The organism is Bradyrhizobium sp. UFLA05-108 (assembly GCF_059803455.1).
On sequence record NZ_JBANAZ010000007.1, the window covers coordinates 1 to 114,059 of the forward strand.

At 63.0% G+C, this 114,059-nt stretch carries 100 protein-coding genes, 1 tRNA gene and 4 pseudogenes (1 of these 105 running past the window's edge); 35 read left to right on the forward strand and 70 right to left on the reverse strand.

Annotated elements, in window-relative coordinates; genetic code table 11:
* Window positions 1–346, forward strand: a 346-nt coding sequence (locus tag SO140_RS06845; protein ID WP_498542388.1) for a hypothetical protein, incomplete at its 5' end; no start/stop codon positions are given.
* Window positions 343–2,724 carry a PriCT-2 domain-containing protein gene (locus tag SO140_RS06850; RefSeq protein ID WP_498542389.1) on the forward strand — a complete coding sequence of 794 codons (2,382 nt, stop codon included), beginning with the start codon at window positions 343–345 and terminating at the stop codon, window positions 2,722–2,724. The genes SO140_RS06845 and SO140_RS06850, both read left to right, overlap by 4 nt.
* Before the next feature lie 258 nt (window positions 2,725–2,982).
* Here SO140_RS06850 and SO140_RS06855 read toward each other — a convergent pair whose 3' ends face one another.
* The 3 genes from SO140_RS06855 to hsdR are packed head-to-tail and all read right to left on the reverse strand — an operon-like array spanning window position 2,983 to window position 8,515.
* Window positions 2,983–4,728, reverse strand: a complete 1,746-nt coding sequence (locus SO140_RS06855; RefSeq protein WP_498542390.1) for a restriction endonuclease subunit S — start codon at window positions 4,726–4,728, stop codon at window positions 2,983–2,985.
* On the reverse strand, window positions 4,725–6,182 hold the full coding sequence (locus tag SO140_RS06860) for a type I restriction-modification system subunit M (RefSeq protein WP_498542391.1): 1,458 nt from the start codon (window positions 6,180–6,182) through the stop codon (window positions 4,725–4,727). The genes SO140_RS06855 and SO140_RS06860 overlap by 4 nt, the downstream gene beginning before the upstream one ends.
* A complete protein-coding gene (hsdR, locus tag SO140_RS06865; RefSeq protein ID WP_498542399.1) occupies window positions 6,182–8,515 on the reverse strand; it encodes an EcoAI/FtnUII family type I restriction enzme subunit R in 2,334 nt (777 codons plus the stop codon). The genes SO140_RS06860 and hsdR overlap by 1 nt, the downstream gene beginning before the upstream one ends.
* A 352-nt stretch (window positions 8,516–8,867) precedes the next feature.
* Here hsdR and SO140_RS06870 point away from each other — a divergent pair, with 352 nt between their 5' ends.
* Window positions 8,868–9,203 (forward strand): hypothetical protein, encoded by a 336-nt coding sequence (locus SO140_RS06870; RefSeq protein ID WP_498542392.1) that lies wholly within the window; start codon window positions 8,868–8,870, stop codon window positions 9,201–9,203.
* Between the two features lie 446 nt (window positions 9,204–9,649).
* Here SO140_RS06870 and SO140_RS06875 read toward each other — a convergent pair whose 3' ends face one another.
* The 5 genes from SO140_RS06875 to SO140_RS06895 form a co-directional block, all read right to left on the reverse strand.
* Window positions 9,650–10,366, reverse strand: coding sequence for a hypothetical protein (locus SO140_RS06875; RefSeq protein WP_498542393.1), 717 nt, complete (start codon window positions 10,364–10,366; stop codon window positions 9,650–9,652).
* The gene (locus tag SO140_RS06880; RefSeq protein WP_498542394.1) at window positions 10,363–10,833 is read right to left on the reverse strand and encodes a hypothetical protein; all 471 of its coding nucleotides are present in this window, start codon (window positions 10,831–10,833) and stop codon (window positions 10,363–10,365) included. Before SO140_RS06880 ends, SO140_RS06875 begins: the two co-directional genes overlap by 4 nt.
* Before the next feature lie 684 nt (window positions 10,834–11,517).
* Window positions 11,518–11,594 (reverse strand) — tRNA-His (locus SO140_RS06885).
* Between the two features lie 247 nt (window positions 11,595–11,841).
* On the reverse strand, window positions 11,842–12,276 hold the full coding sequence (locus SO140_RS06890) for a phasin (protein WP_449376827.1): 435 nt from the start codon (window positions 12,274–12,276) through the stop codon (window positions 11,842–11,844).
* Between the two features lie 510 nt (window positions 12,277–12,786).
* The gene (locus tag SO140_RS06895) at window positions 12,787–13,170 is read right to left on the reverse strand and encodes a phasin family protein (protein WP_449376828.1); all 384 of its coding nucleotides are present in this window, start codon (window positions 13,168–13,170) and stop codon (window positions 12,787–12,789) included.
* Between the two features lie 315 nt (window positions 13,171–13,485).
* Here SO140_RS06895 and SO140_RS06900 point away from each other — a divergent pair, with 315 nt between their 5' ends.
* Window positions 13,486–16,779: a PAS domain-containing protein gene (locus SO140_RS06900; protein ID WP_449376829.1), complete on the forward strand. Its 3,294-nt coding sequence runs from the start codon at window positions 13,486–13,488 to the stop codon at window positions 16,777–16,779.
* Here the strand turns inward: SO140_RS06900 and SO140_RS06905 are convergent.
* A complete protein-coding gene (locus tag SO140_RS06905; RefSeq protein WP_449376830.1) occupies window positions 16,776–17,987 on the reverse strand; it encodes an NnrS family protein in 1,212 nt (403 codons plus the stop codon). The two genes, SO140_RS06900 and SO140_RS06905, sit on opposite strands and share 4 nt — an antisense overlap.
* Before the next feature lie 136 nt (window positions 17,988–18,123).
* Here SO140_RS06905 and SO140_RS06910 point away from each other — a divergent pair, with 136 nt between their 5' ends.
* Window positions 18,124–18,837: a Crp/Fnr family transcriptional regulator gene (locus SO140_RS06910; protein ID WP_449376831.1), complete on the forward strand. Its 714-nt coding sequence runs from the start codon at window positions 18,124–18,126 to the stop codon at window positions 18,835–18,837.
* Here the strand turns inward: SO140_RS06910 and SO140_RS06915 are convergent, their stop codons facing one another.
* Both SO140_RS06915 and hemN read right to left on the reverse strand, forming a co-directional pair.
* On the reverse strand, window positions 18,838–19,035 hold the full coding sequence (locus tag SO140_RS06915) for a DUF1858 domain-containing protein (protein WP_449376832.1): 198 nt from the start codon (window positions 19,033–19,035) through the stop codon (window positions 18,838–18,840).
* Between the two features lie 86 nt (window positions 19,036–19,121).
* A complete protein-coding gene (gene hemN, locus SO140_RS06920; protein WP_449376833.1) occupies window positions 19,122–20,474 on the reverse strand; it encodes an oxygen-independent coproporphyrinogen III oxidase in 1,353 nt (450 codons plus the stop codon).
* Between the two features lie 197 nt (window positions 20,475–20,671).
* On the opposite strand from hemN, the pseudogene SO140_RS06925 reads away from it, so the two are divergent.
* The 3 genes and pseudogenes from SO140_RS06925 to SO140_RS06935 form a co-directional block, all read left to right on the forward strand.
* Window positions 20,672–21,139 (forward strand): annotated as a pseudogene (locus SO140_RS06925) (copper chaperone PCu(A)C); the annotation flags it as partial.
* Window positions 21,140–21,728: 589 nt separating this feature from the next.
* The gene (nirK, locus tag SO140_RS06930) at window positions 21,729–22,823 is read left to right on the forward strand and encodes a copper-containing nitrite reductase (protein ID WP_449376834.1); all 1,095 of its coding nucleotides are present in this window, start codon (window positions 21,729–21,731) and stop codon (window positions 22,821–22,823) included.
* Window positions 22,824–22,876: 53 nt separating this feature from the next.
* Entirely contained in the window at window positions 22,877–23,755 is an 879-nt protein-coding gene (locus SO140_RS06935) for a formylglycine-generating enzyme family protein (RefSeq protein WP_449376835.1), read from the forward strand.
* Between the two features lie 371 nt (window positions 23,756–24,126).
* On the opposite strand, the gene SO140_RS06940 is transcribed toward SO140_RS06935, so the two are convergent.
* Window positions 24,127–24,777 carry a CoA transferase subunit B gene (locus SO140_RS06940; protein ID WP_027525194.1) on the reverse strand — a complete coding sequence of 217 codons (651 nt, stop codon included), beginning with the start codon at window positions 24,775–24,777 and terminating at the stop codon, window positions 24,127–24,129.
* A 73-nt stretch (window positions 24,778–24,850) separates the two neighbouring features.
* On the reverse strand, window positions 24,851–25,558 hold the full coding sequence (locus SO140_RS06945; RefSeq protein WP_449376836.1) for a CoA transferase subunit A: 708 nt from the start codon (window positions 25,556–25,558) through the stop codon (window positions 24,851–24,853).
* 255 nt (window positions 25,559–25,813) lie between these two features.
* Between SO140_RS06945 and SO140_RS06950 the strand changes: the two genes are divergently transcribed.
* The 4 genes from SO140_RS06950 (at window position 25,814) to SO140_RS06965 (ending at window position 31,169) form a co-directional block, all read left to right on the forward strand.
* Entirely contained in the window at window positions 25,814–27,772 is a 1,959-nt protein-coding gene (locus SO140_RS06950; protein WP_449376837.1) for an AsmA family protein, read from the forward strand.
* Between the two features lie 196 nt (window positions 27,773–27,968).
* On the forward strand, window positions 27,969–29,354 hold the full coding sequence (locus SO140_RS06955; protein WP_449376838.1) for an ABC transporter substrate-binding protein: 1,386 nt from the start codon (window positions 27,969–27,971) through the stop codon (window positions 29,352–29,354).
* A gap of 94 nt (window positions 29,355–29,448) precedes the next feature.
* A complete protein-coding gene (locus SO140_RS06960; RefSeq protein WP_449376839.1) occupies window positions 29,449–30,321 on the forward strand; it encodes a carbohydrate ABC transporter permease in 873 nt (290 codons plus the stop codon).
* The gene (locus SO140_RS06965; RefSeq protein ID WP_449376840.1) at window positions 30,318–31,169 is read left to right on the forward strand and encodes a carbohydrate ABC transporter permease; all 852 of its coding nucleotides are present in this window, start codon (window positions 30,318–30,320) and stop codon (window positions 31,167–31,169) included. Before SO140_RS06960 ends, SO140_RS06965 begins: the two co-directional genes overlap by 4 nt.
* A 13-nt stretch (window positions 31,170–31,182) precedes the next feature.
* On the opposite strand, the gene SO140_RS06970 is transcribed toward SO140_RS06965, so the two are convergent.
* The 5 genes from SO140_RS06970 to SO140_RS06990 all read right to left on the reverse strand — a co-directional run bounded on the left by SO140_RS06970 (window position 31,183) and on the right by SO140_RS06990 (window position 38,336).
* A complete protein-coding gene (locus SO140_RS06970; protein WP_449376841.1) occupies window positions 31,183–31,995 on the reverse strand; it encodes an ABC transporter permease in 813 nt (270 codons plus the stop codon).
* The gene (locus tag SO140_RS06975) at window positions 31,995–32,906 is read right to left on the reverse strand and encodes an ABC transporter permease (protein WP_449376842.1); all 912 of its coding nucleotides are present in this window, start codon (window positions 32,904–32,906) and stop codon (window positions 31,995–31,997) included. The genes SO140_RS06970 and SO140_RS06975 overlap by 1 nt, the downstream gene beginning before the upstream one ends.
* Window positions 32,903–34,072 carry an ABC transporter ATP-binding protein gene (locus SO140_RS06980; RefSeq protein WP_449376843.1) on the reverse strand — a complete coding sequence of 390 codons (1,170 nt, stop codon included), beginning with the start codon at window positions 34,070–34,072 and terminating at the stop codon, window positions 32,903–32,905. The genes SO140_RS06975 and SO140_RS06980 overlap by 4 nt, the downstream gene beginning before the upstream one ends.
* 75 nt (window positions 34,073–34,147) lie before the next feature.
* Window positions 34,148–35,611, reverse strand: coding sequence for a glycerol-3-phosphate dehydrogenase (locus SO140_RS06985; protein ID WP_449376844.1), 1,464 nt, complete (start codon window positions 35,609–35,611; stop codon window positions 34,148–34,150).
* 40 nt (window positions 35,612–35,651) lie between these two features.
* A complete protein-coding gene (locus SO140_RS06990) occupies window positions 35,652–38,336 on the reverse strand; it encodes a sensor domain-containing protein (protein ID WP_474800861.1) in 2,685 nt (894 codons plus the stop codon).
* A 235-nt stretch (window positions 38,337–38,571) separates the two neighbouring features.
* Between SO140_RS06990 and SO140_RS06995 the strand changes: the two genes are divergently transcribed.
* Window positions 38,572–39,675 (forward strand): NAD(P)/FAD-dependent oxidoreductase, encoded by a 1,104-nt coding sequence (locus tag SO140_RS06995; protein WP_449376846.1) that lies wholly within the window; start codon window positions 38,572–38,574, stop codon window positions 39,673–39,675.
* A gap of 114 nt (window positions 39,676–39,789) precedes the next feature.
* Here SO140_RS06995 and SO140_RS07000 read toward each other — a convergent pair whose 3' ends face one another.
* A complete protein-coding gene (locus SO140_RS07000; RefSeq protein ID WP_449376847.1) occupies window positions 39,790–39,975 on the reverse strand; it encodes a YdcH family protein in 186 nt (61 codons plus the stop codon).
* 330 nt (window positions 39,976–40,305) lie between these two features.
* On the opposite strand from SO140_RS07000, the gene SO140_RS07005 reads away from it, so the two are divergent.
* From SO140_RS07005 to SO140_RS07015, 3 genes are all read left to right on the forward strand, one after another.
* Entirely contained in the window at window positions 40,306–40,512 is a 207-nt protein-coding gene (locus SO140_RS07005) for a YdcH family protein (protein WP_027553252.1), read from the forward strand.
* 102 nt (window positions 40,513–40,614) lie between these two features.
* The gene (locus SO140_RS07010; protein ID WP_254099836.1) at window positions 40,615–40,830 is read left to right on the forward strand and encodes a hypothetical protein; all 216 of its coding nucleotides are present in this window, start codon (window positions 40,615–40,617) and stop codon (window positions 40,828–40,830) included.
* A gap of 24 nt (window positions 40,831–40,854) precedes the next feature.
* Entirely contained in the window at window positions 40,855–41,106 is a 252-nt protein-coding gene (locus tag SO140_RS07015) for a hypothetical protein (protein WP_449376848.1), read from the forward strand.
* A gap of 110 nt (window positions 41,107–41,216) precedes the next feature.
* Here the strand turns inward: SO140_RS07015 and SO140_RS07020 are convergent, their stop codons facing one another.
* Window positions 41,217–41,951, reverse strand: coding sequence for a GGDEF domain-containing protein (locus SO140_RS07020; protein ID WP_449376849.1), 735 nt, complete (start codon window positions 41,949–41,951; stop codon window positions 41,217–41,219).
* 142 nt (window positions 41,952–42,093) lie between these two features.
* Between SO140_RS07020 and purE the strand changes: the two genes are divergently transcribed.
* Window positions 42,094–42,582 carry a 5-(carboxyamino)imidazole ribonucleotide mutase gene (gene purE / locus SO140_RS07025; RefSeq protein WP_449376850.1) on the forward strand — a complete coding sequence of 163 codons (489 nt, stop codon included), beginning with the start codon at window positions 42,094–42,096 and terminating at the stop codon, window positions 42,580–42,582.
* Window positions 42,579–43,685 (forward strand): 5-(carboxyamino)imidazole ribonucleotide synthase, encoded by a 1,107-nt coding sequence (locus SO140_RS07030; RefSeq protein ID WP_449376851.1) that lies wholly within the window; start codon window positions 42,579–42,581, stop codon window positions 43,683–43,685. Before purE ends, SO140_RS07030 begins: the two co-directional genes overlap by 4 nt.
* 124 nt (window positions 43,686–43,809) lie before the next feature.
* On the opposite strand, the gene aqpZ is transcribed toward SO140_RS07030, so the two are convergent.
* On the reverse strand, window positions 43,810–44,532 hold the full coding sequence (gene aqpZ, locus SO140_RS07035; protein ID WP_449376852.1) for an aquaporin Z: 723 nt from the start codon (window positions 44,530–44,532) through the stop codon (window positions 43,810–43,812).
* Between the two features lie 264 nt (window positions 44,533–44,796).
* On the opposite strand from aqpZ, the gene rpsU reads away from it, so the two are divergent.
* Together rpsU and SO140_RS07045 are read left to right on the forward strand one after the other, a co-directional pair.
* Window positions 44,797–45,099, forward strand: coding sequence for a 30S ribosomal protein S21 (gene rpsU, locus SO140_RS07040; protein ID WP_027525171.1), 303 nt, complete (start codon window positions 44,797–44,799; stop codon window positions 45,097–45,099).
* A 126-nt stretch (window positions 45,100–45,225) separates the two neighbouring features.
* The gene (locus tag SO140_RS07045; protein WP_449376853.1) at window positions 45,226–45,894 is read left to right on the forward strand and encodes a tetratricopeptide repeat protein; all 669 of its coding nucleotides are present in this window, start codon (window positions 45,226–45,228) and stop codon (window positions 45,892–45,894) included.
* A 29-nt stretch (window positions 45,895–45,923) separates the two neighbouring features.
* On the opposite strand, the gene SO140_RS07050 is transcribed toward SO140_RS07045, so the two are convergent.
* The 4 genes from SO140_RS07050 to SO140_RS07065 form a co-directional block, all read right to left on the reverse strand.
* On the reverse strand, window positions 45,924–46,871 hold the full coding sequence (locus tag SO140_RS07050) for a hypothetical protein (protein WP_449376854.1): 948 nt from the start codon (window positions 46,869–46,871) through the stop codon (window positions 45,924–45,926).
* Window positions 46,872–46,964: 93 nt separating this feature from the next.
* Window positions 46,965–47,249, reverse strand: a complete 285-nt coding sequence (locus SO140_RS07055) for a cupin domain-containing protein (protein WP_449377018.1) — start codon at window positions 47,247–47,249, stop codon at window positions 46,965–46,967.
* 102 nt (window positions 47,250–47,351) lie between these two features.
* The gene (locus SO140_RS07060; protein WP_449376855.1) at window positions 47,352–48,449 is read right to left on the reverse strand and encodes a calcium:cation antiporter; all 1,098 of its coding nucleotides are present in this window, start codon (window positions 48,447–48,449) and stop codon (window positions 47,352–47,354) included.
* Between the two features lie 63 nt (window positions 48,450–48,512).
* A complete protein-coding gene (locus SO140_RS07065) occupies window positions 48,513–49,316 on the reverse strand; it encodes an alpha/beta hydrolase (protein WP_474800854.1) in 804 nt (267 codons plus the stop codon).
* Window positions 49,317–49,445: 129 nt separating this feature from the next.
* On the opposite strand from SO140_RS07065, the gene SO140_RS07070 reads away from it, so the two are divergent.
* Complete coding sequence (locus SO140_RS07070; RefSeq protein ID WP_474800852.1) at window positions 49,446–50,366, forward strand: hypothetical protein; 921 nt, start codon at window positions 49,446–49,448, stop codon at window positions 50,364–50,366.
* Here SO140_RS07070 and SO140_RS07075 read toward each other — a convergent pair.
* From SO140_RS07075 to SO140_RS07100, 6 genes and pseudogenes are all read right to left on the reverse strand, one after another.
* On the reverse strand, window positions 50,353–51,750 hold the full coding sequence (locus tag SO140_RS07075) for an NAD(P)(+) transhydrogenase (Re/Si-specific) subunit beta (RefSeq protein ID WP_449376858.1): 1,398 nt from the start codon (window positions 51,748–51,750) through the stop codon (window positions 50,353–50,355). The genes SO140_RS07070 and SO140_RS07075 overlap by 14 nt on opposite strands.
* Window positions 51,751–51,789: 39 nt before the next feature.
* On the reverse strand, window positions 51,790–52,107 hold the full coding sequence (locus tag SO140_RS07080) for a proton-translocating transhydrogenase family protein (protein WP_254099863.1): 318 nt from the start codon (window positions 52,105–52,107) through the stop codon (window positions 51,790–51,792).
* A gap of 12 nt (window positions 52,108–52,119) precedes the next feature.
* Complete coding sequence (locus tag SO140_RS07085) at window positions 52,120–53,247, reverse strand: Re/Si-specific NAD(P)(+) transhydrogenase subunit alpha (protein WP_449376859.1); 1,128 nt, start codon at window positions 53,245–53,247, stop codon at window positions 52,120–52,122.
* Window positions 53,248–53,383: 136 nt separating this feature from the next.
* A complete protein-coding gene (locus tag SO140_RS07090) occupies window positions 53,384–53,536 on the reverse strand; it encodes an aa3-type cytochrome c oxidase subunit IV (RefSeq protein ID WP_449376860.1) in 153 nt (50 codons plus the stop codon).
* A 152-nt stretch (window positions 53,537–53,688) separates the two neighbouring features.
* On the reverse strand, window positions 53,689–56,688 hold the full coding sequence (locus SO140_RS07095) for a patatin-like phospholipase domain-containing protein (protein WP_449376861.1): 3,000 nt from the start codon (window positions 56,686–56,688) through the stop codon (window positions 53,689–53,691).
* A 276-nt stretch (window positions 56,689–56,964) separates the two neighbouring features.
* Window positions 56,965–58,815: pseudogene (locus SO140_RS07100) on the reverse strand (M3 family oligoendopeptidase); the annotation flags it as partial.
* Between the two features lie 124 nt (window positions 58,816–58,939).
* Here SO140_RS07100 and SO140_RS07105 point away from each other — a divergent pair.
* Window positions 58,940–60,442: a sigma-54-dependent transcriptional regulator gene (locus SO140_RS07105; protein ID WP_449376863.1), complete on the forward strand. Its 1,503-nt coding sequence runs from the start codon at window positions 58,940–58,942 to the stop codon at window positions 60,440–60,442.
* 153 nt (window positions 60,443–60,595) lie between these two features.
* On the opposite strand, the gene SO140_RS07110 is transcribed toward SO140_RS07105, so the two are convergent.
* Complete coding sequence (locus SO140_RS07110; RefSeq protein ID WP_498542400.1) at window positions 60,596–61,360, reverse strand: pentapeptide repeat-containing protein; 765 nt, start codon at window positions 61,358–61,360, stop codon at window positions 60,596–60,598.
* Between SO140_RS07110 and SO140_RS07115 the strand changes: the two are divergent.
* Together SO140_RS07115 and SO140_RS07120 are read left to right on the forward strand one after the other, a co-directional pair.
* Window positions 61,257–63,086, forward strand: a pseudogene (locus SO140_RS07115) (L,D-transpeptidase family protein); the annotation flags it as partial. The gene SO140_RS07110 and the pseudogene SO140_RS07115 sit on opposite strands and share 104 nt — an antisense overlap.
* Window positions 63,087–63,411: 325 nt before the next feature.
* Window positions 63,412–65,061 (forward strand): peptidoglycan L,D-endopeptidase MepK, encoded by a 1,650-nt coding sequence (locus SO140_RS07120; RefSeq protein ID WP_498542395.1) that lies wholly within the window; start codon window positions 63,412–63,414, stop codon window positions 65,059–65,061.
* 109 nt (window positions 65,062–65,170) lie between these two features.
* Here SO140_RS07120 and SO140_RS07125 read toward each other — a convergent pair whose 3' ends face one another.
* The 5 genes from SO140_RS07125 to SO140_RS07145 form a co-directional block, all read right to left on the reverse strand.
* Window positions 65,171–65,590 (reverse strand): DUF1801 domain-containing protein, encoded by a 420-nt coding sequence (locus SO140_RS07125; protein WP_449376867.1) that lies wholly within the window; start codon window positions 65,588–65,590, stop codon window positions 65,171–65,173.
* Window positions 65,590–66,450, reverse strand: coding sequence for an AraC family transcriptional regulator (locus SO140_RS07130; RefSeq protein WP_449376868.1), 861 nt, complete (start codon window positions 66,448–66,450; stop codon window positions 65,590–65,592). The genes SO140_RS07125 and SO140_RS07130 overlap by 1 nt, the downstream gene beginning before the upstream one ends.
* A gap of 108 nt (window positions 66,451–66,558) precedes the next feature.
* Window positions 66,559–68,325 (reverse strand): adenylate/guanylate cyclase domain-containing protein, encoded by a 1,767-nt coding sequence (locus SO140_RS07135; RefSeq protein ID WP_474800844.1) that lies wholly within the window; start codon window positions 68,323–68,325, stop codon window positions 66,559–66,561.
* Between the two features lie 86 nt (window positions 68,326–68,411).
* A complete protein-coding gene (locus tag SO140_RS07140; protein WP_254099882.1) occupies window positions 68,412–68,684 on the reverse strand; it encodes a DUF2312 domain-containing protein in 273 nt (90 codons plus the stop codon).
* A gap of 195 nt (window positions 68,685–68,879) precedes the next feature.
* On the reverse strand, window positions 68,880–69,182 hold the full coding sequence (locus SO140_RS07145) for a DUF1244 domain-containing protein (RefSeq protein ID WP_449376870.1): 303 nt from the start codon (window positions 69,180–69,182) through the stop codon (window positions 68,880–68,882).
* 160 nt (window positions 69,183–69,342) lie between these two features.
* Between SO140_RS07145 and SO140_RS07150 the strand changes: the two genes are divergently transcribed.
* Entirely contained in the window at window positions 69,343–69,945 is a 603-nt protein-coding gene (locus tag SO140_RS07150) for a DUF1036 domain-containing protein (RefSeq protein ID WP_449376871.1), read from the forward strand.
* Complete coding sequence (gene pyk, locus SO140_RS07155; RefSeq protein ID WP_449376872.1) at window positions 69,942–71,378, forward strand: pyruvate kinase; 1,437 nt, start codon at window positions 69,942–69,944, stop codon at window positions 71,376–71,378. Before SO140_RS07150 ends, pyk begins: the two co-directional genes overlap by 4 nt.
* A gap of 6 nt (window positions 71,379–71,384) precedes the next feature.
* Here the strand turns inward: pyk and SO140_RS07160 are convergent, their stop codons facing one another.
* The 3 genes from SO140_RS07160 to SO140_RS07170 form a co-directional block, all read right to left on the reverse strand.
* Window positions 71,385–72,062 (reverse strand): TetR/AcrR family transcriptional regulator, encoded by a 678-nt coding sequence (locus SO140_RS07160; protein WP_027521917.1) that lies wholly within the window; start codon window positions 72,060–72,062, stop codon window positions 71,385–71,387.
* 144 nt (window positions 72,063–72,206) lie between these two features.
* Entirely contained in the window at window positions 72,207–73,442 is a 1,236-nt protein-coding gene (locus tag SO140_RS07165) for a glycosyltransferase family 87 protein (protein ID WP_449376873.1), read from the reverse strand.
* A gap of 92 nt (window positions 73,443–73,534) precedes the next feature.
* Window positions 73,535–73,699 (reverse strand): Flp family type IVb pilin, encoded by a 165-nt coding sequence (locus SO140_RS07170; RefSeq protein WP_027521915.1) that lies wholly within the window; start codon window positions 73,697–73,699, stop codon window positions 73,535–73,537.
* 333 nt (window positions 73,700–74,032) lie between these two features.
* Between SO140_RS07170 and SO140_RS07175 the strand changes: the two genes are divergently transcribed.
* Together SO140_RS07175 and SO140_RS07180 are read left to right on the forward strand one after the other, a co-directional pair.
* Window positions 74,033–75,550, forward strand: coding sequence for a hypothetical protein (locus SO140_RS07175; RefSeq protein WP_449376874.1), 1,518 nt, complete (start codon window positions 74,033–74,035; stop codon window positions 75,548–75,550).
* Window positions 75,551–75,653: 103 nt separating this feature from the next.
* Window positions 75,654–77,156 carry a hypothetical protein gene (locus SO140_RS07180; protein WP_449376875.1) on the forward strand — a complete coding sequence of 501 codons (1,503 nt, stop codon included), beginning with the start codon at window positions 75,654–75,656 and terminating at the stop codon, window positions 77,154–77,156.
* Window positions 77,157–77,171: 15 nt separating this feature from the next.
* On the opposite strand, the gene SO140_RS07185 is transcribed toward SO140_RS07180, so the two are convergent.
* From SO140_RS07185 to tolQ, 11 genes are all read right to left on the reverse strand, one after another.
* Window positions 77,172–78,377 (reverse strand): ABC transporter substrate-binding protein, encoded by a 1,206-nt coding sequence (locus SO140_RS07185; RefSeq protein WP_449376876.1) that lies wholly within the window; start codon window positions 78,375–78,377, stop codon window positions 77,172–77,174.
* Window positions 78,378–78,817: 440 nt separating this feature from the next.
* A complete protein-coding gene (ftsH, locus tag SO140_RS07190) occupies window positions 78,818–80,740 on the reverse strand; it encodes an ATP-dependent zinc metalloprotease FtsH (protein ID WP_284268825.1) in 1,923 nt (640 codons plus the stop codon).
* A gap of 242 nt (window positions 80,741–80,982) precedes the next feature.
* Window positions 80,983–82,053 (reverse strand): tRNA lysidine(34) synthetase TilS, encoded by a 1,071-nt coding sequence (gene tilS / locus SO140_RS07195; protein WP_498542396.1) that lies wholly within the window; start codon window positions 82,051–82,053, stop codon window positions 80,983–80,985.
* 75 nt (window positions 82,054–82,128) lie between these two features.
* Window positions 82,129–83,157: a tol-pal system protein YbgF gene (gene ybgF / locus SO140_RS07200; protein ID WP_449376878.1), complete on the reverse strand. Its 1,029-nt coding sequence runs from the start codon at window positions 83,155–83,157 to the stop codon at window positions 82,129–82,131.
* Window positions 83,158–83,357: 200 nt separating this feature from the next.
* On the reverse strand, window positions 83,358–83,846 hold the full coding sequence (gene pal, locus SO140_RS07205; RefSeq protein ID WP_449376879.1) for a peptidoglycan-associated lipoprotein Pal: 489 nt from the start codon (window positions 83,844–83,846) through the stop codon (window positions 83,358–83,360).
* A gap of 288 nt (window positions 83,847–84,134) precedes the next feature.
* Window positions 84,135–84,860, reverse strand: a complete 726-nt coding sequence (locus tag SO140_RS07210; RefSeq protein WP_449376880.1) for an N-acyl amino acid synthase FeeM domain-containing protein — start codon at window positions 84,858–84,860, stop codon at window positions 84,135–84,137.
* A gap of 174 nt (window positions 84,861–85,034) precedes the next feature.
* Complete coding sequence (locus SO140_RS07215) at window positions 85,035–87,365, reverse strand: putative bifunctional diguanylate cyclase/phosphodiesterase (RefSeq protein ID WP_449376881.1); 2,331 nt, start codon at window positions 87,363–87,365, stop codon at window positions 85,035–85,037.
* A gap of 237 nt (window positions 87,366–87,602) precedes the next feature.
* Window positions 87,603–88,970, reverse strand: a complete 1,368-nt coding sequence (gene tolB / locus SO140_RS07220; protein ID WP_449376882.1) for a Tol-Pal system beta propeller repeat protein TolB — start codon at window positions 88,968–88,970, stop codon at window positions 87,603–87,605.
* A 19-nt stretch (window positions 88,971–88,989) separates the two neighbouring features.
* The gene (gene tolA, locus SO140_RS07225; RefSeq protein WP_449376883.1) at window positions 88,990–89,937 is read right to left on the reverse strand and encodes a cell envelope integrity protein TolA; all 948 of its coding nucleotides are present in this window, start codon (window positions 89,935–89,937) and stop codon (window positions 88,990–88,992) included.
* Window positions 89,934–90,401, reverse strand: a complete 468-nt coding sequence (locus tag SO140_RS07230; protein ID WP_449376884.1) for a biopolymer transporter ExbD — start codon at window positions 90,399–90,401, stop codon at window positions 89,934–89,936. The genes tolA and SO140_RS07230 overlap by 4 nt, the downstream gene beginning before the upstream one ends.
* A 37-nt stretch (window positions 90,402–90,438) precedes the next feature.
* Window positions 90,439–91,155 carry a protein TolQ gene (gene tolQ, locus SO140_RS07235; RefSeq protein WP_449376885.1) on the reverse strand — a complete coding sequence of 239 codons (717 nt, stop codon included), beginning with the start codon at window positions 91,153–91,155 and terminating at the stop codon, window positions 90,439–90,441.
* A gap of 643 nt (window positions 91,156–91,798) precedes the next feature.
* Between tolQ and ggt the strand changes: the two genes are divergently transcribed.
* The gene (gene ggt, locus SO140_RS07240) at window positions 91,799–93,514 is read left to right on the forward strand and encodes a gamma-glutamyltransferase (RefSeq protein WP_449377019.1); all 1,716 of its coding nucleotides are present in this window, start codon (window positions 91,799–91,801) and stop codon (window positions 93,512–93,514) included.
* Between the two features lie 341 nt (window positions 93,515–93,855).
* A complete protein-coding gene (locus SO140_RS07245; RefSeq protein ID WP_449376886.1) occupies window positions 93,856–94,143 on the forward strand; it encodes a hypothetical protein in 288 nt (95 codons plus the stop codon).
* 23 nt (window positions 94,144–94,166) lie between these two features.
* On the opposite strand, the gene SO140_RS07250 is transcribed toward SO140_RS07245, so the two are convergent.
* From SO140_RS07250 to SO140_RS07265, 4 genes are all read right to left on the reverse strand, one after another.
* The gene (locus SO140_RS07250) at window positions 94,167–94,877 is read right to left on the reverse strand and encodes an SDR family NAD(P)-dependent oxidoreductase (RefSeq protein ID WP_449376887.1); all 711 of its coding nucleotides are present in this window, start codon (window positions 94,875–94,877) and stop codon (window positions 94,167–94,169) included.
* A gap of 35 nt (window positions 94,878–94,912) precedes the next feature.
* Window positions 94,913–96,109, reverse strand: coding sequence for an ABC transporter substrate-binding protein (locus tag SO140_RS07255; RefSeq protein ID WP_449376888.1), 1,197 nt, complete (start codon window positions 96,107–96,109; stop codon window positions 94,913–94,915).
* 46 nt (window positions 96,110–96,155) lie between these two features.
* Entirely contained in the window at window positions 96,156–97,745 is a 1,590-nt protein-coding gene (locus SO140_RS07260; RefSeq protein ID WP_449376889.1) for a class I adenylate-forming enzyme family protein, read from the reverse strand.
* A 69-nt stretch (window positions 97,746–97,814) separates the two neighbouring features.
* Window positions 97,815–98,465 (reverse strand): 2-hydroxychromene-2-carboxylate isomerase, encoded by a 651-nt coding sequence (locus SO140_RS07265; RefSeq protein WP_449376890.1) that lies wholly within the window; start codon window positions 98,463–98,465, stop codon window positions 97,815–97,817.
* Window positions 98,466–98,680: 215 nt separating this feature from the next.
* Here SO140_RS07265 and SO140_RS07270 point away from each other — a divergent pair, with 215 nt between their 5' ends.
* On the forward strand, window positions 98,681–99,190 hold the full coding sequence (locus SO140_RS07270; RefSeq protein WP_449376891.1) for a winged helix-turn-helix transcriptional regulator: 510 nt from the start codon (window positions 98,681–98,683) through the stop codon (window positions 99,188–99,190).
* A gap of 34 nt (window positions 99,191–99,224) precedes the next feature.
* Here SO140_RS07270 and SO140_RS07275 read toward each other — a convergent pair whose 3' ends face one another.
* Window positions 99,225–99,776, reverse strand: a complete 552-nt coding sequence (locus SO140_RS07275) for a TetR/AcrR family transcriptional regulator (RefSeq protein WP_473118347.1) — start codon at window positions 99,774–99,776, stop codon at window positions 99,225–99,227.
* A gap of 264 nt (window positions 99,777–100,040) precedes the next feature.
* Between SO140_RS07275 and SO140_RS07280 the strand changes: the two genes are divergently transcribed.
* Together SO140_RS07280 and cnbZ are read left to right on the forward strand one after the other, a co-directional pair.
* Window positions 100,041–101,345, forward strand: coding sequence for an amino acid deaminase (locus SO140_RS07280; RefSeq protein ID WP_449376893.1), 1,305 nt, complete (start codon window positions 100,041–100,043; stop codon window positions 101,343–101,345).
* 70 nt (window positions 101,346–101,415) lie between these two features.
* Window positions 101,416–102,180 (forward strand): 2-amino-5-chloromuconate deaminase CnbZ, encoded by a 765-nt coding sequence (cnbZ, locus tag SO140_RS07285; protein WP_449376894.1) that lies wholly within the window; start codon window positions 101,416–101,418, stop codon window positions 102,178–102,180.
* A 100-nt stretch (window positions 102,181–102,280) separates the two neighbouring features.
* On the opposite strand, the gene SO140_RS07290 is transcribed toward cnbZ, so the two are convergent.
* The 11 genes and pseudogenes from SO140_RS07290 to SO140_RS07340 all read right to left on the reverse strand — a co-directional run bounded on the left by SO140_RS07290 (window position 102,281) and on the right by SO140_RS07340 (window position 110,672).
* Window positions 102,281–103,519: an NAD(P)/FAD-dependent oxidoreductase gene (locus tag SO140_RS07290; RefSeq protein ID WP_449376895.1), complete on the reverse strand. Its 1,239-nt coding sequence runs from the start codon at window positions 103,517–103,519 to the stop codon at window positions 102,281–102,283.
* Window positions 103,506–104,195 carry an amino acid ABC transporter permease gene (locus tag SO140_RS07295; protein WP_449376896.1) on the reverse strand — a complete coding sequence of 230 codons (690 nt, stop codon included), beginning with the start codon at window positions 104,193–104,195 and terminating at the stop codon, window positions 103,506–103,508. Before SO140_RS07295 ends, SO140_RS07290 begins: the two co-directional genes overlap by 14 nt.
* Window positions 104,192–104,863, reverse strand: a complete 672-nt coding sequence (locus SO140_RS07300; RefSeq protein ID WP_449376897.1) for an amino acid ABC transporter permease — start codon at window positions 104,861–104,863, stop codon at window positions 104,192–104,194. The genes SO140_RS07295 and SO140_RS07300 overlap by 4 nt, the downstream gene beginning before the upstream one ends.
* The gene (locus tag SO140_RS07305) at window positions 104,860–105,675 is read right to left on the reverse strand and encodes an amino acid ABC transporter ATP-binding protein (RefSeq protein ID WP_449376898.1); all 816 of its coding nucleotides are present in this window, start codon (window positions 105,673–105,675) and stop codon (window positions 104,860–104,862) included. The genes SO140_RS07300 and SO140_RS07305 overlap by 4 nt, the downstream gene beginning before the upstream one ends.
* Window positions 105,676–105,702: 27 nt before the next feature.
* Entirely contained in the window at window positions 105,703–106,608 is a 906-nt protein-coding gene (locus tag SO140_RS07310; protein ID WP_474799045.1) for an ABC transporter substrate-binding protein, read from the reverse strand.
* 335 nt (window positions 106,609–106,943) lie between these two features.
* A pseudogene (locus tag SO140_RS07315) lies at window positions 106,944–107,706 on the reverse strand (serine acetyltransferase domain-containing protein).
* A 170-nt stretch (window positions 107,707–107,876) separates the two neighbouring features.
* A complete protein-coding gene (locus SO140_RS07320; RefSeq protein ID WP_449376900.1) occupies window positions 107,877–108,362 on the reverse strand; it encodes a DUF2852 domain-containing protein in 486 nt (161 codons plus the stop codon).
* A gap of 121 nt (window positions 108,363–108,483) precedes the next feature.
* Complete coding sequence (locus SO140_RS07325) at window positions 108,484–109,227, reverse strand: TetR/AcrR family transcriptional regulator (protein ID WP_449376901.1); 744 nt, start codon at window positions 109,225–109,227, stop codon at window positions 108,484–108,486.
* An 83-nt stretch (window positions 109,228–109,310) separates the two neighbouring features.
* A complete protein-coding gene (locus SO140_RS07330) occupies window positions 109,311–109,676 on the reverse strand; it encodes a hypothetical protein (protein WP_449376902.1) in 366 nt (121 codons plus the stop codon).
* 52 nt (window positions 109,677–109,728) lie between these two features.
* Window positions 109,729–110,151, reverse strand: coding sequence for a YciI family protein (locus SO140_RS07335; RefSeq protein ID WP_449376903.1), 423 nt, complete (start codon window positions 110,149–110,151; stop codon window positions 109,729–109,731).
* Between the two features lie 146 nt (window positions 110,152–110,297).
* A complete protein-coding gene (locus SO140_RS07340; protein ID WP_449376904.1) occupies window positions 110,298–110,672 on the reverse strand; it encodes a cupin domain-containing protein in 375 nt (124 codons plus the stop codon).
* 95 nt (window positions 110,673–110,767) lie between these two features.
* On the opposite strand from SO140_RS07340, the gene SO140_RS07345 reads away from it, so the two are divergent.
* Together SO140_RS07345 and SO140_RS07350 are read left to right on the forward strand one after the other, a co-directional pair.
* Window positions 110,768–111,556, forward strand: coding sequence for an SDR family NAD(P)-dependent oxidoreductase (locus SO140_RS07345; RefSeq protein ID WP_449376905.1), 789 nt, complete (start codon window positions 110,768–110,770; stop codon window positions 111,554–111,556).
* Between the two features lie 129 nt (window positions 111,557–111,685).
* Window positions 111,686–112,123: a hypothetical protein gene (locus SO140_RS07350; protein ID WP_449376906.1), complete on the forward strand. Its 438-nt coding sequence runs from the start codon at window positions 111,686–111,688 to the stop codon at window positions 112,121–112,123.
* A gap of 68 nt (window positions 112,124–112,191) precedes the next feature.
* Here SO140_RS07350 and SO140_RS07355 read toward each other — a convergent pair whose 3' ends face one another.
* From SO140_RS07355 to SO140_RS07365, 3 genes are all read right to left on the reverse strand, one after another.
* The gene (locus tag SO140_RS07355; RefSeq protein WP_449376907.1) at window positions 112,192–112,605 is read right to left on the reverse strand and encodes a VOC family protein; all 414 of its coding nucleotides are present in this window, start codon (window positions 112,603–112,605) and stop codon (window positions 112,192–112,194) included.
* Window positions 112,606–112,629: 24 nt separating this feature from the next.
* Window positions 112,630–113,166 carry an SRPBCC family protein gene (locus SO140_RS07360; RefSeq protein ID WP_449376908.1) on the reverse strand — a complete coding sequence of 179 codons (537 nt, stop codon included), beginning with the start codon at window positions 113,164–113,166 and terminating at the stop codon, window positions 112,630–112,632.
* Window positions 113,167–113,389: 223 nt separating this feature from the next.
* Window positions 113,390–114,059: the 3' portion of an RNA polymerase sigma factor gene (locus SO140_RS07365; protein ID WP_449376909.1), read on the reverse strand. The gene runs 620 nt beyond the window's last position; only the last 670 of its 1,290 coding nucleotides appear in the window; the start codon falls outside the window, past its right edge; its stop codon occupies window positions 113,390–113,392.

Consider the following 114,059-nt stretch of genomic DNA (forward strand, 5'->3'; position numbering starts at 1 on the left):
GTCTATACCAGTACATCCGAAGGGCATCTGTCTTCTTTACGCAGAAGATCTTCTCAAGCTCATCGAGCTCGGTGTCTCCCTGAACTGGGGACTGAAGCACAGGGTTGTCCAGGTATCTGGAAGACAGCGATCCGACAGCGGTCACAAGCACCTTAGCATTGCCCGGCTCATTACCGATGCAGGCCCTGGTGAGCTCGTTCGCTTTAAGAACAACGACAACCTAGATCTTCGATCCGACAACCTAATCAAAGTACCAAGCACTAGAACGAAGCATAGAGACCGTGACTTCATCCCGAAGCCCAGGCCCGAATACCGTCAGCTCATCGAGGCATTGAACCTACTGTGAATTTGAAAATTGATTTGAATAGCCTGGACGAACTCCAAGCCGAAAGATTGGCTATACTAGGACCTGAGGGATACCGGAAATGGCTGGAGGAAGACGACCTCGCACGGAAGGTTCTTGAGGATATCGAAATTAGGCATGACGAAGACGAGGACGAACGTGACGAGGACGAAGACGAAGAGATCGACTGGACAGCAGAGAGACCGAGGATCCAAGAAGCCCTAGCCTTCGTCGATAATCACGACCGAGAGGCTTGGCTTCTTGTCGGCATGGCACTTCATCATGCCACTGATGGATCACGTGACGCCTACGACATCTGGAGAGACTGGTCTTCATCGTCAGACAAATACGACAGCAAACGGCAGCGATACGAATGGACCACCTTTAGGAGCCATAGCAACCCGGTCACCATAGCCTCGATCTACAAGATTGCCAGGGAGAATGGTTGGCAAGAACAAGCTCCTCAAGCTCCCACCAAAGACCTGCGTCATTCAGTCTATTTCGACTGGACTGTGAACGGTAGCGAGATCGAAGACCGAGCCCTCGCCAAAATGCGTTCAGCTTTCGAGAGCAATCGCAGGAAAGGATCATCCCACAACCCATCGGATAACCAATGGAAGGGTCTCCGACAGATTGTGAAGACCATCGAAGGCATGGCTTGCCGCCTCCAGGACGGCACGGAAAGCGAAAGGCAACAGCTTGGTTGGACGAAGAGTTTCTATGCTTCCTTTATGGATTGCGGTGTGGGCAAGACCACAGCGCTGATCGAGACCGTGAGGGCCGTCCTTGAGATCTCAAAGTACGATCACGTTTCTTTTGTTATCTTTCTGTCCAGGCTCGAAGAGATCAGAACCCTAGTCGAGCGCATGGGTTTGGATAAGCGGACCTTCGCTGTCATGTCATCGGATGAAGCCTACAACGCCTTAGGCAACGATGATCCGAAGCAAGCTAGGGTGTTGTTCACAACACAGAAGATGCTCGAAAGGAAATCTCAGCTCCATCAATTGAGCTTCGTCGGGATGACGGACTTCTATTATCAGGGCAAACCTCGGCAGGTCCGTATCTGGGACGAAGCCATTCTTCCGTCTTCGATATTCACTCTTGAGAGACGAAGGACCATGAAAATCATCGACGACCTCTATCGCCTGAACTCAGACCTTGGAAATGCAATCGATGACTTCGCTAACGGAACGCTTCTGAAGGCACATGATGGTGACCTCATCGAAATGCCCATGTTCTCTCAGTACGGCATTCAGATGCAGGACGCCCGACAGGCTGTCTCCGAAGACGCTTCAGATATCGTAGAAGCTTTGTTCAGCTCCGAAGGCCGCGTAGTCCGGATATCGAAAGACAAGGAAGGCACGACAACCATCGAATACCAGGACTTCCTTCCTGATGACCTTCGGCCAATGCTGATCCTTGATGCATCAGGACGTCAGCGGAGGACGTATGAGCTTTGGGCTAGAGACCGTAAGGGCTTGGAGACCCTGTACTCACCGGAGAAGGACTACACCGACTTCATAATCCATCACTGGGACGAAGGCGCTGGCAAGAGAGCTCAGCAAAGGAGACAGAAGGACAAGCTCCTAGCTGAAGGCATCGCAAAAACTATCGATGCACTCCCCGAGGCAGAGCAATGTCTGGTCATCTATTTCAAGAAAATCAAAAACCTGCCCGACATGATTCGGAAGCTCGTGAAAGAGCCTGAGCGGATTCGATTCCTGCATTACGGAAAGCACACAGCGACGAATGATTACGCTCACGTCAAGCACGTGTTTCTCGCTGGCATCCTTCAGTACAACACGGCTCAGTATGTCGCTACAGCATTGGCCGCCAAAGGAGCCCCGAAGGACCAGCACCTATCACCAGAAGAGCTCCTCAGCATTCGCTATGGAGAAATCTCTCACCACATCCTCCAGGCAGCTTGCAGAGGATACGTCCGTAACTGCATTGGCGACACCTGCCCTCCTGATTGTCACCTGTACATCGTCTTCCCTACCGCCAAGGGCACAGGCATCCCGAGGGAGCTCATGACGGATATCTTCCCTAACTCTACCATCGAAGACTGGAGACCAGTTGTGAACGTAAAGGGCAAAACCCTGGAGCTCTTCATCGCACTGATGAAGACCAAGATCGGAACGGTCATTCCGAAGGCCGATCTCCTACAGAGCCTGACGATCAGGGCCGATAATCTTGCTAGGTCACTGAAGCACCCTGACATCAAAGCCAAGCTCAAAGAGCAGGGCCTGCGGCTGATCGTCAACCATGCAACCGTTCAGCTCCTCCCTATCCCTAAGGACCGTAAGGTCTCCATAGGCCGGAACCGTTACGGCCTACAGAAGCCTACCAAGGCTGACCGTACTGTAGCCTTGCCCTATTAGGCCTTACGGCCCGCTCCGAGGTCTGTGACCTTCGAAGGAGCAAAAGGAAGAACCCCAGCGTCCCGACAAGGACCTGGGGTTTTTCTTTCTTGGATGAAGGGACGTTCGTGGAACGTCTCAGGAGTGGGGAAATTCGGGCAATTCTTTTCCATCCAGAACGACGCAGAACATAGGATTCGTGAAACAAGGTTAGCGCCCGAGCATACGGGCAAGGGCGAAGCCATCAATGGCAGAGGAATGCATCATCGAGCACCGAATTCATTCTGCTGCCTCAAGTTCGCGCTCTTCGTCCGGCTCCAGGGCCTCGGCAAGCAGCGCGTCGAGAAGACGGCTGCGAACGTTATCGGCGCTGGCTAGGCTCGCCTCAAGCCGCGCGCATAGCGTCATCAGTTCGTCCACCTTGGCAACAATGCGATGCTGCTCGGAAAGAGGTGGAACGGGGATCAACATGTTCTTCAACGCTGTCCCGTTTACGTTTGCCTGACCGGTCTGTTTCTTGATTAGCGGAACGATCTGCGTTGCCCGAAATTCGGTCGTATTCATTGCGATATTGAGAAATCGTGGATTGGTGTTTTCGAGTGAAGGACGAAGGCGGATTAGATACGACGCGAAGGTGCGCTCGCCGCCTTCTCCCAAATAGATACCTGTCTTGCCAACTAACTCGGCACTATTCGTTCGATTGTACAATAAATCAAATCTCTGAAGGTAGAGGGCGGGAAGATCCTCGCAGGTGTCCGGAACGCGCTTGTCATTTCCCCAGATCGCCAACCCGTTTTGGATGTTGCCCATCGTCAGCACGGGAACACCTCTATCGGACGAGCTCGACTTTTGCGACGTACCGTATTGTGTGAAGAGGAATACGTCGCCAACGCGCGACCAAATCCAGCCGACGGGAATCGGAAATGGTGCTTCCTCACCACCAATAGGGTGAAGCGGCGTTTCGCGCTTTATCTTTCTTTGAGCAACTAATGTATCTTTCTCTTTTGCGATCCTCTTCAGCACCTCCGATGCCCGCTCGTCGCTCTGGTCCTGTGGCACAAGTTTGCCGCGTATGGCAAGATTGAGGATGGTTTGGCGCAATTGGTTAATCTGGTCGACCCGAGCCGTGAGCATCGACAACGCATCGAGCACGAAACCGGCATCATCGTGGAAGGTTTCAGGATCGGGCGCATTTAGGCGCGCCAGGGTTGCGGCAGTGAGCCGATCGCGCCTCGCCTCCCGCTCAGCGCGCGCAGCTTGCAGCTGGTCGCATAGAGCCATCAGCTCATCTACCTTGGCGACGATGCGACGTTGCTCGGCTAGAGGCGGCAGGGGAAGCAACAGGTTTGCTAGAGTCTGGCCGTTAACGTTTGGCTGACCAGTTCCTCGCGCGCCTCTTCGCAACTGAATCCAATAAAACGGCGATTCCAGGAATAGCTTCAAGTATTCATCAAATACATGACGCGTGCCTTGCACGCGGATCAGATAAGATGCGAAAACTGCCTTTACAGGAATATCCCGCACGAGGAACGTTTTACCGATCGTGCCGCCCGTCCTCGCAATAAGAATGTCGCCTCGCTCCAGCTGAAATTGGTCGACTTCGTTCCGCTTGATCATACAGCCGGGGACTGAAGGCCAATCCACAAAGTTGTTTTGAATATCTGTGATGCGCAGCAGCCGAACGTCTTTCAACGCTGGATCAGCAGAAGCCGTGTAACCGTAGTGTATTCGGCGGCTGATTGTCCCCAACCGAGTAACAGCCCAACCGCTCGGCACCGCAATTGAAACCACGGGTGATTCATTCTTGTGTTCTACATTAGGCAGTCTGATCTCCCGAGCCTTGGCAAGGGCCGCTATTTCTGCAGCAATCTGCTTGAGCAGTTCCTGGGCCGGTTCGTCCTTCGGATCCTGCGGTACGAGCTTGCCGCGCACGGCCAAGTCGAGAACGAAACCGCGCAGGCGGGCCATCGCATCGGGCGCGTCGACAATTTCTTCATAGTGCGCGAGCAGGCGTTCGGCATTCATCGGGCGAGCGCCTCCGCAAAGATCGCCTTCAATTGATCGCGCAGGCTCGCGGTCTCGGCTTCGGCAGCCGTAAGGTTCGCCATCAGCTCTTCTGGGTCCCCGTGATCGTCGGCCACCGTGTGCGGATTTTTAAAGTCGAGATTGTAGCCGCGCGCTTTTACCTCTTCAGCCGTGACCTTCCAAGCTAAAGGACCTTCTTTTCGGCCCTTGCGCTTTGGCCCGCCCCACCAATCGATGCAGCCTTGCAGGTGCTCGAAGCGGATCGGTTTCGTCATGGAATAGGCCTTCTGGCCCTCGGGCACCCGGTGCTCCCAGAACCAAATATTCTCCGTTGGCTCGCCCTTCTCGAAGAAGAGGAGGTTGGTGCCGAGAGTAGCGTAAGGCTTAAACACGGAATTTGGCAAGCGAACGATAGTGTGAAGATTACACTCCTCCATCAAGTGCTCCTTGAGACGCGTCTTTACACCCTCTCCAAATAGCGTGCCATCTGGCAGCACTACGGCAGCGCGCCCATCCGGCTTAAGCAGACGTACGATCAGCGCTAGGAATAGGTCCGCGGTCTCGCGCGTCCTAAACTGAGACGGGAAATTGTTCTCGATACCGTCTTCTTCCCTTCCACCAAACGGTGGGTTCGTCAGCACGATGTCGACACGGTCGGAAGGGCCGTAGTCTGCATAAGGTCGGCCGAGCGTGTTATCGTGACGAACAAAGTTGGGATTCTGGACACCGTGCAGCAACATGTTCGTAACGCACAGCATGTGCGGTAACGGCTTCTTCTCCACAGCTCGAAGGCTGCTCTGCATAAGAGCTTCATCTTCTGGACGCTTTACATAGCGCTTGCGCATGTGCGCTAGTGAGCATGTCAAAAATCCGCCGGTGCCACATGCAGGATCAAGCAAGGTTTCACCGGGCTTAGGATCGATCCTGTCTGCCATGAAGGCCGTCACTGCGCGAGGAGTGTAGTACTCACCAGCATTTCCAGCGCTTTGGAGGTCATTCAAAACCTGCTCATAGATGTCCCCAAAATGCTGTCGTTGGGCGAGGTCGTTGAAATCGATCTCCTGAATCTTGTTGATTACTTGGCGCATCAGCTGGCCAGATTTCATGTAGTTGTAGGCATCCTCGAACACGCCGCGAACAACTGCACGCGTCGCACCACCCGGCCCGCTGGTTTCTAAGGATTTCAACGCCGGAAAGAGATCATCATTTACAAAATCGAGAAGCTTGTCGCCGGTAATACCCTCTGGGTTCGCAGCCCAATCGCGCCAACGCTGACCTTTAGGTATCGGAGAAACATACTTTTTGTTTAGGAGCTCGAATTCCTGGTCCTGATCATCCAGGATCTTGAGGAAAAACATCCAGCAGAGCTGCGAAATCCGCTGAGCATCGCCGTCCACACCCGCGTCTTGCCGCATGATGTCTTGTACGGACTTGACCAAGTTTCTCACTGACATCAGCCGGCATCCTTGTAGAGTGTGTTTTGGAGGTCTCGTACCGCAGATTCGAAATCCGACGGAGAGCCGAATCCCTTCACCAACTGAACTGGAGTACCCATGTTAGAAAGCGGAGCAATCCGCAATATGTTCGGATCGTTCAGGTCAACCACTCCCTCGTCCTGATACTTGTCCAATAGAGCCTCAAGTACAGCACGCGCGGTTGGACCATACTTCGCGAAGTAGTTTTTCTTTCGAATCTTTTCTGCTCGTTCCTTTCGCGTGAGCGGGCGTTGGTCGTAGCCTACATGAAGAATCAAGTCGAAAGGATCCAGGTCCTTACCAACTTCTGCCGCTAGATTCTTTAGGCTGACACCATACTGCTCCAGCTCATCAACAATTGCTTGCTTTCGATCTGCGCTGTTCCAACGGCTTATAAAGTCATTCAAAGACGAGAACTCGTTCCGGACCTGCTTTTTTGCGAACTCGCGGTACGATTCAGTCACCAGCTTGCCGTCGGCGCCAAGGTATTCGACTCGCTCCCCGACGATCCGCACGGGAACGCCGCTCACATATACCTTATGTTCGCCGCTGGCCTCGCCTTCGTCGTCCTCGTCTTCATCATCCTGCCCACCATCAGGATCGGGCGGTACAGGATCGTCGTCATCATCAGGCTCCCAAATCACGACGGGCTCGCCATCGAAATCTGGATCATTGAAGAGCGTAGTGGCTTTCTTGAAGTCCATGATCGTGAAAAAGAACTTGTTGTACTCTTCCAGAATTCTGGTGCCTCGCCCGATAATCTGCTTGAAGGTCGTCATGGAGTTGATCGTCTTATCTAAGACAATCAGCTTGCAGGTGCGCGCATCGACCCCGGTTGTCATTAACTCCGATGTTGCAGCAATGACGGGGAAACGACTCTGAGGGTCGATGAAGTTGTCTAGTTCTGCTTTCCCTTCGTTGCTGTCTCCGGTGATGCGCATCACGTATTTCGGGTGCTCGATTGCAAGCGGACCGGCCTCGTTGACAATAGCTGCTCTCATGCGCTCGGCATGATCGATGTCTTCACAGAAGATAATCGTTTTTGCGTATGGGTCAGTGGCCTTCAGATACTGCATGACACGGCGCGCCACCAACCTCGTGCGCTGATTAAGAATCAGGATGCGGTCCATGTCAGCCTGATTGTATTCTCTTTGCGGCACCTCGCGGCCGAGGTCATCGACCATCCCGGGTGGCGGCGTCCAACCATCGATGTCCTTATCGATGTCGATCCTGATTACCTTGTACGGCGCTAGAAATCCGTCTTCGATTCCTTGCTTGAGACTGTACGTGTAAACCGGCTCTCCAAAAAACGACATGTTGGAGACGTACTTCGTCTCCTTCGGAGTTGCCGTCATCCCGATTTGTACGGCTCCGGAGAAGTAGTTGAGAATCTCGCGCCATTGAGCATCTTCGGCCGCGCTGCCGCGATGACACTCATCAATAACAATGAGGTCAAAGAATTCCTGCGATAGCTTTTTAAAGGACTTATCTTCCTCTTCGGTCCCAGTTATCGCCTGATAGAGCGCGAGATGAATCTCGAAAGCCGGATCGAACTTATGCCCGGTGACCTTCACCATGGCCCCAGCGAACGGTTTAAAGTCGTTGATCAGTGCTTGGTCGATGAGAATGTTTCGATCTGCCAGGAAGAGTGCCCGTTTAACCTTCCCAGCCTTCCAAAGTCGCCAGATGATCTGGAAGGTCGTGTAGGTCTTTCCGGTCCCGGTAGCCATAACCAGCAGCACGCGCTTCTGGCCGCCGGCAATCGCCTCAATCGCGTGATTAATTGCATCCGCTTGGTAATAGCGCGGCTCCTTACCTGATGCATCCTCGTGAAATGGCTGAAGGACTAACGGTTCTTCCTGATCCTTTATGCCGCGGTGAGTCTTGTACCGCGACCAAAGGAGATTCGGTCCTGGAAATGTCTGAAGGGAGAACTGAGTCTCGATGTCCTCTCCCGATGCAGGCACCTTGTTGTGGGATGCAAAGGCATCCCCATTTGAACTGAATGCACTGGGGACGTTGAGTATCTGAGCGTAGCCAAGAGCCTGTTGCAGGCCGTGGCTGACCGTGTGGTTGTTGTCCTTCGCTTCAACCACGGCCAGGGGAACGCCAACTTCCTTGTAGAGAACGTAGTCAGCAAATTTTTTCTTCTTCTTATTGCGACTCGCTACGTTTCCCCGAACCACGACAGGACCGGGAGCAAGCGTCACCTCCCGCCGGATCTGCGATATCGGATCCCAACCAGCATCCCTGATGGCCGGGGTTATATAGAGGTCACAGATATCGATCTCGCTAAGCGTCTTCTTATCTATTGAGCTCAATGGCCTGCCCCGCCCGGCGCTCTTTGCTTCGATATTACCGCTGTTTAGAGATGAGCGCTCTAAGACGCAAGCTGCCACAACCGCAGCGAGATTCAAATACTTTGCGGTCTTACGCCCCCTTCTTTCGCGCTGATTCTCGATGTCGTGTAAGTAAGAAAGATTAATGGCTCTATCCAAATTGTATGATCAGGCGCTCGTCTATGGCTTCTGAACTGCGCCGAGATCAGGTCAGGAAAGGAAGCGGGATTCCATAACGCCGAGAGCTGACACAGCCTCGTATTCGCGGTCCAAAATTGGTGTATCATTGGCTCCTGATCCCCCAAGGCGGAGAGCGACGGTTAAAATGTCTGACCCTTCTGCTCTGTCGAAATTGGAGAAGCGGCCAACTGAGACGACGGCCTCTAGGCCCCTCAAGTTCTCGGTATTGCGGCTTGCACTTGCCATCGCCATTGCCGGTGTATCCGATGTCATCGGTGCTTTCGCGAGCTTGGCGCCTCCGATCGGATGGACGGTCGATGTCGTCACCGCCGCGTTGCTGTTCGTCGTGCTTGGCTGGCAATGGTTGCTTTTGCCGGGGTTGGTTCTAGAGGCGATACCCGGCGTCGGGGTAGTTCCATTCTGGCTACTGGTGGTTGGAGCAATTGCTGTCCTGGGCACGCCTCGGCCGAAGATTGGCTAGTGGTCGCACAAAGCGCCCTGAAGCCACGCAGGTGAGGACGACAGAATAGGGAGGCAATCCAAGATTGCCGATAAGGGGCTTTCCGGCAAAGTCGTCAAAACTTGATATAGACCTTATATCAAAAGTTGACGACTTCAGCACAGGAGCGAAGCTCCGTAACGCCGCTAGGCGCCTAACGAGTCCTGCGTAAGGGGCATCTGTTTTTTGTCGTTCATGCCTACGCCCGACCTTAAGGACCCCGGGCACTCTTGGTTTCCGGGAATTTCTGCTAGCAATTTTTTAGACATGATACGCTTAAGCAAGGGGCCCCCTTCCCCCGGGGGTACCCCTAGGATGGGTCTCTACGCTGGCCTTCGGCCATACTGAACGTTTTGCAGCCTCCATGCGAGAAACGGACCGGCTGCATCATCAATCGAGCCCATAGTGTCCTCCGCAAAATTTTGTGACTAGTATCGCTGATAAACCGTATTGATAAGCGTCTCTATGTGGTGACCAACGGCGACTTCGGTGAACGTGTGGGAATTTGGATGGCCAGCGGTGTTGCGGCGATCCAGGCAGCTAATCAACTCTTTTGCGTCACCCTTCGTGACGACCTTGATGTGCTCAAGTATGCTGATGAACTCAGCTTCTTTGACTACTTGGGCAAGGTCGTCGACTGTGCTGGCAGGCTTCGACTTTGGAAATCGTCGATTTAGCTCGTTGTTGAAATCGGCAAGCTTTGTGCTCGCAACGTGGCTATACAGCAGATAGAGAGCCCCAACCCAGCTGAGCACGATCGCAGCACGGTACGATCTGTTCTTCACACAGGCTATGGCCTCTTCCACGAAACGGGCTTTGTCGGGATCATGGACGTTGATCGCAACCTTCTCTAATGCCTCGGTCACAGGGGTCAACACCCCTATTGCCGAAATCAGACCGTGATCTTCGAGCGCCTTCCGACCGGGACCGGTCAGCATCCAACCGTTGGGGAGCAACACCGCCGCTCCACTCGCCTTCAGGAAAGGCGCAGGCGATGAAGCATGACCATCCTTCCAACCGTTCTCCCTTGCAATCGCTCTGATGTCGCCGTTTGACACTGGGCCGCCGTGATGGGCGACGATGAGTTGATATTTCTCGCTCTTGGAAATATCTTTGCGGGCAAGTGCATCGCGTAGTGCAGTCACAGCTTAGCTTCTATTTCCTTCTGGGCCTTCGGAGTGAGAGTGTACGTGCCTTCGGTTGGCTCGTTGATCTCCTTGGAGCCTAGCAGGCTGCTAATTGTGTTGCCCAAGTTGTTCCGCATAGACGGCTTGTAGAACTTCGGCGCATTCTTCATTTCGTTGTGCACCTGAGCACGGGGCGCTGGCTCAATCTTGTCGCTCAATTGCAGCTTGGCCAGCGCAACCTTGAAAAGCTCGCTTGCCGAATTCGGCTGCACTTTGGCAGCGAGGGCCGCAGTGGTGAATTTCATGTCTGGATTGAGCGGGACGGCCGGATCGACTTCATCATCGCTGTCATCGTCACCGGGTGCTATCCCCAGCGCCGCAACGATCGCCGCTATGAGGTCAGGCAAGTCGTTCTTTAGATAATCAACCTCGCCCTCCCACTCGATTTCGATCCCTTTCGCCTTGATCCGTAGCTTCGCAGTCATCAGCTTTACCCCCGCCCTCGTATCTTCAACCTAGACGAGCCCCATAGGCAGCGACAAGACCTAGGCGTGGATCGTAGCGCCTAGATGGTAGCTTTGCTGGGGATTACTTCAGGATCAGGCTGGGGGTGGGCTCGAACCACCTATGGCGGCAGAATGAGCGATATGCTTTGTCGACAACTGATCTTGCCGAAATGATCAATGCTTCCTGCCCAAGCTGGGCAAGCGCACCTGAGGTCAGCTCCATCCCTTCCACAAGGCTAGCACCTAGACGATCTGCCTCAAGGACGAGCTGGAGGCACCGAGCAAGCTTCACCCCTTGAGTGCCGCTCGCCCTTGACCCAGCTCGCCTAGGTGCTCCTCGATCTTGCGCCGGGACGGAAGAGCGCCTTCTACCGAACAAAAGAGCAGCCAAAAGAATGCAATCGGCCTTTCAGGCAGCCTCAAGGGCGGCACGCGCGAAAATGCAGTTGTAGCTCAGTTGGTTCAGCGACCAAGCGAAGCGAGGGAGCGTCGAGGGAGTAGCGTGCGAGGAGCGAAGCGACGAGTGCGGCACCCGAGCGAAGCGAGGGCTACGACCGTCAGAGCGCCCTGTGAGATCACTACCGGTCAATGTCCGGGTCAATACTCTCTCGAAGGCAGAAGCCGCGGAGTACTAATCATATAGAGCTAAGTTGTTGATAAGATTGGTACAGTTGGGTGGGCTCGAACCACCGACCTCCTGTTCCACAGACAGGCGCTCTAACCAACTGAGCTACAACTGCATTTTTGCGCGAGCCGCCCTTGAGGCTGCCTGAAAGGCTCAAAGCGCCGAGGGGGCTGGACGGGCCGGAAACTAGGTGCAACCGCCCTGTTTGGCAAGGCCGCAGCTAGGCTAAAATCCGGCCTGAATCACCTTATTCCAAAACAAAACCCGGGCCGTGGGGCCCGGGTCTCTTATTCTTTGGGCATGATCTTGTCGGAAAACCGCTACACACTTTTCCGGATCATGCCTAACGGGGCCGATCGGCTTCAGGCGGCGGGCTTGTAGAACTTCGAGGCGCTGGCCTTGATGGGCTCGACGGTCTCGCTGGCGACGCGCTGGCCGAGCTCGGCGAGCTCCTTGGCCTGGGCCTGGAAGGTCTCGAGCTGCTTCCTGGTGTGGCCGTTCCAGAGCTCCATCGCTTCCGACGGCGACTTGAGGCCGAGCAGCTCCTGGGCGAAGTCCAGATGTGCGCTGGTGTTGGCCTTCGTGAATTCCATCAGCTTGGCGGTGTACTCGCCAAAACCCTTGTTGGCGGAGGCGAACACTGCCTCGATGGTGCCGTTCTGGCTCTCGGCAGCATCCTTGAACTTGGCGTAGCTTTCGCGGGCCTGTGACACGCCCTTTTCAGCGAACGCACGCATCTGCTCCGGGACCTCGAACGGAATGATCGAGGCGGAGAATGGATCAGTCGCACCTGTCATGGTTATCCCTCACAATGGTCGAAGAAATTGAGTGAGCCGTCTGGCGCCCGCCGGCCATGATGGCGGGACGGGTACGGTTAGGTGGAAACGCTTAAAACGAGATGGCTCGCCCAGCGCCTCCGGTTATCTACGGATATCATGTCAACATTGTGCGTCGCAATGCGACATCAGGTGCGACGCCGCAATTTAATCCCGGCCAGTGGTAGTTCCTGGCCGGGGAACCTCTGGTTGCAGGTAATTAGACCCCGCCACGAAAAAAAGTGCGCTCCCTCTCCCGCTTGCGGGGGGTGGGGTGAGGGTGTTTCCGCGTCGGGATTGTCGGAGAGCTGCGGAGAAATCCCTGGGCGGAGAGAGCCCCCACCCGCCGCGCTTCGCGCGCCGACCTCCCCCGCAAGCGGGCGAGGTGCACCGAGCCCGCGGCCCGCGGGAAGCGGAATCCATCGGGCCGCAGGGTACGCATGGATTCCGGGCTCGATGCTTCGCATCGCCCCGGACACCGCCCAAACGGCTTCAGTGCTTCGGCTTGGTCGCGTCGATGGCGGCGCGGCTGACGGCCTGGCCCATCTCGCTGGCCTGCTCGGCCAGCACCTTCATCTGCGCCTGCACATATTCGCCGTGCAGACGCATGATCTCGGACAGGTCCTTGGCGTGGATCAGCGACTGGGCGTAGTCGAGCGAGGCCTGCACGTTCCTCTCGGCAAAACCCAGCGCGCGGGCGTTGAGGTCCTTGGCGCCGGCGCGCATGGTTTCGCCGCGCTCCTCGATCGAGCCGGCCGCAGCCTGGGCGCCGCTCAGGAATTTCTCGAACGCATCACGCGCCTGCTTGAAGCTGGTCTCCGCCATGGATCGCATCTCCTGCGGAATCTCGAAACGTTCACGGGCTGGTTCGCTCATGCTGCCACTCCTGTTGTTTTGGTTTCGCCCTTTTGGGCTGCCGTTTTTTCGGAAGCGCCGCCAGCATGACCGGCGCGATGGCGGCCCGCTTCCGTCAGGCCCCACAGCCCCTTACTCACATGCAACGCGCGGGCGGGCTTGCGGGTTCAGCAAGATTAAGGTTATCGCGGCTATGGTCGCTCTTCGGGGCCGGCGGCCGTGGACCTGCCGGCGGCCGCAGGCAATACTAACCCTTTCTTAAGGCTGCCATTCCCGCAAGCCGCCCGACGGATGACGATCAAGAGCCCGCGTGACCCACCAGAACAAGCCGGTTGGATGAATAGCTCGGATTTCCAGTTGCGAGGCGTGGACGATCCGCGGCTGGCCGTGCACGCGACCTCTCCCCTGCCCGCTTGGCTGTGGTCGATCGACGGCACGCGGGTGGTCTGGGCCAACCCGGTCGGCGCAAAACTCTTTGGCGCGACGAACGCCGCCGATCTCGCCAAAAAGGTCTTCGGGCCGGCCGACCCGCACCGCCGCCAGGTCGCGCAGCTCGGCCAGCGCCTGGCGCCCGGCGGCGCGGTGCGGCTCGAGCGCCTGCGCGGCTTTGGCAGCACGCTCGGCACGCTGATGACCTGCGCCTGCGCGCGGCTCGAATTTCCCGACGGCAGCCACGCCGTGCTGGTCGCCGCGATGTCGTCGAGCGGCCGCGTCATGCCGCTGGTCGAACGTCTCCAGCACCTCGTCGAAGGCGCCGAGGTGCCGATGGCGGCATTCGCGGCGGACGGCCTGTTCATCGGCGCGAGCGAGACCGCGCGCACCCTGCTCGGCTTTCCCGATCTCGCCGCGGCGGGCCTCGACGAGGTGCGCGGTGCTGCGCTGGTGCAAGGCCGGGCCGAGACCCCGCTCGGCATCGGCCATTTGGTGCTGCAACGGGTTGGGATGGGAGCCGATATCGGTCTCGTCGCGCTGTACGAGCGGGGCGCATTCGAGGCTGCCCAAGTGCCGCGCCAAGTCATGCCGGATGCGGCGCCCGAGGCGCCGCCGGTCGGGCCCGTTCCATCTGCAGCGCCCAGGGCACCGGCGGTACCGGACTACGAGCAACCGGCGCTGGCCAACGAGGCCCCTGCCGAGTTTGCGCTGTTCGATGCCTTCGCCGAGCCGCTCGAAGCCGTGGCGGTGGAAGCGCCCGCATCGGTTGAAGATGCGGTTGATAACCCGGCCGAAGACATTGTGTCGCCCAAAGCCGAGCCGATCAGTGCGGCGATGGACCAGCCGCTCCCAGTTGCGGATGCGCCTGCCACGCCGCGCAATCAGCCCTTGCGCTTCCTGTGGCAGATGGATGCGGTCGGGCGGTTCGCGCTCGGGTCGGACGATTTCATCCGCCTGATGGGCACGCACACCGCCGCCGGCTTCAGCCGCCTGTGGTCGGAGATCTCAGAGGAATTTGCGCTCGATCCCGAGGGGCGCATCGCCAGGGCGCTCGCCAGGCGCGACACCTGGGCCGGCATCACCGTGAACTGGCCGGTCGATGGCGGCGAGCGCCTGCCGGTCGAGCTCGCCGGCCTTCCGATCTATGACCGGATGCGCAATTTCGCGGGCTTCAAGGGCTTTGGCGTCTGCCGCGATCTCGACGGGCTCAACCGGCTCGATGCGCTCAGGCGCTTCGAGCTGCTCACCGATCCGCCCGCAACGCAAAGCCTTTCGGCCGACACCACCCCGCCGGTCACCGAGCCCGTCACGGAGCCGGAGCCCGAGCCGCCGGCCGTATCAGAGATTCCCGAGCCGATTGCCGAACTGCCTGACCCCTTCATCGACGCGAATTCACAACAAGCCGATTTGGATAAGCAAGTGGAAACGCCCCCCAACGTCGTGCCATTCCGCCCGCTCGGCGACAACAAATCGCCGACGCTCACGCCCGTCGAGAACTCCGCCTTCAACGAGCTCGCCCGGCAATTGTCCGAGCGGCTCGAGCGCGAGAGGGACGCGGCCGCCGCCTCCGTCGAGCCGCAGGAGACGACGCAGGCAGTCGTCGAGGAGCCGCCTGCTCCGCCCGCAGAGGAGAGGCCGCGCGAACTGGCCGAGTGGCTGCTGACCGAGCCCGAGCCGCCGCCGCGCGGCGAGACCATGCGCGACCGCACGCTGCTGGATCTCGTGCCGACCGGCATTTTGATTTACCGGCTCGACCGCCTGCTCTACGCCAACCCCGCTTTCCTTGCGCGCGTCGGCCATGACAATCTGGGCGCGCTGGAGGAAGCCGGCGGACTTGATGCGCTCTACGTCGCGCCGGGTGTGTCATCGACGAGCAGCACCTCGGAGGCCGGCACGCCGGTGACGATCAGTGCGACCGACGGCTCCGACGCGACCGAGGCCCGCCTGCACACGATCGTCTGGGATGGCGACACCGCGCATGCGCTGATCTGCGCGCTGCCAGCGCCAGCGCCCGTCATCGCCGAAGCCGTCGTCGCCGCGGAAGAGCCTGGGCCCGCGTTCGAGGACGAGCCGGAGCTCGAAGCCGGTCAAGCCAATGCGGAAGATCTCGCCGCGATCCTCGACACCACGGCCGAGGGCATCATCATGTTCGATGCCGAAGGCAACATCCACGCCTGCAACCGCAGCGCCGAGGCGCTGTTCGGCTATGACGGCGAAACGCTGCTCCAGCAGAACCTCACCACGCTGTTCGCGCCGGAAAGCCAGCGCCTCGTCATCGACTATCTCGACAGCATCAGGAGCGGCAACATCGCGAGCCTGCTCGACCACGGCCGCGAGGTGCTTGGCCGCGAGCGCAAGGGCGGCGTCCTTCCGCTCGCCATGATCATGGGCCGCACCCAGCCCGATGGCCCGAACTTCTTCGCCGTGTTCCGCGATCTCTCCCAGAGCAAGAAGGGCGAGAGCGAATTGAAGCAGGCGCAGCGTCTCGCCGACGGCGCGGCGAACGCCAAGGCCGACATGCTGGCACGCATCAGCCACGAGATCCGCACCCCGCTCAACGCCATCATCGGCTTTGCCGAGGTGATGATCTCCGAACGCTTCGGCGCGCTCGGCAACGAGCGCTACGGCGACTACATGAAGGACATCCGCGCCTCCGGCGAGCGCGTGATCGCGATCATCGACGATCTCTCGGAGCTTTCGCGGATCGAGACCGGCAAGCTCGACCTCACCTTCGGCAATCTCAACCTCAACGATCTCGTCGAGGCCTGCGTCGTGGTGATGCAGCCGCAGGCCAACCGCGAGCGCATCATCATCCGCACCTCGCTCGCGCATGCGCTGCCCCAGGTCTCGGCCGATGCCCGCGCGCTGCGGCAGGTCGCGATGAACCTGATCGGCAATTCGATCCGGCTCGCGAGCGCCGGCGGCCAGGTCATCGTCTCGACCGCGCTCACCGACCGCGGCGAGGTCGCGCTTCGCATCCGCGACACCGGCCACGGCCTTTCCGAGCAGGAAGTCGCCGCCGCCATGGAGCCGTTCCGTACCCCGCCGCCGCTGGATGCCTCGGAAAGCGCCGAACTCAGCCTGTCCCTGATCAGGGCGCTGGTCGAAGCCAACCGCGCGCGCTTCAACATCAAGAGCGCGGCGAATACCGGCACGCTGATCGAGGTGGTGTTCTCCCCGTCGCTGACAAGGGCCTAGCGCGCGGGCACCGCCGCGCGCGGGATGGCCAGCGCGCGCCAACGGCTGCCGAGGAGCAGCGGGCCAAACGCGATCGCAAAACCTGCGAATGCCGCGACCCAGCCGAATGCTGCGACATGCAGCAACACCTCGCCATGCGCAGGCGAGACCACGGCACAGATGCGCGCCAGCGCCGCCACGACGATCGCCACATAGATCGCTTGCGTCGCGACGGAGGCCGTCAGCGCCTGCCCGGTGTGGCCGAGGGTTGCACGCGTCATCACCGCGAGCGTCATGGTGCCGGCCGCTCCCGCCATCCAGGCGTGGATGCCCGCGCTTGCCGGCAGCGCGCCGAAGCTAGCTGCCGCATGCAGCACGAAGCCGAGCGGCACGAAGGCGTAGCCGATATGCAGGATCAGCAGCAGCCGCTCGTGCGTGGTGCGATCGCCGGCCCAGCGCGCGAGGCGCAAAATGTGGAGCACGCCGACAAGCGCCATTGCAAGGCCGGTGAGCACACTCAGCGGGCTCGCGATCCAGCACACGAGCGCCAGCGCGCTCAGCGCGATCACGCCGCCGTCGAAGCGGCCGAACGGCACCGGCAGGCGGCCGGGATTCATCTTGACCAGCCAGTTGCGTGTGAAGCTCGGGATGATGCGGCCGCCGATCAGCGAGATGAGCAGCACGACCACGGCGATGCCGACGCGGATGCTGTAATCCGCGGCGCCCTCGATATGGGCCTCCAGGTGGAACGCGACGTTGCCGGCGAGCAGCAACAGCACGAGCATCACCACCGGCAGGTTGCGCCAGTTCTTGCCGGCGGCGATCTCGCGCAAGGCGGCGGCGACGACCAGCGCCAGGAATGCAGCATCGACCGCGAGCGCAACGGCCCAGCCGAGCCCCGCCGAACACGTCACTGCGATGCGGCCGGCAGACCACACGATGACCAGAACCGCCAGCGGCGCGCCCTGGATCGGCAGCCGCCCGGTCCAGTTCGGGATCGCCGTGAACAGGAACCCGGTGATCACAGCCGGCAGGAAACCGTAGAGCATCTCATGCACATGCCAGTCGCGTGGGGCGAACGCGGAGCTCAGCGACAGCTCTCCGTAGAACAGCGGCAACCAGACCAGGATCGACGCGGCGGCCTGGATCGCGGCCAGCAGGAAGAACGGGCGAAAGCTGTGGGCCAGTAGCGGCCAGCCTTGGTGGGTGCGGGTACGGGCGCCAGCCATATCGGTAAACTCCGGCTCAATCGGGCTTTGCACACAAAAATACCGGCGCTGGGGCGGCCAGTTTTGCGCTAACGCAAATTGCCGGCCGAATGGCGTGCAATCACAAAGTCCTGAAAGTCCGCGCCATGGAGGCAGAATGGCCAAGGTCGACCCGTCACTGGTTGCGCATTTGCCGCTGTTTGCCGGCTTCACGACCGAGGAGCTCGAGGAGATCCTGCGCGAGGCGCGCTCGTCACGTCATCCGAAGAACAGTGCGGTCTTCGCGCAAGGGGAGGACGCGCATTCCTTCTTCCTGCTGCTGCACGGCCATGTCCGCGCCGCCAAGACCACGCCGACCGGCGAGCAGATCGTGGTGCGCTACGTCGCGCCCGGCGAGACGTTTGGGCTGGCGATGGCGATCGGGCTCACGCAATATCCGGCGACCGCGACCGCGGTCGACGACAGCGTCGTGCTGGCCTGGCCGACCGGCGCCTGGCCGCGGCTGGTCGAGAGGTATCCCGCGCTCGCGACCAACACGCTGCAAACCGTCGGCACGCGCTTGCAGGAGAGCCACACCCGCGTGCTGGAAATGTCGACCCAGCAGGTCGAGCAGCGCGTCGCGCATGCGCTGCTGCGGCTTGCCAAGCAATCCGGCAAGAAGCTCGATCACGGCATCGAGATCGATTTTCCGATCAGCCGCCAGGACATCGCGCAGATGACCGGTACCACGCTGCACACCGTGAGCCGCATCCTGAGCGGCTGGGAGAGCCAGGGCCTCGTCGAAAGCGGCCGCCAGCGCATCATCCTGCGCGAGCCGCACAGGATCTTCGTGCTCGCCGAGCAGAGCGCACAGGGCGGGTCGGCGGGTTGATCACGCCGGCACGCTCTCGCACAGCGCGGCCAGGAATTTTGCGCGATCGATGCCATGCTCGCGGCAGGCATCGTCGACGGTGTGGAAGCAGGCGATCGGACAGCCGACGCACGCCATCCGGAATTCCAGGAACACGCGGATCGTGTGCGGCGCCGAGCGCATGATGTCGTCGACGAGATCGTCAGATCGGAAGGACATGGGCAACTCCGTTCCGATGAGACGATAGCGGCGCCGCCAGCAACCTCTTTGTCGAAGCGCAAGCTCGCGCCGGTTCCGTTGGCTCGTCACACCGCCCGGCTGTGAAGCTGCCTGGCGGCGTCCAGATGCGCGTCGAAGGCGGCAGCGACGCTGCGGACGAAGAAGCGGGAGTCCCTGGCGACCGCGAGCTGGTCGCCCTCGAGCCTGACCACGCCGTCGGAGATCAGCGTCTTCAGCCGCGGCGCGGATTGCAGCATGCTATCGGCCCGCGCGCCGTGCCGAGCGCAGATCGCGCCGAGATCGGCGCCGTAGTCGCACATGATGCGCTCGATGATGTCGGCGCGCAGCCGGTCGTCGCCGGTCAGCGCATAGCCCTTGACGGTTGCGAGGCCGCCGGCCTCGATGGCCTTCGCATAGCCGACGATCGACACCTCGTTCTGCACATAGCCTTGCGGCAGGTGGCCGATGGCGCTGGCGCCGAAGCCGAGCAGCACATCGCTTACGTCGGTCGTGTAGCCCTGGAAATTGCGGCGCAGAGTCTTGCTCTCGAAGGCCAGCGCCATGGCGTCGTCCGGCCGCGCGAAATGGTCGAGCCCGATCTGCACATAGCCTGCGTCCTTCAGCGCGTTGGCGATCGCGCAGGCCTGGTCGTGACGCGCCGGACCGTCAGGCAGGAACGCCTCGTCGATCTTGCGCTGGTGCTTCTTGAAGGTCGGCACATGGGCATAGCCGAACACCGAGAAACGGTCGGGCTCAAGCTCCAGGCTGCGCCGCACCGTGTCGAGACAGGAGGCGATGGTCTGGTGCGGCAATCCGTAGATCAGGTCGAAATTGACGCCCTTGATGCCGGCGCGCCGCAAGTTCTGCGTGACGGCGGCGGTCTGCTCGAAGGTCTGCACGCGGTTGATCGCAAGCTGCACGCGCGGATCGAAGCTCTGCACGCCGAGGCTGGCGCGGTTGACGCCACCAAGCGCCAGCGCGGCGGTCATCTCAGCCGTCAGCGTCCGCGGATCGATCTCGATCGCGATCTCGGCCGACGGCAGCACGAAGTACGCCTGCCGGATCGCCGCCATCAATTCGGTGAAGGCCTCGGGCGCCATGATCGTCGGCGTGCCGCCGCCGAAATGGATGTGAGCAACCTTGATGCGGCGGCCGATGGTGTCGGCCACCAGATCGACCTCGCGGCGCAGCGTCCGCTGATAGGCGATGATCAGATCGTCGCGGCGGGCGATCTGGGTGTGGCAGCCGCAGTACCAGCACATCTTCCGGCAGAATGGCACGTGCAGATAGAGCGAGGCGTTGACGCTGGCGGGAAGCTCGGCGAGCCATTGGCCGTAGGCCTCGGCGTCGACCATCTGCGAGAAATGTGGGGCGGTCGGGTAGCTCGTGTAGCGCGGCAGACGTTCGTCGCCGTAGCTCGCCGCCAGATCCGCTCTCATGTCCTGATCCAATCCTGATGTCGAGATCTTGCGGGATGCGCGCCCCGCAGCTACCTCAGGTACTTCCGATTTGGCCGGTCCACCTTGCGCTCGCTCAAAGTGCCGCGGAATTGGGGCATCGGAACTTTGCGCTCGCGCAAAGCGCGCATGGTGCTTTCGGCGCTAGCTGCGCGTCTCGAACCAGGGAAACAGCCGCCATGAACCGTTCCAGACTCGCACTCACCTGTGCGGCCGCCGCACTGTCGTGCCTTTGGTCGCAACCGGCGCTGGCCGGTGATGCGAGGCATGGCGATCTCGCCATCAGCATGGCCTGGAGTCGCGCGACGCCCGGCGGCGCCAAGGTCGCCGGCGGCTATCTCACCATCGAGAACAAGGGAGCCGCGCCGGAACGATTGAAGACGGCATCGACGCCGCTCGCCGCCAAGACCGAAATCCACGAGATGGCGATCAACAACGGCGTCATGACCATGCGCCCGCTCGAAGGCGGCCTTTCGATCGCGCCGGGACAATCCGTGCAGCTCGCGCCGGGCGGCGGACATCTGATGTTCGAGGGCCTCAAGGCGCCGCTGCACCAGGGCGATCAGGTGCCGGTCACGCTGTCATTCGAGCACGCTGGCGAGGTGAAGGTGACGCTCGACGTGCGGGCCCTAGGCGCACAAGCGCCCGAAGCTGCAAACAGCGCGCAAGGGCGGCAACAGTCGAGCACCGCGCAAGCCCCGGAGCAAACCAACAACGCACGAGCGCCTGAACCTGCACCGCGCACTGAAGCCGCAGCGGCTGCATCCGCGCCAGCCGCCAGCGACGCGGACGAGAGCTTCTTCACGCATCTGCATGCCGAGAAAGCCATGGCCAATGTCACGGTCTCGCCCGGCCGCGCCGGCCCCGTCGAGATCGCGATCCAGCTTGAAGATGCGAATGAGTTGCCGCTTGCAGCAAGCTCCGTGTCGGTCACGCTCGGCAATATCGAGCATGGCATCGCGACCCGTCACTGCGAATGCAGAGCGCGTCGGTCACGATCAATGGCGCGTCACGATGTCGGCGCCACTGCCCGGACGCTGGTCGCTCGGTCTCGACATCCACATCACGCCGTCGGATGCAGTTAACGTCGTGTCTCCGATCCTGCTTCGGTAAGCGACCCAAGTACTGCTCCGGAGGCAAATCAGGCGAAAGGTTGTTGCAGCGCAAACTATCTTGCACCAGGAAGCGCAGAGTAGGTCCCGTCATCAAAACCATTTCAGATGAAGGATGCTTCCGATGTTCACCCGCAGAGCCGCATTGATCAGCGCCGCCGCGACCGCCCTGATGCTGGCGACCCCCGCTTTTGCCGCCGACGATCTCAAATTGCCGCGGCAGAAGGTCGAGCTGGTCGCACCGCCCTTCGTGCATGCACACGAGCAGGCCACCAAGCAGGCGCCCAGGATCATGGAGTTCACGCTCACGATCCAGGAGAAGAAGGTCGTCATCGACGAGAAGGGCACCACCTTCCAGGCGATGACCTTCAACGGCTCGATGCCGGGCCCGCTGATGGTGGTGCATGAAGGCGACTACGTCGAGGTGACGCTGGTCAACCCTGCCACCAACACCATGCCGCACAACATCGACTTCCACTCCGCGACCGGTGCCCTTGGCGGCGGCGCCCTCACGCTGGTCAATCCCGGCGAGCAGGTCGTGCTGCGCTGGAAGGCCACGAAGACCGGCGTGTTCGTCTATCACTGCGCACCGGGCGGCGCGATGATTCCGTGGCACGTCGTCTCCGGCATGAACGGCGCCGTGATGGTGCTGCCGCGCGACGGGCTGAACGACGGCAAGGGCCACGCGCTGAAATACGACAAGGTCTACTACATCGGCGAGCAGGACATGTATGTGCCGCGCGACGAGAAGGGTAACTTCAAGTCCTACGACTCGCCCGGAGAGGCCTACACCGACACCGAGGAGGTGATGAAGAAGCTCACTCCGAGCCACGTCGTGTTCAACGGCAAGGTCGGCGCACTCACCGGCAAGAACGCGCTGACCGCCAATGTCGGCGAGAACGTGCTGATCGTGCACTCGCAGGCCAATCGCGACAGCCGTCCGCACCTGATCGGCGGCCATGGCGACTATGTCTGGGAGACCGGCAAGTTCTCCAACGCGCCGGAGACCGGGCTCGAGACCTGGTTCATCCGCGGCGGCTCGGCGGGGGCTGCGCTGTACAAGTTCCTGCAGCCCGGCATCTACGCCTATGTCACGCATAATTTGATCGAGGCCGCCAATCTCGGTGCCACCGCGCACTTCAAGGTCGAAGGCAAGTGGAACGACGACCTCATGACCCAGGTGAAGGCACCTGCGGAAATCTCGGCTCCGACCAACTAGCGTGCATGAGGGGCCGGTGACGACCGGCCCCTTCTTCTTTCGGGGGGACTCCCATGCTGATCGCATTCAAGCTGAAGCTGGTGCTCGCCTGCGTTGCCGGATTCGCAACGCCGCTTGCCGTTGCGCCTCTGGTCACTGATGTCGTCACGCGCGGCGCGGCGAGCGAACCGGCGATCGTCGAGATCGCCGCCGGCAGTTTCATCTATCGTGCCGCCGGAGATTTCACCCGCGCGGGCCAACAGGCGGAAGCGCCGCTGCGCAAGTTACGCTTTGCAAAGCCGCTTGCGATCATGCAACAGCAGGTGTCCTCCGCCGACTATCAGCTCTGCGTGCAGGACGGCGCGTGCCGCGCGCTCGACCGCGACGTCGTGGTCGCACCGGATCGCGCCGCGGTGCAGGTGAGCTGGCACGATGCGCAGGCCTATGCCGCCTGGCTGTCGCGCAAGACCGGCAAGACCTGGCGCCTGCCGAGTGACGAGGAATGGGCCTTTGCCGCCGGCAGCAAGTTCAGGGACGATGGATCGCCGGTCGATGCCGCCGATCCCTCAAAGCGCTGGATCAGCCGCTACGAGCGCGAATCCGAACGCGACCGGTCGGACGCCGCGACGCATCCGTTCGGCAAGTTCGGCGTGAATGAGCATGGGGTCTCGGATGTCGCAGGCAATGTCTGGGAATGGACCTCGACCTGCTTCGTGCGCGATCGGGTCGACGAGAACGGCATTGCGGGCCGTCAGACCGTGAATTGCGGCGTGCGCGTCGCCGAAGGCGCCCACCGTGCCTACGTCACTGACTTCATACGCGACGCCCGCGCCGGCGGCTGCGCGCAAGGCGTCCCGCCCGCCAATCTCGGCTTCCGCCTGGTGCGCGAGGAGACGTCCTGGGTTGGGAGCGTATCGCAACGACTTGGCGGGGCGTTGTCGGCGAGGTCGTGACCGATGGTAGTGACCGCGCCCCATGCCTTTCCAATGTCGTCCTGGCGAAAGCCAGGACCCATAACCACCGAATTCAGTTTTGGCGAGACTAGCAGTCCTTCGGGACTATCACCTATCGCAATCGATAGACCTCGCGGTATGGGTCCTGGCCTTCGCCAGGACGACACCGAGGATGTGGAGACGCTCTACTGCCTCACTGCCTCGCAGCGCCGCAGGGTGGGCAAAGCGAAGCGTGCCCACCATCCATCCGCGTAAGTTGGTGGGCACGACGCGCGAAGGGCGCGTCTTTGCCCACCCTACGATTCTACGGCTGCAAGAACGAAAATGGCCGGGACATACCCGGCCACATCGGCAACGAACGAATTCGCCGCTTACGTATTCTTCAGCGCGACGCGAAACTCGGCTTCGGTCTTGGACTTGACCTCGTCGAGCGTGACGCCGTCGGCGAGCTCGATCAGGGCCATGCCGCCGTCGCCGTGCTTGTCGATGGTGAACACGGCCAGATCCGTGACGACCATGTCGACGACGCGCTCGCCGGTCAGCGGCAGGGTGCAGCTTTTCAGGAGCTTCGCGCCGTCCTTGGCGGAATGCTCCATCACCACCACGACGCGCTTGACGCCGGCGACGAGATCCATCGCGCCGCCCATGCCCTTGACCATCTTGCCGGGGATCATCCAGTTGGCGAGGTCGCCGTTCTGGGCCACCTGCATGGCGCCGAGGATCGACAGGTCCATGTGGCCGCCGCGGATCATGCCGAAGGAATCCGCGCTCGAGAAATAGCTGGTCGAGGGCAGCTCACTCACGGTCTGCTTGCCGGCATTGATGAGATCGGCGTCTTCCTCGCCCTCATAGGGGAACGGACCCATGCCGAGCATGCCGTTCTCGCTCTGCAGGCTCACGTCCATGCCGTCGGGGATGTAGTTCGACACCAGCGTCGGAATGCCGATGCCGAGATTGACGTAATAGCCGTCACGCAATTCCTTTGCGGCGCGCGCGGCCATCTGTTCACGGGTCCAGGCCATCTTATTCTCCTGTAGTCCTTAGTTGCGCATGATCTTGCCGGAAAACCGGTGTCCACTTTTCCGGATCATGCGCTCAAGCTGCCGGGCGCGGGCGGGTGTTGCGGAATTCGATGCGCTTCTTGGTCGTGCCGACCTCGACGATGCGCTTCACGAAAAGACCGGGCGTGTGGATGTGGTCGGGATTGAGTTCACCAGCCGGAACCAGATGCTCGACCTCGGCCACCGTGATCTTCGCGGCGGTCGCCATCATCGGGTTAAAGTTGCGCGCGGTCTTGCGGTAGATGAGATTGCCGGCGGTGTCGCCCTTCCAGGCGTGGACGATGGCGAGGTCGGCGAACAGGCCGCGCTCCATCAGGTACTTCTGCCCGTCAAACTCCTTCACCTCCTTGCCCTCGGCGATCAGAGTACCGACGCCGGTCTTGGTGTAGAAGGCCGGAATGCCCGCGCCACCGGCGCGGATGCGCTCGGCGAGCGTGCCTTGCGGGTTGAATTCGAGTTCCAGCTCGCCCGCGAGATACTGCTGGGCGAACAGCTTGTTCTCGCCGACATAGGAGGAGATCATCTTCTTGATCTGGCGGGTTTCCAGCAGGCGGCTGAGCCCGATGCCGTCGACGCCGGCATTGTTGGAGACCACCGTCAGGCCCTTGACGCCGGAATCGCGGATCGCGTCGGAGAGCGCCTCAGCGATGCCGCAGAGGCCGAAACCGCCCGACATGATCATCATGCCGTCCTTGAGAATGCCATCGAGAGCCGACTTGGCGTCGGGATAGACCTTGTTCATGCGGAAAACCTTGGGGTGTGAGGCGTTAAGCCCGTTGTTGCCGGGATTATTAGGCGAAATGATCTTGAGCCGTCAATGATACGGGGTTTCCGGCGCGCGGGCCCGATGATACAGCCTGCCCACGGCGTGGGCATAACCGCCTCCCCGGCCTTGAAAGCGACAAGAAAACCCATCAAGTTGCGGGACTTGTACGTGGGGCGCGTTAGGCTCCCGGCTCGTCCCGTTGAGCACCCGCCAACCCAACCCGATCAGGACATGCCATTGACGTTGGCCCAAGGAATGAAGCGCCTGGGGACGCCGATTGCGGCGCTGCTCAGCATCGTGCTGATCGCCCTGGTCGCGACCTCCTGGCTGATCAACCGCGACGCGCTGCGCAAGGCGGTGGAGGGCCAGATCCGCGCCGTCACCGGGCTCGAGCTCAATGTCGCTGGCGCCATCGACATCTCGGTGCTGCCGGCGAGCTATGTCTCGTTCCATGACGTCAGCCTGAAGGGTCCCGGCGGGGACAGCGATCCGGCTCTGCATGTCGACGTGCTCACCGCGAATTTGCGGCTGCTGCCGCTCCTGCTGCAGCGCTTCGAGATCGCAGATCTGATGCTGCTGCGGCCGCATATCCATGTCAGCCTCGAGGCCAATGGCGACAGCAACTGGACCCCCTTCATCCAGACCATCGCGCGCACCATGAAGCCGGGCTCCGACAACCAGGTGTCGTTCTCCGAGATCCGGGTCCAGGACGGCGTGCTCGACTACGAGGACGTCGCCAGCCACGGCACCGAAAAGTTCGAGGACATCGACCTGTCGCTGGCATGGCCCTCGATCTCGCGCTCCTTTGCCGCCACCGGGCAGTTTGACTGGCGCGGCGAGCGCGTCGACGGTTCGATCAGCTTCTCCGATTTCGTCGCAGCGCTCTCCGGCGACCGCTCGGGCCTGAAGGCGCGGATCACCAGCCCGCCGCTCAAGCTCGCCTTCGACGGCAGCGTCGCCAACCGCACCAGCGCGATGATGGAAGGCACGCTCACCATCGACAGCCCGTCCTTGCGCAATGCGCTGCGCTGGACCGGCCAGCCGCAGCCGGGCAGCGGCGGCTTCGGCCGTTTCGCGCTCAAGGCGCGGGCCAACGTGGTGGGCGCCTCGATCGCGCTCACCAACGTCAATGTCGAGCTCGACGGCAACGTCGCCGAGGGCGTGATGACCTACGCCAACAACGGCCGGCAGTCGCTCCAGGCAACGCTCGCCGCCGACGCGCTCGACTTCACGCCCTACATCTCGACCTTCCGCCTGCTGGCAAGCGGCGCGCGCGACTGGAACAGGCAGCTGTTCGACCTCAACGGGCTGTCGACCACCGATCTCGACATGCGCCTGTCTGCAGCGCGGCTGACGGTCGGGCCGTCGAAACTCGGCCGCACCGCGATCGGCGCGAATTTGCGCAACGGCACGCTGGCGCTCTCGGTCGGCGAGGCGCAGGTCTATGGCGGCATCGCCAGGGGCTCGTTCGGGATTGCACGCTCCGACACGGTGGCCGACGTCAAGGCGCAATTCCAGTTCATCGACGTCGATTTGCAGGCCTGCACCTCCGAGCTGTTCGGCATCAACAAGCTGTCCGGCCGCGGCAACATCAACGTGTCGCTGGTCGCCTCCGGCTCGAGCCCGTTCGGCCTCGTGCAATCGCTCGACGGTACCGCCTCGGTGACAGGACATGACGGCGCGATCTCCGGCTTCAATGCCGAGCAGCTGTTGAAGCGGCTGGAGCGGCGGCCGCTGTCGGGCGGCGGCAATTTCCGCAGCGGCTCAACTCCGTACAACGACATGACGCTGTCTGTGAAATTCGCCGACGGCATCGCGACCGCCGACGACATCCACATCGACGGACCGACGGCGAAGATCACGCTGACCGGCACCGCCTCGGTGCCGACGCGCGAGTACGACATGAAGGGCGTGGCGAGCCTGAACGGCGCGTCCGGCTTCGAGCTGCCTTTCGTGGTGCAGGGGCCCTGGGACGATCCGCTGATCTTCCCCGATCCGGAAAGCCTGATCCGCCGCTCGCCCGCGTCCGCGCCGCTGCTCGAATCCGTGCGCAATCCCAAGACGCGCGACGCCGTGCGCTCGGTGCTCGAGCGCTTCACCGGCGCCAAGCCCGCCGCGCCCGATGCCGCGGCCGCGCCGACGGCAGAGAACGCGAAGGAAAGCGCCAAGGACGGCGCGAAATCCAATTAGTGGCGTGCAACTAACATCGCGCGAATTGATTGCCGTGAATTGATGCGTCGATTGGATCGATGCGCAACGTTAAGAACGTTCGCGGGCGAAATACCCCTCGACCTAGGTCTGACAAGATGCCGCTAGATCGGCCCCCGCCCATGCGCTAGTGTTTTCTCCGACCGGTTAAAACACCGGCGACTTCAGGGAGAGAAACGTGAAATCAAGGGTTATTGGCGCATTTTCACTTGCGGTTGCTGCGGTCGGGCTGTTCGCAGCCACTGCACCCGCATTTGCCCAGCAGAAAACGATCACTGTCTGGTGGGGCAAGGGATTTTATAAATCTGAAGACGACGCGCTGCTCGATACGATCAAGAAATTCGAGGCGAAGACCGGCATCAAGGTCGAATTGTCGCAGTACGCGATCCAGGACATGATTCCGAAGACGGTGGCCGCGCTCGATGCCGGCACCGTGCCGGACGTCGCCTATTCCGACTCCTACGACGTGCAGGCGCAGGGCAAGTGGGCCTATGAGGGCAAGCTCGAGGATCTGTCCGACGTCATGGAGCCGATCAAGGACCGGTTCGTGCCGAACACGCTTGAAGCGTCGATCCTCTACAACGACGTCGCCAAGAAGAAGGCCTATTACGGCTTTCCGCTGAAGCAGCAGAGCATGCACGTCCAGATCTGGGGCGACATGCTGGAGAAGGCCGGCTTCAAGCAGAGCGATATCCCGAACGACTGGGCCGGCTACTGGACCTTCTGGTGCGACAAGGTGCAGCCGGCGATCCGCAAAGCGACCGGCCAGCGCATCTACGCCGTGGGCCAGCCGATGGGCGTTGAATCCACCGACGCCTTCCAGTCGTTCTACACCTTCATGGACGCCTACCACGTCAAGCTCGTCGACGACGACGGCAAGCTCCTGGTCGACGATCCCAAGGTCCGCGACGGCCTGATCAAGGCGATGAAGGACTACACCGACACCTACATCAAGGGCTGCACGCCGCCTTCCTCCACGACCTGGAAGGATCCGGACAACAACGTCGCCTTCCACAACAAGACCATCGTGATGACCCACAACTTCACGATCTCGATCGCGGCAAAGTGGTTCGAGGACTCCACCAACCAGAACCTGACGCCGGAGCAGCGCGAAGCCGGCAAGAAGGCCTATGAGCAGGACATCATCACCGCGTCCTTCCCGAAGGCGCCTGATGGTTCGACCATCCGCTACCGCTCCGACGTCAAGACCGGGCTGATCTTCACAGCGGCCAAGAACAAGGCCGAGGCCAAGCAGTTCATCAGCTTCCTGCTCCAGGAAGAGAACGTCCGCCCCTACATCGAAGGCGCGCTCGGCCGCTGGTTCCCGGTGACGAAGGAAAGCCAGGCGAGCCCGTTCTGGCAGGCCGACCGGCACCGCAAGGCGGTCTACAACCAGTTCACCGGCGGCACCGCGCCGTTCGACTTCACCAAGAACTGGAAGTTCACGATCCTGAACAACGAGAACGTCTGGGCCAAGGCGATGAACCGGGTGGTGAGCGAGAAGGTTCCGGTCGACAAGGCCGTCGACGAGCTCATTGCCCGCATCAAGCAGGTCGTGAGTTAAGGTCATTCTCCCTCTCCCTGCTTTGCGGGGAGAGGTGTAAAACAAACCCGGCCGCATTTTGCGGCCGGCAGCTCGTTTGAAGAGTTCGAGAAGAATGGCGATCACGCTCTCTGGCGATCAAGCGGTAGCCTCGCCGCCTCTGTCGTCGCGGCTGACCCCGGCGCAGGTCTGGGGCATCGTGCTGCTCGCACCCTATTTCCTGGTTTTCCTGGCTTTCGTCGTCTATCCCGTCTGTTACGGGTTGTGGCTGGCGCGCCATCCCGAGAGCTATGTCGCGCTCTACAACGACCCGATCTTCGCGCGCGCCGCGGTCAACACGCTGATCTTCCTGGTCATCGGCATCAACATCAAGATGCTGATCGCGCTGTTCCTGTCCGGCTTCTTCGCCCAGCAGCGCACCTGGATCAAATGGCTTTCGGTGATCTTCATCCTGCCCTGGGCGGTGCCCTCGATCCCGACCATCCTGTCGGTGCGCTTCATGCTCAATCCCGAATGGGGCATGGTCAACCATTTCATCTTCAGCCTCACCGGCGATGACGGCCCGAACTGGCTGAACGATCCGACCGTCGCGCTGTCCATGGCGATCGGCGTGCACATCTGGAAATCGCTGCCGTTCTGGACGCTGATTCTGATCACCGGACGCCTTGCGATCTCGCACGATCTGTTCGAGGCCGCCGAGGTCGACGGTGCGAGCTGGTGGCAGAAATTCCGCTACATCACCTGGCCGTCGATGCAGACGCTCTACGTGACCTGCACGCTGCTCTCGATGATCTGGACGCTCGGCGATTTCAACAGCGTCTACCTCCTGACCGGCGGCGGCCCGGCCGACCTTACGCACGTGCTGTCGACGCTCGGCATTCGCTATCTCCGGCTCGACCAGCTCTCGCTCGCGATGGCTTCCATCGTCTGCGCGATGCCGTTCGTCCTGCCGCTCGTGTACTTCATGATGAAACGGTTGTCGCGATGAAGCTCCCTACCCTGCGCGAAGTCGCGACCGAAGCAAAGTTGCTGCTGATCGGAATCCCGGTCTTCATCTGGACGATGGTGCCGATCTATCACATGTTCCTGTTCGCGATCTCCCCGAAGGAGGACGCGTTCTCCGGAAAGCTGTGGCCGGACCATCCGACGCTGCACAACTTCTCGATTGTGTTCAATCAGCAGCACTATTTCCTGCGCGACTTCTACGTCCAGTTCTGGAATTCGGTGGTGATCGCGGCCGCCGTCGGCGCGCTGACGCTGTTCATCGCGACCGCCGCGGCGTTCTCGATCTCCCGGCTCAAGGTGCCCGGCGGGCGCGTGGTGATGAACCTTGCGCTCTTCACCTATTTCATTCCGGCGGCGTTCCTCGCCGTGCCGATGTATCGCACCATGGCCAATTACGGCCTGCTCAACAATCACTGGTCGCTGATCCTGGCGATGGTCACCATCGCCTCGCCCTATGCGATCTGGGTGCTGAAGCAGGCTTCCGACAAGCTGCCGGTCGAGCTCGATGAAGCCGCGGTGATGGACGGCGCCACCACGCTGCAGATCTTCCGCCTGGTCTATCTGCCCCTGATGATGCCCTCGCTGGTCGCGATCGGCACCTACGCGGTGCTGCTCGCCTGGAACGAATATCTCTACGCGTTCCTGCTGCTGTCGAACGACCGCGAGATCACCCTCCCCGTCGCGCTCGGCAACTTCCTCGCCGCCGACGATTCACCGTGGGAGCTGCTGATGACGACCGGCTTCATCTACGCGCTGCCGCCGGCCGCGATCTACTACGCCTTCCGCCGCTACATGGTGGGCGGGCTTACCGCCGGCGCGGTGAAGTCCTAAGGCATTCCCACACTCACAATGGCGCCGCGCTCTCGCCCTGCGAGCTCGACAGCTTCGAGGCGAGCGAGGCAATGACGATGACGATGGCGATCAGGCCTATCACCAGCGTGCAGATGGCGTTGATCTCGGGCTTCACGCCGAGCCGCACCTCGGAATAGATACGGATCGGCAGCGTCGCCGAGCCGGGGCCGGTGGTGAAGCTCGCGATCACGAGATCGTCCAGCGACAGCGTGAACGCCAGCATCCAGCCGGCCACGATCGCGGGCGCGATCAGCGGCAGCGTGACCAAAAGGAAGGCACGGACGGGGCCGCAGCCGAGGTCCATGGCGGCCTCCTCGAGCGAGCGGTCGAGCGAGCCGAGGCGCGACTGGACCACGACAGCGACGAAGCACATCGTCAGCGTGGTATGCGCGATCGTCACCGTCCAGAAGCCGCGCTCGGCATTCAAGGCGACGAACAGCAGCAGGAGGGACAGGCCGGTGATGACCTCGGGCATCACCAGCGGCGCGTAAAGCATGCCCGAGAACAGCGTGCGGCCGCGAAATCCTTCGCCGCGCGACAGCGCCACCGCCGCCAGTGTTCCAAGCACGGTCGCGATGCTGGCCGAAGCGACGGCGACGCGCAGGCTCATCCAGGCCGCCTCGATCATGGCGCGGTCGTTGAAGAACTCGCGGTACCAGCGCAACGACCAGCCGCCCCACACCGTCACCAGCCGCGAGGCATTGAAGGAATAGATGACGAGAATGAGGATCGGCAGGTAAAGGAACGCCAGCCCCAGCGCGAGCGAGGCGACGTTGAAGCGGGACAGGCGAGCGACCTTGCGCATCACCGCTCCTCCAATTGCCGCCGCTGGACCCGCTCGTACAGCAACAGCGGTGCCAGCAGCACCACCAGCAGGATGATGGCGGCGGCGGAAGCGACCGGCCAGTCCTTGTTGGTGAAGAATTCCAGCCACAGCGTTTGCCCGATCATCAGCGAATTCGAGCCGGCGAGCAGATCCGGGATCACGAACTCGCCGACGATCGGAATGAAGCAGAGCAAGACGCCGGCGCCGACGCCGGGCAGTGACAGCGGAAAGGTGACGAGCCAGAACACCGCCCCCGGCGGCGCGCCGAGATCGGCGGCGGCCTCCTCCAGCACCGACTCCATCTTGGCCAGGGTCGCATAGAGCGGCAGGATCATGAACGGCAGATAGGAATAGACGATGCCGAGATACATCGCGCTGTCGGTGGAGAGCCACACCACCGGCTGGCTGACGACGTGGAGCGCGAGCAGGATTTTGTTCAAGAGCCCGTCATGCTGCAGGATGTTGATCCAGGCGTAGATGCGGATCAGGAACGAGGTCCAGAACGGCACGATCACCAGCACCATAGCCACCGCCTGCCAGCGCGTCGGCAGCCGTGCCATGCCGTAGGCTATGGGATAGCCGATCAGGAGCAGGATCGCGGTGGCGGTGACTGCGACGGTGATGCTGCGCACATACGCGAATACGTAGAGGTCGTCGGAGACCAGCAGCTTGAAATTGTCGATCGAGAGCGCGCCGAACGCGGCCTTGATCGCCGCCCATCCGGCGGTCAGGTCGAACACCGGCTCGTAGGGCGGCTGCGCGATCGCCGTCTGCGACAGGCTGATCTTCAGCACGAAGCCGAAAGGCACCAGGAAGAACAGCGCCATCCAGAGGTAAGGCGCGATCGCGGCGAAACGCGCGGGTCTCGCAAAGATGCGGCGCGCGCTCATTGCTCCAGCACCACGCAATCATTGGACGTGAACCAGGCCACCACGCGCTGGTTCACGCTGTACGCATCGGTGTCGCGGCGCGTCGTATTCGCGATCGCGGACTGCACGGTGCCACCCGCATCGAGTTTCACCCTGTAGGTGGTGCTGCCGCCGAGATAGCAGATATCGGTGACGGTGCCCTCGAGCCGATTGATCGCCGGCCCCTGGTCCGCATCACCGCCGAGCCCACGGCGCGAAAGTTTGACCTTCTCGGGGCGGATCGCGACCGACACCGTCGGCTTGCCGACCGCCGCGCGCGGCTCGGCCACGACGAGCGTTCCGGCATCGCGGGTGACGACGATTGCGCGGTAGGCCTCATGCGATTGCAACTCGCCTTCGAACAGGTTGATATCGCCGACGAACTGCGCGATCCAGCGCGAGCGCGGAGCTTCATAGAGCTCGCGCGGCGATGCGACCTGGACGAGCCTGCCCGCATCCATCACGCCGATTCGCGTCGCCATCGTCATCGCCTCCTCCTGATCGTGGGTGACGATGATGAAGGTCATGCCGAGCCGGCGCTGCAACTCCATCAGCTCTCCTTGCGTGCTCTCGCGCAATTTCTTGTCGAGCGCGGCCAGCGGCTCGTCGAGCAGCAGCAGTTGCGGGCGGCGCGCCAGCGCACGCGCCAGCGCGACGCGCTGCCGCTGGCCGCCGGAGAGCTGGTCCGGCCTGCGCTTCTCCATGCCCTCCAGCTTCACCAGCGCGACCATCTCGGCCACGCGCGTGGCGATATCGGCGCGCGCCATGCCGGCACGCTTCAGACCGAACGCGATATTGTCGCGCACCGACAGATGCGGAAACAGCGCGTAGCTCTGGAACATCATGTTGATGGGCCGCTCATGCGGCAGCGTCTGCGCGATGTCGTTGCCACCGAGCAGGATGCGCCCTTGGTCCGGCGCCTCGAAACCGGCCAGCATGCGCAATAGCGTGGTCTTGCCGCAGCCGGAGGGACCGAGCAGCGCAAAGAACTCGCCGGCACCGATATCGAGCGACACGCCATCGACCGCGCGGAACGCGCCGAAATTCTTCACCACGCCGTCAATGCGCAGCAGCGGACGCTCCGTCGCCGGATGCACGCCCGGCCTGGCCACGGCGGCCGCCTTGATCCCCTCGAGTTCGTCAGCCATGTTCCCTGCCGGCCCCAATGCAGCCGCACGCTAGCGGCGGAACGTTCCCGGCTCAACCGGTTCGATGCCGATCATTCACACCGCATTCGCCATGAACGCCGCCAGCGCGTCGCGATCGGCGGGCGGCATGGTCAGGCCGAGCTTGGAGCGGCGCCACAGGATGTCGTCGGGGAAGCGGGCCCATTCGGATTGCATGAGGTAGCGTACCTCGGCTGCCGTGAGTTCGGGACCGAAAGCCGGCCCAAGCTCGGCACGACTCTTGGCCTCGCCCAGCACGCCCGACAGCCGCGAGCCATAGGCGCCGAGCAGGCGCTGCGCCTGCGCCTCGGAGAGAAAGCGCCAGCGATCACGTGCGGCATCGACTTCCGCCTCGAAGTTCTGCCAGGGAAAGTCCCCGCCCGGAAGCGCGACCGCCGCCGTCCAGGGCCGCGACATCGGGTAGAACGGCGTCAGCCTGGTCACCGCGCGCTCCGCGCGCCATCGCGCGGTCGTGACATCGCCGCCGAACATCGTGAGCAGCGGCGCCTTGCGCCGCCTCGCATCGAAGGCGAGCGCACCATCCCGCCAGCGCCCGGCCTCGGGCGCCAGATTGACGCCCGAGATCGTCCGCATCACATCGACCGGCACGACGGGCTCGCGGAAATAGCGACTGGCAGCCTCGCAGAGATAGGTCACATCTGCGGCCGGCACGGCGACGATCGCCGGATCGCCCCTGAAGGCGTGCGTGACGGTGCCGATCAGGGTGAAATCGCGCTCGAACGGGCTTGCGAAGATCAGCCGGCCGTCGCTGTTCTGGAAAACGTAGACGTTGTCGGGCTCGAACAGCCGCGGCACGACGATCTGGCTGATCTGCACGGCAGCGCCTGCGCGCGGTGGCGGCTGTCGGAGCACGGTCTCGGCGACGCTCACGCTCCATCCGCCGCTGGTGTTCGCGAGTGCGCGGGTCGTGATGACCCTGCGGTGGCCGCGATCGACGACGGCGAGCCGCCAGATGTCGGTGCGATCCGCCCGCACACAGCGCGCGCCAGTACGGATCACCGCGCCACGCTCCGCCGCATCCAGCGCGGTCAGGACTGTGAGCCTGGAATCATCGACGACGCAGTCCGAATATTCAAAGGCGGTGCCGAACGGCCGTTTCAGGGCGTTGCCAACCGGATGATGCGTGATGTCGATGGTCGCGGACGGCGGCAAGCCGCCGCGCCCCGCAAGGCGGTCGTAGAGCAGCAGACCGGCGCGCAGCATCCAGGGCGGACGCTCGTCGGAATGCGCGGGGATCACGAAACGCATCGGGCGGACCAGATGCGGGGCGATCGCGAGCCACACCTTGCGCTCGGCCAGCGCCCGGCGCACACGACGGAAGCGGCGACGCTCCAGCACCGAGAGATCGCCGTGGATCAAATGCGGCGTCGCCGAGGAAGCTGCGCCACCGAGATCGCCCTGCTCGAACAGAATGACGCGAAGGCCGCGCCCGGCGGCGTCGCGCGCGATGCTGACGCCGTTCAGGCCACCGCCGATGATCGCGAGGTCGTAATCCGCCATGAAGCCGTCGTGAACGAACGAAGCAAGGACTTCGTCATCACTAGCCGGTCTTGAGCGCAAGCTCCATCGTCTCGGCGCGGCCGATCAGGCGGCCATATTGGCCGATCGGCAGGGGCTTGCCGAGCAGATAGCCCTGCACGCCGTCGCAACCCTCCTTGGCGAGGAAGGCGAGCTGCTCGATCGTCTCGACGCCTTCGGCGATGATCGACATTTCGAGGCCGTGACCGAGATCGATCACGGCGCGCACGATCGCTGCCGATTGCGGGTTGCGGCCGAGATTGATCACGAAGGCGCGGTCGATCTTGATCTTGTCGAACGGGAACGCCTGGAGATAGCTCAGTGAGGAATAGCCGCTGCCGAAATCGTCCATCGAGATGCGCACGCCCAGCGCCTTCAACCGGCGCAGCAGCGCGAGGCCGCGATCAAAATCCTCGATCAGCACGCCCTCGGTGATTTCGAGCTCGAGCCGGCCGGGCGACAGCCCGGTCTCCAGCAGGATCGAGTGGACGAGGCCGACCACGTCGCCATGGGCAAACTGTGCGGGCGACAGGTTGACCGCGACCTGGAGCGGCTTGGCCCAGGAGGCCGCCTCGCGGCAGGCCTGGCGCAGGATCCACTCGCCCATCTCGACGATCAGGCCGCTCTCCTCCGCAATTGGGATGAACTCGGCCGGCGAGACCTGGCCGCGGACCGGATGCTGCCAGCGCGCCAGCGCCTCGAAGCCGATGATCTCGCTCTCGGCGACGGTGTGGCCGGCGACGGCCTGCGGCTGGAATGCGAGCGAGAGCTCACCGTTCTTGATCGCTTTCGACAGGTCCTGGTGCAGCACGCGGCGGTCGCGAATCTGCTGGTCCATCTCGGGCTGGTAGAGGCTGATCGTGCCGCGCGACTTCTGCTTGGCGCGGAACAGCGCCGCCCCGGAATTGGCGAGCAGCGAAGCAGCGTCCGCGCCGTTGTGCGGGAAGACCGATATGCCGGTGGTGACCCCGGCGCGCACCGCGCGGCCGTCGATCTGGAATTCCTGGGAAAGGGCTTCACCGAGCTGGCGCGCCAGCGCGAGACCCGTGTCGGGCTGCTTGCCATCGATGATCAGGCCAAACTCGTCGCCGGACAGGCGCGCGACCACGCCGCCACGGGCGGCGTCCTGGAGCCGCTGGGCGACCTCGACCAGGAGCTTGTCGCCGAGCGCATGGCCGAAGACGTCGTTGACCTCCTTCAGCCCGTCGAGATCGACACAGAGCACGGCGAACTCCTCGCCGGTGCCCTCGCAGGCCTCGATCATCTGCGTCAGCGCCTGGAGGAATGCGGCGCGATTGGGCAGGTCGGTCAGGCCGTCGTGATAGGCCATGTGCGCCATGCGCGATTCGGTCTGGCGGCGGTCGGTGACGTCCTCGTGGGTCTTGATCAGATATTCCGGCTCGCCGGCATCGCTGAGCACGGTGGCGCGGCGGGTGAGGAAAAGCCGCAGGCCATCCTTGGTCGAGATCGGATGCTCCTCGGTGATCATTCCCCGCTTCTTGATCGCGGCCTCGTCGCGCGCGATGATCAGCTTGGCTTCCTTGGCGTTGAAGATGTCGGAAGCGGTGAGGCCCGTGGCATCCTCGCGCTTGCGGTTGAGGATCGCCTCGGCGCTGCGATTGGCGAGCAGATAGCGGCCGTCCTTGACCTGCTCCACGATCAGCGCCACGGGGATGTTGTCGACCACGAGCTCGAGGAATTTCTTGGTGCTCTCCAGCTGCTCCGAGAGCGAGCGGCGGTTGGTCACATCCTCGAACAGCGCAATCAGGAATTCGGGCTGGTTGTTCTGGTTGCGGGCAATCACGCGGACCGAGGACAGCACGCGGTTCTCCGCGCCCCGCTCGACCTTGATCTCGCTGCGGTACTGACCCTCGGCCGACGCCAGCGCCGCGCGATCCGCCGCCTCGATGCTGGCTGCGGTGGCAGGGCGGAAGATCTCGTCGGCGCGCTTGCCGACGATGCGATCGCGCGAATAGCGCGAGAAACGCTCGAAGGCGCGGTTGGCGAAGATGTAGCGGCCGTCCTCGATGTTCTTCGCGGCCACACAGACCGGGACGTTGTCGAGCACCGATTCCAGGAATTGCTTGGTGGAGGCAAGCTGCCGCGACAGGTTGCGCTGCTCGCTGACGTCGAGATGCGTCGCCACCGAGCCGCCATTCGGCAGCACGAAATATTTCACCAGGATGGCCCGCCCCTCCGGCAGCTCGGTGATCAGGCCGTTCGAGCTGGCGGCCTTCTCGTAGAACTCCTCGTCGGTCACGCCGAGCACGCCGCGATCGCGACGCAGCCTGAGCATGTCGGGCCCGGTCATATCGGCCCAGAGGTCCGAGCGCGCCAGCCCGTAGATTTCGAGATAGCGGTCGTTGCAGAAGATAATCCGTTGCTGAGCGTCGGTCATCACGACGCCCTGGTTCAGATTGTTCATGGCGGACGAAACGAAAGCATTGCGCCGCAACTGCATGCGCCTGGCTCGCCGTAACGCCGAGTGAATCCACAGCACGATGGCGGCCAGGAGCGAGCACACTGCGATGCCGCCGAGCAGCGCCTCCCAGACCAGATTGGGATCGAGCCGGCCCAGATAGCTTTGCGGGGCGAAATTGTCGGACAGCGCAAAGGCGCGCGCGGGCGCGACCGTGCCGGCCAGGCACGCCAAGGCCTGCACAGACGTCAGAATCGTGCCGCTCGCGTGCCAGTTCTTGTCAGCCATCAGCCACCCGCGATTTCAACTCCGGATTGTCTGGCCTCACGGGTTGGGATCGGGTAAACGCCTGTCAGCACGACAGAAAAATGTGACGCCAGATACGGCAATTGCCCTGACATGATAAATTCTTCCTTAATGGAGAGCCGCCTCGGGTGCGGTTCCTTAAGCCTCTCGTTAAGCCCCTTGTTAAGCTCCTTGTTAAGCTCCTTGGCCCTGCCGCTCACGGACCTCCCGCCCCACCATGGATAGAGTTGACTGCGTCGTCATCGGAGCGGGGGTGGTCGGGCTCGCGATCGCCCGAAAGCTCGCCCAGGCCGGGCGCGAGGTGATCGTGCTTGAAGCGGCGGAGGCGATCGGCACCATCACCTCCTCGCGCAACAGCGAGGTGATCCATGCCGGGATCTATTACCGGGCCGGGAGCTGGATGGCGCGGCTGTGCGTCAGCGGCAAGCATGCGCTCTACCGCTACTGCGCCGAGCGCGACATCCCGCACAGAAATTGCGGCAAGCTGATCGTCGCTACCAATCCGAAAGAGACCGAGAAGCTGCAATCGATCAAGGCGCATGCCGAGGCCAATGGCGTGCTCGACATGCAGATGCTCGCAGGCGACGCCGCGCGCGCGCTGGAGCCGGCGCTCGCCTGCGATGCCGCGTTGCTCTCGCCCTCGACCGGCATCATCGACAGCCATGCCTACATGCTCTCGCTGCGCGGCGAGGCCGAAGCGGCGGGCGCTGCGTTCGCGTTTCACACGCCGCTGATCCGCGCCAAGGCCTCAGGCGGCGTCATCGAAATCGATGCTGGCGGCGAGGCGCCGATGACGCTGCAATGCAGCCTGCTGGTCAACGCAGCAGGTCTTTCCGCGACGACCGTGGCGCGCAGCGTCGACGGCATGCCTCTGGAGCGGATTCCGCCGGCCTATCTTGCCAAGGGCAACTATTTCAGCTGTAGCACCAAGGCACCATTCTCACGGCTGATCTATCCCGTGCCCGAGCCCGGCGGGCTCGGCGTGCACCTCACCCTGGACATGGCAGGCCAGGCGCGCTTCGGTCCCGACGTGGAATGGATCGAAACGATCGACTATGCCGTCGATCCCGCACGCGCAGAGCGATTCTATCCGGCAATCCGCAAATACTGGCCGGACCTGCCTGATGGCGCGTTGATGCCGAGCTATTCGGGCATACGGCCGAAGATCGTCCCGCCGGCGGTGGCCACGCAGGATTTCCTGATGCAGGGCCCGCGCGATCACGGCGTGGACGGCCTCATCAATCTCTTCGGTATCGAGTCGCCCGGCCTGACGTCATCACTTGCGATCGCCGACCACGTCGCCGAGCTCGCAAGCATCTAGGCTTCGCACGAAATCAATCGCACGACGCTCCGCACCTCGACGTAGGGATGTGCGCAACAGCTCTCATCCCTACGTGAAGGGGTGCGAGATCAGGCCTATTCTGTACGGGGGTTACTAGTGGAGCGTGTCGTCGGTACCGTGCCTCAACCGCTCGATCTGGTCCTTGACCATCAACTTCCGGCGCTTCAACTCAACAATTTGCAGGTCGTCTGTTGAAAGGTGCACGAGAGCTTCGTGCAATTCGTTTTCGAGAAGTTTGTGTTTCCGCTCCAATTCAACAAGATGTGCCTGAATTGTCATTCGAAACCTCCTCGGTAGGGTTGAACCTCAGAATTCGATCCGGACGGAGAAGTGTACATCACCGATTCGTTCTGTCGATAAGTATCCGTAGTCCCACTGTCATTTTTGAAACTTCATATGTAATGAACAGTGAGTAAGGAACCCCGGCAGGAATCATCCATGATTTCAATGCGCCTGCGCGCGGTCGCCGCGATCCACTGAAATATCTTTGCGAGAGAACGTTGATAGGGACCCCAGATCGCTTGCGATCACGTCGCGCAAGGACGATACTTTCCACAGGCCTTCCACAGGCTTTCGTAACCTCATCGGGTTTTCCGGCTACCGCACATCATGACCAATGAAGACGAGCGCGAACTCGAAGCCGAGCTCGCCCGGTTGCAGCAGGAACACCGAGATCTCGATGCGGCGATCGATGCATTGCATCAATCGCCCGCCCCCGACCTATTGCGGTTACAGCGCCTGAAGAAACGCAAGCTGTTGTTGCGCGACCGTATCGCCTTCATCGAAGACCAGATCACGCCCGACATCATCGCCTGATCGCGGCCGCATGCCCGATGCGTTTTCCGCGATCGGATTTCTCTTGACTCAAAAAGAACAAAATAAGAACATTCAGACCTCAACCGCTTCCGGGGAAATGTCATGTCCGCAGCCGCCTTCGACAACAGCCATTATGAACAAGCCTGCGATCAGGCGATCGCGATGTGTGACGGCAATCTGCGCAGCACCATCAAGGCGCTGATCATGGCCAACGAATATCTGGAAGCGGAGCTCGAGGAATTGCAGGCGGCAATTTCGGCCGGCTGCATTCCCGAGACGTCGCGCAACAAGATGCGGAGCACCTCCAGCGCCGCGTGAGCCAACGAGCACTCGGAGCCGACCATGTCCGATGTCACCTACTATGTCGCACTGCCTTTCCTCACCGACGAAGATGGATCGCCGGTCGCAGGCGCCGCGGAGGAATGCCAGACTTCGGCCGCCGCACTGCGGCGCGCCGAGATCCTGGCGCACGGCGCCGGCCATATCGGCGCGATCGCGTTCAGCCGCAGCGGCGATCCCATGACCGGCGAGTTCGGCGACGCCAAGCTGCTGCGCAAATTCGGCAACGTGCCGGAAGACCTCAGCACGCTCTAAGAACGATACGAAGCTACACGATCGGTTGCCCTGGGGTTCACCTCTCCCCAGCAGGGAGAGGTGAAGTTCACGCCTCGACTCGCACCGATTGAGCCAAAACTCATCATCCTCTAGGTGCTGATCAGCCTGATCCGCGGCTCGTGCCGGCGCTGAGCCTTGCGCACGTACATGGCCGCGTCAGCTTCCTCCAGCGCGCGGCCCGCCTCGGCGTGAGATCCGAGCAGCGCGACGCCGGCGGAGGCGCCTGCATTCACGCGCTGGCCGCGAAACACAAAGGACAAATCGTCGATCGCCTGCTCGAAGCCTGCGGCCTTCGCCTTGGCGTCGGTCTCGCTGAGGTTCCACAACAGCAGCGCAAACTCGTCGCCGCCAAGACGGCCGACCACGTCAGAGGCACGCACCTGCCGCGTCAGCGTGGCGGCGATCGCCTTGAGGACCTCGTCACCGGCGGCGTGACCGAAGGAGTCGTTGATGGGCTTCAGGCGGTCGACGTCGAGCACGATCAACGCGCCGCGGGCGGCGTAGCGCGTCATGTAGGCGATCGCACGATGGAGCTCGCGCTCGAAGCCGCGCCGGTTCGGGATGCCGAGCAGGAAGTCGGTGTCGGCAGCAGCCTCGAGCTCGTCGATGCGCCGCTGGGCCTGGGCGAGCTTGGTGCGCAGGTTGCGGATGATCGCCTTGGCGTTCTTTGCATCGTTCTTTGCATCGTTCTTGGCCTTGCCGGTCGTCGCAGCGGGCCGGCCCGCAGGCCGGGCCGCGCGTCTGGCCGCGGGTTTGGATCGGCTCCCGCTGCTTTTCCGGCCCTTTTGCGCCTTCGCAGCGATCGCCCTTTTTGGTTTCTTCATGGGCGTCCTGCTCAATGAAGGCTTGCGGGGATTCACCAAGACAGGATAGTGCATTCCCTTCTCCTTGCCACCGCCTTGCGAGCCGCCGGCCGGAACCGTTAGTCTGGCCTATGTTTCTGCATTCCCGAGCACAATTGACGTCATGACCGCGCCGATCGCCATCATCATGGGAAGCCAGTCGGATTGGGACACCATGCGGCATGCCGCCGATACGCTCACAGCGCTCGGCGTCGCCTGCGAAAGCCGCATCGTCTCGGCCCACCGCACTCCGGAACGGTTGTTTACCTTTGCCAAGGGCGCCAAGGCCGAAGGCTTCAAGGTCATTATTGCCGGTGCCGGCGGCGCCGCGCATCTGCCCGGCATGACGGCGTCGCTGACGGAACTGCCGGTGTTCGGCGTCCCCGTCGAATCCAAGGCGCTGCGGGGCATCGATTCGCTTCACTCGATCGTCCAGATGCCCGCCGGCATCCCGGTCGGGACGCTCGCCATCGGCAAGGCGGGCGCGATCAACGCGGCGCTCCTCGCGGCGGCCGTCCTGGCCCTGTCCGATCCCGCGCTGTCGAAACGCCTCGTGGCCTGGCGCAAGGCACAGACCGACGCCGTGGCCGAGCGCCCGGAGGACAAGGCGTGACTGGCACCAAACGGGTAAAGCTGAAGCCCGGCGACACCATCGGAATCCTCGGCGGCGGACAATTGGGACGGATGCTTGCGATGGCCGCGGCGCGGCTCGGCCTGCGCTCCCAGGTGTTCTCGCCCGATCCGGACTCGCCGGCCTTCGACGTCGTGCTGAACGCGACCTGCGCCGAATATGCCGACGTCGAGGCGCTCGAGCTGTTCGCGAACGACGTCGACGTCATCACCTACGAGTTCGAGAACGTGCCGGCCGCAGCCGCGCTGGTGCTGGATGCGCGCCGCCCCGTGCTGCCCAACCGCAAGATCCTCGAGACCACCCAGGACCGACTCGCCGAGAAGGATTTCATCACCCGGCTCGGGATCGGCACCGCCGCCTATGCCGATGTCACCTCGGTCGCATCGTTGCGCGAGGCAATCGTCAGGATCGGGCTTCCGGCCGTGCTGAAGACGCGCCGCTTCGGCTATGACGGCAAGGGCCAGGCGATCATCCGCGAGGGCGATGACATCGCGAAAGTGTGGACCAACCTCGGCACCAAGTCGGCGATCCTGGAGGCTTTCGTGCCGTTCGAGCGCGAGATTTCCGTGATCGCCGCGCGCTCGGCCGAAGGCCAGGTCGAATGTTTCGACGTCACCGAGAACGAGCACCGCGATCACATTCTCAAGATCTCGCGCGCACCGGCCGCGATTCCGGACGCGCTTGCCGAAGAGGCGCGCAGCATCGCCGGCAAGATCGCCGACGCGCTCGACTATGTCGGCGTGCTGGCGGTCGAGATGTTCGTGCTCGCCAACGGCACGGGGCCAAAGGTGCTGGTGAACGAGATCGCGCCGCGCGTGCATAATTCTGGGCACTGGACGCTCGACGGCGCGTCCGTCTCGCAGTTCGAGCAGCATATCCGTGCCATCGCCGGCTGGCCGCTCGGCAAGCCCGTGCGGCACGGCGAGGTCGTCACCATGACCAACCTGATCGGCGATGAGATCAACCGCTACACGGACTGGCTCACGGTCCCCGGAGCCACCGTGCACATCTACGGCAAGGGCACGCCCAAGCCGGGCCGCAAGATGGGCCACGTCACCGAAGTGCTTCCGGCCCGCGACAAGTGAGGGGACCGCGGCGCTTCGCGATCCCCCTAAAGCGCGATGAGATTGGGATGAATCGTCATCGCGCTTTAGGTTGTTGTTCAAGCATGATCTCCACGCAAACGCGTTCGGCGTTTGTCGCGAGGGATCACGCGGTCTTCACGCCGGCGACGACGCCGGCCGGCTCTTCGCTGAGCCAGCGATAGATCACGCCGCCGAGCGCGCCGCCGATCAGCGGTGCGACCCAGAACATCCACAGTTGCGCCAGCGCCCAGCCGCCGACGAACAAGGCAGGCCCGGTGCTGCGCGCCGGGTTCACCGACGTGTTGGTGACGGGAATGCTGACGAGATGGATCATCACCAGCGTGAGCCCGATCGCGAGCGGCGCAAAACCCGCAGGCGCCCTCCCGTGCGTGGCGCCCATGATGACGAACAGGAACATCATGGTCATCACCACCTCGGTGATGAAGCACACCACCATGCCGTACTGGCCGGGCGAATGCGCACCATAGCCGTTCGACGCAAAGCCCTTGGTGACGTCGAAGCCCGGGGCGCCGCTGGCGATCACGTAGAGCAGCGTGGCCGCGACGATCGCGCCGATGACCTGCGCGACGATGTAGGGCAGGATCTGTCCGGTCGGGAACCGGCCGCCCGCGGCAAGACCGACCGTAACGGCGGGGTTGAGATGGCAGCCCGAGATGTGGCCGATGGCGTAGGCCATGGTGACGACGCTGAGGCCGAACGCCAGGGACACGCCGACCAGGCCGATACCGACCTGCGGGAAGCCGGCTGCGATCACCGCGCTCCCGCACCCCGCGAATGTGAGCCAAAAGGTGCCGATGGCCTCGGCGGCATATTTCTTCATATCCATGAGGGACTCCCCGTGATTTCCAAGACTTCCGGATCAAAGGTCCGGGAACGGCCCCGCCATTGGCGCCAAATCACCCCAATCGCGGCCGCACGGGGGCATTTTTGCCCCATTTAATGGCTTATCTTGGCCCAAATGCCCGCTTGGACGATGGACATCGCGGGTTTTGTCTGATACATCCGCGCGCTCAAGGTTAAGGGCTTGTGCTTTCTGCCATCCCCTTTGACTTACCAGAATTCAAATCCGATCCACTGAAGAGGATGCCGCGTGCAGGTTCTCGTTCGCGATAACAATGTCGATCAAGCCCTCAAGGCGCTGAAGAAGAAGATGCAGCGCGAGGGAATTTTCCGCGAGATGAAGCTCCGCGGTCACTACGAAAAGCCCTCCGAGAAGAAGGCCCGTGAAAAGGCCGAAGCCGTGCGCCGCGCGCGCAAGCTGGCCCGCAAGAAGCTGCAGCGTGAAGGCCTGCTGCCGATGAAGCCGAAGCCGGTGTTCGGCGCTGGTCCCGGTGGCGAGCGTGGCGCTGGCGGCCGTGGCGGCCCGGGCGCAGGTCCGCGCGGACCGCGCTGATTTTGCCGATCTTGCAAGATTGAGTTTTCGATGACGCGGGCCCAGGGCCCGCGTTATTGTTTGTGAGCGGTGCCTTTTCTGGGACGGGGCACTACCGATGCGGCACCAGCGCGAGCGAACCCGTAGATGGCCTCCCCTTTCCCCGAGCACAGCCCGGCACGGTCATGCCTGCCCTGGCGGCGCTCCGTCACACTCACACTGATCGCGGTTGCACTGTCCGGCTGCTCGTTCGACCTGGGATCGCTGATGCCGGAGAAGGAGAAGCCGCAGCAGGACGCGCCCAAATCTGCTACCGCGCCTGCTGCTGCGCCCGCCGAGAGCGCGGTCAGCGCCGGCACTGTCACCGAGGCCCAGAGCCATACGGCAAAGGGCCAGGCGCTCGCGAAATCAGGAGAGACGGCGGCAGCGCTCGAGGAGTTCAACCGCGCCGTTGCGCTCGATCCCTACAATGCGCAGGCGCTCTACGGCCGCGCCCTGATCTATCAGGCGAGCAACGAGCACGAGTTCGCGATCGCAGATTTCAGCGCAGCGAGCGGGCTCAATCCGCAGAAGCCGGAGCCGCTGCTCGGCCGCGCCATCAGCTATCTCGCAGTCGGTAAGGTCAAGGAAGCCGCAGCCGACCTCGACGAGGCTTCCGAGGCCGATCCGCACAATGCGCAAGTCTGGGCCACGCGGGGGCTCGCCTATGAGCGCCTCGGCGACAAGGCCAAGGCCGCGGCGTCCTACACCAAGGCCGTCGCGCTACGTCCGCGTGACGATGCCGCCCGGAGCGGGCTGGCCCGCGTCGGCGGCTGAGAACGGGATCGGAGGCGCAGCGCGCCAGATCAGTCTGGGGTGACGCCCTTCGGCAGGACCGCGTGGAACATCGACTTGACGCCCGACAGCATCTCGTCGGCAACGTTGGGCTTTGCCTTCGGCATGGGACCGGTCGCATCGGCCCGCAGATCGAGCGGCGGCGCGATCACCACCGGGACCGGGATGTCGGCCGGCGGTGTCAGCCGATTCGCATCATCGGTGCCAACGGACGCGGTGTAAGACGGGTTCGACGTCGTCGGGGAACCATAAGCCTCCGGGCCCGGCGTCGATACCGTGATTGGCGGCGGCAGCGGCCGCACGGAAGATGGGGCCGCCGTCACGAGCCGTGGCGCCTCCTGAACCCGCGGCGCTTCGCCTGCATGGGCCGTCTCCTGAGTGGAGGCCTCGGGCGATTTGCGCAGCCGCTCGATCGCCGCGCGGGCGAGATCATTGGCGTCAGGAGTCGCGGCATTCGATGCCGGAGCCTGAGTCGTCTCGGAGGCCGGCGCGGTGACGACCGGGGCACTGACGGCCGGAGCAGGCGTCGCCTTGGCCATGGCCTTGCTGTCGCGGGAAGCCGTCGGCCGGCCCCGCGGCGTAGCGGGAGTGGCGGCGGTCTCGGCGGATGAAGTCTCGGCGGGCTTGTTCTCGGCCGGCTGATCAGCGGCCTTGTTGTCAGCCGACTTCTCGGCCGCCGGCTTGTCCGTCACGGTCTTCTCGGAAACGCCCTTTTCGGAGACGCCCTTCTCGGAGATGCCCTTCTCGGAGATACCCTTGGCCTTCACTCCGGGCGCGGGGAGATTCGCGACCTCGGCAGGCTTGGCATCCTTCTTGGTCTGGGCAGGAGCGATTGCGGCGGCGGGAGTGTCGGGGGCCGGCCGGGCGTTGATGTAGTGATTGACGATGTACGCCCCGATGATCGTCGCGAGCACCGAGGGGAAGATATCCATGGAGATTTTAGTCAGGTATTTCAGCATTCCGGCCACTCCCCACACGGTCTGATGCGGGAACTTTGAGGCAATAGTAAGGGGGTCAACTGCGACGGATCGGTGGCAATTGGCACACCGCTTTTACGGTTTCAACTCTATCTCAAGGAACACGATCTCCGTTGCAGTTTCGTTAAGCACGTCGTGCGCGACACCTGCCTTGCGGAAGTAGGACTTGCCCGCCGCAAGCTGCGCCCTGGAGCGCTCGCCATCGGGGGCCACGATGGTCATCTCGCCGTCCCTGACGGGAACGATCACATAGTCCATCCCGTGAATGTGATGGCCGGTGGCGCCGCCGGGCGGCAGCCGCCACTCGGTGACCCGGACCTCGTCATTGTCGACCTGAACCTCGGAGCTGGCGGCAAGCATTTCCATTCCCCTCGTAAAGCGCGATGAATCGTCATCGCGCTTTAGGTTGTTGTTTGCGCATGATCTTTTCGGAAAACCGCTTCGCACTTTTCCGGATCATGCTTACGGCACAAAGACCATGAACACGTAGACGGCAAATACCACCATATGGACCAGCCCGAACAGGACGTTGGTCCTGCCGGTGCCGAAGGTCAGCATGCTCAGCAGAAATGTCAGGAACATCAGCGCCGTGTTCTGGGGGTTCAGGCCGAGAACCAGCGGCTGATCGAGCGCATAGGTGGCGAGTCCGACGGCTGGAATCGTGAGCCCGATGGTAGCCAGTGAGGAGCCGAGGGCCAGGTTGATGCTCTTCTGGAGATCGTTCTTGCGCGCGGCGGCGATCGCCGAGACTCCCTCCGGCATCAGGATCAGGAGCGCAACCAGGAGACCGGCAAAGGCCGGTGGGGCACCAATCATGACGGCAACGGCGTCGACCACCAGTGAGAACTTCTTGGCAAGCAGAACGACGGCGAGGAGCGAGACCAGGAGCAGGACGATGCTGAGAACCAGCATCGTGCCTGACAGATGGCTTTCGCCGCCCTTGCCGTCATCAGCCTGATTGATGAAATAATCGCGGTGCAGCACGGTCTGCGTATAGAGAAACACGCCATAGAGCACGATCGTCACGAGATCGACGAAGCCGAGCTGGAGCGTCGAATAGATCGGGCCCGGCGTCGTCAGCGTATAGTTGGGCATGATCAGCGTGATGGTCGCCAGCGCGATCAGTGTGCTGAGATAGACGTTGGAGCCTGAAACCTGGAAACCCTGCTCGCGGTAGCGCAGGCCGCCGATGAAGACGCAGAGGCCGACGAGCCCATTGCAGACGATCATCACCACGGCAAACACGGTGTCGCGCGCGAGCTCCGGCGCCGGCTTGTCGCCGAGCATGATGGTGGTGATCAGCGCGACCTCGATGATGGTCACCGCGAGCGTGAGCAGCAACGTGCCGAACGGTTCGCCGATCCGCTCCGCAATCACCTCGGAGTGATGAACGGCAGCGAACACCGTTCCGAACAGGATCACCAGCAGGACGATCGCAAACACGAAACCGCCGACGGACAGGGTGAAGCCGTATCCCATCGCGGTGACGATCAGGAACAGCAGCACCGCCAGGGCGGGAAATAGCCATGACGACCGCGGCATCGGTCCGTGTGCGCTCATGCAGACAATTCCTCAAATCAAGCCGGGGTCGATTATGCGCGAGAAGATCGCATGCGTCAGCCCTCAGCTGCCATTGATGAATCGTCGCGCGGTCTCCATGGCCCCGAAGGCATCGAGATCGTTGTGTCCGCCGCCGGGAAGTCGCACGAGGCGCTTGGGCTCGCGAGCGAGTGCGTACAGCCGCTCGCCGAGCGCGATCGGGATGGTCGGATCGTCCGTGCCATGCATGATCAGAAGCGGCGCAGTGACGCGGGCGATGCGCTCGTCCGAGCGAAACTGGTCGCGCATCAACAAGCGGACCGGGACCAAGGGGTAGAGCGAGGCGGCGACGTCGGCCATCGACGTGTAAGGTGCCTCCAGGACCAATTTGCCGATCTTGTGGTCGGATGCGATGGCGATCGCAAGGCCGGTCCCGAGCGAGAAGCCCCAGGCGACAATGCGCTCCGCCGCGTAGCGCGAGGCTGCGAAGGCGTAATCGGTCGCGGCGTCGCGCAGCAGTCCCTGCTCGCTCGGCGCGCCACTCGAGCCGGCATAGCCGCGATAGGACAGCGCGACGAGACCGGTGCCGTCGGCCGTCATGGCCCTGAAGCGACCGACAAGGCCGGCAAGATAATCCCCGTTGCCGTGAAAATAGAGGATCACGGGACGGCCGGGCTTTGCCGGCACGTGCCAGACGATCACCTTCTCGCCATCCGACGTGGTGAGCAGATGCTCTTCCGCCTCGGGAAGGCCTGCGGCGGCAGGCGCGGTAGGTTCGACGGTCGGGGCCGGAAACAGCATGTCGCGCTGCTTCACGTAGAGCAGGACGAGACCGGCGAGATAAGCAACCGCAGCGATTGCCAGGAGCCACTTCAGAACGGCCAACATCCGGAGCAAACCTTAGCTAGATCAGCTGCAGGACCGCCATTCGGGCCGGGCCCGCGACCAAGGACATAGCGCAGACGGGTGGACTAGGGGTAGGCTCGCGCTAGAGTTGCCGGCCGAGGGAGAACGTCAATGCTTAAGGAGGTAAGCTACCGCGGGAGCGATCCAAAAGCCGTGCAGAAACGGCATCCCGAATACGGACGGTGGGACAAGCTAGGATTGCCTATTCTAGCCATGATCTATTGGACCGACGAGTACGTAGTCTACATAGACGAGAACTCCGACATCGACTTTCGAATGAACGGGGAAGTTGCTCCAGAGAAGGTCGCTGAATTTAATCGAATCCTGAACGAAGCATCCTCGCTCGAAATATCCGTTTCAGATGAATTCCCCCAACACACCAAGCTTCAGTGCAAGCAGTTCATTGGAGAAGCCATAGCGTGTTGCCTCGACCAAGATTTCGTCAATGCCGCTCGGATGCTCGCGTCGGCGCGGGTTTTTGTTGAAGGACGCAGCAGAGAGCTCTCGCGCATGTGGTATGTCGCAGGGTGCTGCCTTATCGCTGGGCCATTGTTGCTAGCGGGGCTTGCCGTTTGGTTCTTTCGGAACACTGTGATTCTGAGCGTCGGGCAGGCTGCATTCTGGCTCATCCTCTGCGCCGGAGCGGGTGCGCTAGGTGCGCTACTTTCAGTTATCTCTCGTGGCGGAACGCTACGGTTCGACGCATCATCCGGAAAAGCCCTTCACTATTTTGAGGGTGCTTCGAGAGTTGTTGCCGGCTCAATTTCCGGGGTCGTCGTCGGGATCGCCGTCAAATCCGGCCTCATTCTGACGCCCTTGTTTCAGGGCAACAAAGCGGGCTTCATTCTGCTTCTCTCGGCCATCGCCGCCGGCGCCGCAGAGCGATTTGCAACATCAATCATTTCAGACGTTAGCTCCATTGGTCTTAGTGGAGCTAAATCCGGGTCTTCCGAGCTGCCTGTCGACGAAGCAACAAATCGAGGGAAGACCCGAAAAACGCCTCGCCTGAGGCAGACGTCTACATCGCCTTGACGATGTTCTCGGTAACCTTCTTGGCGTCGCCGAGCAGCATCATGGTGTTGTCGCGATAGAACAGCGGGTTGTCGATGCCGGCGTAGCCCGAAGCCAGCGAGCGCTTGATGAACATCACCGTGCCGGCCTTCCAGACCTGGAGCACCGGCATGCCGTAGATCGGCGAAGTCTTGTCCTCTTCGGCCGCCGGGTTGGTGACGTCGTTGGCGCCGATCACGAAGGCGATGTCGGCCTGGGCGAATTCGGAGTTGATGTCCTCGAGCTCGAACACCTCGTCATAGGGCACATTGGCTTCGGCCAGCAGCACGTTCATGTGGCCGGGCATGCGGCCCGCGACCGGGTGGATGGCGTACTTCACCTCGACGCCTTCCTTCTTCAGCATGTCGGCCATCTCGCGCAGCGCGTGCTGGGCCTGCGCCACCGCCATGCCGTAGCCGGGCACGATGATGACCTTGGAGGCGTTCTTCATGATGAAGGCGGCATCGTCGGCCGAGCCGAGCTTTGCCGGCTTCTGCTCGCCGGTACCCCCGCCGGCCGCCGCGGTCTCGCCGCCGAAGCCGCCGAGGATGACCGAGATGAAGGACCGGTTCATCGCGTGGCACATGATGTAGGACAGGATCGCGCCGGATGAGCCGACCAGCGCGCCGGTGATGATCAGCGCGGAATTGCCGAGCGTGAAGCCGATGCCGGCCGCGGCCCATCCCGAATAGGAGTTCAGCATCGAGATCACGACCGGCATGTCGGCGCCGCCGATCGGGATGATCATGAGCACGCCGAGGGCGAGCGCCAGGATGACGTTGAGCCAGAAGAACACCGGGCTGCCGGTAACCACGAGCCCGACGATGCAGGCGACCAGCGCGACCGCGAGCGCGATGTTGATGAGATGCCGCGCCGGCAGGATGATCGGCGCGCCGCTCATGCGGGCCGACAGCTTGAGGAATGCGATCACCGAGCCGGTGAACGTCAGCGCACCGATGGCGACGCCGAGCGACATTTCGACCAGGCTCTGCGTGTGGATGTTGCCGGGGGTGCCGATGTCGAAGGCCTCAGGCGCATAGAATGCGCCGGCGGCGACCAGCACCGCGGCCATGCCGACCAGCGAGTGGAAGGCAGCGACCAGTTCCGGCATCGAGGTCATCGGCACACGGCGTGCGATCACCGCGCCGATCGCAGCACCGATGGCGATGCCGACGATGACGAGCAGCCAGGCAAGGCCGTCGGCCGGCGGATGGTTGGCAAGCGTGGTGGCGACCGCGATCGCCATGCCGATCATGCCGAGCAGGTTGCCCTGGCGCGAAGAGGCCGGGCTCGACAGCCCGCGCAGTGACAGGATGAACAGCACCCCCGCCACGAGATACAACAATGCAGAGAGATTGGCGTTCATCTCAGGTCCCCATCTGTCCCATCAGCCCGAGGTGGCCGCTTACTTGGCCTTCTTCTTGTACATCGCCAGCATGCGCTGGGTGACAAGGAAGCCGCCGAAGATATTGATGCAGGCAAAGATCAGCGCGATGAAGCCGAAGCCGCGCGCCCAGCCCGAACCGCTCGACACGTTGGCAACGCCGCCCGCGAGCAGCGCGCCGACCACGATCACCGAGGAGATCGCGTTGGTGACGCTCATCAGCGGTGTATGCAGTGCCGGGGTCACCGACCACACCACGAAATAGCCGACGAACACCGCCAGCACGAAAATCGACAGCCGGAAGATGAAGGGATCGACGACCTGTGCGACATGCTCCATGGCTTCTCTCCTCTAGGCTTTCGGCTGGAAGTTCGGGTGGATGACGGCGCCGTCCTTGGTGAGCGCGGTTGCCTTCACGAGCTCGTCGTCCCAGTTCACGGCAAGCTTCTTCTCTTTCTTGTCGATCATGGTCTCGATGAAGGAGAACAGGTTGCGCGCATAGAGGCCGGAAGCCGAGGCGGCGACGCGGCCGGCGACGTTGGTGTAGCCGACGATCTTGATGCCATCGATCTCGGCGACTTCGCCCGCCCTGGCGCCCTCGACGTTGCCGCCGCGCTCGACGGCGAGGTCGACCAGCACCGAGCCCGGCTTCATCGACTTGACCATCTCGGCCGAGACGAGCTTTGGCGCCGGCCGGCCCGGGATCAGCGCGGTCGTGATCACGATGTCCTGCTTCTTGATGTGCTCGGCGGTGAGCGCGGCCTGCTTGGCCTGGTATTCCTTGGACATTTCCTTCGCGTAACCGCCGGCGGTCTGCGCGTTCTTGAACTCCTCGTCCTCGACGGCGAGGAATTTGGCGCCAAGGCTCTCCACCTGCTCCTTGGTGGCCGGCCGCACATCGGTCGCGGTCACGATGGCGCCGAGGCGGCGCGCAGTCGCGATCGCCTGGAGGCCGGCAACGCCGACGCCCATCACGAACACTTTTGCGGCGGGCACGGTGCCGGCGGCGGTCATCATCATCGGGAAGGCGCGGCCGAAGGCTTCGGCGCCCTCGATGACGGCGCGGTAGCCGGCGAGGTTGGCCTGCGACGACAGCACGTCCATCACCTGCGCGCGCGTGATGCGCGGCATCAGTTCCATGGCGAAGGCGGCGATGCCGGCATCGGCCATCGTCTTCAGCGCAGCCTCGTTGCCATAGGGATCCATGATCGCGATGACGAGCGCACCGCGCTTGTACTGGCCAAGCTCGGACGCCTCGGGGCGCTTCACCTTGATGATGATGTCGGCATCGACAAGCGCATCGGCGCTGACGGTAGCACCGGCGGCGGTGTAGTCGGAATCGAGCAGGCCCGACTTGACGCCGGCACCGGGCTCAACGGCGATCTCGGCGCCCAGAGCCTTGAACTTCTTCACCGTATCCGGCGAAGCGGCGACCCGCGGCTCGGACGGATCGATTTCCTTGGCAACGGCAATCTTCATGAGGCCTCCGGCGGCGCGGGACAGCGCGCATGCGAATTTAGCGTTACTCCCGCAACGTTGGATACCGGTTTTAGAACCGGCTTGGATGCAAATTTTCTGAGCAACCGCCGCCCTTGGCGGTGCAGCCGACGATGGATCAGGTCAGGAAGATCGCCATCAGGATGACGATGAGCGCCACCGTGGCCGTGCCGTACTTCACCAGCTTGATGAAGCCCTCATAGGTTTGCTCGTGGGCAACGTAGTCGTTGCCATCGGCGGTGCTGTACGCCACTTCGCTATGGTCGGCCATGGATGTCCCCAGTCGAAAAGTCGAATTCCCGGCTGGCATTACCGCAATCCGCCGGACAGGGCAACGGCACAGCTGCGCAGTTTTCCCGCAAATCGGCTCATTTGGAAACCCGATTGTCGGGACCGGGGAAGCGTTCGCCGCCCAACACCATCCTACTCCTGGTCCAAAACGGCGATCATGAACGTCGCGGTCTCCGGCTCGACGTCGGCTTCGACCACAGCCAGACCGAGCGCACGGCGCACCGCGTCGACAGCCTCCTCGCCGCCATCGGTGAATCTCGCCGTGTCCGGAGCAGTGCCCGAGCCGACCGCAACGGGATGATCGCCGGCCAGGAAGCCGTGCGTCATGTGGAAACCAAGCGCGCGATAGACCTCGAACTGCTCTTCCGAGAAGAACTGGTCGCCGGTGGTCTCGTGCGGGAAGCGATTGTTTCGTCGCGCGTAATCCCGGATGTAGTCGTTTTCGTCGCCGGTGAGCGAGGACTTGATATAGACGAGATGGCCCTTCTCCTGGCCGCCGTAGTCGATGGTGCCGATCGCGACGTGAACGTGGTCCCGCGGCGCATTGTCGTGCTCGTCTGGCGATGAGGGGTCACCGGCCTTGTCTGCATTGCGCGCCATCAGTGCGCGGGTGCGTTCGCGGATCGGCGTCCAGGGCAGATCAATCCGGATCCCGAGGTCGATCCGCGCATAGCGCTGCAGCGTCATCAGCGAGGCGAAGTTCATCGGCGCATCGGCTTCCGCATCGACCGCGATGATCACCTTGCAGCGCCGACGCAACAGCTCGTAGACGCCTAGGTTCTCGATGTGGCCACCATCGGTGAGATAGACGCTGTCGCTGTTCTCGTAGAGACGCCCGGAGATTTCCGACCAGAAATAAAGCGGCGTGGAGCGACGCTGGGGCCGCACGCGCTCATCGACGTAACGCGGATTCTTCAGCCAATACCCGAGACGCACGTTGAGAAGCGCAAGCGTCGGCGTCAGCGCTCTGATCGAGTTCGAGCCCATGTTTGAGGAGGCCGCCGCGCCCGAGATCGCCATGGCAGTGGCGAGATCGAGACTCTGCTCGTCATCCTGCACCGCCCAGGTCGGGGCATAGCCCGTCGCCTCGCTGCCAACATTCAGCGCGGAAAACATGAAGAAGTCCGCGTTGCGGCCGCGCCGATTGGCAAAGTCCGAGCCCTGGATGTTCAGCGCCGTATTGATGAGTTGATAGGGCGCGTGCAAGCTCGGAGCGGCAGCCTGCCCAGCCGTTTCGGGGTCCTCCGTCCGAACCGCAAAGAGATCGCTGAGCTTCATGCGATCGAGCGGCTTGAAATCGCGCCCCTGGTCGAGGCTTGCCTCGACGCGCCCGATGTCGCCATCGGCCGAACGAGTCGGATCGAACAGGAAGGCCTTGCTCAGGCGATCGCGATATAGCCGATGCAGCGAGTTCGCATTCGGCGTCAGAAAGAACGAGATGACGAACAACACGACGCCGGCAAGGGTATAGAGGATGACCATCGGAAGGCTAAATGAGTAGCCGAGCTCGGAGGCCGCCCCCTGAAATAGATTCGGGTACTCTCTCTGAACGACGCCTCCAATTTTCTGGGCTAGGAATTCGAGCCATGCGGGGGCGTGCCAGGTCGGCGTCAGCCTCTCCGTATTCGGAACGACCGGCGGCATCGCTTTCGGCGTGATCTCGGCGGACAAGGTGCCGGTGCTGGCGTCGAACTGGATCTTGCCCGCCAGATTTCCCGCAGGCGCGTTTGATTTGGCATTGGCGAGGCACTCTCTTTGGGCCGCCGCGCCCAGAGCCGACGGGCACCTTTCGAACAGGTCGTTGGCGATGCCCCAATACGACAGATAGAGGTAGGCGACCCAGATGATCAGCGGCAGCGCGAGACCCGCGATCCACAGGGCGGCCTTGGCTACAATGGCGAGCACGAGCGAGCCCCATTGTGAGGACACGCTGTTGCCCTTCAGCACCTCTGCGAATTGCTGCCTGAATGCGGTGACGAAGACGCCGATTGGCGCGGCGATCGCCGCGAGGGACTTGATCCAGGTGATGGCGACGGCGCCGACCGGTCCGCCGAGCGCGTTGCTCTCGGCAACGTCGAACATCTGGCCCAGCATGAAGGGCTGAAATTCGAAGAAGGCGAGGACTGCGAGCAGCACGAGGAAGGTCGCGCCGGCGCTCGGCCAATGCGAGCGGAACTCCTGGCGCTTGCCCGGACTTGCAAATGATTGTTTGAGGGCCCAGCCGAAGAACAGGACAACCCCGATGATGGCCGTCGCCAGGGTCAGCGCGAAATGCTGGACCTGAAGAAAACGCGCGAAATCGCAGGCGACGCCGAGCAGCAACGCGAGACCGGCAAGATAGGCGCACACGACGCTCGGGCCGCTGCCGCGGACCGAGCGGGAGCTGAAATAGGCAAGTACGCTGCCGACGAGCAGCACCAAGGCGGCGGCAGCTCCGAAGGCGGTGAAGCCGTAACGATCGATGCTGCTGAAATCGTGCAGCTCGCACAGTTTGCGATCGTTGAAGCCGATCCCGAAGATGTTCGCGACCGTGAGGCAGCTCCGAAGCGGCGTCGACCAGATGGTGATCGCGGCAAGCAGCAGCACGACCGGCAGCGTCAGCCCGATATTGGCGACCAGGCCGCGCACGACGATCGCAATTCCTGTCAGGAGATCGCGCACACCGGCGGGGATCAGATAGTTGGAATAGTTCCGCAGATGTCCGACGGAGGGCGTGTCGCTGATCTCGGCTGCCGTGACAGTTCCGCCCGCCGGCCTCTCGCCGAATACGAACCGACGCGCGACCGTCATGGTCGCGCTGAGCGACGTCCCCATATAGCCGCCGCCCGATACCGTGGAGAGATAGTCGATCCGCCCGATCAGATTGTGATGGTTGAGCGCCTGCAGCACGCCCAGGCAAACGGCCGAGGAGCGAATGCCACCGCCGGACAAGGCGAGCCCGGTGACGTCGAGCAACTGGCAGGGTTCTAAGCTATCTGGATCGATGCGCCGGTCCGGCTCGCGGCGGGTGTTGATCGCTGCGATTTCGCCGCGGACGATCTGGTGGTGCTTTTCGCACCACGGCGTTTCCTCATCGACGGCAGCGGCGTTTCTGGCTTCTACGGCTCGCGCGGCGGGTCCTTGATCGAGCATGGGTGTCACCCCCAGGCGGAAATCGATCCATCAACAATCAGCAGTTGAAAAATATATTCTCAGTACGCACAAGATTAGTCTTGCCAGTTTTCGCGAACGTTCAATCCCACGTAGCAGGATCTCCGGTCCCGTCTCGAAGGTGGCCTGGAAACGTACCGGCTGGAAGAAGGGTGTGAAGGCTGCAAGATGCACTGAAATGCAGGGCAATGACGTCGTTCGAGACCGATTCCACCAACAAGGGAGGCGTGCGCGGTACCTGTCTCTTATACACATCCTAAGACCGCCGTCCCAGAATTTCGGGTCCTTGGCATCGAGCCCGAAGGGCCGCAACAGCTCGGAGTAGTGCTTGGTGCCGCCGGCAGCAAGCATATCGAGGTAGCGCTCGGCGAAACCCTCAGCGGCATTCTCGTAGACAGCATAGAGCGAGTTCACGAGGCAATCGCCGAATGCATAGGCGTAGACATAGAACGGCGAATGGATGAAGTGCGGGATGTACATCCAGTAGTTCTCATACCCCGCCTTGATCTCGATCGCGGGACCGAGACTTTCGCCCTGCACCGAGAGCCAGATCTCGCCTAGCCGCGTCGCGGTGAGCTCGCCGCTCTTGCGCTCGCTGTGCACGGCGCGCTCGAAGGAATAGAACGCGATCTGCCGCACCACGGTATTGATCATGTCCTCGACCTTGCCGGCGAGCAGCGCCTGGCGCTGTTTTGCATTCTTGGTCTGGGCAAGGAGCCGCTTGAACGTGAGCATCTCGCCGAACACGCTGGCGGTCTCGGCCAGCGTCAGCGGTGTCGGCGCCATCAACGCGCCGTTCCTGGCCGCCAGCACCTGGTGCACGCCGTGGCCGAGCTCGTGCGCAAGCGTCATCACGTCGCGCGGCTTGCCCTGATAATTCATCAGCACGTAAGGGTGCGCCGACGGTGTGGTCGGATGCGAGAAGGCGCCCGGCGCCTTGCCGGGACGAACCGGCGCGTCGATCCAGCGATCACTGAAGAAGCGCTCGGCGATGTCGGCCATCTTGGGCGAGAAGCCGCGATAGGCCGTCAGCACCATGTTCCTCGCATCGGGCCAGGCGATGGTATCGGTCGCGGCAAAGGGCAGAGGGGCGTTGCGATCCCAGTAGGCGAGCCGCTTCTTCTTGAACCAGCGCGCCTTCAGCGCGTAGTAGCGGTGCGACAGCCTTGGATAGGCCGCGCGCACCGAGGCGACCAGCGCATCCACCACCTCGCGCTCGACGCGGTTGTTCAGATGTCGGGAATCCGCGACGTCCTTGAAGCCGCGCCAGCGGTCGGAGATGTCCTTGTCCTTGGCGAGCGTGTTGGTGATCAGCGCGAAGGTGCGCTCATTGGCCTTGAAGGTTTTTGCCAAAGCTTCCGCCGCAGTCTTGCGCTTGGCGCCGTCGCGGTCCTGCAAGAGATTCAGCGTCGGCTCGATCGCGAGCTCCTTGGGCCCGACCTTGAAGCGCAGGCCGGAGATGGTTTGGTCGAACAGCCTGTTCCAGGCCGAGTAGCCGGTCTGCGCCTTTTCCAGGAAGAGCTGCTCGAGCTTGTCGTCGAGCTGATACGGCTTCTCCTTGCGCAAATCCTCGATCCAGGGGCGATAATGCGCGAGCTCGGAAGCCTGCATCGCACGGGTCAAGATATCGTCATCGATGCGGTTGAGCTCGAGCGCGAAGAACAGAAGATGGGTCGAGGCGACCGTCAGTCGCTCTGACACATCGCCGTAAAACTTTGAAATCTTGGGATCAACGCTGTCGCCGGCGTGGACGAGCCCGGCATAGGAGCCGAGCCGGCCGGCGAGATCGTCGATCGCCTCGTACCGCCGCACGGCCTCCGCGAGCCATTTTCCGCCATCTTCCTTTGCTGTCCCTGTCGCGAGCTTGCCCTTGTAGTCGGTCTCGAACGCGACGCAATCGGCATCCATCTTCTCGAGATCGCGCGCCACTTCCGGCGCGGTGATCCCGGAATAGAGGTCGGCGAGGTTCCACTCCGGAAGCTTGCCGGTTTTGCTCACAGCTTTGCCGGAGGGTTTTGCTTTGGCGGCGGCTTTCTTGGTGTTCGGCTTGCGGAGAGCAGACGTGCTAAGAGCGGACTTGCTAAGTGCGGATTTGGAGCGCGAAGTCATCGTGTTGGAAACCTGTGTTCAACGATCGCAATGGATGGGGTCAGCAAGGTTTAAGAGTACGTTAATCGGCTTCGGCCAGAGTGCCCCGATTCGAGACAGATAGTTGTAGCGTGCGGGGAACACCATGGCTGCCAGTATTTTGATTGCCGATGACGACGCCGTCGCGCGCCGCCTGGTCGAGAACATGGTGCAGAAATGCGGCTATGAAACGATCATCGTCGATTCCGGCGATGCCGCGCTCGCCGCCCTCACCGCGCCCGACGCTCCCGCCGTCGACGCAGTCATCCTCGATCTCGTGATGCCCGGCCTCGACGGCATGGGCGTCCTGGCAAAGATCCGAGAGGCTGGCCTCAGCGTGCCCGTCATCGTCCAGACCGCGCATGGCGGCATCGACAACGTGATCTCGGCGATGCGCGCAGGTGCGGCCGACTTCGTGGTCAAGCCGGTTGGCATGGAGCGCCTCCAGGTCTCCTTGCGCAACGCGCTCAACGCGTCCGCGCTCAAGGGCGAATTGCAGCGGATCCGGCACAGCCGCGAGGGCCGGCTGACGTTCTCCGACATCATCACCCGCAGCGACGCGATGGCGCATGTGATGCGCACCGCGCAGAAGGCGGCAAATTCTTCGATTCCCGTGCTGATCGAAGGTGACTCCGGCGTCGGCAAGGAGATGTTCGCACGCGCCATCCACGGCAGCGGCGAGCGCAAGGCAAAGCCGTTCGTCGCGGTCAATTGCGGCGCGATCCCCGACAATCTCGTCGAGTCGATCCTGTTCGGCCATGAGAAAGGCGCCTTCACCGGCGCGACCGAGCGGCACGCCGGCAAGTTCGTCGAGGCCCATGGCGGCACGCTGTTTCTGGACGAGGTCAGCGAGCTGCCGCTGACCGCGCAGGTCAAGCTGCTCCGCGCACTCCAGGAGGGCGCTGTCGAGGCTGTCGGCGGGCGCAAGCCGGTGAAGGTCGACGTCCGCATCATTTCCGCGACCAATCGCAAGCTCCTGGACCGGGTGAAGCAGGGCCACTTCCGCGAGGACCTGTTCTACCGCCTTCACGTCCTGCCGCTGACGATCCCGAATTTGCGCGCGCGGCGCGAGGACATCCCGCATCTGCTGCGGCATTTCCTGGCGCGGTTCGCCGCGGAGGAGAACCGCTCGATCACCGGCATCAGCGGCGAGGCGATGGCGCATCTCTCAACGCTCGACTGGCCCGGCAACATCCGCCAGCTCGAGAACGCGGTCTATCGCGCGGTGGTCATGAGCGAAGGCGACCGGCTTGGCCTCGACGATTTCCCGCTGCTTGCCGCGCACCCGCAACAGATGACCGACGCTCCGATGGCGCCGCTGATGCTGGAGCCGGTCGCGCCGATGGCGCCCACCATGATTTCAGGTAATGAAATACCGATCGCCCCACTGCCCGCCGCCGGCTCCCTCGCGATGCTGACCAGCACCGGGGAAGTACGGCCTCTGGAGGAGATGGAGAACGAAATCATCCGCTTCGCGATCTCGCATTACCGCGGGCAGATGTCGGAGGTCGCGCGCCGCCTCAAAATTGGCCGCTCTACGCTCTACCGCAAACTCGACGAAGCCGGCGTCCAAGGATCTGGCGGCAAAAGCGGCGAGGAGACGCACTGAGCAGGACTCGCGGAACGACGTTCCCTTTATGGCCTAAACGGGGCGCAAGTCCTTCGCATTGCGGGCGATTTGAACCGTGACCGGGAAGTGACAGACAAAGGGAAAAGCGCTTGGCAGGAGCGCACAATCCGTTGCCAAGAGGCTTCCTTGAAGTCAGTTTGTCGTGAGTTGTCCCGGGTGGCGCTGGCTGCAAAAACGGGGCCTGTATATCGTCTGCGTAAGAATCGTTGCGTGCAGGCGTGCAACTTTCGAGAAGCCGGCGCGATTGGCCGAAGCTGTTAGACGATAACGAATCTGTCCAGTGAATCCGTTCCATGGGGACGGTTCACCCGAGGGGTGTGTCACGATGCGAGACTGTTTGAACAACCGTGCAGGCTTTGACCGCGTGCTGATGACGGTCGCGGCGACCTTCCTCACGGTGTCGGCCACTTCGGCGCTGGCCCAGGACCAGCCGCGCAGCAGCGCCGCGGAGCTCGCGATCGAAGCCGCGATCCCGCGCCCAGAACCGGCTAACGTCCCGCCTCCGACCGCCGCCGACATCAAGCTCGACACGACCGCGACCGTGCAGGAGCCGGCCAGGGACGCAAGCAGCAAGGAGCCCGTGAAGGCGGAAGCTGCCCCGGCGCCCGACAAGGTCGGAACCAAGCCTTCTGACGTCGCCACGACGCCTGCCACCGAGGCGCCGAAGAACGAGACGGCGAAGACCGAGCCCGCCAAGACCGAGCCTTCCAAGATTGAACCTTCCAAGTCTGAACCTTCCAAGTCTGAACCTTCCAAGTCTGAACCTTCCAAGTCTGAACCGGCAAAGACCGAAGCTGCGACCGCGCCGGCCGCGCCAGCGACCGCTGCAGCACCGGCCGAGCCGCCGAAGGATGTCGCGAAAGAGCCGGCCGCCGAACCGGTGAAGGCCGCGAGCAACGTTCCCGCCGCCGATCAGCCGGTTGCCGACAAGATCAAGGACGCGCTCGGCGCCAAGAGCTCGCGTTATTTCGATCGCAAGAACGAGCGCGCCGCCGTCGAGAAGTTTTACGGCGCGCGTGACTTCGCGCCGGTCTGGACGCAAGGCGGCAGCCTCAGCGCTTCGGCTAAGGGCGTGATCGCACGGCTGAAGGATGCCGCGTCCGACGGGCTCAACGCCGCCGACTATCCGGTGCCGGATTTCGCGGCAGCCACGACGCCCGATGCGCTCGCCGAGGCCGAGCTCAAGCTCACCGCCAGCATGCTGGACTATGCGCGCCAGGCGCAGAGCGGCCGCATGCACTGGTCGCAGGTCAGCGCCGACATCCTTTATCCCGAGCATCCGGTCGACCCGAGCGAGGTGCTGACCAAGGTCACGACCGCGTCTGATGCGTCCATAGCACTCGACGGCTACAACCCGCCGCAGAAGCTCTACAAGGAGCTCAAGGCGAAGCTCGCCCAGCTCCGCGGCCAGGGCGAAGGCCCGGTGATCGAAATCACCGACGGCCCGGCGCTGAGGTACACACCGGCGCGCGGCAAGAAGCGGGCGGAAGTCGTCGTCCAGGATCCGCGCGTACCGCAGCTCCGCGCCAAGCTCGGCATCACCGAGAATGCCAACGACGACCACTATGACGCGACGGTTGCGGAAGCCGTGCGGAAATTCCAGGACGGCGTCGAAATGAAGGCGACCGGCGTCCTCGACGCGCCGACCGTGAGGGCTCTGAACAGCCCGAAGCGCGACAGGCAGATCGACACCGTGCTCGTGAACATGGAGCGCTGGCGCTGGCTGCCGCGCGATCTCGGCGTGCCGTCGCTCGGCGATGCCTATGTCATCCTCAACATTCCCGACTACACGCTGAAGGTCATGCAGCGCGGCCAGCAGGTCTGGACCACGCGCGTGGTCACGGGCAAGCCGGGGACGCACGCCACCCCGCTGCTCAGCGAGACGATGAAGTACATCACGGTCAACCCGACCTGGAACGTGCCGCCGTCGATCGTCTACAACGAATATCTGCCGGCGCTGCAGCAGGACCCGACCGTGCTCCAGCGCATGGGCCTGCGCCTCGAGCAGAACCGCGACGGCTCCGTGCACATCTCGCAGCCGCCGGGTGAAGCCAACGCGCTCGGCCGCGTCCGCTTCAACTTCCCGAACAAGTTCCTGGTCTATCAGCACGACACGCCGGACAAGTACCTGTTCGCCAAGGAAGAGCGCGCCTTCAGCCATGGCTGCATGCGGGTGCAGAACCCGGATCAGTACGCCTCCGTGCTGCTCAACATCACGATGCCGAACGAGCACTACACGCCGGAGCGGATCCGCAGCATGTACGGCTCCAGCGAGATCGATCTGAAATTCCCCACCCCGATCCCGGTCAACATCACCTACCAGACCGCGTTCGTGGACGACGGTGGCAAGCTGCAACTCCGCAGGGACGTCTATGGCCGCGACGCGACCATGATCAGCATCCTGAAGAACAGCCGTGGCAAGGACCTCGAGAACGTCGTCGCCCATTCGCAGCCGAGCTATTCGCGGCCTGCCACGACCCTGCCCTCTGGCGTCGCGGTCGCCAATAGCGGCTTCGGAGGCGGCTTCTCGTCCGGACCGTCGTTTTTCGAGCGGCTGTTCGGACCGCCGACCCCGCCGCCGGCTCCGGTCGGCCGGCGCCAGCAGCGCGTTTTCACCCGCTGATCCCTACCGGCCGGGCTCGCGCCAAAAAGAAAATTCGTCAATGAAATCAACGATCCCGTCGTCCGACGGGATCGTTTAACGTTAACCATTGTCCACCAGCCCCGCCGCGGGGGGCGTTTTTTCGCCACACTCGACCGGTTAGGTCTGTACCCTGACTTGGGTTTCGACTTGGGTTTTCGACTTGGGATCCCTCTTGGGATCTCGTTGGGTTGGGGGCGGGAAGGTAAACCTCAAATTAACCTTCTCGCTTTAAGAAAGCGTTCATCCTCTTTCGCGCGCTAGCGGGGTTGGCGGGAGAGAGTCCATTTGAACGCTCGTCGACTGGGTGGGCTCATTCGTGCTGACTGGTTTCGCACGCCAATTCGTTGCGGTGTCGTTGTCCCATGCGGGAGTCATGGCCGGTTCTCGGATCGGCCTGACCTCGCTGCTTTTGCTTGCCGGCGCCGGCAACGTGCACGACGCGACCGCGCTGAACGAGACCCGCACCCTCTCCTTCCACCACACCCATTCCGGCGAGGACCTCACCGTCACCTTCAAGCGCGACGGGCGCTATGACGAGGGCGCGCTGAAGCAGCTCAATCACTATCTCCGAGACTGGCGCAGCCAGGACGAGACCGTGATGGACCGCCACCTCTTCGATATCCTCTGGGAGGTCTATCGCGACGTCGACGGCAGGCAGCCGATCCAGATCGTCTCCTCCTACCGCTCCCCCGCCACCAACGCCATGCTTCGCCGCCGCTCCTCAGGCGTGGCGCGCTTCAGCCAGCACATGCTGGGGCATGCAATGGACTTCTACATTCCGGGCGTGCCGCTGGAGCAGATCCGCTTCGCAGGGCTCCGCCTGCAACGCGGCGGGGTCGGCTTCTACCCGACCTCCGGTTCGCCTTTCGTGCATCTGGACACCGGCAGCATCCGGCACTGGCCGCGCATGACGCATGACCAGCTCGCCCGTGTCTTCCCGGACGGACGCACCGTACACCTGCCGACCGATGGCACGCCGCTCAAGGGCTATGAGCTCACCAAGGCCGACATCGAGCGGCGCGGCAATGGCGATGACGCCGCGACGATCGGCAAGCCGAGCTTCCTGGCAGCGTTGTTCAAGGGCAAATCGGCCCCCGCCAGCGACGAGGATGACGAGGGCGCACCGGCCGTCAGTGCCAAGCCTGTAGCGCCGACCGTGGTGGCCGCGGCAGCGCCTGCCAAAACCGCTGAGAAGCCCACCGATCCGGTGCCGACGCCGCGCGCCAAGCCGCAACTTCCGGCCGCGATCCAGCTCGCCGCGGCCGACATGCAGGTCGTGCAGGCGCCCAAGCCGAAGCCTGCTCCCGCCGCCGACAAATCGACTGAGGTCAAATCAACCGAAGCGAAACCGCAGACGCCCGCCGACATCATCAACGCCCGCGGCTTCTGGGATGCGCCGGCGGCTCCGCAGCAGGCGACGCCGGCCCAGGTCGCGGCGCTCAGGGCGCGCCAGGCACTGGCCTCGGCGACCGATCCGCAGGCGACCGCAAGCGTTTCTTCATCGGCCTATCAGGCGCTGGCCTATGCGCCGGCCGCCGCCCCACCGGTCGACCGTGGCAACGTCGTCGCCGCCTCCGCGCCGATCCCGCGCGCGGCCCGTCCGCTTGCTGCGACCCGCAACCTCGCCCCCGCCACCGAGATCAACACCGTCGTCACCAAGGGCGAGCAGGGCATGATCGCGACCTCGACGCGACTCTCGGCCGCCAAGGGCGAGAGCATGTGGCTCAAGATCGTGATGCTGGCCCCGAGCGCCAGCCGCGCGATGTCGGTGACGCTGATGGGCGATATCGACATGATCGCGATGCGCGCCTACTTCATCAAGCCGCAGGCCGTCGTCGCGATGGGCTTCACCGACGATCCGATGCAGGGCATGTCCTGCGACAGCTTCTCGGGCTCGGCGACCGCCAAGCTCGAAACCACGTCCTTCGTGGTCCGCACCGCCGCGCTGCGCTGACCACTTCCCGCGACATTGCTTTCGTAGCCCGGATCGAGCGCAGCGAAATCCGGAGTTGTTGCGCGCTGAAAGATTCCCGGATTACGCAACGCTCCATCCGGGCTGCGAACTATCTCCGGCCGCGGCGATCGAGATGATATGTGAGCGCCAGCGACAGGCAGACCGCGAGCGGCTGCTTCGCTAGCGTGCCCGAAACAGGCAGCAGCAATGCCCGGTTCTGGCGATATTCGAACTGATCCGGAAAACGCTCGCGAAACGCTTCGATCAGCGTCGTCTTGCAATTGAACAGGACAGCGGCGTGATCATCGGACTCTTTCACGCGGCCGAGCCGTATGGTGCTTCCGCTTCCGGAATGTTCGGTGAGATAGGCCGGCTCGCCCCATTTCAACGTCTCGGTCAGCGCACCGACGTCGTCGAGCGCCCTGGCGGTCGCGAAGATGAGCTTGCGCACGTCGAGAAGACGCCGGCGGATCGGCGGTGGAAAGGCTTCGAAGGCGCGGCTCACCTCGCGCGGTAGTGGGGGCACCATCACGGCCGATCGCTCAGTGGCAGATGGATGGCGGTGAGGAGATCGCTGGGCGCTACCTCCATCGGATTGTTGCGATACGTCTCGAAGATGGGTGCATCGTCGCTCTCATGGCCTGATGATGGCAACCAAACGCCGAGCAGCCAGCGATAAGCGTCCTTCATGTCGGCGTACGGCCCCCTATAGGAGAGCCGCGCGTACACGCCACCGCGCAAGGTCATGGCTTCCAGAGAGGACGGAACAATCACGTCATCCGCAACCGGCGTACACGCCTTCGAGCGCAATTGATCGACGGCAACGAGATCGGGATCATCCAGGAAAGCTGCCCGCATCTCCTGGCCGGGCTTGAGCAACCGGCGAGATCCCAGCTCCGAGAATAGGCGTGTCATCGCCTTGTCGATCTGCATGTAGGATCCAACATGTAGCGCGGCCGCACAGCGCGTCGGAGGCAGCGCCACGATGTCGACGGGAAACTCTTCGGCGTCCTGCTCACGCGTCGCGGCCTTGAACGCCGCGTGGCTGCCATTGGCGCGGTAGTCGGCCGGCGTCATGCCGTAGGCGTCTCTGAACGCGCGCGCAAAGGCGTCAACGGCGCCATACCCGGCCCGCTCCGCTATCGCCTTGATCGGCTCGCTCGAATTGGCGAGACGGTCCGCAGACCGAAGCAGGCGCAGGCGACGCATCGTTGCAGTGATCGTCTCCCCGCGCATCGCCACGTAGATGCGATGCCAGTGATAGCGCGAGATGCACGCGATCTCGGCGAGGTCGTCGAGGCGAATGTCATCGTCCAGATGCGCATAGATGTGGTCGACGACACGCGTCAGGCGCGCCTCATAGCTTGCTTGCGTTTGCGGTCTATTCATCGGCCCCGATCTCGATCTGCCCTGCGACAGTATCGCACGGAGCATTCCGACAAATCTTGCGGATTTGCGGGTAGCGGCTGCATCGGCAGCGCGCCGGTAGCTCAGCAATCAGGCCGGCAGGCCGGCCCCGCGAAGGCCCGTCTCGTAGCGCTGACGGTCGACCTCGCGCTTATAGTGCTGGCTGATGACATGATTGGCGACCGAAAATGCCGGCTCGCGCTTGAGAACCTCGGCCGCGTGGGCGCCGGCCGCAACCGCGTTGCCCATCTGCGCGAAGATCGCGGCGAGGAAGGCATGATGGGTATGGTCGGGCCGCGTGATCCGTGAAAAAGCTTCGGCGGCTTCGGCATATTTCTCGGCACAATAATAGGCTCGCCCGAGATGGCTCCAGAAGCGTTCGGGGTGATAGGGATTGAGCCGCATCGCCTTCTTGATCCAGTCGATGCCTTCCTCCGGCCGGCCTAGCCAGGTCAGCAGCTCGCCCTGCTGCACCACCACGAGATCATAGTTCGGGTTGAGCGCGAGGGCCCGTTCCTGATGGTAGGCAGCCCTGTCATGGTCGTCGCGGTTCAGATTGAGCGCGGCGAGGATGCGATGGACGTCGCTGTCATTGTCGTCGAGCGCCAGCGCGGTCTCGAGCTCGGACGACACGTGCTGGAAGGTCAGGTCGCGATCCGCACACCAGCCGTAGACCCAGGTCTGGCCGAGGACGCATGCCTTCCAGGCGTGCGCATGGGCGTAGTTCGCGTCGAGCGAAAGCGCGCGGTCGAGCAGAGACTGCGCGTGCGCATTGTCGTCGCGGTTCGAGCGGTGGTGCAGGATCTTGGCGGCCAGCACGCATTCGTAGGCCGCCATATTGTTGGTCGGCTTGCGTTTCGCGCGATCATGGCTCGCCGCCTCGACGCGGCCGGGCAGCGTCGCGGCGATCGCGCGGGTCATCTCGTCCTGGATCGCGAAGATGTCCTCGAGCTCGCGGTCATAGCGATCGGCCCAGATGTGCCGGTCGGTCTCGGCGTCGATCAGCTGCACGGTGACGCGCACGCGCCCTCCCGCCTTTCGCACGCTGCCTTCGACGACATAGTCGACGCCGAACTCGCGGGCGACGTCCAGCACCTTCACCGCCCTGCCCTTGTACACGAAGGTCGAGTTGCGGGAGATGACCAGCAGATCGTGGAAGCGCGACAGCTCGGTGATGATGTCTTCGGTCAGGCCGTCGGCAAAAAACTCCTGCTCCGGATCGCCGCTCATGTTGGCGAAGGGCAGCACGGCGATCGAAGGCTTCTTCGAAACGCCCGGCGCGGGCGCGGTGTCCGTCGCCCCGTCCAGCGCGCCCGCCATCTCCTGGTTCAGCCGCACGCGGAAGACGCGGATGGGTCGCGCGATGTTCTTGACGTTCTGCTCGCCCAGATCGTCGAAGTCGATGCCATCGAGACGCTGGCCGAGCTGGTCGCGAACCGCGCTCGAGATGCAGATGCCGCCAGGTTCGGCCAGCGCCTCCAGCCGGGCTGCAACGTTGACGCCATCGCCGAAAATGTCGTTCTGGTCGACGATCACGTCGCCCAGATTGATGCCGATGCGAAACTGTATCCACCGTCCAGCCGCAACGTCGGCATTACGCCGACCCATGCGGCGCTGAACCTCGGCCGCGCAAAGCACGGCGTCGACGACGCTGTGGAATTCGACGAGCAGGCCGTCGCCCGTGGTCTTGATGATGCGTCCGCGATTGCGGCTGATAACCGGATCGATGAGCTCGATCCGGTGGGTCTTGAGGCGCGCGAGCGTGCCGGCCTCGTCGGCCTCCATGAGACGACTATAGCCGACCATGTCAGCGGCGAGGACCGCGGCGAGCCTGCGCTCTGGTCCAGGCGCATCCATTACTCGGTCCCTTCACCGAGCAGCTTAGCAGAGAAGCGGATTTTGCCTAGGTTTGGTACGCCGCAATTGAAAGGCCGTACCGGCCGTCAGAGCATTCCCAGCGCCTGCATGTACGTCTCGAGGATCGTTTCGGCCTCGGCGCGCTCGTTGGGGTCCTGCTTGCGCAGGCGCACGATGGTGCGCAGCGCCTTCACGTCGTAGCCATTGCCCTTGCTCTCGGCATAGACGTCGCGGATGTCGTCGGAGATCGCCTTCTTCTCTTCCTCCAGCCGTTCGATGCGCTCGATGATGGAGCGGAGTTGATCCTTGGCGAATTTCGTGGCGGGCGCTTCTTCGTTGACGGCGGTGGCAATGGCCATCTCGTACTCCTGATGGAACTGGCAAGGTGAGGTAACGCCGGCGTCCTCGCACCGCGCGTGCTGGTTTGACCCTTAGGTTTGCCAGCCGTTACGTCAAGGCAGCATCGCGCTCGTCCACAGCGCACCCACATCTTCGTGTCGCGGCGAGCCAAAAACCGGTTGTGCTGCGAACGACTCTACCCCTCGAAGCGGGGCTCAATGCCCGGGATGGACCTTCTTCATGGCCTCGAGCTGCTCAGGCGTGGCCGTGCCCTGGTACTTCGCCTTCCAGGTCTCATAGGGCATGCCGTAGACTGCTTCGCGGCTCTCGTCCTTGCTGAGAGCCACCCCCTGGGCGTCGGCGGCGTCCTTGAGCCAATTCGACAGGCAATTGCGGCAGAAGCCGGCGAGATTCATCAGATCGATGTTCTGGACGTCGGTCCGCGCCTTCAGATGCTCGACCAGGCGCCGAAAGGCCGCCGCTTCGAGCTCTGTTCTGGTTTTGTCGTCGATTGTCATGACGATGACCTCGCTGTCCGGACTGACCGTTACGGGACTAGGTAGGCCTTTGTCACAGATTTTGCCATATCCCGGTGCAAACGGGACCCTTGGACGGTCGTTGGGCAGTTCCCGCGCTCTACGCCAAATCGTCAATGATCTGATATAGCTTCCCGCGACAATGATCGCCGAATCTCCCGCCTTCCAGCGCCTCTCCACATGGCTCGTCCGCCTCGCCCCGGCGCTGGCGATTGCGTTGCTGTGCCTGTCGGCGAGCCCCGCCTCGGCCGACTTCCGCCTCTGCAACAACACCTCGAGCCGGGTCGGGATCGCGCTCGGCTACAAGGACGCAGAGGGGTGGACCACGGAAGGCTGGTGGAACATCTCGTCCCGCTCCTGCGAGACGCTGCTGCGGGGCACGCTGGTCGCCCGCTACTATTACATCTACGCGATTGATTACGACCGCGGCGGTGAATGGTCGGGCCAAGCGTTCATGTGCTCGCGGGACAAGGAGTTCACCATCCGCGGCACCGAGGACTGCCTCGCCCGCGGCTACGACCGAACTGGCTATTTCGAGGTCGACACCGGCGAGCAGCGCGCCTGGACGGTGCAACTGACCGACGCCAACGAACAGCCTTCGCAGCAGCGGGTACCTGGCCTGCCGGGACCGGTTGGCCCGGGTGGCGGCGTTCCGGGTTTGCCCAATAGCCCGCCGGGTGCTACGCCCCCGGGCTCGCCTGGCCTCGCGCCAGCACCCCCGCCCCCGCCTGGAAATAAGCCATGAGGCGACTTCGCCGTATCAAGATTCTCGCGACCCTGGGACCTGCCTCTTCGGACCTCGCGACGATCCGCCGCCTGTTCGAGGCCGGTGCCGACATCTTTCGCATCAATATGAGCCACACCCCGCATGACAAGATGCGGGAGCTGGTGGCGACGATCCGCAATGTCGAGTCCAGCTATGGGCGGCCGATCGGCATCCTGGTCGACCTCCAGGGACCGAAGCTCCGGCTCGGCTCGTTCGCCGAAGGGGCCGTGCAGCTCCAGAACGGCCAGACCTTCACGCTGGACTCCGACAAGGCGCCGGGCGACACGACCCGCGTCCACCTTCCGCATCCGGAGATCCTGGCTGCGCTCCGGCCCGGCCATGCGCTCCTGCTCGATGACGGCAAGGTGCGGCTGATCGCGGAGCAAACCACGAAAGAGCACGCGGTGACGCGCGTCGTGGTCGGCGGCAAGATGTCGGACCGCAAGGGCGTCAGCCTGCCCGATACCGACCTGCCGGTCTCGGCGATGACGCCGAAGGACCGCGCCGATCTCGAGGCGGCGCTGGTGACCGGCATCGACTGGATCGCGCTGTCCTTCGTGCAGCGTGCCGACGACGTCATCGAGGCCAAGAAGATGATCCGCGGCCGTGCCGCCGTGATGGCCAAGATCGAGAAGCCGCAGGCGATCGACCGCCTCGCCGACATCATCGAGGCCTCCGATGCGTTGATGGTGGCGCGCGGCGATCTCGGCGTCGAGCTGCCGCTGGAGCGCGTGCCGAGCCTTCAGAAGCAGATGACGCGGATGGCGCGCCGCGCCGGCAAGCCGGTGGTGATTGCGACCCAGATGCTGGAATCGATGATCCAGGCGCCGGTGCCGACCCGCGCCGAGGTCTCCGACGTCGCGACCGCCGTCTATGAAGGCGCCGACGCCATCATGCTGTCGGCCGAATCGGCTGCCGGCAAGTTTCCGGTCGAAGCGGTCTCGACCATGAACCGCATCGGCGAGGAGGTCGAACGCGACCCGACCTATCGGTCCGTGATCATGGCCCAGCGGCCGGATCCGGAAGCGACAGTGGGCGATGCGATCGCGGACGCCGCGCGCGTGATGGCCGATACGCTCGACCTGCCGGCACTGATCTGCTGGACCAGCTCCGGCTCGACCGCGATCCGCGTGGCGCGCGAACGTCCAAAGGCGCCGATCGTCGCGATCACGCCGAACATGACGACGGGACGCAAGCTCGCGGTGGTCTGGGGCGTGCATTGCGTGGTGGCGGAAGACGCGCGCGACCAGGACGACATGGTCAACCGCGCCGGCCAGATCGCGTTTCGCGATGGCTTTGTCCGCGCCGGCCAGCGCGTGATCATCGTCGCGGGCGTGCCGCTCGGCATCCCCGGCACCACCAACATGGTGCGGATCGCCTCCGTCGGCCCCGAGGGCGACGCGAATATGTGAGGGGCCTTAAGCCCCCACCAATGCCTTCGCCGGCAACACCGTCTGCTGCACCACGAGGCCACGGGCGCGGGCATCCATCACGCCAACGGCACGCAGCGCCAGCAGCGTGACCGTCTGTACGGCATCGCGCAGCTTGACCGGATCCTCCAGATTGTCGGGCGCGAGCGGCCCGACCAGCGCCTCGTGCAGCGCCCCGAGCAGCGCCGTTGCCGCCAGGGCAGTATCCTGCGCCGGCAGGTGGCCGGCACGCACGGCAGCGTCGATCCGGGAGGCGATTTCGCCCGCGATTTCGCGCCGGCTCGCAAGCCTGGAGGCACTGACATCGACGTCGACGGGCTCGGCCAGAATGCCCCAGGCGAGCTTGCGTTGGGAAAGCGTGTGCACCGCAACCGTGGTAACGGCCGCCGCCAGTGCCGAGGACGGACCGGGCGCGGCGTCGGCCGCCCGGCGAATCGCGGCGAGTTCGTCGCGCGACACTTCGGCAATCAGCTCGGAGATCAGATCGGCTTTCGAAGGGAAATAGCGGTAGACCGTTCCCGCCGCGACGTTGGCCCTGATCGCGACCGGGGCGATCTGCACCGCCACCATGCCGCCTTCCGCTGCCGCCTCCCGTGCCGCCGCCAGAATGGCGCTGCGCCGGGCAGCTAGGCGTTTCACCACTTGATGGGTCCGCCGGTAAACCATGGCGCGCTTCCTGTCCCCACGCGCCTGGCCGCGCGTTTCGGCCGAACGATTCTTCACTGTTTTCGCTGCAAATCGCCCGCAAGAACTGAACAACTATTCAGAGCGGATGACAAGACCTCAAATGTGCGAAGTTGATCTGCCAGCTCAAGACGCGGCAGTGGACGAGGCGAGGCCCGCCGGGGACGCCGGCAGCTCACGCCAATCGGCGACCGCACGGGCGACGATGAGCGCGGCAACGATCAGCGTCGCCGCAAGCCCGACGGGGATTTTCAGAAACGGGAAGCTCGCAAGCAGCGCAAGCATGAAGCCGAGCGCACAGGGCTCGTAAGCACGGAAGCCATCATCATATCCGGCACGCACAAGCCAGGCGACAGGAATGGCCAGCACCGCGAAATCATACATGTACGTGTAGGGCGAGCACAGCAGCGTGCCGGTCGCAAGCGCAGCCGCCTTCAGCGCGTAAGGCACCTTGCTGCGCCACATCAGCACGAGCCCGATCGCGACGGCAGAAGCCACCACCGCCTGCAATGCCCAACCGAGCGTCTCGCTACCGCCAAGACAGCGCACCATCGCGAACACGCTCTGAAGCCTCAGCCAGGATTCCGCCCCCTCAGAGAGAACCGCCTTTGAGATCATTGGCATCCAATGCAAGAATGCGACCCAACTCTCGACGCCAAACACGAGCATCGACGTCAGCACAACGCACACCGCGGTAATAGCCGCCGAGACGAAGACTTTCCATTCTCCGCTCGCGACAAGGACAAGCGGAAACAACAGGCCGTATTGCGGCTTGTAGGTGAGAAGGCCCAGACAAATTCCAGCAAGCACCTGATGACGCGGCAACAGATACAGCGTGCCGCCGATCAGGCTGGCAGTCAGAAAGCCGTTCTGCCCGATCGCAAGATTGTCGAAGGTCGCGGGAAACGCAATCGCAAGCATGACACCGAAGCTGCGCCCGACGATCGCGCGCATCAGCGCGACATAGGGCAGCATGCTGGCGAAGGCCCAGCCCGCGAAAGCCACGGCATAAGGAAATTGCGCGAGGAAGGCGGCGACGAACAGGAACGGCGGCGGATAATGCCACGCGAAATAGCCGGAGAAATCCTGCCCGAGCACGGCGACCTCGACCTGCTTCTGCACCTGCCAGTCCCACGCCTGTATCGCGTTGCCGTCGAGCGCCAGCCTGCCGGCGGCCCACACGTTCACGAAGTCGGTGGGGTTACCCAACCCGTTCGCGTCGTAGATCCAGGAGTGCGAGATATAGGCGAGCGGGAAATGCAGCAGCGTGAGAACAAGCAGCACGAGGCAGACGTTGAACAGCACGGACGGGACCGAGCCTGGCCGCAGGCCTGACGGCGGACTCAAAGCGAGTTCGGCCATGCTGCATTCCCCTCAACTCGTCGCGCGCAGCGGCTGAAATGAAAGAGCCCCGGAATCCCGGGGCTCTTCGAATTCACGTCGATCGTCCAAACTTACTTCAGGCTGGACGAGATCGAGCCGAACTTGGAGTTCAGCGAGGTGCCGAGGTTATTGACCACGGTGATGATGGCCAGCGCGATGCCGGCGGCGATCAGACCGTATTCAATAGCGGTGGCGCCGGATTCATCCTTCACGAAGCGCGCAACGAGGTTTTTCATAGACTGCTCCAAAGAGTACACAAGGCTACAACTAGTCTGGTCTGACCGGCTTCCCAGCGCCGCGCGACCATGGAACCGACCGTAGCGACAAAGAATTGCACCGCAGTTAATTCGTCCGCGGAAACATGCAGCGGTTTGCGTGTATTCCGTGATGGTAAACCGAAATTGAAAACAACCGGTTAAATCGTCCGGAAACGAGCGAGCGCCGTCGATTTACCTGAATTTATATCTGGCGTGATCTAACGGGCACCGACAGCCGTAAGTGCTGCATCGAACGGAGGCGTGGTGTCCATTTCAACTGCCATTGGCGTCGAAAGCCAAAGCCGCAACAGGATGCTGCTGCCGATCTGCCTCGGCGCCTGCACTTACCTGTTCTTCTTCGCAATCGGCGATTACCTGCTGCAGGATTCCGATACGTATTGGCACATCAAGATCGGACAGTGGATCATCGACAATCGCGCGCTGCCGTATTCGGATGTTTACTCGTTCACGCGGCTGGGTGAACCCTGGACATCATCTGCCTGGCTTTCGGAGGTGCTCTACGCCGCAGCGTATTCGTCCCTCGGCTGGGGTGGACCGGTCATCCTCGCCTCGCTGGCGATTGCTGCGACGGTGGCGATCTCCGTTTACCTGCTCACCGCGCATCTTGGGCAGGTCCGCGCCGTCGCAATCGCGATGCTCGCCCTGGCGATGTCGATGCACCACCTCATCGCACGCCCGCACGTGCTTGCGATGCCGATAATGGTCGCATTTGTCGGCGGGTTGATGGCCGCTGCCGACCGTCGCAGCGCGCCGTCATGGCTGTTGCTGCCGCTGGTGCCTCTCTGGGTCAGCATTCACGGAGGTTTTGTTCTCGGGCTGGTGTTGATCGGCCCTATCGGCCTGGAAGCGCTCTGGGCCGCAAAGTCCGAGCAACGGCTCAAATTGGCAATACGCTGGGCGCTGTTCGGAATAGCCGCGGTCGCAGCGACCTGCGCCACGCCCTATGGTTGGCATTCACCACTTGGCGCGTTCAAGATCCTCGGTCTCGGTGAACTTCTCTCGAACATTTCAGAGTGGAAGTCCGCCGACTTCAGCTCATTCAGCTTCTTCGAAGGTGCACTGCTGTTCCTGATCGGAATGGCGTTCTACAGGGGACTGGTCCTGTCGCCGCCCCGCATCATGCTCTTGTTGGGCCTGATCTGGATGGCATTGACCCACAACAGACATATCGAAGTGTTTGCATTCCTGGCACCGCTCGTTCTGGCGAAGCCGTTCGTTGAGCAGTCAGTTCTCGCAGGAAACGCCGCCATCCGGCAGAATCAAGAACGTTCTTCGCCCTACATTACGATGCTGGCGGTTCTGACGATTGTCGCCGCTGGCTCGACATCGACCGTATCCTATCTCGCGCGTCATTCCTTCACGTTCGGACAGGCGCACACCCCCGCAGCCGCAGTTGAGGTTCTGCAGCAGCAGCATGTGTCGCGAATCTTCAACCAGCCAGAATTCGGAGGCTATCTTATTAGCCAGGGAATGCGGCCGTTCATGGATGGTCGCGCCGAGCTCTACGGCGAAAAGTTCGTCATGAGGTATGCCAAGGTCATTGAAGGGCGCAACGTCAAAGACCTGCTTGCATTGCTCGACGAATACAAGATCGAAGCAACGTTGTTCTTTGCCGATTTTCCCGCTCCTCAGATTCTGGACCACATTCCCGGCTGGAAGCGGATCTACACCGATGATCGCTTCGCCGTGCACATCCGCGAAAATCGTCCGCAAGCCGGTGCAGCCGCCGCTCTCGAAAGCCCAAATGAGCCGGCAACTCGCCCGGCGCCTGTAGTTCTTGAGGCGCCCGCCCCTCCGGCTACTCGCTAAGGATAGCGAGGGCGGGTGCCGACTGACCGGAAATTATGACCACCATGATCCACTACCGGCGCCAGAGCTGATGGACCGGAGCAATCAGGGCAACGATACGGGAATGTCCCTTTCCTTCACCACAAGCGTTACGATGCAGAGCCGCGCGCGAGTTCTGGTGCCGCTCTGCGTCGGCGCGGGCGCCTATCTCTGCTTCCTCTTTGTCGGCGACACGCTGCTCCAGGATTCCGACTCGTTCTGGCAGATCAAGATCGGGCAATGGATCCTCGATCATCGCGCGCTGCCCTATACGGACATCTACTCCTTCACGCGGCCAGGCCAGCCCTGGATATCCACCTCATGGCTGTCGCAAGTGCTGTTCGCGAGCTCCTATGGACAATGGGGCTGGGCGGGACCGGTGATCCTCACCACGGTTGCGATCGCGCTCACTGTCGCAATCTTCGTCTATCTGCTCGACGCCCATCTCGAACTTCCGCGCTCGGTGCTGTTTGCGATGCTGGCGCTGCTTTTGTCACTGCATCACCTGCTCGCTCGTCCGCACATCCTGGCGCTGCCCGTCATGGTGCTGTGGGCCGGCGTGTTGATGGCGGCCGCCGATCGCAGGAGCGCACCGTCATGGCTCTGGCTGCCGTTGATGGCATTGTGGGCGAACCTGCATGGCGGCTTCGTTCTGGGTCTGGCGTTGATCGGTCCGATCGCGCTCGAGGCGGTCGAGCATGCCGAAAAAGGACGACGGATTCAGCTATTCCTGCGCTGGATGCTGTTCGGCATCGCCGCGCTGGTCGCAAGCTGCGCCACGCCTTATGGCTGGAGGACGCTATGGGGCGCGACCAACATCCTCAACCTCGGCGAACTGCTGACGGTCATCTTCGAGTGGATGCCAGCGAATTTCGCCTCGTTCTCGGCGTTCGAAGGCGCGCTGCTTGGCCTCATCGCCATCGGCTTCTATCGCGGCATCGCGCTCTCGGCGCCGCGGATTTTCCTGATCCTGTTCCTGACCTGGAGTGCGCTGACGCATGTCAGGAGCATCGAGGCATTTGCGTTCCTGGTGCCGCTGGTGCTGGCAAAGCCGCTTGGGCAATTGTCGCCGCGCTCCGCATCGGACTCGGGCAATGACGAAATCTGGCCGGCCCGCTACGTCACCGTAACAGGCGCGCTGATGATCCTGGCAGCCAGCTGGACCTCGACGGCGATCTATATGGGACATCACCGCTTCGCGTTCACGATGTTCCAGACGCCGGTCGCTGCGGTCGACCTGCTCGAGCAGCGCAAGGCGCAGCGGATCTTCAACGCCTACCAGTTCGGCGGCTATCTGATCTCGCGCGACGTCCCGGTCTTCGTCGACGGCCGCGCCGAGCTCTATGGCGAGAAATTCGTGATGGACTTCTTCAAGGCGACGGAAGGCAAGAAGCCCGAACTCCTTCCGCGCCTGCTCGACGAGTACAAGATCGACGCGACGCTGCTCGTTGCCGATGCGCCGGGCCCGCAGATCCTCGACCAGCTCAAGGGCTGGAAGCGGATCTACGCGGACGACATCGCGGTGATCCATGTGCGGGACGACGCGGCAGGCGCGGCCGCCGCGCCTTCGCCCGCGACATCGAAATGAGCGGACGGGCGCTCTTCAATTCCCCGTCTGCAATTCGCCAAAACGCTCCCAGCTCTTGCCGTTGAAGCGCATGAACTGCATCTGATCGACCGGCACGTGATCGGTCGTGCCAGTGTTGATCTTGATGCCGGGTAGCAGCATCGGCAGCTCGAGATCGTGGATCGAGAACGCCTGCTTCAGGATGTTCTCCGTCGACAGATCATCGCCGCAGGCCTTCAGAACCGCCTCCAGCGCCATCGCGCTGTTGTAGGAATTGACATAATTGGTGTCGTGCTGATCGGCTTCGGGCACATACTTTGTCATGAACTCCCGCCAGCCCTTCACACCCGCGTCGTCCCTCCAGGCAGGATCGTCGGGGTCCTTCACATAGGCGGTGGAGAGAATGCCGACGCCGGCCTCGAGCCCCGCCGGCTCCATCACGGTCGACACCCAGACCGCGACATTTGAGAGAAACGTCATCGGCCGCCAGCCGATCTCGAAGGATTTTCGGATCGCTTGCGCCGCGAATTTGGGCGTCGCCGCGATCACGAAGACGTCGGCGCCTGATGCCTTCAGCTTCACGATCTGGGAATCGATGGTCGGATCCTGGACCTCGTAGGTGGCACCGGTGACGACGGCATCGTATTTCTCGCCGAGAACATCCTTCAGGCCTGCGAGGTAGTCGCGGCCATAATCGTCGTTCTGCGAGATCACCGCGAACTTCGCGGTCGGGTTCTTGGCCAGCGCATAGCGCGCATAGAGCCGCGCCTCGTAGCGGAACGGCGCCTGCACACCCATCGTCGCCTGCGGATATTGCGCGATATCGGCGAACTTCGAGGCGCCCGACGCCAGGAAGAGCTGCGGGACGTTCTTGCCCTGGAGATATTTTGCGATCGCCGTGTTGTGCGCCGTCCCGATGGAGGAGAAGATCAGCGCGACCTCGTCGCTCTCGACCAGCCGCCGCGTCTGCTCCACCGTCTTTGGCGGTGCATAGGAATCGTCGAGCGAGATCAGATTGACCTTTCGGCCGTTGATGCCGCCTTTCTCGTTCAGCATCCTGAAATAGCCGACCTCGCCCTTGCCAAGCGCACCGAACGCCGACACCGGCCCGCTATAGGGCATGGTCTGGCCGATCCTGATCTCGGTGGCGGTAACGCCGCGCATCTCGGCGGCGATGGAGGCCCCGGTCAACATCAGGAATGAAACGGCGCCAAGCGCACCCAATGCCGTCGCCAAACGCATCGACCTCCCCCTCCCCTTTGCCTGGTGCGGTCAAGCCGCGCCTTTGTTTGAGGGAACATGCCATGAGAGCCGACGGGACGCCAATCATTACAGCGTCGGGATCGTAGGGTGGGCAAAGCGTCAGCGTGCCCACCACTTCCATGCTGATCCCCGAGAGACGGTAGGCACGGCGCAAGAGCGCCTTTGCCCACGCTACGGAGCTGCGCTGCGTCCGGAGCACACGGCCTGGGTTTCGCGTACAGCTGCACAACATCGTCATTGCGAGCGCAGCGAAACAATCCAGAGTCTTTCCGCAGAGGGATTCTGGATTGCTTCGCGCAGCCTGTCATCGGGCCGCGCTTCGCGCGGACCCGGTGGCTCGCAATGACGACGGGGGCGGAGTTGCCAACAAAAAACGCGGCGTTGCCGCCGCGTTTTTCAATTCGATCTGCCGCTTGCGGTTACGCCTGCGGCTGCGGCTCCAGGCCGGGATCCGGATCGGGCCGCGGGCGCGACTTGCCGGCCGGCGGCACGGCCGAAGCGCGCGGTGTGCTCGGCTCGAGCACGGACTCGCGGTTCGGCTTCTTGCCCTTGAGGAGATCGACGATCTCATCTCCCGTCAGCGTCTCGAACTCGAGCAGGCCCTTGGCCAGCGTCTCGAGGTCGGCATGCTTCTCGGTGAGAATGCGGGTCGCCTCCTTGTAGCCTTCCTCGACGAGGCGCTTGATCTCGGAGTCGATCTTCTGGACCGTCGCTTCGGACGCGTTCTGCGTCCGCGACACCGACATGCCCAGGAACACCTCGTCCTGGTTCTCGCCGTAGGAGACCGTGCCGAGCTCTTCCGACAGGCCCCAGCGCGTCACCATCATGCGGGCGAGGCGCGTGGCCTGCTCGATGTCGGAGGCGGCACCCGAGGTCACCTTCTCGCGGCCGAAGATCAGCTCTTCGGCGACGCGGCCGCCCATCATGATGGCGAGGCGCGAGGTCATCTGCTCCAGCGACATCGACAGCTTGTCGCGTTCGGGGAGCTGCATGACCATGCCGAGTGCGCGGCCGCGCGGAATGATGGTCGCCTTGTGGATCGGATCAGTCGCCGGCACATTGAGGCCGACGATGGCGTGGCCGCCCTCGTGATAGGCCGTCAGCAGCTTCTCTTCCTCGGTCATGACGAGCGACTTGCGCTCGGCGCCCATCATCACCTTGTCCTTGGCTTCCTCGAACTCGGCCTGGGTCACCATCCGCTTGTTGCGGCGGGCCGCGGTCAAGGCAGCCTCGTTCACGAGGTTCATCAGGTCGGCACCGGAGAAGCCGGGCGTGCCGCGCGCGATGGTCTTGAGGTTGATATCCGGCGCCAGCGGCACCTTGCGGACGTGAACCTTCAAAATCTGCTCGCGGCCGACGACATCAGGATTGGGCACCACGACCTGACGGTCGAAGCGGCCGGGACGCAGCAGCGCGGGATCGAGCACGTCGGGACGGTTGGTCGCGGCGATCAGGATCACGCCCTCGTTCGCCTCGAAGCCGTCCATCTCGACCAGCAACTGGTTCAGCGTCTGCTCGCGCTCGTCATTGCCACCGCCGAGGCCGGCGCCACGGTGACGGCCGACGGCGTCGATTTCGTCGATGAAGATGATGCAGGGCGCGTTCTTCTTCGCCTGCTCGAACATGTCGCGCACGCGCGAGGCGCCGACGCCGACGAACATCTCGACGAAGTCGGAGCCGGAAATGGTGAAGAACGGCACGTTGGCTTCGCCCGCGACCGCGCGCGCGATCAGCGTCTTGCCGGTGCCGGGCGGGCCGACCAGCAGCACGCCGCGCGGAATGCGGCCGCCGAGCCGCTGGAATTTGCCGGGGTCACGCAGGAATTCGACGATCTCCTGGAGGTCCTGCTTGGCCTCGTCGACGCCGGCGACGTCCTCGAAGGTGACGCGGCCATGCGCCTCGGTCAGCATCTTGGCCCGCGACTTGCCGAAGCCCATCGCCTTGCCGGCGCCGCCCTGCATCTGGCGCGACAGGAAAATCCACACGCCGATCAGCGCGATGAACGGCAGCCAGGAGACCAGCAGCGAGACGAACCACGGCACGTTGTCGCCCGGCGGCTTCGCCGTGATCTGGACCTTGCTGTCATAGAGGCGCTTCACCAGCGTCGGATCGTTGGGCGCATAGGTCTGGAAGCTCGAGCCGTTGGTGAAGGTCCCGTGAATCTCCGGCCCCTGGATGACGACGTCGCGTACATTGCCCCGATCGACCTCACTCAGGAGTTGCGAGAAAGCGATATCCTGGGAGGAGGCGCGCTGGCCGGGATTCTGGAAGAGCGTGAACAACGCCAATAGCAGCAAGACAATGATGACCCAGAGGGCGAAATTGCGCAGATTGGCGTTCATCGATCTTCCTTCGTGGTCGCGCGGATCGCGGCCCTATTCCTTGGGCAAGCTAGAGAAAATCCCCAAGGAATCCTCTCGGTTAGACGAATACAATTTAGGTGCCGCCCCGGTCGCTGCCAAGGGAACGAGATGGGACTATTTATCCCATCTTAGCCCGATTCCCGCTGAAATAATGGCGGGTCCGGCTGGGTTTTTCCGGGCTGGTTAAGGTGTTCTGAGGGATGGGACCGAGCGCGCCGGTGTCATGATCCGCCCCTGACACGCCGGGCCGGCGCCGGCGCGATCAGGATGCGCCCCCGGGACAGGCTGATGAGGGCCCCCGCGAGCGTCTGCTTGATCTGCGCCCGACTGGTTCCGACGTTGCGCCGGCCCGTGCCCTCGGCGATGCCGCGGTCAAGGACCGCCAAGAGAGCCTCGATCTTGCCCAGTTCCGCCGGCCCCTCGTGCCCAACGGCGTCGATCGCCCGCATCAGGAGCCGCAGGCGCACCTCCTCGGGCAATGCAGCGAAGGCCGAGACCTCGAAGCTTCGCGCAGGCGCATCGGGCAGTGGGCGATCGCGATCCCTCAAAGCGAGGAAGCGCTCGGCGCCGTCGGCCAGCACGTCGATGGCGGCATTGGCTCGGGAGAGCCGCGTGGCGAGCCGGGCCAGGCTGCGCGCGCTGCCGCCCTCGGCGGCAAGCTGCGGCAAAAGCGCCCGCAGCCGTGGGCGCGTGAAGGCGGTGTCGCGGTTGGTCGGATCGTCAGCGAAAGCGATATTGGCGCGCTTCAAGGTTGCGATGAGCTGCGCCTTCGGCACGTCGAGCAGCGGACGCGCCAGCGCGATCCCGTCCCGCTCCGTGATGGGCGCCATCGCGGACAGGCCGGCGATGCCGCTGCCGCGCAACAATCGCATCAGCAAAGTCTCGGCCTGGTCGTCTCGGGTGTGCGCGGTGAGCACATGGGTCGCTCCGGTCGCACGCGCGGCCTGCATCAGCAGGCGATAGCGCGCGTCACGCGCAGCGGCGGGCACACCGGTCTTCGGCTTGGCGCCGGTCCAGCGCATCGTCCGATGCGGCAGATCGAGCGAGCGCGCCAACTGCTTGACGTCGCGGGCCTCGCGCGCCGCTTCCGGTCGAAGGCCATGATCGATGGTGACGGCGATGAGCTGCGGGCCGCGAGTGAGGCTCTTGCGCCAGCGCGCGGCAAGCCACATCAGCGCGAGCGAATCCGGACCGCCTGAAACCGCGAGCACGAGCGCCGGCGCGCGTCTCAGATCGGCGAAGAGCAGCTTCGCCTCGCGCGCCGAAATCGGAGAATTGTCGTCGTCTGACATGACGCTGCCCGCAGGATGGCGCGCCTATTTAGCGCAGGGTCATCCGCATTGTCAGCGCTCAATGAGATAGAGCGGCTAGCACTTCACCCGCTTCTGCTCGCGATCGACGGCAGCCTTGACGCCGGCGGAGGCGCGCGGGAATTTGCGGCCGACCTCGCCGAAGGCCGCGCAGGCGGCTTCCTTCTCCTTCAACGCGGCCAGCGACTGGCCGAGCCGCAGCAGCGAGTCCGGGGCCTTTGCAGACTTCTCATACTTCGTGGTGACGGCGAGGAAGGCCTCCGCGGCATCACGATATTGCTGACGCTGGAAGTAGCTCTCGCCGAGCCAGTATTGGGCGTCGCCGAGCAGGGGATCGCTCGGATATTTCTGCGTGAAGCTCTTCATGGTCTGCTCGGCCAGCGCATAGTCCTTGCGCTGCATGTAGCCGATGCCGAGATCGAACTCGTCGCGCGGCGATTGCGATGGCGGCTGGGTCGCCGGACCGCCGCCCGCGGCCGGCGCCGGATAACCGGGCTGCGCCGCCGGGTAGCCGGGCTGCGCGGCCGCTTGCGGATAGCGGCCGCCGGTGTTGGCGAGATCGAGTGGCTCGCCGGCGCCGCGGCCGCCGGGCGCACCGGCCTGGGTGCTCTGCTGCATCGGCATCTGACCGCCGCCGAGCGCGCGCGGCGCGCCCGGTGCACTCGGATTCTGGTTGGGATCAAACGCATCACCGCGGCGGCGAGTGCCGGGCGCTCCAGGCGCCGGCTGCTCCTGCACGATCGGCGCGGGCGCCGCGACCTGCGGCTCATAGGCTGGCTGCTGCACCGCCTGCTGCTGTTGCCGATAGCCCGGCGCTGCTGGCACTGCCGCGACATTGGGCTGTGCCGGCGCCTGTCCGGGCGCCCCTTGCGCGCCCCCCTCGAGCTGCCGGAGGCGCTCCTCGAGCTGGCGGTTGCGATATTGCAGCTCTTCGTTCTGGCCAGTGAGCTGGCGGAGCTGGTTCTCAAGCCGTTCGATCCGCATCTCCGGGTCGGCATCGTCCGACTGCGCGAAGACGGGCGAGCACAGCGAAAGCAGCGCGGCGATCGCCACAGTGCCGGTAAAAGCCTGGAATCTGGATGACATCTTGCCCTGACGACGAAAGCGACGTGGCGCACGGCGGACAATTCGCCGCGCGAGACATAGGGAGACGGAGTACGCCAAAAATGTGACTGGTACCAAGGGCTTTCTAAGACCTGATCCGAGAAACGAAACCGGCGCCCGAGGGGGCGCCGGCAAATCAGGTTTCCTTGATCAGGTTTCCTTTGGCGGAACAGCGCGTCGTTTTAGGAGCTAGCGTTCAGCACGGTGACGGCACGACGGTTCTGCGACCAGCAGGAGATGTCGTTACAGACGGCGACCGGCCGTTCCTTGCCGTAGGAGATGGTGCGCATGCGGTTCGGGTCGATGCCGCGCGAAGCCAGGAACGAGCGCACCGACTGGGCACGACGCGCGCCAAGCGCGATGTTGTATTCGCGGGTTCCGCGCTCATCCGCATGACCTTCGATGGTGAAGGTGTAGCGCGGATAGCTCTGGAGCCACTGCGCCTGCTTCTCCAGCGTGACGATCGCCTGCGGCGTCAGATCGGTCTGATCGCTCTCGAAGAACACGCGGTCGCCCACGTTCACGACGAAATCCTGCTGGCTGCCCGGCGTCGCGGCGTTGGCCATCGCATCCGAAGCAAGGTTCTTGTTGGCGCAGGCGCCCATCGACAGCCCGACGGCAAGCACCGCGACCAGCTTCAATCCCTGGAGGATACGCATAGGATGTTTCATTCCGGAGCCTCCGCGCTCACGTTAGTCCACTGCTGTCCGGTCTACAGGGGGTTGGTTAAGCGAACGTTCCGTCAACCTTGATGGGACGTTGCCACGGCCGGTCAAATGCCCCCGATCGGCGAAAAGCAACCGCGATGGTTAATGGGTTGTAAATGTGGCGCGACGGTGAAGGCAAGCCGCGTTGGCCGGCAGAAGGCCTGTTTTGCCCGAAATTTGGGCCTGTCGAGCCAAGATGAACAGGAAAAATGTCGGCGGAGCGGCGCGGTTGGCTCACCAACCTGCGGCGAATCAGGCGTGGGCTGCGTCCGCCACCAGCACCCGTCGTTGCGCGGCCTGACGCTCACCGCGGCGCCCGAACAGCATTCGCCGCTCGAAAGCGGTCGAACGCATCACCGGATAGCGTTCAAAGACTCTTTTCCGGAAGGTCGGGAAATCCGCCGCCATGAGTCCGAACGGCTTCGTGAGGCCTGGAACCAGGCGAGGCTCGGCGATGGTCGCGTGCAGGAAAACTCGCCGATAGAAAGCTTGATGCTCGGCACGCACGATCGCGAGGCCGACATCGGCTTTGAAATGCTCGCAGGCCATATAGGCGATGCGCAGCGTCAGATAGGGCAATTCCGGAACCCGCTTCGCCTTGTCGGGATCAGCGACAAAACGCGTCGGATCGATCATGACCTCGCCACGGTCAAGTCTTGGAAGCAGAATGTCGGGAAACACGTCGGTTGAGGTGGACGCGCGCCATTCCGAGGTCAGCACACTGATGCGCACGGAGCTACAGAGCTCGCCCTGGAGATAGACACCGAAGGTCCACGAGTTGGGCAGATCGTCATATCGGTCGGTGACGCGGCTGTCCGGACTCTCCTTGACGGCCCCTTCCCGCAGATATGCGCGATAGCGGAGGTTGTAGATCTCCTCCTTCTCCTCGTGGGTTTCGGCGAGGCGGTAGTCGACCTCGGTCAGGAGATCTGCTCCCGGTCCAACAGCCGAAATGACCGATCGGGCTGAGGACTGCATCCAAACTCCTTACGCACCACCCACCGCGACGCGTGAAAACAACTTCAACGCGCGTGACAATTCATTAACACCTTCTTAACCGCGACGCAAAGCAATCGATCAATTAGGGTTAACCCGTACGACTACGGAGTCCCATGGCAACACACTGACGCTGTTGGAAATTTCGAGAAACGATTACGCGAAGGATCGCGATCCGACAACCTGGAGCCCGTCTTCGCCGCGGCGACCATGAGAGGCGTTGAGGAGCTGACGCATCCGTACCGCAGGGACCGGGCGACTGAATAGATAACCTTGCGCTTCCGTAACGGTGCCGTCGGCGCTGATCAGCTCAAGCTGCTCGTTGGTCTCGATACCCTCGACCACGACCGCCATGCCGAGATCGGCCGACAGCCGCGCCACGCCGCGCAGCAGCGTGAGCGGCCGGTCGGTGTCGATGCCTTCGAGGAAGGAGCGGTCGATCTTCACCTTCTGCATCGGGAAGTTATGCAGGTAGCTGAGGCTCGAATAGCCGGTGCCGAAATCATCGAGCGAGATGCTGACCCCGAGCGCGTGAAGCTGGGACAGGATGTCGTGGGTGAGCTGGGTGTTGCGCAAGAGCGAGGATTCGGTGATCTCTATCTCCAGCCGATGCGCCGGAAGCCCCGAGACTTCCAGCGCGTAACGGATTTCGCTGAGCACGTCGCGCTGGTGGAATTGCTGCGGCGAGAAGTTCACGGCAACGCTAACGCCTTCGGGCCACTTCATGCATTCCATGCAGGCTCGGCGCAGGATCCAGCGGCCGAGATCGACGATCAGGCCCATATCCTCGGCAACCGGGATGATGTCGACCGGAGAGACCGTGCCGCGCACCGGATGATTCCAGCGCAGCAGCGCCTCGCAGGTGGTGATCTTGCCGGTCTTCAGATTGACCAGCGGCTGATAGAACAGCTCGAACTCCTCATTGGCGAGCGCCTTGCGCAGATCGAGCTCGAGTATTCGGCGAGCCTCGACCGTTGCCGCCATCTCGTCACGGAAGAAGCAGAAGGTGCCGCGGCCGTCGGCCTTGGCGCGGTAGAGCGCCATGTCGGCGTTCTTCAAAAGCGTATCGGCGCTGGAGCCTTCGGGCGAAGTCAAGGCGATGCCGACGCTGGCGCCGATCTCGACCAGGTGATTGTCGATGCGATAACGCTCGCTGAGCCGTTCGACGATGCGGCGGGCAAGCGCGGCAGCATCCTCGGGCGAGTTGAGGTTCTGCTGGAACACGACGAACTCGTCGCCGCCGAAGCGGGCCACGAAATCTTCGGGGCGCAGCATCTCGCGCAGGCGGTTCGCCACCGCGCACAGGAGCTGGTCGCCGCAGGGGTGGCCGAGCGTGTCGTTGACCTGCTTGAACTGGTCGAGATCGACGAACAGCAGCGCAGAGAGGCGCTCGGCATCGTGCGAGATCGCGAGCAGCCGCTCGATCTCGTCGCGGAAACTGACGCGGTTCGGCAGCGCCGTCAGCTCGTCATAGCGCGCCAGGTGGCTGATCTTGGCTTCCGCATTGGTGCGCTCGGTGATGTCCTCGAGCAGGAGCACCGTGCCGCCGCCGGCCATCGGCTGGAACGTCCACGACAGCGTGCGGCAGCGCTCCAGATCGGGATCGGTGGTGACGATCTCCTTCATCTGCGCGCCCTTGATCTCGGCGAGGATCATGTCGCCGCTGTCCGCCGAGATCGAGTCGGAGGCCACGCAGGCCGCGATGACGTCGGCGGCGCTGGCGCCGCGAGTGACGAAATTCTCCGGCAGCACCATCAAGTCGCTGAAGCGATGGTTCATCACCGCAAGCCGTCCGTCGGCGCGGAACATGCAAAGGCCGTGCGGCATGTTGTTCAGCGCAGTATCGAACTGACTCGCCAGCGCAGATTCACGGAAACTCGAGGTCAGAGCCTTGACGAAGATCGCATGCAGGCTGAGGTTGATGTTCTTCAGGCCGATGAAGAACAGGACGAGCAGCACGGCGAGCCCAATGTAGTAGAATCCGCCATGCAGCAGCAGGGCGAGCGACATCGGACCGCAGGCAAGTATGACGTGCCATTGGATCACCCGGGGCTGGCCGTAGTTCCGGGCCGCTCCGCCGGCCGTGTAGCCGACAGTGACGGCGACGCAGAGCATGTTCGCAACCGGATCGTCGTTGTTGTAGATGACAACGAAGCACCACAGGCCGAGCACCCCCGCATAGGCGAGCGCGCCGAGCCAGTAGCGTGGCTCCAGATGCCTGGCCTGTTCGAACGTCAAAGCCAGCGTTGGGTCTTCGTACGCTCGCATCTGAAACGCGCGCGCAGTGCCAATGGCAATGATCAGAAACGCGATCGGCCAAAGCAAGACGTCGCCAGTTTTCAGCGCCGTCATGACGGCGGCCACCGCGGTACAGGCCGAGCCGATGAAGATCGCCCAGAAATTCTGCACCATGGAGTTGATGAGAGCGGCGTAGAGTATGGGCTCCAGCTCGTCTCGATCACTCTGCTTCTGGTCGGCCAGTTGCATTGGCTTGTTACGCATCCTGTTTGGAGCGTACTTTTACCCAGCCGAGATGAAGTCTTTCTGAGGGAACATCGTTAAAGCCGCGTTGTTTTGAACCTTCAGCGAACGAATTTTTGCTGAAATATCAAACAACTGGGCAAGCTTTGCCGGGCACAGGGTGAAGGAAAGCTTGCCGCAATCGAAGAAAGCGAAAACTCGGCGCTGTTTTTCGAAAACTTCGCGCCGATGAACGCCGTGGATTTATTGGCCCGCTGTCGAGGACAGCAGCGGCGACCAGGCGGGGTCGGATGCGTAGCCCGGTGTCGGCACGCGCTGCTCGTTGCGCCCCGAAATGTCGACGCTGAACAGCGACGGTCCACCATTCCCGCCGGGATCGCGGAAGAACATCACGACGCGGCCGTTCGGCGCGAACGTCGGGCCTTCATTGTGGAAGCCGGAGGTGAGCAGCCGCTCGCCGGAGCCGTCCGGCTTCATGACGCCGATCGAGAACTGCCCACCGCCTTGCCTGGTGAAGGCGATGTAGTCGCCCTTCGGCGACCAAACCGGCGTCGAATAGCTGGCGTTGGTGTCGTCCTTGGAGAAGGAGATGCGCTGTGCCTGTCCTCCGCCCGCCGCCATCACATAGATCTGCGACCTGCCGCCGCGATCAGACTCGAAGCAGATGCGGGTGCCATCCGGTGAGTACGAAGGAGATGTGTCGATCGCCGGCGTGTCGGTGAGGCGCGTGGTCGAGCGCGAGCGCAGATCCATTACGAACAGGTTGGAATTACCGCCCTGTTGCAGGCTCATGATGACGCGCTGGCCGTCCGGCGAGAACCGCGGTGCGAAGGTCATGCCGGGGAAATTGCCGACGATTTCGCGTTGGCCGGTCTCGATGTTGTAGAGATAGACCTTCGGATCGCCCTGGCCGAACTCCATGTAGGTGATCTCTTGCGAGTTCGGCGAGAAGCGCGGCGTCAGCACGAGGTCCGAGCCCCGCGTCAGATAGCGCACATTGGCGCCGTCCTGGTCCATGATCGCGAGCTTCTTGACGCGACGCTCCTTCGGTCCGCTCTCGTCGACGAAGACGACGCGGCTGTCGAAATAGCCCTTCTCACCGGTGAGCCGCTCATAGATCTGGTCGGAGATGATGTGGGCGATGCGGCGCCAGTATTCCGGCGAGGTGAAATATTGCTGGCCGGTGAGCTGCTGTCCCGAGACGACGTCCCAGAGGCGGAATTCTGCCTTGAGGCGACCGTCCGGCTGGCGCGTCATGCGGCCGGTGACCAGCGCCTGCACGTTGATCTGCTTCCAGCTCTGGAATTGCGGCGCGACGTCGATGTTGGTGATGCGCTCCAGATAAGCGGCCTGGTCGATCGGATTGAACAGCCCCGAGCGCTTCAGGTTGTTGGTGATCACCTGCGTCACCCCGGCACCGACCTCGCCGTCCGAGGGTGAGCCCGCCACGAAATTCGGGATCGCGATCGGAATCGGCTGGAATTCGGTTGGGTCGACCTTGAGGCGCCCCTCCTGTCGCTGTGCAAGGGCGGCCTGGCCGGCCAGCAATGTGGCAGTCGAGCCTGCCGCCATCATGAATCCACGTCGCGTCAGCAATGGCATCTTGTTCATCTGAGTTATTTCTTTTCGCTTACAGCATGTCTTTGAGGCCGAACGTCATCGGAATGTATTTCCAGGTGTCGTATTGCGACTTGGGCAGGAACGCATAGGCCTGACACTCCTCGACCGCGCGCTTCGCGCTCTCGGCCATCGCCGTGCCGACCGAGCGCGACGGCCCGCGCACGGCGACGATCACGGGCGAGGAGGCAACCGTTCCATCGGGCCGCATCTGGATGTCGATGTCGACCTCGAACTGATCGGCATCCTGGCCATTATAGGGGAATCTGAAGCAGCGCCTGACGGCAGCGACGAACGCGCCCTTCCAGGTCGCGACGATCGCAGTGTCCTTGCCGTTCTGCGTTCCCAGCGCACTGGTCGCATTCGGCGTCGCGCCGGTCATCTCGTGCCGCGTCGGATCGCGCTTGTCCTCGAGCTTGGCCATGATGTCCATCGGATTGAACGGCCGGTCCTTCGGCTTCGGCGGCTGCGGCTTGGCAGCTTCCTGCTTCGGCGGCGGAGGCTTCTTCTCCTTCTCCGGCTTGTTCAGGGCTTCGGCGATCGGATCGACCTTTTCCTCGGGCTTCTTGTCGGCCGGCTTGCTCTCTTCCTTGGTCTTGCTTTCCTGAACCGGCTTCGGTGGATCAGGCTTTTTCTCGACGGGCTTCTCCACCGGCTTCGGCGGCGGCGGAGTCGTGTTGGTCTGAATCAGCTCTTTCTTGGTGGTGATCTTGCCCTGGGACTCCTCGGGCGGCGTCACTTCGGGAGCGACCTTGTCAACCTTTGGCTTTTGCTTGTCCTTTTCGGCGGTCTGCACGCCGGCGGTTGCCTTGGCCGGCTGATCCAATGAAATATCGACCGGAATGACGGATTCTTCCGGAATTTCGAGCGCGCGCGAGCTAAAGGAGATCAACCCCCAGCCGATCACGAGGACGTGGAGGACAATCGACGCAACAACAGTCTTGTCGACTTTGACCTTCATCCCTGCTCCGGGATAATCACGATATTGGCCTTGAAGCCGGCGGCGCGCACCTGCCCTAACAGCTTCATCATGTCGGTGTAGCAGACGTCCTTGTCGCCACGCAGATAGACGACCCGGTCGGCGTCGGACCGCGTGTCCTTGATCGCCTCGATCTTGGACTGAAGATCAGTAGCCGAGATCGGGCTGTCGCCGAGATACAATTCCACGTTCGAATTGCAGCCGCCGGTCGTCCGCTTCACTGACAGCGTCAATGGCGGCGCGTTCGAGGAGATCGACTTGCCGCCGTTGGCGACCGGCAGATCGATGTCGATGTTCGATGTCATCAGCGGCGCTGCGACCATGAAGATGATGAGCAGCACCAGCATCACGTCGACCATCGGCGTGACGTTGATTTCGGCCATGACCGATTTGCGCCGGCTGCGGCGGCCGCCGCCACCGGACGAACTGGCTACGTTCATCGCCATGATCTAAAGCCCACGATCGTCGTCTCTATAGCGTCCATCACCCACGCTCGTCGATCTGACGGGACAGGATGGCTGAAAACTCATCCGCAAAACCCTCGAGCCGCTGGGCCTGCCGGTTCACCTCGGAGGTGAACTTATTGTAGAAAATAGTGGCAGGAATGGCGGCGATAAGGCCGATTGCGGTCGCAAACAGCGCCTCCGCGATGCCGGGGGCCACCACCGCCAAAGAGGTATTTTTCGAGGCCGCGATCGACTGGAAGCTCGACATGATGCCCCAGACGGTACCGAACAGGCCGACGAAGGGGCCGGCTGAGCCGACGGTCGCGAGCACCAGCAGACGCCGCTCCAGCCGCTCGATCTCGCGCGCGATCGACACGTTCATCACCTTCTCGATCCGCATCTGCAGCCCGGCGACAGAACGCGCGTGGCTCTCGAAGGAGCGCTTCCACTCACGCATCGCGGCGACGAAGCAGGCCGCCATCGAATGGGTCGGCTTGGCCGACAGTGTGCGATAGAGCTCCTCGATCGACTCGCCGGACCAGAATGCCTGCTCGAAACGGTCCATCGAGCGGCGGGTGCGGGCATAGAGGAAGATCTTGTCGATCGCGATCGCCCACACCCAGACCGAGCAGGACAACAGTCCGAGCATCACCGCCTTCACGATCCAGTGAGCCTGCCAGAACAGCGCGATCAGCGACACGTCGGCGGAAGCAGCAACCGGCAGGGCTGACTGAGCGACGTCGGCCGGATTCATAAGCGGTATCCTCTCAAGGCGATCGTTCCATGTCCTCGGCGCGCAAAATCGCTGCCGGTTCCCCAAAGCCGCGCGGGTCGCGCGCACCTGCCAAGCCTGCGCAAAGCCTTATCTTTTTGGATTGCAGCGGCCCGTCCGAAGCCGGCCGTCTGCTTTCCTTGCCAAGATGTCAAAACTAAGGGCCTCGACTAAGCCTTTGGGCGCGACTTGCCGACCTTACCAGACGCCGACGATAGTTAATGCGGGGTTAGCGCGGGCGCATTTGGCTGCCGGAATGGTAGGCTGGGCAGAGGTTTGGCCGGGATGGATGCGGCAATTCGCCCGGCGAGAGCCGTCGTCTAGAGGGAGCGCAGTCAGGCCAGGGCAGGGTCGGTTCCCTCCCGCTTTGCGGGCGAGGGCCAGGGAGGGGAGGACTCCCTCCCGAAATCTTCGCAATGACGGAGCCACCTTTTCCTGGGCTACCCCCCTGCCCCACCCTCCCAGCAAGGGGCGAGGGAGCGCGGCTTGCCCTGTGGCTACGCCAAGTCGTCACCTTCCATTTCACAATGGGCACGAGCTGATAGGGTGCGCTCACTGATAACAATATGCGCCGGGATCACCGGCCCTCCCAAGGAGCGTTCCCTTGCAAAATCCAACAACAAGCATGCGGTGCATGGTCGCCGCGATCATCTCAGTCAGCCTCACAACGTTCTGCCCCGCACGTGCAGCGTCGGTCGCCCCGGTCGCAGCGGAAAACGGCATGGTGGTATCCGCGCAGCATCTGGCGACACAGGTGGGCGTGGACGTGCTCAAGCGCGGCGGCAATGCCGTCGATGCGGCGGTCGCGGTCGGCTACGCATTGGCGGTGGTCTATCCGGCAGCCGGCAATCTCGGTGGCGGCGGCTTCATGACGATCGAGCTCGCCGACGGCCGCAAGACCTTCCTCGATTTCCGCGAGACGGCCCCGAAGGGCGCGACCGCCAACATGTATCTCGACAAGGATGGCAACGTCATCAAGGGCATTTCGACCAAGGGGCACCTGGCGGTGGGTGTGCCGGGATCTGTCTCGGGCATGGAGTATGCGCGCGAAAAGTACGGCACCATGAAGCGCGCCGACCTGCTCGCTCCCGCGATCCAGCTCGCCGAACAGGGCTTTGCGCTGGACCAGGGCGACATCGATTTGTTGCATACCGCCACCACGGATTTTCAGAACGATCCCGCGTCCGCCGCCATCTTCCTCAACAACGGTCAGCCGTTCCAGGTGGGCGAAAAGCTGGTGCAGTCGGAACTCGCCAAGACCCTGCGCGAGATCAGCAGCAAAGGCACCGACGGCTTCTACAAGGGCTGGGTCGGCAGCGCCATCGTGGCATCGAGCCAGGCCGGCAAGGGCCTGCTGACGCAGGACGACCTTGACGGCTACAAGACGCGCGAGCTCGCGCCCGTCGAGTGCGACTATCGCGGCTACCACGTGATCTCCGCACCGCCACCGAGCTCGGGCGGCGTCGTCATCTGCGAGATCCTGAATATCCTGGAGGGCTATCCGCTGAGAGAGCTGGGCTACCACTCCGCGCAGGCCGTGCACGTCCAGATCGAAGCCATGCGCCACGCCTACGTGGACCGCAACAGCTACCTCGGCGACCCGGACTTCGTGAAGAATCCGCTCGACCGCCTGCTCGACAAGAATTACGCGACCAAGATCCGCGCCGTGATCGATCCGAACAAGGCTGGCGTCTCCAAGGACATCAAGCCGGGCATAGAGCCGCATGAGGGAAGCAACACCACGCACTATTCGATCGCAGACAAGGACGGCAACGCGGTTTCGGTGACGTACACGCTGAACGACTGGTTCGGTGCCAACGTGACGGCGGCCAAGACCGGCGTGCTGCTGAACGATGAAATGGACGACTTCACCGCCAAGGTCGGGGTGCCGAACCTGTACGGCCTGGTGCAGGGCGAGGCCAATGCCATCGCTCCCGGCAAGCGGCCGCTGTCCTCGATGAGCCCCACCATCGTCACCAAGGACGGCAAGACGGTCATGGTGGTGGGCACGCCCGGCGGCAGCCGCATCATCACGGCTGTGTTGCAGACCATGATCAACGCGATCGATTATGACATGAACGCGCAAGAAGCCGTCGACATGCCGCGCATCCACCAGCAATGGCTGCCCGACCTCACCAACGTCGAGGACTATGCGCTGTCGCCGGACACCCGCAAGATTCTGGAAGGCATGGGCCACAAGTTCGGGCCGCCACAGCCGGCCAACCATCTGGCGGTCATCATCGTCGGCGCGCCGTCGCTGAACGGCAAGCCGGTCGGCAACAACCGCTACTATGGCGCCAACGATCCCCGCCGCAACTCGGGGCTGGCCGCCGGGTATTGAGAGGCTTGTCGATGCGCAGGGTGGGCAAAGCGACTTGTCCGCCGCAGCTCGAAGAGCGAAGGCGCAAGCGTGCCCACCACTTCTGTCGCAATCGCGAGAGATGGTGGGCACGGCGCTGACGCGCCTTGCCCACCATGCCAGGGCGTCGTTCGGCGGAGAGCGGCAAGCTGCGAACCTCGCTATGCAGTTTGTGCCACGACCGAGGGTTTGTTTCACCGGTCGATCGGCAACAGGCTCTATTGTCTTTGCCTGCAAGCCGCCTGACGATGCGGGGGTGGGCCGCTCGTCAGACGACTGCAGTGGCTGGCGAACTGCCCGACGACCACGTACGGGAGATCCGCATGGAACAGATTCTGATCAACCTCGTCTCAGGCGCGCTTGGTGGAATTGGCGCGGGCAAGTCTTCGCCGACATTTGATCTCGGAATGGCCGGAAACGTCATTTCAGGTCTGGTCGGCGGCGGAGTGCTCGGCCAGGTCATTACGTTGCTGCTTCCGTCCATCATGGCCGCAGCCGAATCTGGAAACTTGAGCGTTGGCGGCATCGTGTCACAAGTCGTCGCCGGTGGCGCCGGCGGGGCGATTCTCACCGCGATCATCGGCGCCATCAAGAACAAGGCGGCCGCCTGATCGGTGAGACGAGGGACAAGACTTCACCACTTCTCCTTCGACGTCCGCACGTCGAGCTCGAACGACCAGGCCCGTTCAGACTGCCGGTAGAGGAAGGCGAACGCATCGACGATGCCTTCGATGCTGATCAGGCTGTCCTGCCGGCTTGCAGCATCGGGGAAACGGTTCATGATCTTGTCGCCGGCGATCGCGCCGTCGACGATGACGTGGCCGACATGGATGCCGTCGGGCGCATATTCCTTGGCCATGGCCTGGGCGAGCGTGCGCAGGCCCGCCTTTGCGGAGTTGAACGCGCCAAAGCCCGGGCGCCCGCGCAGCGAGGCGCTGGCGCCGGTGAAGAGCAGCGTGCCGGTCTTCTTCGGCGCCATGCGGCGCACCGCCTCGCGGCCGAACAGGAAGCCGCCGAAGCAGACGACGCGCCAGGCGTTTTCGAAATAGTCGGCTTCCATCTCGATGATCTTGCCGGGCGTGTTGTTGCCAGCGTTGTAGATCGCGAGATCGAGCTCGCTGCCAGCGATATCGAACAATGCGGCGACGTCGCCCTCCTTGGTGGCATCGGCGACGAAAGGAATGGCCTCTCCTCCGGCGGCGACGATATCGCGCGCAACCGACTCCAGAGTGCTCGGCGTGCGTCCCGCCACGATCACCTTGAGCCCGTCGTTTGCAAAACGCTTGCAGAGCTGGGCACCCAACCCTCGGTCCGGGCCCACACCGATCACGATCGCCGTCTTCATGGTGTTCTCCCAAGATTGGAAAGGCGCGCCGGCGTTCAGTTGCCCTCTGCGTTCAGCACGTCACCAAACTGCTCCCAGGAACTTCCGGTCCAACGCTGCAGCTGCAATTGCGTATAGGCCATACTGTTGTCAGGCCCCGTGTTGATTGTCACCCCCGGAATGAGCGTTGGCAGGGAAAGGCCGCGGATGTTCCGCGCCTGCCTGAGGATGTTGTCGCGCGAAAGATCGTCGCCGCACTGCCTCAACACCTGCTCCAGGATCTGCCCCTGCTGGGTCCCGAACAGATAATTGGCGTCGCCGATATCAGCGCCCGGCAGGTATTTTGCGAAATGCGCGCGGTACCAAGTCATGCCGGGGTCATCTGCCCATCTCTTGTCGCCGGGGTCCTTGAGCATGGTCGCGGCGATGATGCCCACGGCCTTCTCCTGTCCCGCCGGCACGATGGTCGAAGAGACCGAGGTCGACACCAGGTTGATCAGGAACAAGGGCTTCCAGCCGATCTCGTCGGCCTTCTTGATGGCCTGCGCCGCGAACTTCGGCGTGCCCGCGAACAGGAACGCCTCGGCGCCAGAGGATTTCAGCGACACCATGTGGGACTCGATGGTCGGCTCGCTCACCTCATAAGAGGACGCGATGACTTTCTTGTCGAAGCCGTCCTTCAGATAATCTTTGAAGGCGCTGATGAAGTCCCGGCCGAGATCGTCGTTCTGATAGAGGATCGCGATCTTGGCATTCGGCTTGGTCTGCGTGATGTAGCGCGCATAGATGCGCCCTTCCGTGGTGTAGCTCGGCAACCCCGTGGTGGTCATGGGGAATTCGGAGAAATTCGTGAACTTGGTCGCGCCGCTCACGACGAAGAGATGAGGTACCCTCTTCGCGTTGACATATTTGATGGTCGCGCCGATTCCGGGCGTGCCGAGCGGGCTGAACAGGAACGCCACCTCGTCGCTTTCGACGAGCTTCCTGGTCTGCTCCACCGTCTTCGGCGGACTATAGGCGTCGTCATAGGTGATCAGATTGATCTTCCGACCATTGACGCCGCCGCGATCGTTGATCGAATTGACGTAGGCGATCAGACCCTTGCCGGTGTTGCTCAAGGGAGAAGCCGGACCGCTGAACGGAAACGTCGCGCCGATCCTGATCTCGGTTTCGCTGACTCCGGGCGTTTCGCACAACACGGCGCCGGTGGTCGCGGCAAACAGAACGGCAGTGGCTAAAAGTCTCTTGAACATCGAAAGCTCCTCTTCCCCGTGAGATCATGCACGCGCTGCACGCCGCTCAACCCGTCGTCGCCAGATCGTTCGTCCTCGTGCCCGCAATCGCGAGCTCGCGAAGCCTGTGCTTGAGGATTTTTCCGGTCGAGGCCGCCGGCAGCGCATCGAGCACGATCAGCTCGGTCGGCCGCTTGTAGGGCGTAAGCTCGCCCGCAGCGTAAGCCTTCAGCGCCTCCGCATCGACGCTTGCTCCGGGCAACAGCTGGACGAAGGCGACGACCTCCTCGTTGCCGTCCACGGGACGCCCGACCACGGCCGACTGCACGATCTCTTGATGCGCATTCAGGACCGCCTCGATCTCCGCCGGATAGACGTTGAAGCCGGAACGGATGATCATCTCCTTGGTGCGTCCGACGATGTAGAGCTGCCCCCGCTCGTTCACCCGGCCGAGATCGCCGGTATTGAACCAGCCGTCGCGATCGATCGCGGCCGCCGTCAGATCGGGCGCGCGATAGTAGCCGAGCATGATATTGGCGCCACGTACATGCAGCTCGCCGACTTCGCCGATGCCGACCTGGCGCCCGTCGCGAGCGACGATCCTGTGCTCGACCCCGGGCAGGAACGGTCCCACGCTCTCGTCTGCCGCGGGATCCTCCTCGCGCACGGCGGCAAGGCCCGGCGAGCATTCGGTGATGCCGTAGCCGTTGAGTAGTGGAATGCCGAACTCGGCCTCCATGCGGCGCTTGAGGTCTAGGTCGAGCGGCGCGCCGGCCACGCCCATCAGGCGGAGCTTTTCGCACTTGAGCTTCGCGATGCCGTTGACGGTCTTGTATTCGAGCAGGCGTTGATAGGTTGCAGGCACACCGAACAGCGTGGTGATCCCTTCCTCCGCGAGCGCGCGCGCGAGCGCCACAGGATCCGCCTTTGACACGACATGCAACGCGGCGCCGTGCATCAGTGTCGAGATCAAGAGGATCGAATAGCCGACGATGTGCGACATCGGCAGCACACCATAGATGCGATCGCCGGGCGCGGTCCGGCGGAGATTGCCCGATACCCTTGCCGCGACGAGCAGATTGCGATGGCTGAGCATCACGCCCTTCGGCGCCCCCGTCGTCCCGGACGTGTACATCAGCGTGGCAACCTGCCGGTCGCTGCCCGCTTCGACCGGCTCGGCCTGCGCCGCATCATTCAGCGCGCCGACGCCGATGCTGCCGAACGGGCCGACGGCGCGCAAGCTTGCGCAAATGCGGTTCGCGTGCTCGGCGGCCTCCTTCGACAGCGCCGCATTGAACAGCACGCGGCGCGCGCCGCTGTGGGTAGCGATGAGATCGAGCTCGCGAGCAGAGAGACGCGGATTGACGGGAATCGCCCAGGCATCGATTTGACTTGCCGCAAACAGCATGGCCCCGAGCGCAACGCTGTTCTCGCTCACCACCATGACCCGATCGCCGGGCCTGATCGCGAGATCGGCGAAATCTTTCGCGGCCGCAGTGACGGCATCGGAAAATTGCCGGTAGGTCCAGACGCGTCCGGCTTCGATAAAGGCGGGCAGATCGGGCGAGGTCCGGGCGAAGGGGGCATAGACCTCATGAACCCTGCACGGCAGCCGCGCGATGAGATCGACCATGTCGACGTCGTTGACGCTGGTCATACAGTCCTCCCTGGTGGACAGGCGCCGGCCCTTGCCGGGCTCTATGCGCGTGCAGTCGAACGAAGCGAATCAGGACGAGGCGACGAGCCGCCTCGTGTCGGAGAGTTGTGTCAGGATTTCCTCTTCGACGTCGCGGAGCTGGTCCTTGCCGAAGAACATCTCGTCATTGACGAAAAAGGTCGGCGAGCCGAACGCGCCGCGGGTAACCGCGTTCTGCGTCAGCTCCATCAGGCGGTTCTTGACCGTCTGGTCCTGCGATTTCGCTGCGATGAGGGCAACATCGATCCCGGAGGCGGTCAGCGCCTGACGCATCACCTCGGGGTCGTCCATCTTCTTGGGCTCCTCCCACATATGGTGATTGACCGCGCGGAAATACGCCGCGAACAGCCCCAGCTCCTGTGCCGCGACGGCACCGCGCATCAGTTGCAGCGTATTGACAGGGAAGAACGGATTGGGGCGGAAGGTCGTGATGCCGTGCCGGCGCAGGAAACGCGCCGTCTCGACCTCCATGTATTCACGCTTGTTTCTGATGCCCTTCAGGGAATCGGCCGGCGAGGAATTGCCGGTGAGCTTGAAGATGCCGCCGAGCAGCACCGGTACGTAGTCGAACGTCACGCCGGTGCGGGCCTCGATCTCAGGAATAACGCGGTCGGCGAGATAGGCGTTCGGGCTGCCGAAATCGAACAGGAACTGCACCCGCACCGCTGGCGCGCTCGACATGTTTTGCATCCTCCCGCCGATTGACTCGCAGGGCCGCAAAGGGCCCATCTTCGGCGGCACCATATAGTTCTAAAACAGAACTGTCAAACATCTCGCGCCATCCAGGCTGGCGGAAGGGTAAGCATTGTCCTTCGGGTTATTTCATTCCATTTTGGAATTTTGTATTGTTGCAGTACGAACGCGTTGGAAAATGCGGCCTTTTCGGAGTTAGACGAATGCGATGGGATTTGCTTGAGCAGGAGCAGTGCTCGGTCGCCAGGACGGTGGCCGTGATCGGCGATCGTTGGAGCCTGCTGATCCTGCGCGACTGCTTTCTGCGCGTGCGCCGGTTCGAGGAGTTTCAGTCGCGGCTCGGGGTGACCCGGCACGTCCTCGCCGATCGCCTGAAGAAGCTCGTCCGGTTCGGCGTGCTCAGGCGCTCGCCCTATCAGGAGAATCCGACACGTTATGAATACATCCTCACCCAGAAAGGGCTGGATCTCTATCCCGTGGTGATGGCGATCGTGCATTGGGGCGACACTCACATGGTGGATGAGCGCGGCCGCCCCCTGCTTCACGAACACAAGCGTTGTGGCAAGATGTTCGATCCGGTGCTGGTCTGCTCCGAATGCGGCGAGCCGATCATCGCAAAAGAGGTCCACGTGCACGCAGGCCCCGGCGCAGCCGAAGGCGCGGCCGAGGAGATCGCAACGCGCGAGGCTGCATTGACTGCCCGCGCGAAATAGCGGCACGCCCAAACCGCGCGACGCACCGCTTGAGTCAGGATTTACGCGCCCGGGAGGGCACGGTAGCGTCACCGCTGCCCAGTTCGCCACCGTCAGCCAAGCCCAGCAGCTTCATGACGATCTTTCGGCGCTCCATATCCGTGAAGGGCGAGACGCCGGCCAGCTCCATGTACCAAAGCCCTTCCACCGCGAGGTGCACGATCGCCGCGCGGTCGAAGTCGATGCCCGCGCTGATCTCGCGGAAACGCTCCGCGTAGTAGGCTTTACCGGCTCGGTTATTCCATAGCCCGGACATGCGCAGCCGCGCACTGGCCTTGTCCGCCTTTGAGCGGTTGTGCATCGAGGCGATCGCATAGCCCTTGAGCTCGCGCGATGGCGTGTCCGGCAAGCTCTCGGTCGTCCTCTGGCGAGCTTCGGCATAGCGCTCGACGAGCCGCTCGGCGAGCGCATCGATCAGGGCTTCCTTGCTGAGGAAGTGGTAGAGCAGACCGCCTTTGCTGACGCCGGTGCGCGCCGCGAGCGCTTCGTAGGTCAACGCCGCCACGCCCTCCTCGGCAATCAGATCGAGGGCAGCATCGAGCAGCATCGGCCGCGCGCTTGGACGGCCAACACTGCGCTCGGTGGCCGACTTCGACTTGGCTGGCTTCTTGCTCATACGGCGACTATTTTCAGAAGCATCTCTGGCTGTCAAGCTTAATTACTGCACCGTATGGACGGTTTCTATAGCGAATAAGAGGAATCCCGATTCTGCTTGGATTTACCATTTGACAGGGTCGTTCACTGGAATATTTATTTACAGTACAGACGGTATAGTATTTGGCGCATTGTGCGCAGGACGAGACGCAAAAGAATGACCAGACACATTCCTCGCAACGACGAACGTCCGCTCGACGATACCGAAAAGGGAATCCCCGGCCACGTTGGCGTCATCCCCATCGATGCTTTGCGTATGCAGGGGTGGAACCTGCTGAAGGAAGACTTGCCGCTGCCGGTCGCCGTGCTGAAGGAGGACGCCGTGTGGCACAACGTCCGCTGGATGCAGCGCTTCATTGCGCAGAGCGGCGTGGCGATCGCGCCGCATGGCAAGACGACGATGAGCCCAGCACTCTTCGATCTGCAACTCGCGGCGGGCGCCTGGGGCATCACGGTTGCCACCGTGCATCAGCTTCAGGTGGCGCGCCGGTTCGGCTATTCCCGTATCGTGATGGCGAACCAGCTCGTCGGTCGTCGCAATATCGACTACGTATTGGAAGAACTGAAGCGCTCCCCCGGTTTCGAATTCTGCTGCCTCGCCGATTCGATCGCCAATGTTGAGCGCCTCGCAGATGCGGCGCGCCGCATCAACGCAGACCGGCCGCTGCGTCTCCTGGTCGAGATCGGCTATCGCGGCGGCCGCACCGGCTGCCGCGATCTCGAGTCCGCACTCGCAGTTGCGCGCGCGATCGCGGCAGGCTCACCCGTTCTTGCCTTGGCGGGGATTGAAGGTTTCGAGGGTCTTATGCACGGCGGCACTCCGGCAGAGAGCACTGTCCTGGTTGACGGTTTCCTCGAGCGGATGGCGTCCCTCGCCAGGGCTTGCGCAAAGGAGAGACTGTTTGCGCCAGGCGAGGTGCTGCTGAGCGCGGGCGGTTCGATCTACTATGATCTCGTCGCGGCAAAGCTGCGATCCATCGAGATCGGCCAGCCAACCAAGGTGGTGCTGCGGAGCGGCTGCTACATCACGCATGACGACATCCTGTACAGGCGCGCGTTCGAAGCCCTGCGTCTCCGGGACCCCGAACTGGCAGCCATGGGCGGCGGACTGCGACCGGCGCTGGAGATCTGGGCCTATGTCCAGTCGCGGCCCGAGCCCGAAAAGGCGATTCTCGGCTTCGGCAAGCGCGACGCGTCCTATGACGATCCGCCGCTGGCGCTGAAATGGTTCCGTCCGGGCAACACGATGACGGCTCCGGCAACGATCCCGCCCGGCCACCGCGTGACCCATCTGAATGACCAGCACTGCCATTTCGCCATTCCGCCTGACTCTCCTCTGGCCGTCGGCGACATGGTTGCGTTCGGCATTTCTCATCCCTGCCTGACCTTCGACAAGTGGCGCGTCATGCAGATGGTCGACGACGCGTACAACTGCATCTCGGCCATCAGGACCTATTTCTAGTCGCCGACCCGGCGGCGCCGGCGCTGAGACTATGCTTCTTCTCCTCCCACGTTCGAAAGGACACGCGACCATGTCGGCCTCTCACCCCGCAACCAAACCCACTGCCTCCGGCGGCTACTCCTACATTCCCTTCGAGTTTCAATACTCGTCCGGCGTCGCGGCGCTTCCCGGCTTCCGGCTGGAGCGGGCACGCTTCAACCGGCTGGTGCCAATGGCCGAAGGCTTCGCGCGGATCAAGGCGCATCTCGGCTCGCTTGGACGGCCGCTCACCGCATTTGCCGCATGTGAATTGCGCTCGACGCTGCCTTTCACCGCGGACGGCTTTCGCGAGTTCAATCTGGGCTATGCCCAGGTGTTGCGAGAGTGGGGCATCATGAAGGGCGAGGATAATCCGGTTGCACGAAGCAATGTATGTCCCGAACTCGATCCGCCGACGGAGTCCGGATTCTACGCCTTCACCTACACCGTTCCGGACACGTCCGCGGCTCCAACATTCCTGATCTCGGGCGGCGCCGAGACACGCAGCGCCACGGTGCCACAGGATCGGATCGTCGCTTTTGGAGACACCTCGCCCGCCGGATTGCGCGCAAAGGCCCAGCAGACCCTCGGCGAGATGGAGAAGCGACTGGCGGCCTTCGGGTTTGGCTGGGCCGATACCACCGCCGTCCAGGTCTATACCGTTTTCGATCTGCACCCCTTCTTTCTGGATGAGATCACAGCGCGCGGCGCCGCTTGCAGCGGCTTGACCTGGTATCCCTGCCGGCCGCCCGTTCAGAAGATCGACTTTGAAATGGACTGCCGCGGTCTCACGCGCGAGATCGTTCTGTCGGCATAAGATTCAGCCGGAGCCGAGACTGCCCGCCGCTCCGCGACATCTCAAAACATCCACAGAAGCGCGGCGGACCACCGCCGCGCGTCGCGATTGAAGTTGACGATCAGGCGGCCGGCCGCGCACTCGTCGGCGACGCATAAATATAGTAGTGCACGTAGCGATCCCGGCACTTCTCCTGTAGCTCCGCCTCGGACAGGTCCTCCGCGAACCGCGCCGGACTCATGAGGGACAGATCGTAGGTCGTACGACCGTTGACGATGAGCTCCACCAGTTGCTCACTCAAAGCCGGCGCGGTTGACAACCCCCCGACGTTGCAGCCGCCAATTACATAAAGATTTCTGACACCGGGCGCCTGTCCGATGATGTGGTGGCCGTCCATGGTCATCGTCGGCAATCCCCCACGGTGCTCACGCAGCGAAAGCTCCGTCTGGAAGATGGGAAACTGATCCTTGACGAGACCCGCAAGTCGCTTCAGCACGGCCAGATCGAGCTCGAGATTTTCGATCCGGAACGAGCCCGGCAGTTTGGAGAGATCGACCGGCATGGGATCGCTCTCGTATCCTCCGAACATCAGCCCGCCGCGATCCGGCCGCACATACACATTGGCATCGATGATGCGCGTAATCGGCTGCTGATTGCTCACCCCCGGCAGCGGATTGGTGATCATCAACTGGTGGCGCATGGCAACGGCTGGGACCTTGGTGCCAGCCAGGGAGGCGACGAAACGAAGCCATCCGCCGGCGGCATCCACAATGACGGGCGCAGAGAATTCACCGCGATCGGTGACGACCCGCGTGACAGCGCCGTGTTCGACAACCAGCTCGGAGACCTTCGTATGAGGCACCATCGTAGCCCCCAGCCGCACCGCGCCCTTCGCGTAGGCGCGCGGGACCTGCACCGGCTCCAGGAAGACGTCCCGCCGCATCAGCGTCGAACCGACGATTCCCTTGTTCTGCAGAAAGGGGTTGCGTTCGCACGCCTCCTCGGCCGTAATCATGTCGACTTCGAGCCCGAGCTTCTTCGCAGCGGCGACCCGCTCCGCCAACAGCTTGAGATGTTCCGGTCGACGTGCAACCGACATGCTGCCGGGCTGGAAGAATTCGATCGGCTCGCCCGTATCCTCGGCCAGGCGCTCGATCTTCTCGACCGCACGAACCGCAAGCCTGGTCATGACCTCGGTCGAGCGGACCTGACCGCTCAGCCCGGCGGCGCGCGCCGAGGTCTGCGAGGCGATCTCGGCCTGATCCAGCACCGCAACATCGCGTCCTGCCTTGGCGAGATGGAAAGCTGTGCTCGAGCCCAGCGCGCCCGAACCAATGACGATTGCATCAAACTTGTCCATAACCGGCTTTCCTTTCTTCCGATGATTGCGGGCTCAGGCGTGCTTCCATCAACTTGGCGAGATAGGACAGCGGCAACGCCATGATCAGGTACATGAGACCGACCGCGATATAGATCTGCAGCGGCATGAAGTATTCGCTGGTGAGATCCCGTGCCTGCAGCATCATCTCCGGTGCCGCAATAAGTGACGCAACCGACGTATCCTTGAGCAGCGCGATACCGTAGTTGCCCATCGGCGGCAGGACGATGCGAAGAGCCTGCGGCAACACGACGTAGCGAAGGACCTGAATGTTGCGCATGCCCAGCATCTGCGCGGCCTCGCGCTGCCCCTTGTCGATCGCCTGGATGCCGGACCGATAGACTTCGGCAACGTAGGCAGCACCGTTCAAGCCAAGGCCGAGCACGGCCGCATTGAACGAATTGAGCGTGATTCCGATCGAGGGCAGTCCGAAATAGATGACAAACAGCAGCGTCAACGACGGCATGCCGCGGACGATCTCTACGTAGCCATATGCAATCGCCCGCAGCCAGGCCCGCGAGGACAACCGGGCCAGCGCCAGCGGCAACGCGAGCACAGCGGCGAGGATGAAGGCCAGCGACATGAGTCGCAGCGTCCAGACGGCGCCGCGCAGGAGCTGGGGCAGCCATTCCAGAAACAGCGAAAAGAAGCCGATCATGTCAGCCTCCCGCGGCGGAGCCGGTTTTCGAGCCACTGGGCGAGCCGCGACAGCGGAAAGCTCATCGCGATGTAGATGACCGCGACCAGGATGTAGATCGGTCCGCTGAGATAGCTCTTCGTAACGAGGTTGCGGGCGTAGAAACTGAGTTCGGGCGCGGCAACGGCCGATGCGAGCGAAGTCTCCTTGAGTAGACCCACGGCAAAATTCGCCAGCGGCGGCAGGACCACCCGCATCGCCTGCGGCAAGATCACGTAACGAAGCGCCTTTGGGCGCGTCATGCCGATCATGAAAGCCGCCTCGAGCTGACCTGCATGGACCGACTGCAGGCCCGCACGGAAAACTTCCGTCAGATAAGCGCCGCCGTTCAAGCCGAAGCCGAGTACCGCCACGGGAATCGGATCCAGTTTCACACCGACCTGCGCCAGGCCGAAATACAACACGAACAGCTGGGTGAGGATCGGGACGCCGCGGAATATCTCGACGTAGGTCCTGATGCCCAGTTTGGCGAGGCGTGACGGAAACGTCTGGAGCAACCCCAAAACGAGTCCAATCAGAACCGCAACGATGAAGGCGCCGACCGTGATCTTGACGGTTGTTACCGCCCCCGAAAGCAAGACCGCCGTGAATTCAGGCAGCAACGGCAGTGCACGCGACCACTCGTTCACGACGCGAGCCCCGTTGGGGAAGCGCTACGTCGGTCACGTTGTGGGCGCAGCAGTGCCATCGTCCGCGGATGAGCCGGCTTGCTCAGAAGATCCCGCGGCGCTCCTTCGTCGACGACGGCTCCGTGATCCATCACGATGATGCGGTCGGCAACCTCCTCGGCGAACGACATTTCGTGAGTGACGATCAGCATCGTCATGCCCTCATTGGCAAGCTGCTGCATGACATCCAGCACCTCACCGACGAGCTCTGGATCCAGCGCAGACGTCGCCTCGTCGAACAGCATCAATTTCGGCTTCATCGCCAGCGAACGCGCGATCGCTATTCTCTGCTGTTGTCCGCCCGACAAGTGGTCGGGATAGGCGTTCGCCTTTTGCGGGAGGCCCACCTTTTCGAGAAGGCCGCGCGCTTCGGGTTCGACCTCGTCGCGCGGGCGCCTCAGGACCTTGAGCGGCCCGAGCATGATATTTTCGAGCGCCGTCAGATGCGGGAAGAGATTGAACCGCTGGAAGACCATGCCGATGCCGGTTCGAATGTCGGCGATCTCGCGGTCGGACATCGAAGTCCGCTGGCCATCGACGAACCTGTCACCGATGTATCTGCCGGCGACGATGACTTCACCGGAATTCGGCTTCTCCAGATGCGCAATGCATCGGAGAAGCGTCGTCTTGCCGGAGCCGCTCGAGCCGATGATTGCCACCCGTTCGCCGCCTGCGACGTTCAGGCTGACATGGTCGAGCGCCCTGTAATTTCCGAAGGTCTTGCAAAGGCCCGACACCTTCACAAGGGATGAGTTCGCTGCAACGTGATTCATGCCGCCTGCCTGCTCGCCTGGGATCGTTCAGCCGAACAAGGCCGAGTAGTCCTTTGGCTGGTGCGCCCATTTTCCAATGACGTTGCCGTTCTCGTCGCGGTCGACGCCGAGACGCGGATTGCTTTCGTTGGAAAGAGCTGCGAGGTAGTCGTCGGCCTCCATGCCGTATTTCTTCAGCAGCTTGCCGTTGGTGCCGGATCGCCAGAGCCAGCGGACACCGGCGTTCACGGCGTCGAAAAGATCGAAGTTTTCGACGTTCATGCCGATGACGGTGGTCTGCTTCTGGCCCAGCATGTCGAAGTCCGGCAACGAATCGGTCGGCACCAGCTTGAGGCTCCAGTTGGGATTCTGCTGGATCATGTAGGCGACCGTCGGCGCGTCCAGGAACGCGAAATCGAGACGCCCGGCCTGCACGTCACGCACGCACGCATCGGTCGTATCGTAGAGCTTGAGCTCGCTCGTTCCGGGAATTCTCTTCAGTTCGGGGACGATCGTGAATCCGCTGACCGTGCCGATGCTGCGGCCCTTCATGTCGTCGACGACCAGGCGCGGGCCGACCTTCATGTCCTTTCGCGTCAAGGTGTACTTGCCGGTGTAGTAGATCGCGTCGGTCAGAAGCAGCACCTGCGAGCGCGCTTTCGTCCACCCCATATTGCCAAGCATGACGTCGGCGCGGCCTCCCCGGATCGACTCGATCGTCGCTGACCAGTCCATCAAGGCTGGCACCGTCTTGAGACCCATCCTCGTCGCGATTGCCGTGATCATCTCGCCATCGGCGCCAAGGATCTGACCGTCCTTGATGCTGGTCATCGGCATGTCCCCGTTCATCGCGACCGTCAGCGCCCCCGGCACCACCGTCTTGAATCCCTGCGGAACTGCCCTGGCGCTGCTTGCCATGACCAGGGCAGCGACCCCCCCAATCGCTCCCGACAAGACGTCTCGACGGGAATGAAAGGCCATTCTCTGGCGCGAAGAAGAGTGGTCGAAAGACATGAGCTCCTCCTGATTGTTCCACATGGCAAGCAATCGCATCGCTCGAAGCGGTCGCGTGCCGGGCACCCCGACATTTTTATACCGTACGTCTGGTACAGTAACTGCTTTCGAGGCGTGTTGCAAGGCGATCGCATAAGCGCGTTTCACGCGACCTCGCCCTCAGGCTGTGCGGATTTCATCGTGCTCGCTTGAAGGACACTGCACGTCTCGGGCTCACGGCCCGCGGGGGCGCGTCACGGAGTTGCCTCGCGCAATAGGGCCGATCGCGGCGACGATCAGGCGACTTCTTCCGGACAGTTGGTCAACCGCGCGGGATTGCCGACAGCGGTGCAGCCGTCCGGCACGTCGGAGATCACAACCGACGCGGCGCCGATCTTGGCGAAGTCGCCGATGCGAATGTCACCAAGAATGGTCGCGCTGGCCGATGAAGACACGGTTTCCGATCCGAGGCGAGCGGGTCGGCAGTTCGCCATTCCGGCCAATGCTGACATTCTGGAGAATCGTCACGGCGTCGCCGATCACGGCGTTAGCACCGATCACGATGCCGCTGGCGTGGTCGAGATACACCGACGAGCCAATGTGCGCCGCGGGATGGATGCTGACCTGCAAGGCGTTGGATGCTTCGTTCTGAAAGAGCAGCGCGGCATCGATATGGCCGCGGCTCCAGAGCCAGTTCGAGACGCGCCATGCCTCGAGCGCGACATAGCCCTTGAAATGCAGCAGTGGCGACAGCAGGCCCGCGATGGCAGGGTCCCGGATCGCGATGGCGCGCAAGTCGAGGCTTGCCGTCTCAATCAGGTCGGGCTGCTGACGGAAAGCGTCGTTGGCGAACGCGGTGAAGCGCGCACCCACAGTGGTATTGCTGCCGCCAAGACGGCGGCCGATCAGATCTGACAGAGCGGCGGCGAGATCGTCATGTGCGAGAACAGTTGCCGCCGAGACCGTGCCGAAGACGGGATCGGCTGCGGCCGCGTGTTCTGCCTCGCCGCGGATCGCCTGCCAGAGACTGGCGCTCGATATGCTTGCAGCCTCCGCCATCGCCGACCCCGGTCCTTCGCCGCCTGGTTTCGCCACTGAATATAGGATGTCCGCGGCGGTGTGGCACCAGGCTAGCAAAACCAAACCGCCCGCCTGCGGGGCTCGCAGGCGGGCGGCTCGGGGCCATCAGGACTTTTGGGGGCGTGCGCCTGAAGGCTTTGCGGATCGGATCAACCCTGCGGCGGCGGCTCGTTCGGCGGCGTCGGACGGGTCTTGTGCTGCGCCATGAACTGGTCGAACTCTTCCTTGTCCTTGGCGTGACGAAGCCGCGTCAGGAAATCCTTGAACTCGCGCTGCTCTTCCTCGAGCCGCTGAAGGGTCTCGGTGCGGTACTCGTCGAACGCGCGGTTGCCGGAGGACGGCGGCCCGAAGCCAAAGCCGAAGCCGCGGCGCTCCATGCGGTCGCGCATGCGGTCCATCTTGTACTGCATCTTCTCCATCTTGTTCTGCCAGCGATCGTGGCCGCTCCAGCACGACATTCTTCTGCTCCCGAGTGTGAAAAAGAGAAGGGCAAGCCCGATCGGCCACCAGATGATGAAGCCCAGGACGGTCACGGCAATCCAGCCGGGGTGCCAGGGCGTATCGAGCATGTGGGGGCGGTAGTAGGGGTCTTCCGAGGGGCCGCGCCATCGATTGACATCAGCGGTGTAGGCCATTTCCCATCTCCATCACGGCTGTCACGCCGTTGTGAATGTAAATAACATTTACATAGGTAGCCGATCCCTCGGTTTTGTCAAGCTGGCCACCAGACAGGCCCGCCGATTTATTTGCGCAACTTTATTTCAGCTTGCCCCAGGGGCTGTTGGGAGAGCCGGTCGAACCGGAGGATGCCTCCGGTGGCACCGGCGGCGGCTCGGCGCTTTTCGCCGTGGGACGACGGTCGATCGGGAAGCCGAGGCCGCGCAGATAGATCAGCACTTCGGCTTCGAGCAGCTCATCCGGCGACATCGGCAGCTTGCGGCGCGCACCATCGCCGCGGGAGAACAGCGAGGCCACGCCGTGCGACATCGACCAGATGTGCAGCGCCATCATCATCGCCGGCGGCCGCGGCGTGCCTGGCGGCGTCAAGGCCGCGAGGCGCTCGGCGGCCGCACGGATGACGCCGAAGGCGCGTTCGCCGGCAGCCATCAGCGCCGGATTGGCGTCGGCCGGCAGGCCGGATTCGAACATCGCGGAATAGAAAGCGGGCTCTTCGCGCGCGAAGGCGAGATATGCTCTGCCGACGCGCTCGAACGCCGTGAGGGTGTCCGGGCGGCCATCATCCCAGGCCGCGGTCAGACGCGCCTCGAACTGTTCGAAGCCGCGCTGGGCGATCGAGGAGAGCAGTTCGTCGCGGTCGCGAAAGTGGCGGTATGGAGCGGCCGGGCTGACGCCTGCCATCCTCGCGGCATCCGCAAAGGTGAAGCCGGCCGCGCCTTTCTCGGCGATCAGCCCCAGCGCTGCCTGGAGCAACGCCTCCTTCAGATTGCCGTGATGATAGCCGCGCTCGGCGCGGCGCTGCTCGTCCTTGCGCCAGCTCATGTGAATGACTTTTACATGAGCCGTGCGCGAAGGTCACTAGCGCGGGCGGGGATTGATTAACCCGTACTTCCCCGGAATGGGAGCTAGCCGCCGGGAATCGGCAGCACCGGCATGATCTCGACCCGCTCGCCCGGGAAGATCGCGAAATGCGGATGGTTCTCGAACATTTTTGCCGCGGCCTCGTGCGAGGCAGCCTTGACCACGGTGAAGGCGCCCATCTCGTTGGCGATGTCGGCGACGCCTTTGGTATCGACCTTCTTGGTCTTGCCTAGCGGGCCGCCCATGGCCTGGATCGCGTCCTGGTGCTGCTGGACCCAGGCGTGCCACGCCGCCATGCCTTCCTTCTCCTTTGCCTTGCGTTCGGCTTCCGGCAGCGCAGTCCAGGCGGCCATCTTCGCGCTCTCCTTGCTACCGAGGAAGACGGCGAGATAGGTGTCGTTGGTGTTCATGGGCTTCACTCCTCTGTTGCGTTGACGCTTTGACGAAAGGCAATCGTGCAGGCTAGCGGCCGGACTGGCCGCCTTTCCGCAGCTCGGTGAAGCCGGCGGCCGCTTCCCGCACATCAGGCGAAAAGTCGGCCATCTCCTGCACCTGGCGGATCTCGATGATCTCGTTCGGCGAGGCCGGGCACTTCTTGGCCCAGGCGATCGCCTCATCGCGCGAAGCGACCTCGATCATCCAGTAGCCGCCCAAAACTTCCTTGGACTCGGCAAAGGGTCCGTCAGTCACGATGGGCTTGCCGGTCGCAAACGAGACCCGCGCGCCCGTCGAGGGCGGATGCAAACCTTCGAGCGTGATCAGAATGCCGGCATTCTGGAGCGCCTCGTTGTAGCGCATCATCGCGGCGACACGCTCGGGATCGAGTTGAACGTCCTTGGGCGCGGTCTCGTAGCCGAGCGGGATCATCAGCATCATGAATCGCATGGTGGCATCCTCTGGGTCATGTCAGTCCGCTTTCGCTTTGGGGCCGAGATCACCGGCTCTCACGGATAAGACGAACCGCATCCTGCAGTCCCGACATGCCGGTGAAAATTATTTCGGAGGTAAGGTCCGGTGAATCGCTCGCTGGCTCAACGATCCCAGCGCCGCGTCATCTCGCTCGCGCCTTCCGGCAGCATTTCGAAGATCGCTGACGCCAGCACGGCGTGGACGTGCAGCGTGACGGTTCCCGCGTTGCGGAAGCCGTGCTTGCGCCCGGCCGGCACCAGCACCGACTGTCCGGCGGCGACCCTTGCCTGCGTCTCCTCGAGCCAGATCTCCGCCTCGCCTTCGCGCACCGTCAACACCTCCTCGACGGGATGGCTGTGCGTCGGCGCGCCGGCGCCGGGGGCGACCCACTGCTCGAAGATGCAAAGCGCGGTGGCGCCGGTGCGGGCCGAGGCCAACATGCGGGTCTTGACGCCCGGCCGCCACTCTTCCAGCGCGGATGGATCGGAGGGCTGCATGCGGAGGCCTTTCTTGCGGGGAAGAAAGCACGGTAAAAGATGCGAAGGCCGTCCGCCTTGGTGGCCGGCGTTTCGGGCACGGGACAGATTAGCAGATGACTTCAGGCCAGCCAAAGGTTGCCCTCATTACCGGCGCTGCGCGCGGCATCGGACTTGCGACAGCCAGGAAGTTCCTCGCAGAGGGCTGGCGCGTGGCGCTGCTCGACATCGAGGACGATTTGCTCGCGCGCGCCGTCGCCGCAATCGACCGGCCCGATGAGACGTTGGCCTTGAGCTGCGACGTCTCCGACGCCGCAGCGGTCGGCGCCGCAATGAAAGGGATCGCGCAGCGGTTCGGCCGGCTCGACGCACTGGTCAACAATGCCGGCATTGCAGTGTTTGCACCGCTGATGGAGACGTCGGATAAGGACTGGAGCCGCATACTCGAGGTCAACCTCACCGGGCCCTTCGTCAGCACCAAGGCCGCGGTGCCCCTGATGCGCGAGTCCGCCGGCGGCGCCATCGTCAACATCACCTCGATCTCGGCGGTGCGCGCCTCGACGCTGCGCTCGGCCTACGGCACGAGCAAGGCGGGACTGGCGCATCTGACGAAGCAGCTCGCTGTCGAGCTGGCGGTACTCAACATCCGCGTCAACGCCGTCGCGCCCGGACCGGTCGACACCGCGATGGCCAAGGAGGTGCACACGCCGGAGATCCGCGCCGACTATCACGATGCCATCCCGCTCAACCGCTATGGCCTCGAAGAGGAACTCGCGGAGGCGATCTTTTTCCTGTGCTCGGATCGATCGAGCTACATCACCGGCCAAATTTTGGCCGTCGATGGCGGCTTCGATGCAGCAGGCATCGGCCTGCCGACGCTGCGCGGACAGCGGAGGAATGCGTAGACATTTGTAGTTCGTAGGGTGGGCAAAGCGAAGCGTGCCCACCATCTGTCCGGGTTGCGGCTGCATTGGTGGGCACGGCGCTTGCGCGCCTTTTGCCCACCCTGCGAGATTGGATGTGTGGAGAGTGCTATGCGACGCGTTGCATTGGTCAAGGCCGTGACGGTCGCCGCCGCATTGTTCGCAGCCTTGCCCGCGTCCGCCGAGATCCGCATCGTCCAATCTCCAGGCGGACGGGTCGGACCATTTCTCGAACTGTTCGAGCGGGTGCGCGACTCCGGCCAACGCGTGGTAATCGACGGGCCATGTCTGTCCGCCTGCACGCTGGTGCTGAGTCTGGTGCCCGGCGAGCGCATCTGCGTCACCAAGCGTGCGGTGCTCGGCTTCCATGCCGCCCGCTCGGTCGACCGGCAGGGCCGCTTCTATGCCGAGCCGGAAGCCTCCGAAGCGGTCTTGGCGGCCTATCCGGCGCCCGTGCGCGACTGGATCAGAAGCCGCGGCGGACTGACGTCGCGGCTGTTGCTGCTGAAGGGCCGCGAGCTCGCCGCAATCTATCCGCGATGCAGGTAACAATCGATGTCCACCTTCTCCCGCAATGGGAGAAGGTGCAGCGCGCGCGGCAGCGCTTCAATTCTTTCTCACATCCCTTCCGCCGGGCAGTTCACCATCCAGGGGATGCCGAACTGGTCGACGCACATGCCAAAGCCCTTGGCCCAGAACGTCTTGCTGAAGGGCATGGTGACGGTGCCGCCATCGGCGAGCGCGTTGAACTTGCGTTCGGCATCGGCCGCGTTGGTGATCGTCAGCGAGATCGAGAAGCCCTGCGGCTTCTGCGAGTGCTCGGGCGGCGCGTCCGAGGCCATCAGCACGCTGCCATCGGGAAGCGACATGCGCGCATGCATGATGGTCTTTTCGCGGCCGGGTGCAGCGGGCATCTCCGGCGGAGCGTCGGAGGCGCGCAGCATCGCCTCGACCTTTCCATCGAGCACGCGCGCATAATAGTTGAACGCGGCTTCGCACTTGTCCTGGTAGAACAGGTATGGATTGAGCATGGTTCTCTCCTTGACGTGAGGCTTCTACTTCTCGGTGAGCTTCTTCAGATTGGCGAGGCCGGTCTCGAAATCCTTGCCGATCATGTTATCCATGTTGACGAACACCTGCATCAGCTTGGACAGGAACGGGGCCGGACCGTACATCGCCCATGTGACCAGTGTTGCACTGCCTTGCGGCACAAACGTGAACTCGGCAATGTTGTGACCTTCGAAGGGGCGCTCGAAATCAAGCTTGATGCGAAGTTTCGGCGGTGTGCTCGCTTCGAGAATTTCCATGCGACCAGCACCGATGTCCTTGTTCCCGTCCCAGGCATAGATCGCGCCTTTGCCCTGCGTGCTACCGCCGAACGTGCGCTTCAGGCCGGGATCGCGCCCTTCGTAGGGCGACCAGCTCGTCCAGCGCTGGAAATCGGCGATGAGGGGGTAGATGGCATCGGCAGGCGCCATGACGGCGAGCGTGCGTTCGACGCGAAACATGTCCGGCTTGGTGGCGGCGAAGACGAGAAGGCCGGCGATGCCGGCGGCAATCACGATTGCGATAACGGCAACAGCTTTCAGCATGACGGGCTCCCTTCGATTGGCCCAAGGACGAAGGAGAGAGTGCGAGACCGACAGGCGCGGACGTTTTTTTTCGCCACACCATCCACCCGGCGTCATGGCCGGGCTCGTCCCGGCCATCCATGTTCTTGAGTGCTGACGGAAAGACGTGGATGCCCGGGACATCTAGCGCGAAGACGCGCTTCGCGCTTTTGCCCGGGCATGACGATCCGGAGAGCGTCTCGTTCTATTTCGCTTTCGCGCCCTCTTTGGACGCCTTCGGCTGGCTGTCCCTGATCAGGCGATCGAGATGCATGCGAATGTGGGCCGCCTCGGCCGAGGTGTTGGCGAGTGCGATCGCGCGGTCGAAAGCGACGCGGGCCTCGTCGTTGCGGCCGAGCTGCATCAGGAAGGCGCCGCGCACGCCGTAGAAATGGAAGTAGTTGGCGAGCTTGGGGGCGAGCGGCTCGATCAGCGCGAGGGCGGCCTCGGCCCCGCGCACCTTGGAGACCGCAACCGCTCGGTTGAGCGTCACCACCGGAGAGGGCTGCACGAGCTCGAGCGCACCATAGAGCAGGTCGATCTGGGTCCAATCGGTTTCCTCGGGCGTTGCCGCACGGGCGTGCAACGCCGCGATCGCCGCCTGGATCTGATAGGGGCCGCTCCTGCGATGGCGCATTGCCTTGTCGATCAGCGCGAGCCCCTCCGCGATCATGGTGCCACTCCACAGTGAGCGGTCCTGATCCTCGAGCAGGATCAGCGACCCATCGGCTGCAAACCGCGCCGCACTACGCGCATGCTGCAACAGCAATAGCGCGGTGAGCCCCATGATCTCCGGCTCGCCTGGAAACAGCCGCAACAAGAGCCGCGCCAGCCGGATCGCCTCCTCGCATAGCGGCTTGCGTATCTCGGCAGTG

What these genes read in the sequence shown, in the direction of transcription:
- SO140_RS06855 (WP_498542390.1), bottom strand. Translation starts at nt 4,728, where the DNA reads ATGAATGCCGAACGCCTGCTCGCGCACTATGAAGAAATTGTCGACGCG.
- SO140_RS06860 (WP_498542391.1), bottom strand. Translation starts at nt 6,182, where the DNA reads ATGTCAGTGAGAAACTTGGTCAAGTCCGTACAAGACATCATGCGGCAA.
- SO140_RS06870 (WP_498542392.1), top strand. Translation starts at nt 8,868, where the DNA reads ATGTCTGACCCTTCTGCTCTGTCGAAATTGGAGAAGCGGCCAACTGAG.
- SO140_RS06880 (WP_498542394.1), bottom strand. Translation starts at nt 10,833, where the DNA reads ATGACTGCGAAGCTACGGATCAAGGCGAAAGGGATCGAAATCGAGTGG.
- SO140_RS06890 (WP_449376827.1), bottom strand. Translation starts at nt 12,276, where the DNA reads ATGACAGGTGCGACTGATCCATTCTCCGCCTCGATCATTCCGTTCGAG.
- SO140_RS06895 (WP_449376828.1), bottom strand. Translation starts at nt 13,170, where the DNA reads ATGAGCGAACCAGCCCGTGAACGTTTCGAGATTCCGCAGGAGATGCGA.
- SO140_RS06900 (WP_449376829.1), top strand. Translation starts at nt 13,486, where the DNA reads ATGAATAGCTCGGATTTCCAGTTGCGAGGCGTGGACGATCCGCGGCTG.
- SO140_RS06905 (WP_449376830.1), bottom strand. Translation starts at nt 17,987, where the DNA reads ATGGCTGGCGCCCGTACCCGCACCCACCAAGGCTGGCCGCTACTGGCC.
- SO140_RS06910 (WP_449376831.1), top strand. Translation starts at nt 18,124, where the DNA reads ATGGCCAAGGTCGACCCGTCACTGGTTGCGCATTTGCCGCTGTTTGCC.
- SO140_RS06915 (WP_449376832.1), bottom strand. Translation starts at nt 19,035, where the DNA reads ATGTCCTTCCGATCTGACGATCTCGTCGACGACATCATGCGCTCGGCG.
- hemN (WP_449376833.1), bottom strand. Translation starts at nt 20,474, where the DNA reads ATGAGAGCGGATCTGGCGGCGAGCTACGGCGACGAACGTCTGCCGCGC.
- nirK (WP_449376834.1), top strand. Translation starts at nt 21,729, where the DNA reads ATGTTCACCCGCAGAGCCGCATTGATCAGCGCCGCCGCGACCGCCCTG.
- SO140_RS06935 (WP_449376835.1), top strand. Translation starts at nt 22,877, where the DNA reads ATGCTGATCGCATTCAAGCTGAAGCTGGTGCTCGCCTGCGTTGCCGGA.
- SO140_RS06940 (WP_027525194.1), bottom strand. Translation starts at nt 24,777, where the DNA reads ATGGCCTGGACCCGTGAACAGATGGCCGCGCGCGCCGCAAAGGAATTG.
- SO140_RS06945 (WP_449376836.1), bottom strand. Translation starts at nt 25,558, where the DNA reads ATGAACAAGGTCTATCCCGACGCCAAGTCGGCTCTCGATGGCATTCTC.
- SO140_RS06950 (WP_449376837.1), top strand. Translation starts at nt 25,814, where the DNA reads ATGCCATTGACGTTGGCCCAAGGAATGAAGCGCCTGGGGACGCCGATT.
- SO140_RS06960 (WP_449376839.1), top strand. Translation starts at nt 29,449, where the DNA reads ATGGCGATCACGCTCTCTGGCGATCAAGCGGTAGCCTCGCCGCCTCTG.
- SO140_RS06965 (WP_449376840.1), top strand. Translation starts at nt 30,318, where the DNA reads ATGAAGCTCCCTACCCTGCGCGAAGTCGCGACCGAAGCAAAGTTGCTG.
- SO140_RS06970 (WP_449376841.1), bottom strand. Translation starts at nt 31,995, where the DNA reads ATGCGCAAGGTCGCTCGCCTGTCCCGCTTCAACGTCGCCTCGCTCGCG.
- SO140_RS06975 (WP_449376842.1), bottom strand. Translation starts at nt 32,906, where the DNA reads ATGAGCGCGCGCCGCATCTTTGCGAGACCCGCGCGTTTCGCCGCGATC.
- SO140_RS06980 (WP_449376843.1), bottom strand. Translation starts at nt 34,072, where the DNA reads ATGGCTGACGAACTCGAGGGGATCAAGGCGGCCGCCGTGGCCAGGCCG.
- SO140_RS06985 (WP_449376844.1), bottom strand. Translation starts at nt 35,611, where the DNA reads ATGGCGGATTACGACCTCGCGATCATCGGCGGTGGCCTGAACGGCGTC.
- SO140_RS06990 (WP_474800861.1), bottom strand. Translation starts at nt 38,336, where the DNA reads ATGGCTGACAAGAACTGGCACGCGAGCGGCACGATTCTGACGTCTGTG.
- SO140_RS06995 (WP_449376846.1), top strand. Translation starts at nt 38,572, where the DNA reads ATGGATAGAGTTGACTGCGTCGTCATCGGAGCGGGGGTGGTCGGGCTC.
- SO140_RS07000 (WP_449376847.1), bottom strand. Translation starts at nt 39,975, where the DNA reads ATGACAATTCAGGCACATCTTGTTGAATTGGAGCGGAAACACAAACTT.
- SO140_RS07005 (WP_027553252.1), top strand. Translation starts at nt 40,306, where the DNA reads ATGACCAATGAAGACGAGCGCGAACTCGAAGCCGAGCTCGCCCGGTTG.
- SO140_RS07010 (WP_254099836.1), top strand. Translation starts at nt 40,615, where the DNA reads ATGTCCGCAGCCGCCTTCGACAACAGCCATTATGAACAAGCCTGCGAT.
- SO140_RS07015 (WP_449376848.1), top strand. Translation starts at nt 40,855, where the DNA reads ATGTCCGATGTCACCTACTATGTCGCACTGCCTTTCCTCACCGACGAA.
- SO140_RS07020 (WP_449376849.1), bottom strand. Translation starts at nt 41,951, where the DNA reads ATGAAGAAACCAAAAAGGGCGATCGCTGCGAAGGCGCAAAAGGGCCGG.
- purE (WP_449376850.1), top strand. Translation starts at nt 42,094, where the DNA reads ATGACCGCGCCGATCGCCATCATCATGGGAAGCCAGTCGGATTGGGAC.
- aqpZ (WP_449376852.1), bottom strand. Translation starts at nt 44,532, where the DNA reads ATGGATATGAAGAAATATGCCGCCGAGGCCATCGGCACCTTTTGGCTC.
- SO140_RS07045 (WP_449376853.1), top strand. Translation starts at nt 45,226, where the DNA reads ATGGCCTCCCCTTTCCCCGAGCACAGCCCGGCACGGTCATGCCTGCCC.
- SO140_RS07050 (WP_449376854.1), bottom strand. Translation starts at nt 46,871, where the DNA reads ATGCTGAAATACCTGACTAAAATCTCCATGGATATCTTCCCCTCGGTG.
- SO140_RS07055 (WP_449377018.1), bottom strand. Translation starts at nt 47,249, where the DNA reads ATGCTTGCCGCCAGCTCCGAGGTTCAGGTCGACAATGACGAGGTCCGG.
- SO140_RS07060 (WP_449376855.1), bottom strand. Translation starts at nt 48,449, where the DNA reads ATGAGCGCACACGGACCGATGCCGCGGTCGTCATGGCTATTTCCCGCC.
- SO140_RS07065 (WP_474800854.1), bottom strand. Translation starts at nt 49,316, where the DNA reads ATGTTGGCCGTTCTGAAGTGGCTCCTGGCAATCGCTGCGGTTGCTTAT.
- SO140_RS07070 (WP_474800852.1), top strand. Translation starts at nt 49,446, where the DNA reads ATGCTTAAGGAGGTAAGCTACCGCGGGAGCGATCCAAAAGCCGTGCAG.
- SO140_RS07075 (WP_449376858.1), bottom strand. Translation starts at nt 51,750, where the DNA reads ATGAACGCCAATCTCTCTGCATTGTTGTATCTCGTGGCGGGGGTGCTG.
- SO140_RS07080 (WP_254099863.1), bottom strand. Translation starts at nt 52,107, where the DNA reads ATGGAGCATGTCGCACAGGTCGTCGATCCCTTCATCTTCCGGCTGTCG.
- SO140_RS07085 (WP_449376859.1), bottom strand. Translation starts at nt 53,247, where the DNA reads ATGAAGATTGCCGTTGCCAAGGAAATCGATCCGTCCGAGCCGCGGGTC.
- SO140_RS07090 (WP_449376860.1), bottom strand. Translation starts at nt 53,536, where the DNA reads ATGGCCGACCATAGCGAAGTGGCGTACAGCACCGCCGATGGCAACGAC.
- SO140_RS07095 (WP_449376861.1), bottom strand. Translation starts at nt 56,688, where the DNA reads ATGCTCGATCAAGGACCCGCCGCGCGAGCCGTAGAAGCCAGAAACGCC.
- SO140_RS07105 (WP_449376863.1), top strand. Translation starts at nt 58,940, where the DNA reads ATGGCTGCCAGTATTTTGATTGCCGATGACGACGCCGTCGCGCGCCGC.
- SO140_RS07125 (WP_449376867.1), bottom strand. Translation starts at nt 65,590, where the DNA reads ATGGTGCCCCCACTACCGCGCGAGGTGAGCCGCGCCTTCGAAGCCTTT.
- SO140_RS07130 (WP_449376868.1), bottom strand. Translation starts at nt 66,450, where the DNA reads ATGAATAGACCGCAAACGCAAGCAAGCTATGAGGCGCGCCTGACGCGT.
- SO140_RS07135 (WP_474800844.1), bottom strand. Translation starts at nt 68,325, where the DNA reads ATGGATGCGCCTGGACCAGAGCGCAGGCTCGCCGCGGTCCTCGCCGCT.
- SO140_RS07140 (WP_254099882.1), bottom strand. Translation starts at nt 68,684, where the DNA reads ATGGCCATTGCCACCGCCGTCAACGAAGAAGCGCCCGCCACGAAATTC.
- SO140_RS07145 (WP_449376870.1), bottom strand. Translation starts at nt 69,182, where the DNA reads ATGACAATCGACGACAAAACCAGAACAGAGCTCGAAGCGGCGGCCTTT.
- SO140_RS07150 (WP_449376871.1), top strand. Translation starts at nt 69,343, where the DNA reads ATGATCGCCGAATCTCCCGCCTTCCAGCGCCTCTCCACATGGCTCGTC.
- pyk (WP_449376872.1), top strand. Translation starts at nt 69,942, where the DNA reads ATGAGGCGACTTCGCCGTATCAAGATTCTCGCGACCCTGGGACCTGCC.
- SO140_RS07160 (WP_027521917.1), bottom strand. Translation starts at nt 72,062, where the DNA reads ATGGTTTACCGGCGGACCCATCAAGTGGTGAAACGCCTAGCTGCCCGG.
- SO140_RS07165 (WP_449376873.1), bottom strand. Translation starts at nt 73,442, where the DNA reads ATGGCCGAACTCGCTTTGAGTCCGCCGTCAGGCCTGCGGCCAGGCTCG.
- SO140_RS07170 (WP_027521915.1), bottom strand. Translation starts at nt 73,699, where the DNA reads ATGAAAAACCTCGTTGCGCGCTTCGTGAAGGATGAATCCGGCGCCACC.
- SO140_RS07175 (WP_449376874.1), top strand. Translation starts at nt 74,033, where the DNA reads ATGCTGCTGCCGATCTGCCTCGGCGCCTGCACTTACCTGTTCTTCTTC.
- SO140_RS07180 (WP_449376875.1), top strand. Translation starts at nt 75,654, where the DNA reads ATGTCCCTTTCCTTCACCACAAGCGTTACGATGCAGAGCCGCGCGCGA.
- SO140_RS07185 (WP_449376876.1), bottom strand. Translation starts at nt 78,377, where the DNA reads ATGCGTTTGGCGACGGCATTGGGTGCGCTTGGCGCCGTTTCATTCCTG.
- ftsH (WP_284268825.1), bottom strand. Translation starts at nt 80,740, where the DNA reads ATGAACGCCAATCTGCGCAATTTCGCCCTCTGGGTCATCATTGTCTTG.
- tilS (WP_498542396.1), bottom strand. Translation starts at nt 82,053, where the DNA reads ATGTCAGACGACGACAATTCTCCGATTTCGGCGCGCGAGGCGAAGCTG.
- ybgF (WP_449376878.1), bottom strand. Translation starts at nt 83,157, where the DNA reads ATGTCATCCAGATTCCAGGCTTTTACCGGCACTGTGGCGATCGCCGCG.
- pal (WP_449376879.1), bottom strand. Translation starts at nt 83,846, where the DNA reads ATGAAACATCCTATGCGTATCCTCCAGGGATTGAAGCTGGTCGCGGTG.
- SO140_RS07210 (WP_449376880.1), bottom strand. Translation starts at nt 84,860, where the DNA reads ATGCAGTCCTCAGCCCGATCGGTCATTTCGGCTGTTGGACCGGGAGCA.
- SO140_RS07215 (WP_449376881.1), bottom strand. Translation starts at nt 87,365, where the DNA reads ATGCAACTGGCCGACCAGAAGCAGAGTGATCGAGACGAGCTGGAGCCC.
- tolB (WP_449376882.1), bottom strand. Translation starts at nt 88,970, where the DNA reads ATGAACAAGATGCCATTGCTGACGCGACGTGGATTCATGATGGCGGCA.
- tolA (WP_449376883.1), bottom strand. Translation starts at nt 89,937, where the DNA reads ATGAAGGTCAAAGTCGACAAGACTGTTGTTGCGTCGATTGTCCTCCAC.
- SO140_RS07230 (WP_449376884.1), bottom strand. Translation starts at nt 90,401, where the DNA reads ATGGCGATGAACGTAGCCAGTTCGTCCGGTGGCGGCGGCCGCCGCAGC.
- tolQ (WP_449376885.1), bottom strand. Translation starts at nt 91,155, where the DNA reads ATGAATCCGGCCGACGTCGCTCAGTCAGCCCTGCCGGTTGCTGCTTCC.
- ggt (WP_449377019.1), top strand. Translation starts at nt 91,799, where the DNA reads ATGCGGTGCATGGTCGCCGCGATCATCTCAGTCAGCCTCACAACGTTC.
- SO140_RS07245 (WP_449376886.1), top strand. Translation starts at nt 93,856, where the DNA reads ATGGAACAGATTCTGATCAACCTCGTCTCAGGCGCGCTTGGTGGAATT.
- SO140_RS07250 (WP_449376887.1), bottom strand. Translation starts at nt 94,877, where the DNA reads ATGAAGACGGCGATCGTGATCGGTGTGGGCCCGGACCGAGGGTTGGGT.
- SO140_RS07255 (WP_449376888.1), bottom strand. Translation starts at nt 96,109, where the DNA reads ATGTTCAAGAGACTTTTAGCCACTGCCGTTCTGTTTGCCGCGACCACC.
- SO140_RS07260 (WP_449376889.1), bottom strand. Translation starts at nt 97,745, where the DNA reads ATGACCAGCGTCAACGACGTCGACATGGTCGATCTCATCGCGCGGCTG.
- SO140_RS07265 (WP_449376890.1), bottom strand. Translation starts at nt 98,465, where the DNA reads ATGTCGAGCGCGCCAGCGGTGCGGGTGCAGTTCCTGTTCGATTTCGGC.
- SO140_RS07270 (WP_449376891.1), top strand. Translation starts at nt 98,681, where the DNA reads ATGCGATGGGATTTGCTTGAGCAGGAGCAGTGCTCGGTCGCCAGGACG.
- SO140_RS07275 (WP_473118347.1), bottom strand. Translation starts at nt 99,776, where the DNA reads ATGCTGCTCGATGCTGCCCTCGATCTGATTGCCGAGGAGGGCGTGGCG.
- SO140_RS07280 (WP_449376893.1), top strand. Translation starts at nt 100,041, where the DNA reads ATGACCAGACACATTCCTCGCAACGACGAACGTCCGCTCGACGATACC.
- cnbZ (WP_449376894.1), top strand. Translation starts at nt 101,416, where the DNA reads ATGTCGGCCTCTCACCCCGCAACCAAACCCACTGCCTCCGGCGGCTAC.
- SO140_RS07290 (WP_449376895.1), bottom strand. Translation starts at nt 103,519, where the DNA reads ATGGACAAGTTTGATGCAATCGTCATTGGTTCGGGCGCGCTGGGCTCG.
- SO140_RS07295 (WP_449376896.1), bottom strand. Translation starts at nt 104,195, where the DNA reads ATGATCGGCTTCTTTTCGCTGTTTCTGGAATGGCTGCCCCAGCTCCTG.
- SO140_RS07305 (WP_449376898.1), bottom strand. Translation starts at nt 105,675, where the DNA reads ATGAATCACGTTGCAGCGAACTCATCCCTTGTGAAGGTGTCGGGCCTT.
- SO140_RS07320 (WP_449376900.1), bottom strand. Translation starts at nt 108,362, where the DNA reads ATGGCCTACACCGCTGATGTCAATCGATGGCGCGGCCCCTCGGAAGAC.
- SO140_RS07325 (WP_449376901.1), bottom strand. Translation starts at nt 109,227, where the DNA reads ATGAGCTGGCGCAAGGACGAGCAGCGCCGCGCCGAGCGCGGCTATCAT.
- SO140_RS07330 (WP_449376902.1), bottom strand. Translation starts at nt 109,676, where the DNA reads ATGAACACCAACGACACCTATCTCGCCGTCTTCCTCGGTAGCAAGGAG.
- SO140_RS07335 (WP_449376903.1), bottom strand. Translation starts at nt 110,151, where the DNA reads ATGCGATTCATGATGCTGATGATCCCGCTCGGCTACGAGACCGCGCCC.
- SO140_RS07340 (WP_449376904.1), bottom strand. Translation starts at nt 110,672, where the DNA reads ATGCAGCCCTCCGATCCATCCGCGCTGGAAGAGTGGCGGCCGGGCGTC.
- SO140_RS07345 (WP_449376905.1), top strand. Translation starts at nt 110,768, where the DNA reads ATGACTTCAGGCCAGCCAAAGGTTGCCCTCATTACCGGCGCTGCGCGC.
- SO140_RS07350 (WP_449376906.1), top strand. Translation starts at nt 111,686, where the DNA reads ATGCGACGCGTTGCATTGGTCAAGGCCGTGACGGTCGCCGCCGCATTG.
- SO140_RS07355 (WP_449376907.1), bottom strand. Translation starts at nt 112,605, where the DNA reads ATGCTCAATCCATACCTGTTCTACCAGGACAAGTGCGAAGCCGCGTTC.
- SO140_RS07360 (WP_449376908.1), bottom strand. Translation starts at nt 113,166, where the DNA reads ATGCTGAAAGCTGTTGCCGTTATCGCAATCGTGATTGCCGCCGGCATC.